General features: G+C 60.6%; 102 protein-coding genes, 7 tRNA genes and 3 rRNA genes (2 of these 112 running past the window's edge). 39 read left to right on the forward strand and 73 right to left on the reverse strand.

Annotation, left to right across the window (positions count from 1 at the left end):
- Positions 1-607, reverse strand: the 5' portion of a protein-coding gene (locus ACKFRT_RS06450) for a DUF3027 domain-containing protein (protein WP_408924739.1). The gene continues 137 nt to the left of window position 1, outside the view; only the first 607 of its 744 coding nucleotides appear in the window; its start codon is at positions 605-607; its stop codon lies beyond the left edge, outside the window.
- Between the two features lie 39 nt (positions 608-646).
- Between ACKFRT_RS06450 and ACKFRT_RS06455 the strand changes: the two genes are divergently transcribed.
- Both ACKFRT_RS06455 and ACKFRT_RS06460 read left to right on the forward strand, forming a co-directional pair.
- On the forward strand, positions 647-1,528 hold the full coding sequence (locus ACKFRT_RS06455) for a glutaminyl-peptide cyclotransferase (RefSeq protein ID WP_408924740.1): 882 nt from the start codon (positions 647-649) through the stop codon (positions 1,526-1,528).
- Positions 1,529-1,562: 34 nt separating this feature from the next.
- Positions 1,563-2,186, forward strand: coding sequence for a DUF2771 domain-containing protein (locus ACKFRT_RS06460; RefSeq protein ID WP_408924741.1), 624 nt, complete (start codon positions 1,563-1,565; stop codon positions 2,184-2,186).
- A gap of 90 nt (positions 2,187-2,276) precedes the next feature.
- Here ACKFRT_RS06460 and ACKFRT_RS06465 read toward each other — a convergent pair whose 3' ends face one another.
- Entirely contained in the window at positions 2,277-2,660 is a 384-nt protein-coding gene (locus tag ACKFRT_RS06465; RefSeq protein ID WP_296214674.1) for a cold-shock protein, read from the reverse strand.
- Positions 2,661-3,093: 433 nt separating this feature from the next.
- Between ACKFRT_RS06465 and ACKFRT_RS06470 the strand changes: the two genes are divergently transcribed.
- Entirely contained in the window at positions 3,094-3,720 is a 627-nt protein-coding gene (locus ACKFRT_RS06470) for a resuscitation-promoting factor Rpf1 domain-containing protein (RefSeq protein WP_296214672.1), read from the forward strand.
- Positions 3,721-3,888: 168 nt separating this feature from the next.
- Here ACKFRT_RS06470 and ACKFRT_RS06475 read toward each other — a convergent pair whose 3' ends face one another.
- Complete coding sequence (locus ACKFRT_RS06475) at positions 3,889-4,077, reverse strand: hypothetical protein (RefSeq protein ID WP_034969700.1); 189 nt, start codon at positions 4,075-4,077, stop codon at positions 3,889-3,891.
- 138 nt (positions 4,078-4,215) lie between these two features.
- Between ACKFRT_RS06475 and ACKFRT_RS06480 the strand changes: the two genes are divergently transcribed.
- Together ACKFRT_RS06480 and ACKFRT_RS06485 are read left to right on the forward strand one after the other, a co-directional pair.
- Positions 4,216-6,777 carry a helicase-associated domain-containing protein gene (locus ACKFRT_RS06480; RefSeq protein ID WP_408924742.1) on the forward strand — a complete coding sequence of 854 codons (2,562 nt, stop codon included), beginning with the start codon at positions 4,216-4,218 and terminating at the stop codon, positions 6,775-6,777.
- A gap of 113 nt (positions 6,778-6,890) precedes the next feature.
- Positions 6,891-8,471 (forward strand): helicase-associated domain-containing protein, encoded by a 1,581-nt coding sequence (locus tag ACKFRT_RS06485; protein ID WP_011273100.1) that lies wholly within the window; start codon positions 6,891-6,893, stop codon positions 8,469-8,471.
- 16 nt (positions 8,472-8,487) lie between these two features.
- On the opposite strand, the gene pbp2m is transcribed toward ACKFRT_RS06485, so the two are convergent.
- The 3 genes from pbp2m to ACKFRT_RS06500 all read right to left on the reverse strand — a co-directional run bounded on the left by pbp2m (position 8,488) and on the right by ACKFRT_RS06500 (position 12,070).
- A complete protein-coding gene (gene pbp2m / locus ACKFRT_RS06490; protein WP_011273099.1) occupies positions 8,488-10,269 on the reverse strand; it encodes a penicillin-binding protein PBP2M in 1,782 nt (593 codons plus the stop codon).
- Positions 10,270-10,382: 113 nt separating this feature from the next.
- Positions 10,383-11,213, reverse strand: coding sequence for a serine hydrolase (locus tag ACKFRT_RS06495; protein ID WP_011273098.1), 831 nt, complete (start codon positions 11,211-11,213; stop codon positions 10,383-10,385).
- Positions 11,210-12,070 carry a LysR family transcriptional regulator gene (locus ACKFRT_RS06500; protein ID WP_012360809.1) on the reverse strand — a complete coding sequence of 287 codons (861 nt, stop codon included), beginning with the start codon at positions 12,068-12,070 and terminating at the stop codon, positions 11,210-11,212. The genes ACKFRT_RS06495 and ACKFRT_RS06500 overlap by 4 nt, the downstream gene beginning before the upstream one ends.
- Positions 12,071-12,184: 114 nt before the next feature.
- On the opposite strand from ACKFRT_RS06500, the gene ACKFRT_RS06505 reads away from it, so the two are divergent.
- From ACKFRT_RS06505 to ACKFRT_RS06530, 6 genes are all read left to right on the forward strand, one after another.
- Complete coding sequence (locus tag ACKFRT_RS06505; RefSeq protein WP_408924743.1) at positions 12,185-13,831, forward strand: DNA repair helicase XPB; 1,647 nt, start codon at positions 12,185-12,187, stop codon at positions 13,829-13,831.
- A 23-nt stretch (positions 13,832-13,854) separates the two neighbouring features.
- Positions 13,855-14,547 carry a DUF3239 domain-containing protein gene (locus tag ACKFRT_RS06510; protein WP_296214662.1) on the forward strand — a complete coding sequence of 231 codons (693 nt, stop codon included), beginning with the start codon at positions 13,855-13,857 and terminating at the stop codon, positions 14,545-14,547.
- 138 nt (positions 14,548-14,685) lie between these two features.
- Positions 14,686-15,462 carry a LamB/YcsF family protein gene (locus ACKFRT_RS06515; protein WP_296214660.1) on the forward strand — a complete coding sequence of 259 codons (777 nt, stop codon included), beginning with the start codon at positions 14,686-14,688 and terminating at the stop codon, positions 15,460-15,462.
- A complete protein-coding gene (locus tag ACKFRT_RS06520) occupies positions 15,459-17,141 on the forward strand; it encodes a 5-oxoprolinase/urea amidolyase family protein (protein WP_408924744.1) in 1,683 nt (560 codons plus the stop codon). The genes ACKFRT_RS06515 and ACKFRT_RS06520 overlap by 4 nt, the downstream gene beginning before the upstream one ends.
- A 106-nt stretch (positions 17,142-17,247) precedes the next feature.
- A complete protein-coding gene (locus ACKFRT_RS06525) occupies positions 17,248-19,071 on the forward strand; it encodes an acetyl/propionyl/methylcrotonyl-CoA carboxylase subunit alpha (RefSeq protein ID WP_408924745.1) in 1,824 nt (607 codons plus the stop codon).
- A 34-nt stretch (positions 19,072-19,105) separates the two neighbouring features.
- Entirely contained in the window at positions 19,106-19,750 is a 645-nt protein-coding gene (locus ACKFRT_RS06530) for a GntR family transcriptional regulator (RefSeq protein WP_296214653.1), read from the forward strand.
- A 29-nt stretch (positions 19,751-19,779) separates the two neighbouring features.
- Here ACKFRT_RS06530 and ACKFRT_RS06535 read toward each other — a convergent pair whose 3' ends face one another.
- The 12 genes from ACKFRT_RS06535 to ACKFRT_RS06590 form a co-directional block, all read right to left on the reverse strand.
- Positions 19,780-20,610, reverse strand: coding sequence for a putative hydro-lyase (locus ACKFRT_RS06535; RefSeq protein ID WP_408924746.1), 831 nt, complete (start codon positions 20,608-20,610; stop codon positions 19,780-19,782).
- Positions 20,611-20,667: 57 nt separating this feature from the next.
- Positions 20,668-21,942 carry an NRAMP family divalent metal transporter gene (locus tag ACKFRT_RS06540; protein WP_408924747.1) on the reverse strand — a complete coding sequence of 425 codons (1,275 nt, stop codon included), beginning with the start codon at positions 21,940-21,942 and terminating at the stop codon, positions 20,668-20,670.
- Between the two features lie 45 nt (positions 21,943-21,987).
- A complete protein-coding gene (locus tag ACKFRT_RS06545) occupies positions 21,988-22,974 on the reverse strand; it encodes a hypothetical protein (protein ID WP_296214648.1) in 987 nt (328 codons plus the stop codon).
- A 41-nt stretch (positions 22,975-23,015) separates the two neighbouring features.
- On the reverse strand, positions 23,016-25,685 hold the full coding sequence (locus ACKFRT_RS06550; RefSeq protein ID WP_408924748.1) for an ABC transporter permease: 2,670 nt from the start codon (positions 25,683-25,685) through the stop codon (positions 23,016-23,018).
- A gap of 2 nt (positions 25,686-25,687) precedes the next feature.
- Entirely contained in the window at positions 25,688-26,422 is a 735-nt protein-coding gene (locus ACKFRT_RS06555; protein WP_408926072.1) for an ABC transporter ATP-binding protein, read from the reverse strand.
- A gap of 349 nt (positions 26,423-26,771) precedes the next feature.
- Positions 26,772-26,889, reverse strand: a 5S ribosomal RNA gene (gene rrf, locus ACKFRT_RS06560).
- A 144-nt stretch (positions 26,890-27,033) separates the two neighbouring features.
- Positions 27,034-30,103, reverse strand: a 23S ribosomal RNA gene (locus ACKFRT_RS06565).
- Between the two features lie 402 nt (positions 30,104-30,505).
- Positions 30,506-32,029, reverse strand: a 16S ribosomal RNA gene (locus tag ACKFRT_RS06570).
- The 16S, 23S and 5S rRNA genes sit together here, the layout of an rRNA operon.
- Before the next feature lie 732 nt (positions 32,030-32,761).
- Entirely contained in the window at positions 32,762-34,018 is a 1,257-nt protein-coding gene (gene murA / locus ACKFRT_RS06575) for a UDP-N-acetylglucosamine 1-carboxyvinyltransferase (protein ID WP_296212058.1), read from the reverse strand.
- Between the two features lie 99 nt (positions 34,019-34,117).
- Complete coding sequence (ramA, locus tag ACKFRT_RS06580) at positions 34,118-34,975, reverse strand: acetate metabolism transcriptional regulator RamA (RefSeq protein WP_296212542.1); 858 nt, start codon at positions 34,973-34,975, stop codon at positions 34,118-34,120.
- 234 nt (positions 34,976-35,209) lie between these two features.
- Positions 35,210-35,755, reverse strand: coding sequence for a DUF2505 domain-containing protein (locus tag ACKFRT_RS06585; RefSeq protein ID WP_408924749.1), 546 nt, complete (start codon positions 35,753-35,755; stop codon positions 35,210-35,212).
- A 21-nt stretch (positions 35,756-35,776) separates the two neighbouring features.
- Positions 35,777-36,577: an enoyl-CoA hydratase-related protein gene (locus ACKFRT_RS06590; protein ID WP_408924750.1), complete on the reverse strand. Its 801-nt coding sequence runs from the start codon at positions 36,575-36,577 to the stop codon at positions 35,777-35,779.
- Between the two features lie 180 nt (positions 36,578-36,757).
- Between ACKFRT_RS06590 and cysK the strand changes: the two genes are divergently transcribed.
- Both cysK and epsC read left to right on the forward strand, forming a co-directional pair.
- Complete coding sequence (gene cysK / locus ACKFRT_RS06595) at positions 36,758-37,693, forward strand: cysteine synthase A (RefSeq protein ID WP_296212064.1); 936 nt, start codon at positions 36,758-36,760, stop codon at positions 37,691-37,693.
- A gap of 176 nt (positions 37,694-37,869) precedes the next feature.
- Positions 37,870-38,454, forward strand: coding sequence for a serine O-acetyltransferase EpsC (gene epsC, locus ACKFRT_RS06600; protein WP_296212066.1), 585 nt, complete (start codon positions 37,870-37,872; stop codon positions 38,452-38,454).
- Positions 38,455-38,514: 60 nt separating this feature from the next.
- Here epsC and ACKFRT_RS06605 read toward each other — a convergent pair whose 3' ends face one another.
- From ACKFRT_RS06605 to ACKFRT_RS06640, 8 genes are all read right to left on the reverse strand, one after another.
- Entirely contained in the window at positions 38,515-38,799 is a 285-nt protein-coding gene (locus tag ACKFRT_RS06605; RefSeq protein WP_296212068.1) for a GNAT family N-acetyltransferase, read from the reverse strand.
- 164 nt (positions 38,800-38,963) lie between these two features.
- Positions 38,964-39,036: transfer RNA gene (locus ACKFRT_RS06610), tRNA-Phe, on the reverse strand.
- Between the two features lie 36 nt (positions 39,037-39,072).
- Positions 39,073-39,146, reverse strand: a tRNA-Asp gene (locus ACKFRT_RS06615).
- Between the two features lie 254 nt (positions 39,147-39,400).
- A tRNA-Asp gene (locus ACKFRT_RS06620) sits at positions 39,401-39,474 on the reverse strand.
- 1 nt (position 39,475) lies between these two features.
- A tRNA-Glu gene (locus ACKFRT_RS06625) sits at positions 39,476-39,548 on the reverse strand.
- A gap of 131 nt (positions 39,549-39,679) precedes the next feature.
- The gene (locus tag ACKFRT_RS06630) at positions 39,680-40,768 is read right to left on the reverse strand and encodes an alkene reductase (protein ID WP_408924751.1); all 1,089 of its coding nucleotides are present in this window, start codon (positions 40,766-40,768) and stop codon (positions 39,680-39,682) included.
- A 125-nt stretch (positions 40,769-40,893) separates the two neighbouring features.
- Positions 40,894-40,966 (reverse strand) — tRNA-Lys (locus tag ACKFRT_RS06635).
- Positions 40,967-41,038: 72 nt separating this feature from the next.
- On the reverse strand, positions 41,039-42,544 hold the full coding sequence (locus ACKFRT_RS06640; protein WP_408924752.1) for an acetyl-CoA hydrolase/transferase family protein: 1,506 nt from the start codon (positions 42,542-42,544) through the stop codon (positions 41,039-41,041).
- Between the two features lie 256 nt (positions 42,545-42,800).
- Here ACKFRT_RS06640 and dusB point away from each other — a divergent pair, with 256 nt between their 5' ends.
- Together dusB and phoU are read left to right on the forward strand one after the other, a co-directional pair.
- Positions 42,801-43,925 carry a tRNA dihydrouridine synthase DusB gene (gene dusB, locus ACKFRT_RS06645; RefSeq protein ID WP_296212545.1) on the forward strand — a complete coding sequence of 375 codons (1,125 nt, stop codon included), beginning with the start codon at positions 42,801-42,803 and terminating at the stop codon, positions 43,923-43,925.
- A gap of 75 nt (positions 43,926-44,000) precedes the next feature.
- The gene (gene phoU / locus ACKFRT_RS06650) at positions 44,001-44,741 is read left to right on the forward strand and encodes a phosphate signaling complex protein PhoU (protein WP_408924753.1); all 741 of its coding nucleotides are present in this window, start codon (positions 44,001-44,003) and stop codon (positions 44,739-44,741) included.
- A gap of 12 nt (positions 44,742-44,753) precedes the next feature.
- Here phoU and ACKFRT_RS06655 read toward each other — a convergent pair whose 3' ends face one another.
- The 6 genes from ACKFRT_RS06655 to mshD form a co-directional block, all read right to left on the reverse strand.
- Positions 44,754-45,305, reverse strand: coding sequence for a gluconokinase (locus ACKFRT_RS06655; RefSeq protein WP_296212075.1), 552 nt, complete (start codon positions 45,303-45,305; stop codon positions 44,754-44,756).
- A gap of 190 nt (positions 45,306-45,495) precedes the next feature.
- Complete coding sequence (gene pstB, locus ACKFRT_RS06660) at positions 45,496-46,272, reverse strand: phosphate ABC transporter ATP-binding protein PstB (protein WP_296212077.1); 777 nt, start codon at positions 46,270-46,272, stop codon at positions 45,496-45,498.
- 125 nt (positions 46,273-46,397) lie between these two features.
- Positions 46,398-47,318, reverse strand: coding sequence for a phosphate ABC transporter permease PstA (gene pstA / locus ACKFRT_RS06665; RefSeq protein WP_296212079.1), 921 nt, complete (start codon positions 47,316-47,318; stop codon positions 46,398-46,400).
- Positions 47,319-47,330: 12 nt separating this feature from the next.
- Complete coding sequence (pstC, locus tag ACKFRT_RS06670; RefSeq protein ID WP_296212081.1) at positions 47,331-48,395, reverse strand: phosphate ABC transporter permease subunit PstC; 1,065 nt, start codon at positions 48,393-48,395, stop codon at positions 47,331-47,333.
- A 180-nt stretch (positions 48,396-48,575) separates the two neighbouring features.
- Positions 48,576-49,676, reverse strand: coding sequence for a phosphate ABC transporter substrate-binding protein PstS (gene pstS / locus ACKFRT_RS06675; protein ID WP_408924754.1), 1,101 nt, complete (start codon positions 49,674-49,676; stop codon positions 48,576-48,578).
- A gap of 427 nt (positions 49,677-50,103) precedes the next feature.
- A complete protein-coding gene (gene mshD / locus ACKFRT_RS06680) occupies positions 50,104-51,141 on the reverse strand; it encodes a mycothiol synthase (protein WP_296212082.1) in 1,038 nt (345 codons plus the stop codon).
- Between the two features lie 164 nt (positions 51,142-51,305).
- Here mshD and ACKFRT_RS06685 point away from each other — a divergent pair, with 164 nt between their 5' ends.
- Complete coding sequence (locus ACKFRT_RS06685) at positions 51,306-52,124, forward strand: DUF2993 domain-containing protein (RefSeq protein ID WP_296212084.1); 819 nt, start codon at positions 51,306-51,308, stop codon at positions 52,122-52,124.
- A gap of 10 nt (positions 52,125-52,134) precedes the next feature.
- Positions 52,135-52,776, forward strand: coding sequence for an FABP family protein (locus tag ACKFRT_RS06690; protein WP_296212087.1), 642 nt, complete (start codon positions 52,135-52,137; stop codon positions 52,774-52,776).
- 4 nt (positions 52,777-52,780) lie between these two features.
- Here the strand turns inward: ACKFRT_RS06690 and ACKFRT_RS06695 are convergent, their stop codons facing one another.
- Positions 52,781-53,713 (reverse strand): aminodeoxychorismate lyase, encoded by a 933-nt coding sequence (locus ACKFRT_RS06695; protein ID WP_408924755.1) that lies wholly within the window; start codon positions 53,711-53,713, stop codon positions 52,781-52,783.
- 77 nt (positions 53,714-53,790) lie between these two features.
- Between ACKFRT_RS06695 and ACKFRT_RS06700 the strand changes: the two genes are divergently transcribed.
- Positions 53,791-55,023 carry a YgfZ/GcvT domain-containing protein gene (locus tag ACKFRT_RS06700; protein WP_408924756.1) on the forward strand — a complete coding sequence of 411 codons (1,233 nt, stop codon included), beginning with the start codon at positions 53,791-53,793 and terminating at the stop codon, positions 55,021-55,023.
- A gap of 224 nt (positions 55,024-55,247) precedes the next feature.
- Positions 55,248-55,505 carry a DUF3073 domain-containing protein gene (locus ACKFRT_RS06705; RefSeq protein ID WP_296212092.1) on the forward strand — a complete coding sequence of 86 codons (258 nt, stop codon included), beginning with the start codon at positions 55,248-55,250 and terminating at the stop codon, positions 55,503-55,505.
- Positions 55,506-55,620: 115 nt separating this feature from the next.
- On the opposite strand, the gene purM is transcribed toward ACKFRT_RS06705, so the two are convergent.
- The 3 genes from purM to ACKFRT_RS06720 all read right to left on the reverse strand — a co-directional run bounded on the left by purM (position 55,621) and on the right by ACKFRT_RS06720 (position 58,703).
- On the reverse strand, positions 55,621-56,715 hold the full coding sequence (gene purM / locus ACKFRT_RS06710; protein ID WP_296212094.1) for a phosphoribosylformylglycinamidine cyclo-ligase: 1,095 nt from the start codon (positions 56,713-56,715) through the stop codon (positions 55,621-55,623).
- Positions 56,716-56,738: 23 nt separating this feature from the next.
- Positions 56,739-58,211 (reverse strand): amidophosphoribosyltransferase, encoded by a 1,473-nt coding sequence (gene purF, locus ACKFRT_RS06715; RefSeq protein ID WP_408926073.1) that lies wholly within the window; start codon positions 58,209-58,211, stop codon positions 56,739-56,741.
- Positions 58,212-58,322: 111 nt separating this feature from the next.
- Entirely contained in the window at positions 58,323-58,703 is a 381-nt protein-coding gene (locus ACKFRT_RS06720; RefSeq protein WP_408924757.1) for a sterol carrier family protein, read from the reverse strand.
- Positions 58,704-58,841: 138 nt separating this feature from the next.
- On the opposite strand from ACKFRT_RS06720, the gene ACKFRT_RS06725 reads away from it, so the two are divergent.
- Positions 58,842-59,897 carry an acyl-CoA thioesterase gene (locus ACKFRT_RS06725; protein WP_408924758.1) on the forward strand — a complete coding sequence of 352 codons (1,056 nt, stop codon included), beginning with the start codon at positions 58,842-58,844 and terminating at the stop codon, positions 59,895-59,897.
- A gap of 66 nt (positions 59,898-59,963) precedes the next feature.
- Here the strand turns inward: ACKFRT_RS06725 and purL are convergent, their stop codons facing one another.
- The 14 genes from purL to purD form a co-directional block, all read right to left on the reverse strand.
- Positions 59,964-62,384, reverse strand: a complete 2,421-nt coding sequence (purL, locus tag ACKFRT_RS06730) for a phosphoribosylformylglycinamidine synthase subunit PurL (protein WP_296212104.1) — start codon at positions 62,382-62,384, stop codon at positions 59,964-59,966.
- A gap of 31 nt (positions 62,385-62,415) precedes the next feature.
- Positions 62,416-63,087, reverse strand: a complete 672-nt coding sequence (purQ, locus tag ACKFRT_RS06735; protein ID WP_408924759.1) for a phosphoribosylformylglycinamidine synthase subunit PurQ — start codon at positions 63,085-63,087, stop codon at positions 62,416-62,418.
- Positions 63,088-63,354: a phosphoribosylformylglycinamidine synthase subunit PurS gene (purS, locus tag ACKFRT_RS06740; protein WP_296212107.1), complete on the reverse strand. Its 267-nt coding sequence runs from the start codon at positions 63,352-63,354 to the stop codon at positions 63,088-63,090.
- Positions 63,355-63,432: 78 nt separating this feature from the next.
- The gene (locus ACKFRT_RS06745; RefSeq protein WP_408924760.1) at positions 63,433-64,167 is read right to left on the reverse strand and encodes a DUF2334 domain-containing protein; all 735 of its coding nucleotides are present in this window, start codon (positions 64,165-64,167) and stop codon (positions 63,433-63,435) included.
- A 75-nt stretch (positions 64,168-64,242) separates the two neighbouring features.
- Positions 64,243-66,483, reverse strand: coding sequence for a S9 family peptidase (locus tag ACKFRT_RS06750; RefSeq protein WP_408924761.1), 2,241 nt, complete (start codon positions 66,481-66,483; stop codon positions 64,243-64,245).
- Between the two features lies 1 nt (position 66,484).
- On the reverse strand, positions 66,485-67,462 hold the full coding sequence (locus ACKFRT_RS06755; protein WP_408924762.1) for a glycine betaine ABC transporter substrate-binding protein: 978 nt from the start codon (positions 67,460-67,462) through the stop codon (positions 66,485-66,487).
- A gap of 2 nt (positions 67,463-67,464) precedes the next feature.
- Entirely contained in the window at positions 67,465-68,232 is a 768-nt protein-coding gene (locus ACKFRT_RS06760) for an ABC transporter permease (RefSeq protein WP_408924763.1), read from the reverse strand.
- The gene (locus ACKFRT_RS06765; protein ID WP_408924764.1) at positions 68,229-69,422 is read right to left on the reverse strand and encodes an ABC transporter ATP-binding protein; all 1,194 of its coding nucleotides are present in this window, start codon (positions 69,420-69,422) and stop codon (positions 68,229-68,231) included. Before ACKFRT_RS06765 ends, ACKFRT_RS06760 begins: the two co-directional genes overlap by 4 nt.
- The gene (locus ACKFRT_RS06770; RefSeq protein ID WP_296212119.1) at positions 69,422-70,060 is read right to left on the reverse strand and encodes an ABC transporter permease; all 639 of its coding nucleotides are present in this window, start codon (positions 70,058-70,060) and stop codon (positions 69,422-69,424) included. The genes ACKFRT_RS06765 and ACKFRT_RS06770 overlap by 1 nt, the downstream gene beginning before the upstream one ends.
- A 265-nt stretch (positions 70,061-70,325) precedes the next feature.
- The gene (locus tag ACKFRT_RS06775; RefSeq protein WP_296212121.1) at positions 70,326-71,219 is read right to left on the reverse strand and encodes a phosphoribosylaminoimidazolesuccinocarboxamide synthase; all 894 of its coding nucleotides are present in this window, start codon (positions 71,217-71,219) and stop codon (positions 70,326-70,328) included.
- A 98-nt stretch (positions 71,220-71,317) separates the two neighbouring features.
- Positions 71,318-72,748 (reverse strand): adenylosuccinate lyase, encoded by a 1,431-nt coding sequence (gene purB / locus ACKFRT_RS06780; protein WP_408924765.1) that lies wholly within the window; start codon positions 72,746-72,748, stop codon positions 71,318-71,320.
- A gap of 29 nt (positions 72,749-72,777) precedes the next feature.
- Entirely contained in the window at positions 72,778-73,437 is a 660-nt protein-coding gene (locus ACKFRT_RS06785; protein ID WP_408924766.1) for a potassium channel family protein, read from the reverse strand.
- Positions 73,430-74,791 (reverse strand): TrkH family potassium uptake protein, encoded by a 1,362-nt coding sequence (locus ACKFRT_RS06790; RefSeq protein ID WP_408924767.1) that lies wholly within the window; start codon positions 74,789-74,791, stop codon positions 73,430-73,432. Before ACKFRT_RS06790 ends, ACKFRT_RS06785 begins: the two co-directional genes overlap by 8 nt.
- An 86-nt stretch (positions 74,792-74,877) precedes the next feature.
- A complete protein-coding gene (gene purD, locus ACKFRT_RS06795; protein WP_408924768.1) occupies positions 74,878-76,134 on the reverse strand; it encodes a phosphoribosylamine--glycine ligase in 1,257 nt (418 codons plus the stop codon).
- Positions 76,135-76,199: 65 nt separating this feature from the next.
- Here purD and ACKFRT_RS06800 point away from each other — a divergent pair, with 65 nt between their 5' ends.
- Together ACKFRT_RS06800 and ACKFRT_RS06805 are read left to right on the forward strand one after the other, a co-directional pair.
- A complete protein-coding gene (locus tag ACKFRT_RS06800) occupies positions 76,200-76,637 on the forward strand; it encodes an HIT family protein (RefSeq protein ID WP_408924769.1) in 438 nt (145 codons plus the stop codon).
- Positions 76,638-76,719: 82 nt separating this feature from the next.
- Complete coding sequence (locus ACKFRT_RS06805) at positions 76,720-77,910, forward strand: esterase/lipase family protein (protein WP_408924770.1); 1,191 nt, start codon at positions 76,720-76,722, stop codon at positions 77,908-77,910.
- Here the strand turns inward: ACKFRT_RS06805 and ACKFRT_RS06810 are convergent.
- Positions 77,907-79,511 carry a sensor histidine kinase gene (locus ACKFRT_RS06810; RefSeq protein ID WP_408924771.1) on the reverse strand — a complete coding sequence of 535 codons (1,605 nt, stop codon included), beginning with the start codon at positions 79,509-79,511 and terminating at the stop codon, positions 77,907-77,909. The genes ACKFRT_RS06805 and ACKFRT_RS06810 overlap by 4 nt on opposite strands.
- A gap of 50 nt (positions 79,512-79,561) precedes the next feature.
- Entirely contained in the window at positions 79,562-80,269 is a 708-nt protein-coding gene (locus ACKFRT_RS06815; protein WP_296212137.1) for a response regulator transcription factor, read from the reverse strand.
- 172 nt (positions 80,270-80,441) lie between these two features.
- On the opposite strand from ACKFRT_RS06815, the gene ACKFRT_RS06820 reads away from it, so the two are divergent.
- A complete protein-coding gene (locus ACKFRT_RS06820; RefSeq protein WP_296212139.1) occupies positions 80,442-81,125 on the forward strand; it encodes a L,D-transpeptidase in 684 nt (227 codons plus the stop codon).
- A 109-nt stretch (positions 81,126-81,234) separates the two neighbouring features.
- Complete coding sequence (locus tag ACKFRT_RS06825) at positions 81,235-81,744, forward strand: N-acetyltransferase family protein (RefSeq protein ID WP_408924772.1); 510 nt, start codon at positions 81,235-81,237, stop codon at positions 81,742-81,744.
- 48 nt (positions 81,745-81,792) lie between these two features.
- On the opposite strand, the gene ACKFRT_RS06830 is transcribed toward ACKFRT_RS06825, so the two are convergent.
- The 3 genes from ACKFRT_RS06830 to ACKFRT_RS06840 all read right to left on the reverse strand — a co-directional run bounded on the left by ACKFRT_RS06830 (position 81,793) and on the right by ACKFRT_RS06840 (position 82,731).
- The gene (locus tag ACKFRT_RS06830; RefSeq protein WP_408924773.1) at positions 81,793-82,518 is read right to left on the reverse strand and encodes a hypothetical protein; all 726 of its coding nucleotides are present in this window, start codon (positions 82,516-82,518) and stop codon (positions 81,793-81,795) included.
- 22 nt (positions 82,519-82,540) lie between these two features.
- Positions 82,541-82,614, reverse strand: a tRNA-Gly gene (locus ACKFRT_RS06835).
- A gap of 44 nt (positions 82,615-82,658) precedes the next feature.
- Positions 82,659-82,731, reverse strand: a tRNA-Thr gene (locus ACKFRT_RS06840).
- 179 nt (positions 82,732-82,910) lie between these two features.
- Here ACKFRT_RS06840 and thrE point away from each other — a divergent pair.
- The 5 genes from thrE to otsB all read left to right on the forward strand — a co-directional run bounded on the left by thrE (position 82,911) and on the right by otsB (position 87,887).
- Positions 82,911-84,533 carry a threonine/serine exporter ThrE gene (gene thrE, locus ACKFRT_RS06845; protein ID WP_296212145.1) on the forward strand — a complete coding sequence of 541 codons (1,623 nt, stop codon included), beginning with the start codon at positions 82,911-82,913 and terminating at the stop codon, positions 84,531-84,533.
- Positions 84,534-84,602: 69 nt separating this feature from the next.
- The gene (locus tag ACKFRT_RS06850; RefSeq protein WP_296212147.1) at positions 84,603-84,992 is read left to right on the forward strand and encodes a hypothetical protein; all 390 of its coding nucleotides are present in this window, start codon (positions 84,603-84,605) and stop codon (positions 84,990-84,992) included.
- A gap of 33 nt (positions 84,993-85,025) precedes the next feature.
- Positions 85,026-86,492: a trehalose-6-phosphate synthase gene (locus tag ACKFRT_RS06855; protein ID WP_296212149.1), complete on the forward strand. Its 1,467-nt coding sequence runs from the start codon at positions 85,026-85,028 to the stop codon at positions 86,490-86,492.
- A 5-nt stretch (positions 86,493-86,497) separates the two neighbouring features.
- Positions 86,498-86,980, forward strand: coding sequence for a hypothetical protein (locus ACKFRT_RS06860; RefSeq protein WP_408924774.1), 483 nt, complete (start codon positions 86,498-86,500; stop codon positions 86,978-86,980).
- 4 nt (positions 86,981-86,984) lie between these two features.
- The gene (otsB, locus tag ACKFRT_RS06865; protein WP_408924775.1) at positions 86,985-87,887 is read left to right on the forward strand and encodes a trehalose-phosphatase; all 903 of its coding nucleotides are present in this window, start codon (positions 86,985-86,987) and stop codon (positions 87,885-87,887) included.
- Here otsB and ACKFRT_RS06870 read toward each other — a convergent pair.
- On the reverse strand, positions 87,840-88,949 hold the full coding sequence (locus ACKFRT_RS06870) for a LacI family DNA-binding transcriptional regulator (protein WP_296212155.1): 1,110 nt from the start codon (positions 88,947-88,949) through the stop codon (positions 87,840-87,842). The two genes, otsB and ACKFRT_RS06870, sit on opposite strands and share 48 nt — an antisense overlap.
- A gap of 132 nt (positions 88,950-89,081) precedes the next feature.
- Here ACKFRT_RS06870 and ACKFRT_RS06875 point away from each other — a divergent pair, with 132 nt between their 5' ends.
- The 4 genes from ACKFRT_RS06875 to ACKFRT_RS06890 all read left to right on the forward strand — a co-directional run bounded on the left by ACKFRT_RS06875 (position 89,082) and on the right by ACKFRT_RS06890 (position 93,547).
- Positions 89,082-90,158: a metal ABC transporter solute-binding protein, Zn/Mn family gene (locus ACKFRT_RS06875; protein WP_408924776.1), complete on the forward strand. Its 1,077-nt coding sequence runs from the start codon at positions 89,082-89,084 to the stop codon at positions 90,156-90,158.
- Positions 90,158-90,859, forward strand: coding sequence for a metal ABC transporter ATP-binding protein (locus tag ACKFRT_RS06880; protein WP_296212157.1), 702 nt, complete (start codon positions 90,158-90,160; stop codon positions 90,857-90,859). Before ACKFRT_RS06875 ends, ACKFRT_RS06880 begins: the two co-directional genes overlap by 1 nt.
- The gene (locus ACKFRT_RS06885) at positions 90,856-91,794 is read left to right on the forward strand and encodes a metal ABC transporter permease (RefSeq protein ID WP_296212160.1); all 939 of its coding nucleotides are present in this window, start codon (positions 90,856-90,858) and stop codon (positions 91,792-91,794) included. Before ACKFRT_RS06880 ends, ACKFRT_RS06885 begins: the two co-directional genes overlap by 4 nt.
- 94 nt (positions 91,795-91,888) lie before the next feature.
- The gene (locus ACKFRT_RS06890; protein ID WP_296212162.1) at positions 91,889-93,547 is read left to right on the forward strand and encodes a carboxylesterase/lipase family protein; all 1,659 of its coding nucleotides are present in this window, start codon (positions 91,889-91,891) and stop codon (positions 93,545-93,547) included.
- A gap of 34 nt (positions 93,548-93,581) precedes the next feature.
- On the opposite strand, the gene rlmB is transcribed toward ACKFRT_RS06890, so the two are convergent.
- The 8 genes from rlmB to ACKFRT_RS06930 form a co-directional block, all read right to left on the reverse strand.
- Positions 93,582-94,538, reverse strand: coding sequence for a 23S rRNA (guanosine(2251)-2'-O)-methyltransferase RlmB (gene rlmB, locus ACKFRT_RS06895; protein ID WP_035004662.1), 957 nt, complete (start codon positions 94,536-94,538; stop codon positions 93,582-93,584).
- A 203-nt stretch (positions 94,539-94,741) separates the two neighbouring features.
- Complete coding sequence (locus ACKFRT_RS06900) at positions 94,742-95,614, reverse strand: HtaA domain-containing protein (RefSeq protein ID WP_049050120.1); 873 nt, start codon at positions 95,612-95,614, stop codon at positions 94,742-94,744.
- Positions 95,611-96,285 carry a heme oxygenase (biliverdin-producing) gene (locus ACKFRT_RS06905; RefSeq protein WP_011273032.1) on the reverse strand — a complete coding sequence of 225 codons (675 nt, stop codon included), beginning with the start codon at positions 96,283-96,285 and terminating at the stop codon, positions 95,611-95,613. Before ACKFRT_RS06905 ends, ACKFRT_RS06900 begins: the two co-directional genes overlap by 4 nt.
- Positions 96,286-96,365: 80 nt before the next feature.
- A complete protein-coding gene (locus ACKFRT_RS06910; protein ID WP_051901674.1) occupies positions 96,366-97,445 on the reverse strand; it encodes an HtaA domain-containing protein in 1,080 nt (359 codons plus the stop codon).
- Positions 97,446-97,450: 5 nt separating this feature from the next.
- A complete protein-coding gene (locus tag ACKFRT_RS06915; protein WP_011273030.1) occupies positions 97,451-98,359 on the reverse strand; it encodes a heme ABC transporter ATP-binding protein in 909 nt (302 codons plus the stop codon).
- A complete protein-coding gene (locus tag ACKFRT_RS06920) occupies positions 98,356-99,405 on the reverse strand; it encodes an iron ABC transporter permease (protein WP_011273029.1) in 1,050 nt (349 codons plus the stop codon). The genes ACKFRT_RS06915 and ACKFRT_RS06920 overlap by 4 nt, the downstream gene beginning before the upstream one ends.
- Positions 99,389-100,480, reverse strand: a complete 1,092-nt coding sequence (locus ACKFRT_RS06925) for a hemin ABC transporter substrate-binding protein (RefSeq protein WP_011273028.1) — start codon at positions 100,478-100,480, stop codon at positions 99,389-99,391. Before ACKFRT_RS06925 ends, ACKFRT_RS06920 begins: the two co-directional genes overlap by 17 nt.
- Before the next feature lie 48 nt (positions 100,481-100,528).
- Positions 100,529-102,463, reverse strand: a complete 1,935-nt coding sequence (locus ACKFRT_RS06930) for an HtaA domain-containing protein (RefSeq protein WP_408924777.1) — start codon at positions 102,461-102,463, stop codon at positions 100,529-100,531.
- A 209-nt stretch (positions 102,464-102,672) separates the two neighbouring features.
- On the opposite strand from ACKFRT_RS06930, the gene ACKFRT_RS06935 reads away from it, so the two are divergent.
- A complete protein-coding gene (locus ACKFRT_RS06935; protein WP_408924778.1) occupies positions 102,673-103,260 on the forward strand; it encodes a hypothetical protein in 588 nt (195 codons plus the stop codon).
- Here ACKFRT_RS06935 and cysS read toward each other — a convergent pair.
- Positions 103,217-104,653 (reverse strand): cysteine--tRNA ligase, encoded by a 1,437-nt coding sequence (gene cysS, locus ACKFRT_RS06940; RefSeq protein ID WP_408924779.1) that lies wholly within the window; start codon positions 104,651-104,653, stop codon positions 103,217-103,219. The two genes, ACKFRT_RS06935 and cysS, sit on opposite strands and share 44 nt — an antisense overlap.
- Before the next feature lie 62 nt (positions 104,654-104,715).
- Here cysS and ACKFRT_RS06945 point away from each other — a divergent pair, with 62 nt between their 5' ends.
- On the forward strand, positions 104,716-105,534 hold the full coding sequence (locus ACKFRT_RS06945) for a fumarylacetoacetate hydrolase family protein (protein ID WP_408924780.1): 819 nt from the start codon (positions 104,716-104,718) through the stop codon (positions 105,532-105,534).
- Here the strand turns inward: ACKFRT_RS06945 and ACKFRT_RS06950 are convergent.
- From ACKFRT_RS06950 to ACKFRT_RS06975, 6 genes are all read right to left on the reverse strand, one after another.
- Positions 105,524-106,117, reverse strand: a complete 594-nt coding sequence (locus ACKFRT_RS06950) for a hypothetical protein (RefSeq protein ID WP_408924781.1) — start codon at positions 106,115-106,117, stop codon at positions 105,524-105,526. The two genes, ACKFRT_RS06945 and ACKFRT_RS06950, sit on opposite strands and share 11 nt — an antisense overlap.
- Complete coding sequence (locus ACKFRT_RS06955; RefSeq protein WP_408924782.1) at positions 106,117-107,304, reverse strand: ABC transporter permease; 1,188 nt, start codon at positions 107,302-107,304, stop codon at positions 106,117-106,119. Before ACKFRT_RS06955 ends, ACKFRT_RS06950 begins: the two co-directional genes overlap by 1 nt.
- Positions 107,291-108,022 (reverse strand): ATP-binding cassette domain-containing protein, encoded by a 732-nt coding sequence (locus tag ACKFRT_RS06960; protein WP_408924783.1) that lies wholly within the window; start codon positions 108,020-108,022, stop codon positions 107,291-107,293. Before ACKFRT_RS06960 ends, ACKFRT_RS06955 begins: the two co-directional genes overlap by 14 nt.
- A gap of 78 nt (positions 108,023-108,100) precedes the next feature.
- Complete coding sequence (gene ispF, locus ACKFRT_RS06965; protein ID WP_034965389.1) at positions 108,101-108,592, reverse strand: 2-C-methyl-D-erythritol 2,4-cyclodiphosphate synthase; 492 nt, start codon at positions 108,590-108,592, stop codon at positions 108,101-108,103.
- A gap of 66 nt (positions 108,593-108,658) precedes the next feature.
- Positions 108,659-109,486, reverse strand: coding sequence for a 2-C-methyl-D-erythritol 4-phosphate cytidylyltransferase (locus ACKFRT_RS06970; RefSeq protein WP_408924784.1), 828 nt, complete (start codon positions 109,484-109,486; stop codon positions 108,659-108,661).
- A 14-nt stretch (positions 109,487-109,500) separates the two neighbouring features.
- On the reverse strand, positions 109,501-110,091 hold the full coding sequence (locus tag ACKFRT_RS06975) for a CarD family transcriptional regulator (protein ID WP_408924785.1): 591 nt from the start codon (positions 110,089-110,091) through the stop codon (positions 109,501-109,503).
- Between the two features lie 247 nt (positions 110,092-110,338).
- On the opposite strand from ACKFRT_RS06975, the gene ACKFRT_RS06980 reads away from it, so the two are divergent.
- Positions 110,339-110,911: a hypothetical protein gene (locus ACKFRT_RS06980; RefSeq protein ID WP_296212190.1), complete on the forward strand. Its 573-nt coding sequence runs from the start codon at positions 110,339-110,341 to the stop codon at positions 110,909-110,911.
- A gap of 70 nt (positions 110,912-110,981) precedes the next feature.
- Complete coding sequence (gene radA, locus ACKFRT_RS06985; RefSeq protein WP_408924786.1) at positions 110,982-112,409, forward strand: DNA repair protein RadA; 1,428 nt, start codon at positions 110,982-110,984, stop codon at positions 112,407-112,409.
- Positions 112,410-112,476: 67 nt separating this feature from the next.
- Here radA and ACKFRT_RS06990 read toward each other — a convergent pair whose 3' ends face one another.
- Together ACKFRT_RS06990 and ACKFRT_RS06995 are read right to left on the reverse strand one after the other, a co-directional pair.
- Positions 112,477-113,193, reverse strand: a complete 717-nt coding sequence (locus ACKFRT_RS06990) for a hypothetical protein (RefSeq protein WP_408924787.1) — start codon at positions 113,191-113,193, stop codon at positions 112,477-112,479.
- A gap of 69 nt (positions 113,194-113,262) precedes the next feature.
- The gene (locus tag ACKFRT_RS06995) at positions 113,263-113,907 is read right to left on the reverse strand and encodes a carbonic anhydrase (RefSeq protein ID WP_296212196.1); all 645 of its coding nucleotides are present in this window, start codon (positions 113,905-113,907) and stop codon (positions 113,263-113,265) included.
- A gap of 36 nt (positions 113,908-113,943) precedes the next feature.
- On the opposite strand from ACKFRT_RS06995, the gene ACKFRT_RS07000 reads away from it, so the two are divergent.
- Positions 113,944-114,975: an A/G-specific adenine glycosylase gene (locus tag ACKFRT_RS07000; protein WP_408924788.1), complete on the forward strand. Its 1,032-nt coding sequence runs from the start codon at positions 113,944-113,946 to the stop codon at positions 114,973-114,975.
- Between the two features lie 91 nt (positions 114,976-115,066).
- On the forward strand, positions 115,067-115,343 hold the 5' portion of the coding sequence (gene brnQ, locus ACKFRT_RS07005; RefSeq protein ID WP_408924789.1) for a branched-chain amino acid transport system II carrier protein. It continues 1,193 nt past the right edge of the window; 277 of the gene's 1,470 nt are visible here — the first part of the coding sequence; it begins with the start codon at positions 115,067-115,069; its stop codon lies beyond the right edge, outside the window.

A 115,343-nucleotide genomic window follows, 5' to 3' on the forward strand; every position in this document is an offset into this window, starting at 1 on the left:
CGGCGGAGTACTCGTTCGCGCACACACCGATTCCGTTCTCCACGTCGTCGATCGGCAAATAGAACGCACAAGTCTCGCACTGTAGATCCGCCTTCTTGGCAAACTCGGAGCGCGGCCCGAAGTCGCCCTCGCGCCACCGCTTCCGAGCTTGGCGCAACCCGGCGTGCGACAGGGTGTTGCCAGCCTGCGGGTTACGCAAGAACCCATCACCGTCCTGCAACCGCGCCCAGGCCGTCAGCCGCTCGTCGTCGCGGCGCGGCGGCAGGGTATCACCGGGCCCCAGATCACCCGGCTGCACGCGGTCTTCGTAGGGCACCCATTCCGGCGCCAACGAAGCATGCTCGCCCGCCTGCAGACTGACCTCGTTGATCGTAAGAACCCCACTGCCCGGCACCGTGACCAGCACCACGACCCACTCCCAGCCACGGTAGCCGGGCACGCGGCTGGCGTAGCGGTAAATCCCCAGCCCTTCGCCGTCCGTCGCAATGCCGAGGGCCTCCCCCACCTCGTCGCCGCCGACTTCCTCTACTGCGGCGCGGGCGGTATCCTTCGCCTCCGCCGAAAAAAGTATCGGGTCTGCCTTCGTCTTCTTACTCACCTGAACCATTATGCCTGCCACCTACTCGCCGTGGTGCATGATGGTTGCATGTTCTCTTATCGACGCCCCCCTCACGCATCCATCCCCCAACCTCACCAGGGGCGCATTAGTTCCCAGGTGCTGGCAGCTGTCGGAGCTGCGGCGCTGGCGTGTGCGCTTACTGCGTGCGGTGCGGACGACGAGGCGGCGTCAATTAAACCCGGAACCACAGCCAAGGAGTACGGCGATGCGCCGATGCTCGAGGCCACGGTGGACGAGGTACACCCGTGGGACCAGGCCGCGTTTACCCAAGGTCTAGAGACGGCCGACGACGGGCGCCTGCTGGTCGGCACGGGGCTGTACGGCGAATCGCAGATCTATTACACGGACCTGGATGGCGAGAAGACGGACGAACAGAGCCTAAGCAAGGATCTGTTCGGCGAGGGCGTAGCCATCCACGGCGATACTGCCTGGCAGCTGACGTGGAAGGAGCACACCGCGATTAAGCGCGATGCCCGCACGCTGGAAGAGGTAGGCCGCGCCGACTACGAGACCGAGGGGTGGGGCCTGTGCTCGCAACAGGATCGGCTGGTCATGAGCGATGGCTCGGGAACGCTGACCTTCCGCGACCCCGAGAGCTTTGAAAAGACCGGCTCGGTTGAGGTGGAAAGCGCAGATCAGCTCAACGAGCTGGAATGTACCGCCGACGGCAAGGTCTGGGCGAATGTGTGGCAGACCGATACGATCCTGGAAATCGATCCCGAGGACGGGGAAGTTACGCACGTGGTGGATACGGCCGGACTGTTCCCTGCGGCACAGCGCGACGGCGCGGACGTGCTGAACGGGATTGCCGTGGTTCCAGGTACGTCCCCGGAGAATCGGCGCTTCTATCTGACGGGCAAGCTGTGGGACGAAATGTACGAGGTGCGCTTCCAGGAGCCACAGGGTTAGGGCTTGTCCGGGCAGTGAATTAGGATCGGGAGGCGTGAGCGAGCAAGAGAAAACCAGTCCGCAAGCCTCCGGCGAGCAGGCTTCCGCCAAACCCGCGTCCGCAGACCAGGCGCCAAAGCTATCCAAGAAGCAGCAGCGCAAGCGCGCCCAGCGCAAGCAGCTGCTGACGATGGGCTCCATCGTGGCTCTCGTCGTGGTGGTTATCGGTGGCGTGCTGTTGTACAACCGCTGGCAGGACGGCAAGATCGAAACGCTTCCGCAGGATCAGCGTATTACGGCCGTTGTAGACGGTGAGGAGCACGAAATCGCCCCTTACTCCGTGTGCGAGCTGGACGATCCGGACTGCCACCCATCCGAGCCGTCCAAGCTCGAGGTAGGCGGCGCGAAGCAGGTCACCCTTAAGCTGCCGGAGGATGTTTACGACCACGACTGGTCGCTACTGCAGATCTTCGATGAGCCGGGTGCGAACCAGGATAACTACTACAAGGCTCACGAGCGCCAAGAAGTTACGCTGGATCTGGAGGCATCGGTGAAGACCAAGGAGGGCAAGACGCCGACGTTGAAGGTGCTGGAGCTGCACTCCATGTTGGTCGGTTTGGATGAAAACGACGAGCAAACCCCCTACGCAACCATCTGGTCGATCGAGGTCGCCCAGTAACTCCCAGTTTTAAGGGAGGTTGCGAGGGGGTTCGTGTTCTTGCGGTGCAAGAGCTTCTTGCGGTTGCAAGAGCTTTGTGGTCGGCAGCTGCTAGGCGTCGAGTTCCCGCGCAATGGTGCGCAGGATCTCCGCCACCTGGCGGCCTTCCTTACGATCCGGGCGACGGCCGGATTGCAGAACGGGCAGCACGCTGCTGTCCAGCAGCGTGATCGTATCCTGCACCATCTGCTGAAGCTGCTCGGCATCGTACTTGTGCTGTGCGCGGCGGGGGCCGTTATCCAGCACCGTCATGGTGTGCACCTGCGGACCGCGGCGGCCAGCGATGAACTCGTACTCGATGCGCTGGCCCTTGACCAGTTCGGTGACGCCGTCGGGCAGCACCTGGGAACCGACGTAGACGTCCTCATCCCCAGGGTTGCTGACGAAGCCGTAGCCGCGCTCTGCGTCGTACCACTTCACTTTTCCGGTTGGCATGGGATCACCCTATTCCTTTAAATACTTAACGGGGAGTGCTCAAAAGGGTCGTGCAAGCGCACTCCGTCAATAGAATGACCTAGATTAGCGAGAATGCCAAGGTAGGGCAAATCCCCTCCGCTAATCCCACTAGCCACAGGCGTCACACACTATTGTGATCTTCACCACATAACAGATTGATAACAAAATGAAGTCATTCCGGTAAACTCCAGGTCACTCAACGTTTCAAGACCCATCCTTAACGTTACATAAAATGCACATTGTGCCGAAAACGTGACACAAACGTGACAAACCAGTACGGTTACCCATGACCTTGAGGCGAACGAGCGTACCGCTCGCCGTCACAGAAGCACGAAGTTGACTGACTTCAAGAGATAACGAAACAAAAGGCGTCATGCAGAAGACAGGGCGCCCGAAGGGAAACTCAGCGAATATGGCACGTCACGCAAAGACCAGCTCTTTCACCACCGCAGCCCGCCTGTCCGTCGCAGGCGTTGCAGTCGCAGCAACCTCTGCACTGCTGGCTCCGACCGCTTCCGCTGCTCCGGACTCTGACTGGGATCGCCTGGCTCAGTGCGAGGCTGGCGGCAACTGGTCCATCAACACGGGCAACGGCTTCCACGGTGGCCTGCAGTTCAGCCCGTCCACCTGGGCTGGCTACGGCGGCAAGCAGTACGCACCGTACGCATACCAGGCAACCCGCGAGCAGCAGATCGCCGTTGCAGAGCGCGTTCTGGCTGGCCAGGGCTGGGGCGCATGGCCGGCTTGTTCCGCCAAGCTGGGTCTGAACTCCAAGCCAACCCCGCGCAACGCTGCCGCTAAGCCGAAGGCTAAGCCGGTCGCCCCGGCTCCGGTTGTGCAGAAGGCCGTTCGCGACCTGTCCCGCAACTCCAACGCTCTGGCTGTAGATAAGTTCTACGACGCACTGGTTAAGCGCGTAGAGGAGCTGGGCTTCTCCATGCCGAAGGAAGTCACCGACTACTACAACGCCAACAAGCGTTCCCTGAACCACACCTACAAGAAGTACTCCGCTCAGCTGCAGTTCATCCTGCCTCACTAAGAGCAAGTCGCTTCACCGAGCTGGCGCGCTATCGCGTGCTGGCTCGGTTTTTTCGTGTGCGCTGCCCCGCCGCCCCGCTCCCCAACATTGTCCACGCGCGCCCACCCGTGCACAGCAAAAGGTGGCGCGCCACCCCACCCAGGGGAGGCACGCCACCTTTTAGGTCAGTTACTTGTTAATAACGGTGAACGAGTGCACGTACGGAAGCTCGGAAGCATCGACGGGGAACTCGATGTCGCCGTAGGGGCTTAGAGCGCCCGCGGTGTCAGCCACCAGCTCGGTAACAGCGTGGTGACCCTCTGGAATATCGGTCGGCCAGCCTGCGTCGACATAGCCCTTCTTCTCAACGTTAGCCATAGTTGTATCTTTGCACACCACGGGGCAAAAGGACACACGAAGTGGCGATGTCTACCCACGGCCTCCACCCTCCCCCAACCAATCCCCCGCATTCACCTCCCCCAAGCAGCCCCAGCTTCAAGCTAAAATAGTGCGATTATGCACCCCGACTCCGCGAACTCAACCCCTACCGGCACCTCCTCCGCCTCTACCCGCAGCGGGTTCCCCTCCTACGGGGACTGGCTATTCGGGCAGACGGACGAGGCTCTCGCGGACCTGCTTACTCGCCTACTGAGCTCCAACCCCACTACCTTCGTGGAAAACCTCACCGGCAGCAGCGCCGCATTGGATACACTCTCTGCTGCAGTGTCCACTCCCGGAAGCACCGGCAGTCGTAGCCACCACGCGGAGCTATACGAGGATTCCCCAGACCCGGCGCTCATCCACCTAAACTCCCTAGAACTGGCCGTCTGCCACGCCGCCTGTGAACTAGACGCCGTGCACCACCCGTGCACCGTGGCAGAGCTAGGCGACACACTCACGGAGCTCTTGGACATCGCCGGCACTCCCGCACAGCAGCGGCCGGACGACCGTGAGGTACGCAAAGCCGTACAGTCGCTCTGCCACTGGGGGCTGGTTTTTGGCCCAGACTTCGCTCTGCCCACCCCGGAACTGCCCGGCGCGGCGACACAGCTGAAGGTCCCTCCTCACCTGCCCCGCATGTTCGAACCGTCCACGGAGCAGCTCTGGCGCCTGGTCGATTCCACCCGCTGCCCCATTCCCACCGCCGAGCTGCCGCAGGTGGTTGACGAGCTACCGCCACGCCAGCGGCGCCTGCTTTCCACCCTGGCCGCCGGCGGGGGCGTGGGCCATTCGACATCTCTGCACGAGGGCGCGGACCCCACCAAGCCGCTGCCCACTCTGGTTCGCAGAGGCATTCTGGATCAACTGGACGATACCACCGCCCGCCTCACCGGCCGCGTGCAGCAGCTGCTGCACGGCACGATCATCACGGACCCGGGCGGCTGTTACGTGCCCGATTCGCAGGCCAACGCCGACACAACCGATCCGGCGCCTACTTTTACTTCTCGCAACTCCCGCGCCGACGACGCTGGTGCGGCCCAAGCCATCCAGCTCATCCAGGATCTTGGGCACCTCATCGAGGATCTCGGTCGCAACCCGATTGTCCCCCTTTCCTCTGGCGGTATTGGCACCCGCGAGATCAACAAGGTTGCCCGCCGCCGCGACGAGCCTGCCGAAACCACACTGCACCTGCTCACCTGGCTCGCCCACGCGAACCTCATCGGCTGCGGCCGGGCGACCCCCACCCCGGCTGGCCAGCCCGCGCGCGATTACTGGGCGCCCACGGAGCTCGCACTCGACTTTCTGCAGGCCTCTCCCGCCAGCGCCTGGGCCATCCTCCTGCTCGGCTGGGCTGGCAGCGCCTACGCCCCGTGGTTAGTCGAGGCCCCCGACACGCGCCCTTTCGAGGCCGGCACCGCATCGCACGCGGCCCGCGGTCTGCGCCGCACCTTCGCCGCCCTTTTTAACGACGCCCCCACTCCCCAGCCCGCCGAGCTTCACCGGGAGCTCTGGCGATTGCGCCCCGGCGAAGCCTGGCGCACCACACACGCCGCCTGGGATGCGGTGTGGGAGGAGGCGAAAGAGGTCGGAGTGTTGGCGTCGTTAAGAAAAGACACTGTACCTACCCGGGCAATGGGTGCACTGCGCGACGTGCTGAACGGCAGCGCAGACCCCGTGGCAGATCTGGCCGACGCGCTGGCGGAAATTCTACCCGCGCCAGTGGAACAACTGATTGTGCAGACAGACCACACCATCATGGCTCCGGGGCTGTTGCGCCCGGCCGACCAGGCGATGCTGGCGAAGTTCAGCGACCAGGAATCCGGCGGCATGGCTAGCGTGTGGCGGATGTCCAAAGAGTCGGTGGAGCGGGCGCTGCGGACGGGGCTCGACGCACAGGAGATCGAGGAGTTTCTGGATAGCCGCGCGCTGGGCGGGGCGCAGAACGTGCCCCAGGCGTTGCACTACATGCTTCGCGATGCAGAGCGCAGCCTCTCGCAGGCCACGGCCGGAGTGGCGCAGATGTACCTGAGCACCAAGGAACCCGCGGCGCTGGATCAGATTCTGTCGCTCCCGGATATCGACGGCCTGCGGCTGCGAAAGATTGCACCGACGGTGGCGGTCTCCGCAGCTCAGCTATCTTTTGTGGTCGACCGATTGGAGGCCATGGGCGTGCAGCTACGCCTGGAAGGTGGCCAAGCAACCGCCGACGCGCCAGTGCTGTCGCGAGTCGCCGCCCCGACGCTCCCGGGACCGCACTCCGCTACCCATCGAGCAGCCATCCACAGTGCCGACGACATGGGCGACGATAGCCAGCAGGTCATCGCAAGCGCGATCGAAGGATTCCGCCGCAGCCACGAACGTGCCAACGCTGCGGGCGCGACCAGCGAGCCAGATGCACAAGGCCAGCTCGACGGCACGCGCATTGTGCACACGCCGGAAGAAATGTTGGCGGCGATCTCCCGGGCATACTCCGCCGGAACCATCGTACGCATCAGCTACGTCACCAACGAGGGCAGGCAGGCCAGCGACCAGGTCTCAATCGTGATGATCCGCCCGTCAACCATCGCCGTGGTCTCCGAGATCAGTGGCGAGAGCTTCACCGTGCAGCCCCACCGGTTGAGTAGTGTGGAGTTCTAGCTGGGGGAGCAATCGCCTCCGTAAAAGAGCATGGGGAGGACTACACTAGAGGGTTGTCCTAAAACCAGAACCGACTAGAGCAACCCCCAGACCCCGTTAGGAGCATCCAGCTAGTGAGCATCGGCACCGGCCCCCTGATCGTCCAATCGGACAAGACTGTGCTGCTGGAAATCGACCACGAACAGGCGCAAGAGGCGCGCACCGCGCTGGCGCCGTTCGCGGAGTTGGAGCGCGCACCCGAGCACGTACACACCTACCGCATCACCCCGCTAGCGCTGTGGAACGCCCGTGCCGCCGGGCACGACGCGGAACAGGTCATGGACGTGCTGGAAACTTACTCGCGGTTCCCCGTCCCGCAGCCACTGCTCATCGACATTGCCGACACGATGGATCGCTACGGGCGGCTGAAGCTCATCAAGCACCCCGCGCACGGGCTCGTGTTGGAGACGACGGACAGGGCTGTGCTGACGGAGATCCGGCGTCACAAAAAAATAAAGCCCATGTTGGGCGCGGAGATCGACGAGGACTCGGTCGTTGTACACCCTTCCGAGCGCGGCAGGCTCAAGCAGGAACTGCTGAAGGTCGGCTGGCCCGCAGAGGACCTGGCGGGATACGTCGACGGCGAGGCACACCCCATCGAGCTGTCGCAGGAACACGAAGAATGGCAGCTGCGCGACTACCAGGAGATGGCGGCCGATAGCTTCTGGGAGGGCGGCTCGGGCGTGGTAGTGCTGCCGTGTGGTGCCGGCAAGACGATGGTCGGCGCGGCCTCGATGGCCAAGGCAAAGGCCACCACGCTGATCCTGGTGACGAACACCATCGCGGGCAGACAGTGGAAGGACGAGCTGGTGCGCCGCACCTCCCTGACCGAGGACGAAATCGGCGAATACTCCGGAGAGAAGAAGGAGATCCGCCCCGTGACCATCGCTACTTACCAGGTGGTTACCCGCAAGTCGAAGGGCGAATACCGGGCGCTAGAACTGTTCGACTCCCGCGACTGGGGCTTGATCATCTACGACGAGGTGCACCTGCTGCCCGCCCCGGTGTTCCGCATGACCTCCGACCTGCAGTCCCGCCGCCGCCTGGGGCTCACCGCCACCCTGGTGCGCGAGGACGGCCGCGAAGGCGACGTCTTCAGCCTAATCGGGCCGAAGCGCTATGACGCCCCATGGAAGGACATCGAGGCCTTCCTGGATCGCATGTCCCCCGGCGGTCTCTCGTCCGTTCCCCAGTCCCTGCGGTATTTGATTGACGACGCCACCAGGGCATTCCAGCAGGGCTCCGCCACCGAACCCCACTCGGCTCGTGTCCCGTCTCGCGTGGATACTCCCCAGCGCAACATCATGGACATCACTGGGGACTCCACCGAGATCGCCTCGGAGATCGACGGCGCCGTGGAGGGTTTTCGCCGCGCCCACGACCAGGCCATCGCCGTGGACCCGGCGGACGGCACGAAGGCCTCGGACACCCGGACCTTCCGCTCGCCGCGGGAGATCATGTCCGAGCTGCGCCGCGCCTATACCGCGGGCACACAGGTGCGCCTGCACTACGTGGACTATGCGGGTGCCACCAGCCATGACTGGATCTCCATCGTGATGATGACCCCCTCCACCATCTCCGCGGTGCTCGAATCCACCGGGGAGAGCCTCACGATCCAACCCCACCGCATCGCTGCGGTGGACGTGCCGTGCTAGAGGTTATGACGCAAGTTTATTGAATTCCAGAGAATTTCTGAACATCCGGCGAGCGAAGGAAACGCCCGGCCATTTCCACAGCTGGCTGAGAAGAATCTCCTTCGATTACAAGGGACGCAATCGCCAATTCCCCTGTCGTTCCAGCGAACCAGCCATTGGAAAGCTTGCCATCAATTTCTGCTGTACCAGTCTTTCCGCCAAGTGCACTAAGATCACTCAACGACCTAGCTGAACCGTGGTCAATTGTTGATTTCATCATCGTCCGGAGGCTTTGAATAGTTGTATCGCTGACATGCTGGTCTGCCTGTTTATTCACTACTGTCTGTTCGCCTTGAATGAGCTGTGGAGGAACAAGCAAGCCGCCGTTAGCGACAGTCGATTGCATGAGCGCAATCCCAAATGGACTAGCTAGAACCTCGCCCTGTCCAATAGAAGCCTCCACACGAGGAGGTCCAGCCGGTGTCCGCGGCACCGAACCAGTAAGTGTGGTCATCCCTGGTACGTCGAAGTCGGAGCCAATTCCGAGTTCTAAAGCAGTCCGTTGCAGATCATCTTCTCCCAAACGATCCGAAATGACCGCTTGGGTTGTGTTACATGATTGGGCGAAAGCTTCTTCCAGTCGAACGCTACCTAGATCGAAGTCATGATCGTTGGGAATCTTGCGTCCAGCGACGGTGATATTGCTAGGACAAGGTAGTTCCTCATCCATGCTGACTACCCCTGCCTCTAGTGCCGCCGCTGTGGTCACAGTTTTGAACGTCGATCCCGGTGGGAATAGCCCGGTGAGTGCGATTGGCCCTTGGTTATTTGCCTTGTCATTTTGTGCAACGGCAAGGACACCTCCTGTTCTAGGATTGAGCACGACTAGAACTGCGGCACGTTGCTCACTGTCCACTGCTTGTTTTGCTGCGCTTTGCAGTGTGTTATCCAGAGTGGTTGCGATTGGCTGAACTCGGCGAGGCGGCTCAGAGGCTACCGTCGTCATACCTTGTGAACTCTCAGCGCGTATCGACCATCCTGAATTAGCATCGAGCACTGACTCCCAATATTTGTTCAATTCAGCATCCAGCGGAGAGTTAAGAGTTTTGGACACGCTTAAGAGACGCCCCTGCTCCACAGTGGAAATTCCCTCAAAGGTCCTAAGTTGCTCTTGTATCTTCCGGAATTCTTCCTGCCTCAAAGTGAGGAGCACGGTGTCTTCATCCTGAGACTCTCCCAAGGTCTGCTCGATCCACTCCTTAGTCGTTGTGGGAGACACTGGTGCAAAAATCTGGGCCAATTCCTGCGCTCTAGAGGCTATGTCTTTGCGACCTCGTACCTGAATAACTTTCGTCCAGGTCATATATTCATTGCCCAAGCGATCTTTAATTGGAAGATCGTACTGTTTATCTTCAGCAAAAAAGAGTGCGGAATCATCGCTCAACTGAGCTTCGAAGATCGAAGGCAACCATTGAGGCTTACCATCCTGTCCACTAAGGACGAGCCGACCATTGCTCTCCAACTCCACACCATCTTTGGACCAAGTCACATGAGTATTCTGCTTTCCATTGGAAATATCAGATTTTTCGATGTTGACCTTCACACCATGTAGTGACTGCCGAAATTCATGAAGGGCGCGCTCCGGGTCTGGATGATCCAGATACCGTGCAGCCTTGCTGTCATCTCCCGCGTTGAAAGCTTTGAGAAATACGTCTGAGTCTGATTCCCACGGTAGAGCTGAACAGCTGCTCAACATCACTGCGGAGAGCGAACAGAGTGCAATCACCGACTGACGGAAACGATTGTGCTTAGTCATCATGGGAGTGACGTTAAGTGAGACGCATTGGATGCCACCAATATCACATAATGCAATTGTCTCATTTCATTTACATATAGGCGATGGTAGAAGTGTGTATTCAAGTGGCAGAAATTCTAACGAAGAGCGTCCACGAGCAGTCTAGCCACTTCGCCAATAGCACCATCGTGAGTACTCATTGCTTGTTCTGGCACCACCTGTTTCAGCATGATGGACACCACAATGGGCTCCTCGCCCTCAACCTGGATAATCGAAGCTTCACCATGGAGAAGTCCTACAGTGCCCGTTTTTCCATAGATATCAACGCCGCTTGGAGGAAAGCCTGAAGGAACACGGTGACGCCACACCTGCAACCCCAAGAGTTCACACATAGATCGACGTACCGCTGCACTATCGTCTTTCCAAACCTGTTCCAAGTCATTAGTTATTTCCGCCAACGAAGAGACTGCAGAAAACGCTATATCTGTACTTCTCCCCCCTTGGGATTGAACATATTGACGCAATTGTTTCTCCGCCGTCACTAAGCTATTCCGATCTTGCAAGTCATAATGAGGTGGAAACCGTTTAAGAAATGCTTCTCGAGCCCACGCAGGCAGTAGACGCAAAATCTCGTGGGCGGCCACGTTATCTGACACCGATGCGACTTGTTTCATTAAGTCTCGGAGACTCACGTTCACTGCGTCATCAAAGGCAGCGAACCCATACCCTTCGTAAGTTCCTTTGGACGGTGCAACGTCAACACGAAGACGAGGATCCAGATCACCTCGTTGAATCGCTTCCAAAGTGAGGTGGAGGAGCCGGATTTTATATAAGGATGCCACCGTAATTTTCTCGTCTTGTTTGCGTCCGATAGTCACCCCATCGTGCAGTCGCGATGCACACCACCATCCCTCACACCCCGACCGCGTCAACACGTTTTCCAGGGCCATCTCCATCCGTGCAGTCATTGGTTAATCCTTCGACAAATTCTTTCGGCGACCGCCATGGCCTCGGCGCCATTGTCCATCCCACCTCGGCGAACCACTACATCCACGGAAAAATCGAAACGGGAAGGAAGCTCAATAGCATTGTCAAACTGGTGAAAACCGCGAAATACCAAAGACATCCCCTCCCCTCTTCCAATCAATAAGCCCCTACCTAGAGCATCCTCTGAATCATTAATTTCGCAAGACACACCCGACCGAAATAGCTCTCTCGCCAAACCACTGGCTGCACTTGAATTGTCATTCAGGTTCTCCACCAGCAGATTCAATTGAGACAAGGTCTTATCCAACCTTGAATACCCCGGCGGCACCACTAGATCACGTGACAGAGAAAACTGCCTCGCACTGCGGTGAGTACCCAAGGGAACCGGAGCTTGAACAAGCCCCGCATGAATAGCGCCTTCTTCAACACGGGCAAGAATCTCAACAGAAGGCAGTGACGACAAAACTACTCCATCATGCTGCTGTGCCTTTGCTGCAATACGCGATCCTATCTCGCTTGGAAGCGCACTACTGATGGCCAAACGAAACCCGCTTTGCGCACCACTTCGGATACCGTCAATCATCGAATGCATAGTCTGAAGATCGCGATTAATCACCCGGGCATATGGAAGCAAGGTCAACCCTGCCTCGGTTAGTTTCACTTCCCCCGCCCCTCGGATAAATAGCGGTGTACCTACACCAGCTTCTAAGCGCTTAATGGCATTGGAGACAGGCGGCTGACTCACTCCCAGTCGCGCTGCCGCCGCTGTAAAACTACCGGTCTCCGCTAAAGCCACGAAATACTGCCATTGGCGCAGATTTCCCGTCTGAGCAATCATGGGTCTCAGCATAGTGGAGCACGAGTTCGCACCACTGCAGCGTAAAATGATGTCTTTGGCTTGAGCAACACCGTCGCGGTGGCGTCGATAAACAAAAAGGAAGTGACACACAGCGTGGGCATTGGAAACGGACCGCTCATTGTGCAGTCGGACAAGACAGTGCTGCTGGAAATCGACCACGAACAGGCGCAAGAGGCGCGCACCGCGCTGGCGCCGTTCGCGGAGTTGGAGCGCGCACCCGAGCACGTACACACCTACCGCATCACCCCGCTAGCGCTGTGGAACGCCCGTGCCGCCGGGCACGACGCGGAACAGGTCATGGACGTGCTGGAAACTTACTCGCGGTTCCCCGTCCCGCAGCCACTGCTCATCGACATTGCCGACACGATGGATCGCTACGGGCGGCTGAAGCTCATCAAGCACCCCGCGCACGGGCTCGTGTTGGAGACGACGGACAGGGCTGTGCTGACGGAGATCCGGCGTCACAAAAAAATAAAGCCCATGTTGGGCGCGGAGATCGACGAGGACTCGGTCGTTGTACACCCTTCCGAGCGCGGCAGGCTCAAGCAGGAACTGCTGAAGGTCGGCTGGCCCGCAGAGGACCTGGCGGGATACGTCGACGGCGAGGCACACCCCATCGAGCTGTCGCAGGAACACGAAGAATGGCAGCTGCGCGACTACCAGGAGATGGCGGCCGATAGCTTCTGGGAGGGCGGCTCGGGTGTGGTCGTCCTGCCGTGTGGTGCCGGCAAGACGATGGTCGGCGCGGCCTCGATGGCCAAGGCAAAGGCCACCACGCTGATCCTGGTGACGAACACCATCGCGGGCAGACAGTGGAAGGACGAGCTGGTGCGCCGCACCTCCCTGACCGAGGACGAAATCGGCGAATACTCCGGAGAGAAGAAGGAGATCCGCCCCGTAACCATCGCTACTTACCAGGTGGTTACGCGCAAGTCGAAGGGTGAATACAGGGCGCTAGAACTGTTCGACTCCCGCGACTGGGGCTTGATCATCTACGACGAGGTGCACCTGCTGCCCGCCCCGGTGTTCCGCATGACCTCCGACCTGCAGTCTCGCCGCCGTCTGGGGCTGACTGCCACCCTGGTGCGCGAGGACGGCCGCGAAGGTGACGTCTTCAGCCTGATCGGGCCGAAGCGTTATGACGCCCCGTGGAAGGACATCGAATCGCAGGGCTGGATCGCCCCGGCGGACTGCACCGAGGTGCGCGTGCAGCTGACCGAAGCAGAGCGGATGGTTTATGCAACCGCCGAGCAATCCGACAAATACCGCCTGGCCGCCACCACCCCGACGAAGACGAAGGTGGTACGCAAGATCATGGACATGCACCCGGACGAGCCGACGCTCATCATCGGCGCGTACATCGACCAGCTGGAGGAGATCGCCGAGGAGCTGGATGTGCCCGTCATCGACGGCAAGACTGGCAATGCCAAGCGCGAGAAGCTTTACCAGCAGTTCCGCGATGGTGAGCTGAAGACGCTGGTGGTTTCCAAGGTGGCGAACTTCAGCATCGACCTGCCCGGCGCATCCGTGGCCATCCAGATCTCCGGCACGTTCGGCTCGCGTCAGGAGGAGGCGCAACGCCTGGGCCGCATCCTGCGCCCGAAGCCGGACGGCGGTGGGGCGTTTTTCTACTCCATCGTCGCGCGTGACACACTAGACGCAGATTATGCCGCGCACCGTCAGCGCTTCTTGGCTGAGCAGGGCTACGGCTACCGCATCGTCGATTCCTTCGACCTTTAGATCCCTTCGCTTTAAGGAGCTCTATGTCCGCCGCTCAGCAACCAATGCAGGTCGACTTCGACTTCGAGGTCGATGACGAATACGCCCGCAAGCACAACGAATTTCTGCGAGATGCGAAGCGCATGCAGGTTTCGGCAGGAGTGTTGGCCGCCGTCCTCGTGGTGATCATCGCCGTACTGCTGATCACCGCGGGGTCGAACTGGTGGGCCATCGCGATCAGCTTCGCCCTCGGCGTGTTCGCACTGCTGTGCCTGATTCTGATTCCGGTTCTGCCCCGCAAGATGGGTTCGCCGCAGCAGTACTTTGACATGTACCAGCTAGCACCGGCGATGATCGCGGAGGTCAACGCACGCGACATGGTGCTGTTGATGCTTGTAGATGCCTCCGCGGACCCAGCCACAACCGTCCCCGCCCTGGCCTACCGCACCGTCACCTCTGTACCGGGTGTTCCCCGGGAGGTCGGCGCGCGAGTGCCGTCCATGGCCGTGACCGGCTACCGCCCCACGCGCGGGTCGAAGGTGTACGAGGAGATCTCTCCCATGCCGGTGGCGTGGGGTACTAGCGATGCGAAGGTGTGGAAGCGCGCGGAGCGGGCGATCAGCACGAACCTATGGAACCGTCTGGAGGGCCTGCTGGATCAGGTGGATAAGGCCAAGAAGGCCAACCGCAGCGTGTACGTCTTGGAAGAAGCTAAAGCCGCGAAGGGCAAAAACTAACGCAGATCACCATTGCGAAAAGCGGGTGATTGATTTCACAATGGTTGTGTAGGTCACTAAACTGGCACGCACATTGTTGAACAATCCGGTCGGCGGCGCGACGATCCGCGGCCTCCGGCCATACAAGGAGTCGATCACATGTCTACCGCCCGCAGCCCGCTTTCCATCGATCTGAATGCCGACCTCGGCGAAACGACCGGTGGCAACCCCGTCAGCGATGACGCAGCAATGGTGGCTATCGTCTCCAGCGCCAACGTCGCCTGCGGCTTCCACGCCGGCGATGCCCACGCGATCTCTCGCACCCTCGCCGCCGCGGCCGAGAATAACGTCGCCGTCGGCGCACACGTCGGCTACAACGACCAGGCCGGCTTCGGCCGTCGCTTCATCGACTACTCCCCCGCCGAGCTGGCCGACGAGGTTCTGTACCAGGTCGGCGCTCTGCACGCGCTGGCCAAAGCTCGCGGGACCCAGGTGCGCTACGTCAAGCCCCACGGCGCCATGTACAACACGATCGTCCACCACGAGGCCCAGGCTAAGGCCGTCATCGAGGGCATTAAAGCCTTCGGCACAGATCTGCCCGTGATGCTGCTGCCCGGCGCTGTCGCCGCCACTTACGCGGAAAAGGCCGGATTGCGCGTTATCAACGAGGTATTCGCCGACCGCGCCTACAACCCGGATGGCACCCTGGTCTCCCGCCGCGAAAACGGTGCTGTGCTGCACGACCCGGAGGTCGTCGCCCGCCGCGTGGTCCGCATGGCCGAGGAGGGCACGATCGAGGCCATCGACGGATCCACCATCCGCACCACCGCCGACTCGGTGTGCGTCCACGGCGACTCCCCCGGCGCGGTCGCGATGGCAGAACGCATCGCCGCCGAACTGAAGGCCAACGACATCACCATTGGGAGCTTCCTGTGAGCCACTCTGTTTCCCCCGTCGGCACCCGTGCCGTCATCGTCGACCTGCCAGACTTGGCCACAGTCATGGCTTGGCACGCATCACTTGTCGCCATCCCCTTGCCCGGGCAGGTCGAAGCCATCGCCGCGGCGCGCACTGTGCTGGTTTGTTTCGACGCCCACTCCTCCGCCATCGCCGGCTTGCGTACCCTGCAGGACTTCCATCCGCAGAGCTCCGCCGAGACCACCCCGCGAGAGGTCACCATCGACGTCATCTACGACGGTGAGGACCTGGCGGATGTCGCAGAACTGATGGACGTCTCCACCGAGGAGCTCATCACTCGCCACACCCAGCAGAAGTGGTTAGCAGCCTTCGGCGGCTTCGCCCCGGGCTTCACCTACTGCGTACCCGCGGAAGACGACCAGACCTACACCTGGGATGTTGCTCGTCGCAGTTCCCCGCGCACGGCCGTCCCGGCTGGCGCAGTCGGCCTGGCCGGACAGTTCTCCGCCGTATATCCCCGTACCTCCCCCGGCGGGTGGCAACTGCTGGGCCACACCACGCAGCCGATGTGGGATACGCATGCCGAGCAGCCTGCGCTGCTACAGCCGGGCGATACGGTGCGCTACCGCCAGGTGCGCGAATCCATTAGCGCCGATGCAGGCGCCTCTACCGCCTCAGACGGTGGGAACGCTGGCGCCGTAAAGGAGGCTGCGGCCGGCGCGGGCGGGAGGGCGTCCACAAACAAGAAACCTATAGTTCCCGTCCGCCCGAGCGTGAAGGTTGTGGATGCCGGGCTGCAAACCCTGTTCCAGGATTCCGGGCGCGCGGGCCACGGCGACATCGGTGTGAACAGCTCCGGGGCGGTCGATCGGGCAAGCGCCTGGGCGGCGAACGATGTAGTCGGCAACGCCTCGCGCGCGACGGTGCTGGAAAACATCGGCGGCCTCGAACTGGAAGCGCTGGTGGATACCGCGGTGTGCGTGACCGGCGCGCGAGCCGAGATCGCGATTGGCCAGAAGACCTTCGAGCTGGGCGCCCCGGTGCAAGTGAAGGCCGGGCAAACGCTGAAGGTCGTGCCGGCCGGCGGACTGGGCAATGGACTACGCAGCTACGTGGCCGTGCGCGGCGGGCTGGTGACGGACGAGGTACTGGGCTCTAGCTCTACCGACATCCTCTCGGGCCTGGGACCGCAGCCCGTGGCAACTGGGGATGTGCTGAAGGCCGGGCGCCGCACCGCCAAGGCCTCCGTGGGCACGGCGACGGAAAATCCCTTTGACGGCACGAACGTGCTGCGCTGCGTGGCCGGCCCACGAGACGACTGGTTCAGCGCCGAGGAGCTGCAACGTTTCACCGAGATCGAGTGGACTGTGACGGGTCAGTCGAACCGCGTGGGCCTGCGGTTGGCGCTGCCGGAGGGCAGTGCAGACGGTGAGGCAGACGAAAAGGTTGAAGCACTGCAGCGCAGCCGCGACGGCGAGCTGGCCAGCGAAGGCATGGTCGGCGGCAGCATTCAGGTCCCGCCGAATGGCCTGCCCGTAGTGTTCATGGCAGACCACCCGGTGACTGGCGGCTACCCCGTGATCGCCACGGTCGTGGATAAAGACCTGGACAAGGCGGGCCAGCTGGCGCCAGGAGACACGGTGCGCTTCGAACTGATTGAGTTCGACCCGCAAGCTGGCGCGGGCACAAGTGCATAACAAGTGCGTAAGCAAACATGACACAAGCCCGATAGAACAACCTAACGCAACACGAACGACAACAAGTACACCGACAAGTACACCGACAACCGCGAGGAACCTACTAATGAGCCAAGAGACCTTCCCACTAAAGACCGTCCTCATCGCCAACCGAGGCGAGATCGCCATCCGCATCGCGCGCGCCGCCCGAGACCTAGGCATCCGCTCCATCGCCGTTGTCTCCGAGGCAGACGTAGACAACCTCCACGCCAAGATTGCCGACGAGGCCTACACCCTGCCCGGCAACACTGCAGCCGAGACGTACATGAACATCCCGGCGCTGCTGGACATCGCCCTGCGCACCGGCGCGGACTGCGTGCACCCTGGCTACGGCTTCCTCTCCGAGAACGCGGATTTCGCCCGTGCCGTCACCGAGGCAGGGCTGACCTGGGTCGGCCCGGCCCCGGAGGCCATTGAAACCCTGGGTAACAAGGTTGCCGCCCGCGCCCTGGCTACCGAGGTCGGCGCCCCGCTGGCGCCCGGCACCCCGGATCCGATCCCGAACTGGGAGCAGGCCCGCGACTTCGCCGACAAGTACGGCATGCCCATCGCCATCAAGGCGGCGTTTGGCGGCGGTGGCCGTGGCCTGAAGGTTGTGCACGACTACAACGACATCGAGGCCGCCTTCGAGTCCGCAGGGCGCGAGGCCAAAGCAGCCTTCGGCCGGGGCGAGTGCTACGTGGAGAAGTTCCTGACCAAGCCCCGGCACGTCGAGGCACAGGTGCTGGCCGATACGCACGGCAACGTGCGCGTCGTCGGCACTCGCGATTGCTCTGTACAGCGCCGCTTCCAAAAGCTCGTCGAGGAGGCCCCGGCACCGTTCCTGACCGATAAGCAGCGTAACGACATCATCGAGGGCTCCCGCGACATTTGCCAGGCCGCGAACTACACGGGCGCAGGCACGGTGGAGTTCATCGTTGCCGAGGACGGCACCGTGAGCTTCCTGGAGGTCAACACCCGCGTGCAGGTCGAGCACCCAGTCACCGAAGCCGTGACCGGTGTGGACATTGTCGGCGAGCAGTTCCGCATCGCCGCTGGTCTGCCGTTGAGCTTCGATGAGGATCCAGCTAGCGATGGCCACGCCTTCGAGTTCCGCATCAACGCGGAAGACGCCGCCAATGGATTCGTCCCCTCCCCCGGCGCGGTTACCCAGTTTGAGGTACCGACGGGCCCGGGCATCCGCGTAGATGCCGGTGTGCGTGCTGGCTCCACGATCCCGGGCTTCTACGATTCCCTGATGGCCAAGCTGATCGTTAAGGGGCCGAACCGCGAGGTCGCCCTGCGCCGCGCCCAGGCCGCCTTGGCCGAGATGCGTGTTCAGGGTGTGCGCACCGTGCTGCCCTTCCACAAGGATATCGTTACTCACCCCGCGTTCTGCGGCGATGAGCTGCAGGTGTACACCGACTGGGTGGACAAGGAGTACGAGCCGGGCATCGGCGCGGGCTACGCTGGTTCCTCCGCAGAGGACGTCGAGGATGCGTACACGGAGCGGACGACCTTGACCGTGGAGATCGACGGCCGCCTGCACCGCGTAAGCGTTCCTTCCTCCTTCGGCGTTGCTGCCGCGCCTTCGGCCGTTGCTTACGCCCCTTTGGCCGATGCTGACGCCACCTCAACCTCGTCTGCTGCTGGTTCCAACGCTGGCGCCGACAAATCCGGGGCAGGCGCTTCTACCGCCGGCAACGCGGTGGAGTGTCCCTACACTGGTGTGCTGGTGAAGTGGCAGGTCGCCGACGGGGACTCCGTGGAGGTCGGGCAACCGATCGCCACAATCGAGGCAATGAAGATGGAGTCCACGGTAGAGGCCAAGTCAGCCGGCACCATCGCCCTGGCACAGTTGAACCCGGGCGACAATGTGTCCAAGGGCGACGCGCTGGGCCACATCGCTTAATCTTGAGCACCGTTGCGTAATAAGCTGTACTGCTATGCACTCCCAGTCGGCCATCGCGCACTCCGCCCTCCTCGACGGCATCGCCTCCGGCGCTTACGCGCCGGGCGAGAAGCTTAACGAGGTGAATGTTGCCCAGTCGCTGGGAATATCCCGCAACACTTTGCGGGAGGCTTTCGCCACCCTGGTTTCGGAGGGGCTGCTGGAGCGGATCCCCAACCGAGGGGTTTTCATAGTGGAACCCACGCGCAAGGATTTGTGCGACATGTACGCCAGCCGCCTGGTGCTGGAACCGGGAGCGTTGCTGTGGGGCCAGCGGGAGGGGCTGGACAAGCTGGATGGGATCGTTTCCGCAGCGGAGAACCTACGGGATTCCGCCTTGCCACAGACGACCGACGAGGATATCCGTGCGATCGCTGATGCCAACCAGGCTTTCCACCGTGCGATCGTCGCCAGCGCCGGCGCTGAAGGTCTGAACCAAACAATGGATCGCATTTCTGCGCAGATGCGCTTGGGCTTCGCCCGAGCCAACCGCCTGAACCACCAGTTTCACATTGAATTCATCGCCCAGAATCGGACGGTGACGAACCTGATCGCGGAGGAGCGCTGGCAACAGGCCGCGGATCAGCTGGCCGAACACCTGCAGCACACACGGGACAACATCGAATGTTACTTCGGCTAGCCCGCCCCTGCAGAACCAAAAGCATCTGGTCAGGGCACTTGATATTGCAGGTCACGCGCGTCAGTAATCAGCATGTGCCCTGGCGCGTGGCAGATCGCAAACTCTGGCTTGGATTCCATGACCACCGATTGTGGGGTCACACCACAGGCCCAGAACACCGGGATGGTGCCCGCCGGAATATCCACGGCCTCGCCGAAGTCGGGGTGGTTCAGGTCTTCAATGCCGATGGCGGCGGGATCGCCCACGTGCACAGGTGCCCCGTGCACCGCCGGGTAGCGAGAGGTGATACGCACCGCGTCGGCCACCTGGGCCGCCGGGATCGGACGCATAGAAACGACCATCGGCCCGGAGAACACTCCAGCCGGGTTGGTCGGAATGTTGGTGCGGTACATAGGCACATTCTTGCCTTGGGCGATGTGCTCCACCGGCACGCCATTATCTAGCAGCGCTGTTTCAAAGGTGAAGGAGCAGCCGATGATGAAGCTGACTAGATCTTCGCGCCACACGTCGCGCACGTCCGGTACCTCCGCTTCCAGCTGCCCCTGGCGGTAAACGCGGTACAGCGGAATATCGGTGCGGATGTCGCCTTCGGTCAGCAGCTCGGAGGAGACCTCCCCGGCCTCTAGCACTCCGAGCAGCGGGCAGGGCTTGGGGTTACGCTGTGCGAAAAGTAAGAAGTCGAAGGCTTGCTCCTGGGGCAACGTGATCAGGTTCGCCTGCGCGTAGCCCCGCGAGTAGCCGGAGGTATGAGCCACCGTGCCACCGCGGAAAATCTCGCGTGCCTGCTGCGGCGAGAGCGCCCCCGGTTCGTTCCGGTGCCCTGCCTCTGCGAGCTCTTGGGTGTTGCCTCGTTCCTGCATGTCGCTTTCCCCCTGCCTTCCTTTCTCTTCGACGTCTCTTTCTTACTCTGGGCCCTATTAAGCCCAGATCCCCGGCAGCTTGCTCATGGAGCTAATACCCAGGTACACCGTCAGCAACCATGTGATCACGCCGATGACCAGCAGCCAGGTCGGGTACTTGTAGTTCTGCAGCAGGTCGCGGCGGCGCCAGGCCACCCACAGCACCACGCCGAAGCCGATCGGCAGGATCAGGCCATTGAAGGCACCAGCGAAGATCAGCAGCTTCTGCGGGGCCTTGTTCAGAATCAGGTAAATCGCGGCACACACAGCGATGAATGCGATGACCAGCCAGTTGAAGGTGGACTTCTTCATCGACTGCGGAGTAACGAATGTCAAGGACGTGTAGGAGGCACCCACCACGGAGGTCAGGCCTGCCGCCCACAACACCACGCCGAAGAAGCGCACGCCGATGTCGCCAGCTGCGTGGCGGAACGCGTCCGCGGCCATGTTGTCACCGGCCAACGTCACGCCCGAAGCAACCACGCCCAGAATGGCAAGGAACAGCAGCGTGCGCATCACACCCGTGACCACGATGCCAGAGATCGAGACCTTGGTAATCGTCCCCACGTTCTGCACGCCGGTCTGCCCGGAATCGATCATGCGGTGTGCTCCCGCGAAGGTGATGTAGCCGCCGACGGTACCACCAATGAGGGTGGTGATCACCAGGAAGTCCACCTCAGTCGGCGCCACTGTGTTCCTCAGAGCTTCGCCCAGCGGCGGTGCGGAGACGACTGCGACGTAAATCATCAGCAGAATCATGATGGCACCCAGACCGACGACGATGCGATCCAGAGCCATGCCGACGCGCTTGGACAGGAAGATGAAGATGGCGATAGCGGCTGACAATCCGCCGCCTAGCAACGGATCCCAGCCGAGCATCGCGTTGATGCCCAGGCCGGTTCCGCCGATGTTGCCGATGTTGAAGATCAGACCGCCCACAAACACGAATGCGGCCATGACCCAGCCAAGGCCCGGCAGAACCTCGTTACCCAGTTCGTTCGCCCGCTTGCCGGTTACGCCCAGCACGCGCCAGACGTTCAGCTGGATGGCGATGTCTACCAAGATCGAGACGAGGATGGCGAACGCAAATGCCGCGCCCATCTCCACCGTGAACACCGTGGTTTGGGTGATGAACCCCGGGCCGATGGCGCTGGTGGCCATCAGGAACATTGCACCCAGTGATGCAGCAAACGTAACTGTGCGCGCAGCCCCCGCCTTGTCGCCTGCCTGCTGATCGGTGGCAGATCCGTTGTTAACGGGCACGCCGCCCGTGTGCTCGCCAGTGTTCGACATTTCAGCACCTTTCTATCAGTGATCCGTATCACTGTAGAATGTTGTTCAACAATCTGCAACTACCGTACGCAGCCACTCCGCTAGTTCGTCGACCCGTTGCCGCCATACGGCGGGAGCTGCAATGATGTGTTCACTGTCGTACTCGTAAAACCGCACCTCCGCGCCGCTTTCTGCGAAGTACTTCTTAATGACGCCCCCCGCGGTTCCCCGACTATCGAACTTCGCGAGGGAGACCGCAGTGGGTAGTCCTGCAATATCCACCGCGAACCCCTCCGGGATTCGCGGGCTGAGCGCCGCCAAAAAATCCAGCTCAAAATCCGACCCCAGAGCCGAACTCATTGCCGTCCCCACGACCTGACCTGCGGCCACCAGCCCACTGCCGAATACGACCAGTCCGAAGGCCTGCGGCGCCAGCTCGGCCTTTATCTGCGCGACCGCCTCTGCCACGTCCTGCTGTGTAAGCTCCCAGGATCCGTAGCCGGGCAGCGGGTACGTCAGATCCACGATGGTTACCCCCGAGCGCTCCGCGATGGCGGCGAACAGCGGCAGCCAGAACTGGTCATGGCTTGCACCGTCACCGAACCAGCCTGGTCCGCCGTGCAAACTGACCGCTACGGCTCCGGTGGGGTTCGGGGGCGTCACTACCGTTCCAACGACCCCATCCGGTAGCGCACGATGCTGTGTAGCCCACGGCTCGGCCTGCACCTGAGAGGTGTAGGCGACATGGGGCATGCGGTGATCCAGCCCTGCCCCCAGCACCAGCAGGCTGCTGTGAGCCAGCAGGTCGGGCACGCGCGCCCACATCCGCTCGGTCTCGTCTACCAGCTGCGCAGGGACGGGGCAAGACTGCTCTTTATAGGTTGCTCCCTCGTCAGTGACGAGGGAGTTAAAGATCTCCGGGTAGTTGTCCTCGAAGAAGTTATTCAGTTGCTCCAGCTGCTGCTGGGCGGACAGCGGCTCCACGCCGGCCTGCACGTCGCCGCCAGTGCTGGGCAGGTTAACGATGTCGGAGTTCGGGGTCTGCTCACTCATGGTTAGTCATTGTAGTTTCGACCCCGGACAACGTTGAGGTTTTAGTCAGCAATCGCCTCCAACGGAGAGGTCTTCGCTGCCTTGTGCGCCGGCCAGATCGCGGCGAGCACTCCCACGATGCCGGAACCGATCAGCATGCCGAGCAGCAGCTGCCACGGCAGGATCGCGGTATCCAACCCCTCAGAGGCCAGTACCTTCACGAAGACCCAACCCAGGCTCACGCCGATGAGCACACCCACCAGCGCGCCGTAGACGGCGATCTGCACAGCCTCGAGGGTGATCATCCGGCGCACCTGCTTGCGGAACATGCCCACGGCACGCAGCATGCCGATTTCCTGCCTGCGTTCGATCACGTTCAGTGCCAGGGTGTTGATGATACCCAGGATCGCCACCAGGATCGACAGTGCGAGCATTGCGTTGAGGATCATCAGCATCTGGTCGATGCCGCCGGAGACGGTGCCTGCATACTCGGCAGGGGTCAGCACATCAGCCACCACGTAGGGTTCCACGGCCTGGCGCACGTTCTTTTTCAGGTCTTTCTCGCTGATGTCGCCGTTGCCGTGAACGTAGACCTGCATGATCTGCAGATCCTCTTGCTCGTTCAGAGGCTTGCCCGGCCCGAGGTAAGGCTTCAGCGCGGCTTGGTTCAGCAGCGTCTGCGGCTGGATCGGCTCAGTGTATATTCCCAACAGCTTGATGCTGCCCATCTTGGACTGGCCAACGCGGTAGATCGGAACTTCGTCGCCGACCTTCCACTTCATTTCTTTGGCTTTGCCTTCGGAGGCATAGAAGCCCGGCTCATCAGTCTTCAGCTCCTCCCCCAAAGAACGCAGTCCCAGGGATTTGTTCAGCTCGCCCTTGTAGTAGAAGGCGAACATGCCCGTATATGTGACACTGCTGTCGTTCATGGGCTTCCCCACACTGACCGGCACCAGACCCAGCGTAGAGCTGACGCCCACGCCGTCGGCCTCGTTCACGGCCTTTTCCGCTCCCGCGGGTAGCGGGAAGCCCTGGTTTTGCGGTCCACTGACCACCAGGTCGGATTTCACCGTATCGCCGATCAAGTCTTCCATGGCGTTTTTCATGGTCGCACCGACCATGCCGAACGCGGCTACGAGTGCCACGCCCAAAGTCAGGGCAAATGCTGTTGTTGCGGTGCGCCGTGGGTTCCTCTGCGAGTTTGTGGCCGCCAACTTTCCAACCGCTCCGAAAGGCGCACCGAGGACGCGCCCCAGTGCGGGGACAACTGGAATCGACAGCGCCGGGGAGACCAGGAAAGTGCCGACGATCACCAACAGGGTTCCGATGCCCAGAATGGAGACACGGGTGCTCGTTTCGGCGTCCTTAAGAATCAGGGCGGCAATCGCGGCGGCGGCACCTAGAAGGAACACAAAAGCACCTGCGATGGTGCGTAGCTTCAGCGACGACGAGCTAGAGACATCGCCGGAGCGCATAGCCTCGACGGGGTGTACACGGCCAGCGCGGAGGGCGGGAGCCCACGCGGACATGACGGTGATGAGCACGCCGATAATCAGCGGCAGGATGATCGCTTGCGGGGTCAAGCTCAGTCCGGAGCTCGGCAGGCCGAATCCGGCCATGTCCATGATGGCGAAGATCCCTTTGGAAAGCCCCATACCAGCGAAGATTCCCAAGATCGAGCCGACGATGCCGACAAGAACAGCTTCGAACACCACGGAGGTTGTGAGTTGGCCACGAGACGCGCCGAGGGAGCGCAGCAGTGCGAACTCACGCATGCGCTGGGCGACGACCATCGAGAAGGTGTTAGCAATAATAAACGCACCAACCAACAGGCTGACCAGGGCGAAGGCAAGCAGGAAGTAGTTAATGAAACTTAGCCCCTCCTCGACCTCCTTCGACGCCTTCTCTACAATCGAGTCGCCGGTGACGACCTTGTATTCGGGAAATTGCTTCTCTACGGAGCTCTTGAGCTCTTCCTGGGAAACACCATCACGAGCGGACAGCCAGTAGCCTCCGGGGATAGTGCCGTTGGTGTAGTTATCCATGTACACCTGCGGATCAAGTCCCACACCCAGGTAGCCGCCCACGGCAAAGTCGGTCTGGAAGAATCCAACGATCGTGTACTTGTGGCTATCGCGGACGTCGATGGCTTGGATCTCATCGCCAATTCCCACGCCGTGCTTCTCAGCGGCATCGACGTTTATCATCGCCTCCTCTTTACCCTTCGGAGCATGGCCCTCGACGATGGCGACGGATGGGCCAGGTGCATTTTCGCTGGAGTCGTTAGGTAATACCACTGACGGAGCACCGCCAGTGCTGAGCTGTTTGCCATCCTTAACGATCACTGCAGTGGTTTCCGACCCCATGGCGATGCCCTTGACGTCCTTGTTCTGCTCCAGCTTCTCTTTGGTCGCTGGGGTGATCGGCTTAGTCGGATCCTTCTGGGAAACCTCGACGTCCACGGAGGAATAGACGTTACTGAATACTCCATTAAAGGATTTCTGCATCATGTCTGTGAACATGAAGGAACCGGCTATAAAGGCAGTCCCCAGCACCACGGCAATAATCGTAAGTAGAAAACGAACCTTGTTGGCCAGCACGCTGCGGTAGGAAACCCTGGCGACTGCGCGGGCGTGGCTGCTGCTGGATTTGCCTGTCTTCTGGCGCCTGGGGACGGGCCTTGGGACGGATTGGGTGCCGCCGTCTGTGGAAATTCGGGTGGCGCTAGGCATGACTAGTGCTCCTCTAGTTTGCCCATGACACCGAGGATGGCCTCGACATCGGGCTTATCGAGCTCGTCGGCGATTTGACCGTCGGCGAGAAATACAACCCGGTCCGCATAGGATGCAGCTTTCGGGTCGTGGGTGACAATTACTACGGTCTGGTGGTCCTTGTCCACCGCGTTGCGCAGAATCGTAAGCACTTCTGCGGAGCTATTGGAATCCAGGTTGCCGGTAGGCTCATCGCCAAAAATGATGTCGGGCTGCGAGACCAAGGCACGGGCGCAGGCCACGCGCTGCTGCTGGCCTCCGGAAAGCTCGGACGGGCGGTGGTTCAGACGGTCCTTGAGCCCGAGGCGAACGACAACCTCGTCGAACCAGTCCTGATTTACCTTGCGGCCGGCGATGTCCAGTGGCAGCGTGATGTTTTCCTTGGCTGTCAGCGTAGGAACGAGGTTGAAAGACTGGAAGATAAAGCCCAGACGATCGCGGCGCAGGGCAGTCACCTGCTTGTCGTTAAGGGTAGAAATATCCGTTTCGCCGATATAGGCCTTGCCTTTGGAGATGGAGTCGAGACCTGCCATGCAATGCATGAGGGTGGACTTGCCGGAGCCACTGGGACCCATGATTGCGGTGAACTGGCCAGCCAGGAAGTCGATGGAGATTCCGTCGACAGCTCTGACTTCCGTTTCCCCCTGACCGTAGATGCGCTGTAGGTCTACGGCGCGAGCGGCGCTGTCCTCCGCCATACCGGCCCCAGATACTGAATTCTTTTGCGAGATCATGAGCCCTTCGCCTCCATATTCATCGTCTAAACGACTCACCACCATTTTACCTAGTGCGCGTAACTGTTTAGAGAATACGTGTAGCCTCATATTCAGCGGCATAAAGACCACAAGCCAGGGCTCCTCCCAGAAGATCGAAGGATCCTCTGAGGCAGCCTCCGGCCTCTACAACGCAGACACCACGACACACCGGCGCCCTAACAAACCACGACTACTGTGCAGTCGAGACTCCCCCGGTATTCAGGCATAAAAAAAAGGGGGAGCATGCACAACCACACAGGCTGCACACACTCCCTCAATCATTTAGTTTTAATGCCGGCGGTGACTTACTCTCCCACACCCTCCCAGGTGCAGTACCATCAGCGCAGGTAGGCTTAGCTTCCGGGTTCGGAACGGGACCGGGCGTGACCCCACCGCTAACAACCACCGACAAACCACAATCAGAACAAAACACACACCCAACCAAACCCAAACCCAAGGGGTTTACTGGTGTGTCGTGCCGTTCCAGACACTGCATAACAGACGCGAGCACACAACAATTTGCGACAAGAAACCACAATCTCAGCAACAAACAAATTGTGTTGAACATCGGCCAATTAGTACCGGTCACCTCCATCACTCACATGACTTCCAGATCCGGCCTATCAACCCCATAATCTATAGGGAACCTCAAAAGAAACCTCATCTCAGAACAGGCTTCCCGCTTAGATGCTTTCAGCGGTTATCCCTCCCATACGTAGCCAACCAGCCATGCCACGGGCGTGACAACTGGCCCACCAGAGGTATGTCCGTCCCGGTCCTCTCGTACTAGGGACAGCCTTCTACAAGTTTCAACGCGCACGGCGGATAGAGACCGAACTGTCTCACGACGTTCTAAACCCAGCTCGCGTGCCGCTTTAATGGGCGAACAGCCCAACCCTTGGGACCTACTCCAGCCCCAGGATGCGACGAGCCGACATCGAGGTGCCAAACCATCCCGTCGATATGGACTCTTGGGGAAGATCAGCCTGTTATCCCCGGGGTACCTTTTATCCGTTGAGCGACACCGCTTCCACAAGCCGGTGCCGGATCACTAGTCCCTACTTTCGTACCTGCTCGACCTGTCAGTCTCACAGTCAAGCTCCCTTGTGCACTTACACTCAACACCTGATTGCCAACCAGGCTGAGGGAACCTTTGGGCGCCTCCGTTACACTTTGGGAGGCAACCGCCCCAGTTAAACTACCCACCAGGCACTGTCCCTAACCCGGATCACGGGCCGAGGTTCAGATGCCCAATCCGATCAGAGTGGTATTTCACCAACGACTCCACAACCACTAGCGTAGCTACTTCACAGTCTCCCACCTATCCTACACAAACCGAACCGAACACCAATACCAAGCTATAGTGAAGGTCCCGGGGTCTTTTCGTCCTGCCGCGCGTAACGAGCATCTTTACTCGTACTGCAATTTCACCGGGCCTGTGGTTGAGACAGCAGGGAAGTCGTTACGCCATTCGTGCAGGTCGGAACTTACCCGACAAGGAATTTCGCTACCTTAGGATGGTTATAGTTACCACCGCCGTTTACTGGGGCTTAAATTCTCCGCTTCGACCACAAAGATCTAACAGGTCCTCTTAACCTTCCAGCACCGGGCAGGCGTCAGTCCGTATACATCGACTTACAGTCTTCGCACGGACCTGTGTTTTTAGTAAACAGTCGCTTCCCTCTATTCTCTGCGACCACCACCAGCTCAACACGTCGTTCACCAGTAGTGGCACCCCTTCTCCCGAAGTTACGGGGCCATTTTGCCGAATTCCTTAACCACAGTTCACCCGAACGCCTTAGTATTCTCTACCTGACCACCTGTGTCGGTTTACGGTACGGGCCGTACATGCACTCACTAGAGGCTTTTCTCGACAGCATAGGATCACCAACATCCCCACAACGGGTACGCATCACGCCTCACCCATATGCAGGACGGATTTACCAATCCCTGCGGGCCACACGCTTACACCACAATCCAATAAGTGGCTTGGCTACCTTCCTGCGTCACCCCATCGCTTGGCTACTACCAGATCAGGTCCCACGCATCCACACACCACACACACAAAGTGCACATGACACGCTTCAGGGCGGTTAGTATCACTGATTCACCATTGGTCGCACACACACGGGTACGGGAATATCAACCCGTTAACCATCGACTACGCCTGTCGGCCTCGCCTTAGGACCCGACTCACCCTGGGAAGATTAGCTTGACCCAGGAACCCTTAGTCATCCGGCGGATACGTTTCACACGCATCATTCGCTACTCATGCCTGCATTCTCACTCGCATAACCTCCACCACACGGTCACCCGGCAGCTTCAACGACCACACGACGCTCCCCTACCAACCCAACAAAGTTGAGTTCCGCGGTTTCGGCGGTGTACTTGAGCCCCACTACATTGTCGGCGCAGAACCACTCGACCAGTGAGCTATTACGCACTCTTTCAAGGATGGCTGCTTCTAAGCCAACCTCCTGGCTGTCTTCGCGATCCCACATCCTTTTCCACTTAGCACACTCTTAGGGGCCTTAACCGGCGATCTGGGCTGTTTCCCTCTCGACTAACGAAGCTTATCCCCCGCAGTCTCACTGCCGCGCTCTGACTTACCGGCATTCGGAGTTTGGCTGACGTCGCTAAGATGATAGTCCCGCTCAACCAACCAGTAGCTCTACCTCCGGCAAGAAACACACGACGCTGCACCTAAATGCATTTCGGGGAGAACCAGCTATCACGGAGTTTGATTGGCCTTTCACCCCTACCCACAACTCATCCCCTCAGTTTTCAACCTAAGTGGGTTCGCGCCTCCACAGCCTCTTACAGCTGCTTCACACTGGCCATGGGTAGATCACCCCGCTTCGGGTCCAGGACACGCCACTCACAACACCCTCATTAGGATTCGGTTTCCCTACGGCTACCCCACACAACGGGTTAACCTCGCGACATGCCGCTGACTCGCAGGCTCATTCTTCAAAAGGCACGCCATCACCCAAAAGGCTCTGACGGCTTGTAGGCACACGGTTTCAGGTACTATTTCACTCCCCTCCCGGGGTACTTTTCACCATTCCCTCACGGTACTCATACACTATCGGTCACAATAAGTATTCAGGCTTACCGGGCGGTCCCGGCAGATTCACAGCAGATTCCACGAGCCCGCTGCTACTCGGGTATCACATCAACCCCAACACCACATGCTTTCACGTACCGGACTCTCACCGTCTACGGCAGGCCATTCCAAACCACTTCCGCTAACACATGGCACCAAGGCACGGCATGGCAGCACCGCACAACACAACCCCACAACCCCACACACGCAACCCCTGCCAGGTATCACACGCATGCAGTTTAGCCAACAATCCACGTTCGCTCGCCGCTACTAGCAGAATCATTATTATTTTCTTCTCCTACGGGTACTAAGATGTTTCACTTCCCCGCGTTACCACCACACAAACTATGAATTCATCCATGCAGCGACCACACACAACTGTGGCCAGGTTTCCCCATTCGGACACCCTCGGATCAACGCTCGATTGACAACTCCCCGAGGACTATCGCGGCCTTCCACGTCCTTCATCGGCTTATCATGCCCAAGGCATCCACCGTGCGCCCTTCACAGACAACACAAAACACTAAGACACCCACACACCAACAACCCACAACACAAACATTGCAAGCCATCAGCGCGTGAACATAATGATTTCAAACAAAAATCACAAAAAAGAAGATACTCGCGTCCACTATACAGTTCTCAAACAACACTGAACACCCACAACAACACACAACACACAACGCCGCATGCCATCACACGCATCCACACACAGGAACAAAAGATTGCCCCAGACACCCAACAGCCATGACAAACCAAACACACACTTCATCAACCCAACCCCACAAAAACAGTGCCAACCCCAACACACGCACACCACAAACAATGCAACAAATCCAACAACCAACAACCACAACAAAATGGCTGAACCGGTTACCTATTCACCCAGAAACAAAAACAAAAATATAAAAACTCCTTAGAAAGGAGGTGATCCAGCCGCACCTTCCGGTACGGCTACCTTGTTACGACTTCGTCCCAATCGCCAATCCCACCTTCGACAGCTCCCTAACAAGTTTGGGCCACTGGCTTCGGGTGTTACCAACTTTCATGACGTGACGGGCGGTGTGTACAAGGCCCGGGAACGTATTCACCGCAGCATTGCTGATCTGCGATTACTAGCGACTCCGACTTCATGGAGTCGAGTTGCAGACTCCAATCCGAACTGAGACCGGCTTTAAGGGATTAGCTCCACCTCACGGTATCGCAACCCACTGTACCGACCATTGTAGCATGTGTGAAGCCCTGGACATAAGGGGCATGATGATTTGACGTCATCCCCACCTTCCTCCGAGTTAACCCCGGCAGTCTCTCGCGAGTCCCCACCATAACGTGCTGGCAACACAAGACAAGGGTTGCGCTCGTTGCGGGACTTAACCCAACATCTCACGACACGAGCTGACGACAACCATGCACCACCTGTACACCAGCCACAAAGGGAAACTACATCTCTGCAGCGATCCAGTGTATGTCAAGCCCAGGTAAGGTTCTTCGCGTTGCATCGAATTAATCCACATGCTCCGCCGCTTGTGCGGGCCCCCGTCAATTCCTTTGAGTTTTAGCCTTGCGGCCGTACTCCCCAGGCGGGGCGCTTAATGCGTTAGCTACGGCACAGGAATCGTAAATAAAACCCCCACACCTAGCGCCCACCGTTTACGGCATGGACTACCAGGGTATCTAATCCTGTTCGCTACCCATGCTTTCGCTCCTCAGCGTCAGTAACTGCCCAGAGACCTGCCTTCGCCATCGGTGTTCCTCCTGATATCTGCGCATTTCACCGCTACACCAGGAATTCCAGTCTCCCCTACAGCACTCTAGTTATGCCCGTATCGCCTGCACGCCCGAAGTTAAGCCCCGGGATTTCACAGACGACGCGACAAACCACCTACGAGCTCTTTACGCCCAGTAATTCCGGACAACGCTCGCACCCTACGTATTACCGCGGCTGCTGGCACGTAGTTAGCCGGTGCTTCTTATCCAGGTACCGTCACCCAAAAGGCTTCTTCCCTAGCGAAAGGAGTTTACAACCCGAAGGCCTTCATCCCCCACGCGGCGTCGCTGCATCAGGCTTGCGCCCATTGTGCAATATTCCCCACTGCTGCCTCCCGTAGGAGTCTGGGCCGTGTCTCAGTCCCAATGTGGCCGTACACCCTCTCAGGCCGGCTACCCGTCGTCGCCTTGGTAGGCCATTACCCCACCAACAAGCTGATAGGCCGCGGGCTCATCTCGCACCGAAAAACTTTCCACCACACACACTAAAGCATGGTCCTATCCGGTATTAGACCCAGTTTCCCAGGCTTATCCCGAAGTGCAAGGCAGATCACCCACGTGTTACTCACCCGTTCGCCACTCGAGTACCTCTGCAAGCAGAGGCCTTTCCGTTCGACTTGCATGTGTTAAGCACGCCGCCAGCGTTCGTCCTGAGCCAGGATCAAACTCTCCATAAAAAATGCCATCAGACACATGGTGAGCCTGAAAACCAGGCAAACAAAAAACAAAATTACTGACAAAAGAATTGAAAAAAGGATAAATAAATCACATCAACCAACACCAACAACCACTACAGTCGCCGACTATCGATCAGACACAACATACATCCACAAACTTCCAAACTCTTCCATCAGCCCAACCAACACCCACAAAACAGGCATCTGCTGGGATACGCACATTCACATAACATGGGAACGTTAACCCCACGCTGGCGTAACCACCATCAACCCACAATCCATGCGAGCCAATGAGAAGCTGAAAACAAGTCACAAAGCCTAAAAGACATACAATGCATCAGAATCAACACAAAGGTTGGTCAACAAAGTATCTAAACTTGGTTCATCACGCTATTGAGTTCTCAAACAACCTACGCACACAACCAGTCACACCACACAGACAGTGGCGACCACGTTGCGACGGATTACGAGTGTAAAGCAACCGTGAACAAAAAGCAAATTCCCGGTAAACAACCCGCTGCACTCGCATACAACCAGGACTGTTTTTACAGCTTTAAAATGATTGGCCAGACACGCCTTCCAAAGCAAGCAGCAAGTCTAAAACTCACCGCGCCGTGTCGCGCTGACTCGAATAAATGTACACACACCCCACACCAAACACAAACACACAGGTCAAAGCAGGTTTTTCAGCGCGCTATCTATGCACCTAAATGCACAGCGCGCACATGCGCTCTAACGCTGCACCCGCTCTACCTCGGCGCCCAACGAGCGCAGCTGTTCCGGGAACTCCGGGTACCCACGATCAATGTGGTAGACGTCGTGCACCTCTGTCTTGCCATCGGCCACCAAGCCAGCCAGCACTAGGCCAGCGCCAGCGCGAATATCGGAGCTCCAGACTGGGGCAGAGGAAAGCTGATCCCTACCGCGAATCACTACGTGGTGGCCGTCAATGCTGGCGTCGGCGCCCAGGCGCATCATCTCGTCAACGAAGCGGAAGCGAGACTCGAAGATGTTCTCAGTAATAACACTCATCCCCTCGCTCACTGTGCACAGTGCAATCGCCATCGGCTGCAGGTCCGTCGGGAACCCAGGGAAAGGCAGGGTCTGGTAATCGACAGCCTTCGGGCGCTCGGTCTGCATCACGCGAAATCCAGTCGGGTAAGTCTCCACGTGTGCACCCGCCAGCTTCAGCTTCTCCAGCACCAGGTGCAGGTGCTGCGGCTCAATGCCACCGACCGTGATGTCACCCTGCGTCATCGCCGCCGCATACGCCCAAGTGCCGGCAACAATGCGGTCACCGACTACCTCGTGGTCCACGGGATTCAGCCGCTGTACCCCCTCGACGGTGATCGTGTTGGAACCAGCACCAGTAATCTTCGCGCCCATTTGCACCAGCATGTTGCATAGATCCACGATTTCCGGCTCGCGCGCCGCGTTATCCAACGTAGTGGTGCCCTCCGCCAGGACTGCGGCAGTCAGAATGTTCTCCGTCGCACCCACCGAGGGGAAGTCCAACTTGATCTGCGCGCCACGGAGCTCGTCGGCCTCGGCCACCAGGCAACCGTGTTCAATCTTGGTCGTTGCACCCAACAGCTCTAGGCCCGATTGGTGCATATCGAGGGGGCGGGAGCCGATGGCGTCTCCACCAGGAAGAGCAACCCGCGCCTTGTGACAGCGAGAAGTCAGCGGCCCCAGCACAGCTACAGATGCACGGAACTGCCGCACGGCCTCGAAGTCCGCGTTGTATTCAATCTCTTCCGGGGTGGTGATGCGCACGACGTCGCCAGTAAGCTCCACCTCGCAGCCCAGACCGCGCAACACCTCCGCCATATATGGCACATCGGCGATCTCGGGGCAGTTGGTTAACGTTGTGGTTCCAGGCGCCAAAAGTGCAGCTGACATGAGCTTAAGCACACTGTTTTTCGCGCCGGACACCTTGATGGCGCCCTGCAGCCTGGTTCCACCGGTCACTACGAAGCTGTCTTTCACGCCAACTAGCCTATAAAAAAATCGCCCCGCGCATTGCGGAGCGTTTTAGTAGAGCTCAAACTACTTGGTCGCACCCCCCTGCCGATTACACCGTGCCGGTCACGGAAGAGCGCCAATGCGGCGGGCGGCGTTTACGGCCTCGTAACGAGTGTGCGCGCCGAGCTTGCGCATGACAGAGCGCAGGTAGCTCTTGACCGTTTCAGCGCCGATGCCCATCTCTGCGGCAGCCTCCACGTTGGTGTGACCCAGCGCCACGCAGGCCAACACGTCCAGCTCACGCGCCGAAAGTTTGGTGGTCTGCTTCACGCGCACCGGAGAAACCATCTGGTCACACAGAACCTCCAAGTCGCGGCGCAACTCGTCGTCTTCCACACGGTTAGCCAGCATGCGCAGCTTGCTGTGGGTAGCGCGTACCTGTTCCCATTCCGCGCCAGACATCGATCGAACCTGTTTGTTTGTAGAAGCCCCTGCGCCCGCACTGCGCCCAGACTCGCTCGAACGCAACGCCTCGTTGACCGCGATCTCCTGTTCCAGGCAACGGGCGGTCATAGTGACCTCTTCTAGCACCTTGTCGCCCATGCGAGCGCGCGAGTGCACACCTGCGTAGAGCACTCCCCTGACCTCGCGCTTCACAATCACCGGTACAGCGACGACGGAGTGCAAGCCCTCGTCGCGGATGTGGCGGTCGAAGTCGTGGCTGATGGACTTTGCGCGGGTGTAATCCGACACGCCCACAGGGCGCCGGGTGGTCACCACGCGCCCGCCGACACCTGCGCCTGGAGTGATCTCCAGATTGTGCAGCGCCGGGGTGCGCAATCCCACCCACTTAGCTATCCGCAGCTTGCCATCCGCCGAGCTCGCGGCGTACATGGTCACCGGGATGCCGGTCGCGTTCTTTAGAGAATTCAGCGCAGAAATGATGACGTCTTCGTCATCGCGTTGCCGCTGCTGGTCCACCTGGTTCACTCCTCAAACTTGACCTGTGGCGCCCTACCCCATTGCACGGAGCTAAGGCATCGTGTGAGTAGGGAGTATAGTTCACCCCCTACCTACCCCCCAAAACTGCCCCTAGCTTTTTGGTCGGAAAGCGGGCGCTCGAACGCACTACCTTATCGGGGTTAAAAGGAGCCGAAATTGGGCGCAAAAGGCTCAATCCAGGGATTTTCCTAAGAAATGACTAAGCGATGCAGGCTAAGCTCCGCTGAGGTTTACGATGCGCGCGAGGCCGTTATCAACAGTCGTGTCAGCAGTCTTCAGGAGGTGTTTTTCTAGCCTTCCGGCAATCAGCGGCACCGAAACGTCGGCAGTCAAGGTTGCCTCCACCGCCGTCTGCGGAGAATCCGCGTACTCAGCCTGCCGCGCGGCCGCTGCATCCTCCACCACGGCCGCGTAGACGAAGTGGGTTTCCATAGTCCCCATTCCCAGCGGCAGTTCCATCGTCGAGTTCACCTCGAACGCGCCCGCCTCATCTGGCTGCGACACGTAGGTTTCCTGGAAAGCAAGGGGTTTCTCGCCCTCTTTGGAGAGCTCTTCTAGCTCTTTTTGGGACGCCCTCACGCCAACCCGCGCCCACACCCGACCATCGGGAAGCACTTTCCGCTCGGCCTCAATGATCTGCGACTCCGTCGGCTCCACCATCCCCTCATCCGTCAGCAGGAAAGTCTCGCCGGAGGCTACCCTGTAGACGTCGTGGATAGACAGGTCGATGGTGCGGTTGACTTGCTTGGAATGTGACATATTCGCAATTGTGCCCCGTGGTTAGCGGTGCTGCCACTCCGGCTTGCGCTTCTCCACGAACGCGGCCATGCCTTCCTTTTGGTCGGCGGTATCAAACAGGCGCCAGAACTGCTGACGCTCAGCCTCCACGCCGTCCTCCAGGGTGGTGCTATACGCCTCGTCCACCATCTCGGTAGCCGCAGCAGTTGCTACATGGGACATGCCTGCCACCTTCGCCGCAATCTTCTGCACCTCGTCGGCAAAGCCCTCTGCAGGCAGCACGCGGGAAACTAGACCGCTGCGCTCGGCCTCCTCCGCGTCCATCATGCGGCCGGTAAGGATCAGATCCATAGCCTTGTACTTGCCCACCGCGCGAGTCAGGCGCTGAGTACCACCCATGCCGGGGATGATGCCCAGGGTGATCTCCGGCTGGCCGAACTTTGCGGTCTCGCTGGCCAGCAGAATGTCGCCCAGCATTGCTAGCTCGCAGCCGCCACCAAGCGCGAAGCCAGAGACAGCGGTGATCAACGGGGTCTTCAGCTGCGCCAGTTTCTCCCAGTCACCGAACAGGCGCTTCTCCGCGACTGCGGGGTAGGTCTCGTCCTTCATCTCCTTAATGTCGGCACCGGCAGCGAAAGCCTTCTCGCTGCCGGTAATAACGATGGCACCGACCTGCGGATCCGCGTCCAGCGTCTCTGCTGCCGGAACGATCTCGGACAACACGGCGCTATTGAGGGCATTCAGAGCCTTCGGTCGGTTCAGAGTAATGGTCGCGACGGCACCGTTAACGGCCACCTGAATGTTTTCGAAAGTCTGGTTATCAGTCTGGTTATCGGAAGTCATGGTTGCCATTGAACCAAATCCCCCACTTCTATGCCTGAGAATCTGGCAAAGCCCGGAGACGAAAGGGCGTCTATAAGAAGGCCAGTAAGAACAACCCAAGAAGAGCAGTGGTGCCCCGCGCAGAAGAAGTGTAGACTGCCCGGTATAGACCGATCAGTCTAGAACGAAAGGATCGCTCCTATGGCGAAGATCTACAACAACATCACTGACCTCATCGGTGGCACTCCACTGGTTAAGCTGGGCGCATACGGCGAGGGCCTGAAGGCCACCGTCCTGCTGAAGCTGGAGGCTTTTAACCCGGCTAACTCCGTGAAGGATCGCATCGGTAAGGCCATCATCGAGGCAGCCGAGAAGGATGGCACCCTGCAGCCGGGCGGCACCATCGTCGAGGCTACCTCCGGTAACACCGGCATCGCGCTGGCAATGGTCGGCGCGGCTAAGGGCTACAAGGTCATCCTGACCATGCCGGAGACCATGTCCAACGAGCGCCGCATCATGCTGCGCGCTCTGGGCGCAGAGCTGGTACTAACCCCTGGCCCGGGCGGCATGCAGGGTGCGGTCGACAAGGCCAACGAGATTGTAGAGAGCACCGACAACGCCATCCTGGCACGCCAGTTTGCCAACCCGGCTAACCCGGAGATCCACTACAACACCACCGGCCCGGAGGTCTGGGAGGATACCGACGGTGAGGTAGACATCTTCGTTGCAGGTGTGGGCACCGGCGGCACCATCTCCGGTGCGGCTAAGTACCTGAAGGAGAAGAACGAGAAGATCGAGATCGTCGGCGTGGAGCCGGCCGACTCCCCGCTGCTGACCGAGGGCCGCTTCGGCCCACACAAGATCCAGGGTCTGGGCACCAACTTCTTCCCGGAGAACCTGAACAAGGACATCCTGGATCGAGTGGTCGACGCTCCGTTGGAGAACGCTACCAAGACCGCCCGCGAGCTGGCAGTTACCGAGGGAATCCTGTCCGGAATTTCCTCCGGTGCGGCCGTCTGGGCAGCCGTGGAAGAGGCCAAGAAGGACGAGAACGAGGGCAAGACCATCGTCGTTATCGTTCCGGACTTCGGCGAGCGCTACGTCTCCACCCTGCTGTTCGACGACCTGCGCGACTAATTCCGCTCCGGCAGTCGGCCGCAACCTAGTGGCGGCTGCCTAGTAGCTGTTAGCTGCAGGCAAGTAGGCGCTACCGCCTTTCCACCTAGCGGTGGAATAGGGGGCAGCGCCTTCTCGTTATAGTTGCTGCTAAAGTTTTCTAGCCGTTTTACCCCACCGACCGAAAGACCACACCTTTGAGCATTCTTGGACGCATCCGCGAAGACCTGGCCAATGCCCGTGAGCACGACCCGGCGGCACGCGGAGACGTAGAAAACGCCATCGTGTATTCCGGCCTGCACGCCATTTGGGCGCACCGCGTCTCCCACGCACTGTGGGAGCGCGGGCACCGTGGCATCGCGCGCGTTATTAGTCAGGCGACCCGTGCTTTTACCGGTATTGAAATCCACCCGGGCGCCACTATCGGCCGCAGGTTCTTTATCGATCACGGCATGGGTGTGGTCATCGGCGAGACAGCGGAGATCGGCGACGACGTAATGCTCTACCACGGTGTGACTCTCGGCGGTTCCGAGCTCGTGCAACGCAAGCGCCACCCCACCATCGGCAACGGGGTAATGATCGGCGCGGGCGCCAAGGTCCTGGGCCCCATCACCATCGGTGAGGGCTCTGCCATCGGCGCCAACGCGGTGGTGACCAAGGATGCTCCCCCACATTCCATTCTGACGGGCATTCCGGCGAAGATTCGCCCGCGTAAGCCCGAACAGAACACCCCGCTCGTAGACGCTGTCAAGTGGGTCGACGACATGCAGAACAACATCTAGGCGTGCTTCACAGGGCGCATAGCGCGCCCAGCACTCTCCAGCACGCAGGCGTGCAGCCAGCTAGGCCAGCAGCTCCTTAAAGTCCGGGTTCTTCTCCACGAAGGCCTCGACGGCGGAGCAGCTGGCCTTTACCTTTAGCCCGGCCTCCTTGGTATCCAGCAGTGCCTCGCTGATAAGTGGCTTGGATAGTCCCTGGCCGCGGAACTTCGAATCAACGACAGTGTGGTTGAAGTCGCGCACGCTTCCCTCCTGGACGTACTCGGCAAAGCCGGCCTCCTGATCATCCACATAGATGACGAAGCGGCTCTGGGCTTGGTCGTGGACGATGCTCTTTTCGCCTGGCATAGTGCTTGGGGCTCCTTCCCTCGTTAAACCTCTCGTAGGTTTACCTTGTAGGTTTACTTGTCGGCTTTCCCGACTTTTCTCTTACCCCCAGTGTACGTAGCCTCGCAGCCCCCTCCCCACCAACGGCAAAATCCCGGCAGCTTTACGCTACCGGGGTTGAGATGTGGCCAGAGCCGGGATCGAACCGGCGACCTTTCACTTTTCAGGCGAACGCTCTACCAACTGAGCTATCTGGCCTTCGTTGCCCGATCGCAACCGATTCGAACATCGAAGCGACCCTGACGGGACTTGAACCCGCGACCTCCGCCGTGACAGGGCGGCGCGCTAACCAACTGCGCCACAGGGCCAATCTTGCCTGCGCAACTAAATAAAACGACCAGACAACAACTTGTCTAAGCCGTCCGTTGCACGAGAATAGACTCTACACAGTGACAAACTTCTTAGGCAAATCAGCTGTTCAGCTACCGCTTCTGCTGGGATTTCTCGTCACTGTTGAAGTGTCAAACACACGGACATGTGGGCGTCAAAAAGAAAACAAAAAGAAAAGAGCCTTCCCAGCGCGAAAACACCGGAAAGGCTACCCGAAAAGTTTAAGACCTTGCGACCCTGACGGGACTTGAACCCGCGACCTCCGCCGTGACAGGGCGGCGCGCTAACCAACTGCGCCACAGGGCCGTACTCCCAACGGGATTCGAACCCGTGTTACCGCCGTGAAAGGGCGGGGTCCTAGGCCTCTAGACGATGGGAGCTCTACAAAGTAAGCCAGCTAAGTGCTGTACTTCCTTAGCAGCTAGAACAGTTTAAACCAGGGGCGAGCAGCAGGACAAATCGCCCGGTGAGGTGGGCAAAGTCAGCCACTAACCCCGCTATGGAACACGTGTTAGTCCGCAGCCGTTGGGTAGTCCGTGTAGCCGCGCTCGCCACCCATATAGAACGTGTCCTGATCTGGCTCGTTCAGCGCCAGATCCTCTTGCCACCGGCGCACCAAGTCCGGGTTAGCGATCAGCTGGCGCCCCACCACCACGGCATCCACGTAGTCCAATGCCAGCTCGCGCTGCGCATCCTCCTTCGTGGTGACGGTGCCGAACCCATCGTTCATCAGAACCTTGGTCACACCGTTGGCGCGGGCCTTGTTCGCCAAGGTCGCAATTAGCTCGCCTTCCGGCTGTGCGTGCAGGAAAGACACGTAGGCCAGGTTCACAGGGGCAAGAGCATCCAGCAGGCCACCGTACGTGGCCAGCATGTCCTCCTCGTCGTTTTCAATGACTCCCTGTACGTTGTGGCCCGGCGAAAAACGCACTCCCACGCGGTCGGCGCCGATTTCCTCTGCTATCGCGCGAATCACCATCTCCGGCAGGCGCCAGCGGTTCTCGGGGCTGCCACCGAATTCATCCTCTCGCTGGTTGGCAGATGGTGCCAAGAACTCGTGCAGCAAGTATCCGTTTGCGTTATGCACCTCCACACCATCGACACCTGCGTCAATGGCTCGGCGTGCGGCCCTGCGGAATTCCTCGACGATGCGCGGGAACTCGTCAGCCTCCAACGCCCGTGGAACCGGGGCATCCATCTTGCCGGCAAAGCCACGAACCTGGCCGTCCCAGTCCAATGCGCTGGGCGCTTCCGCCTGCGCTCCGTCGATGAGGTCCGGGTGGCTAGTGCGACCACCGTGCATGATCTGCATGAAAAGCACACCGCCGGCATCATGCACTGCGTTGGCTACGTCCTTCCAGCCGGCCGCCTGCTCCTCATTTGCGATACCTGCCTGGCCCGGAAATGCACGGTTCGTCCACGCAGGAAAGGTCCCCTCCGTAACAACCAATCCGGCGCTAGCACGCTGGGAATAGTACTTCGTGTGCAGCTCGTTCGGCACGGCGCTGTGGCCCGCCCGCTGGCGGGTCAGCGCTGCCATGGTCACACGGTTGTTCAAGGTAAAACGGCCAAGTTCCAATGGGGTAAACAAAGTTGTCATGCCAGCTCCAACAACCTTCGGTACCGATTTGTTCCATCCCCGTTTCGCCCTATCAACGAAAAACCCCCGCCGCAGTGCGCCATGGAATTCACCATAAACGCGCTGCAGCGGGGTGGTTAACACTGTGGGCCCTGTGGGGCTCGAACCCACGACCTGCGGATTAAAAGTCCGTAGCTCTACCAACTGAGCTAAAGGCCCAACGGGAGCATTCTATCTAACGCTTGCGCGAAGCAGAAAATTGCCCCCCGTGGGCGCCCTGTAGCAGAGCAACTAGCCCTTCATCGACCCCTTTTCCTCCAGGTTGATGTGGAAGCTGAAGGCGGTCTTCAAGTCGTGCGGAGTTTGCAGGTGGTTACCCGCAGCGCAGGCGCGCTCGTAGTACTCCTCCAGCAGCGGACGGTAGTCCGGGTGGGCGATGGAGATGATCTTCGGCACACGGTCGCGCGGAGCCAGACCGCGCAGATCGGCGTAGCCGTACTCGGTGATTACAACCATCGTGTCGTGTTCTGTGTGGTCCACGTGGGAGGCGAACGGCACAACCGCGGAGATCGCGCCGTCCTTCGCGGTGGACGGGGAGATAAAGCTAGACAGGAAGGCGTTGCGGGTGAAGTCGCCGGAGCCGCCGATGCCGTTCATGATGCGCGAACCCGCCACGTTGGTGGAGTTCACGTTGCCGTAGATGTCGCAGCCGATCATGCCGTTGGAGGCGATCAAACCAGTGCGGCGGATAACCTCCGGGTGGTTAGAGATCTGCTGCGGGCGCAGCACGATGTGCTCGCGGTAGCGCTTAGCTTCTTCGTTCATCTTCTTCGCGTAGTCCGGGGACAGTGCGAAAGAGGTCGCGGACGCAACGGTCATTTTGCCATTGTCAATTAGGTCCAGCATGCCGTCCTGGATGACCTCGGTGTAAGCCTGGATGCTCTCGAACTTGGAATCCAGCAGGCCAGCCATCACAGCGTTCGGCACGTTGCCCACACCGGACTGCATGACGTAGCTGTCGTATGCCAGACGGCCGGCCTCAACCTCGCCCTCCAATAGGTCCAGGAAGTGGCCGGCGATCTTCTCGGAGATCTCGTCGGTCGGCTTGAACGGCGCGTTGCGGTCTTCGGCGTTGGTCATCACAACGGCCACAACCTTGTTCTGATCCACCGGGATGTACGACGTACCAATCCGGTCGCCGGGGCGGTTGATCGGGATCGGGGTGCGGTTCGGCAGATCCTGGATCTTGTATATGTCGTGCATACCCTCCAGGTCGAGGGACTGCCACTCGTTGACCTCGATGATGACCTTACGGGCGGAGTTCAGGTACTCCACGTTGTTGCCTACGGCCGAGGACGGGATGATGTTACCCGCTTCGTCGATGCGCACAGCCTCGACTACGGCCACGTCCAGGCGGCCGAAGAAGCCCTCTTCAACCTGCTTGCCGAGGTGGGAGAGGTGGATGTCCTGGTACTTGATCTCGCCGGCGTTGATCTTCTTACGCATCACGGGATCGGAGGCGTAGGGGGTGCGGTAGCGCACTGCGTCTGCCTCTGCCAGCACGCCGTCGCAGTCCGGTGCGGTGGAGGCGCCGGTGAAGAGGTCGATCTGAAAGTCCTCACCGCGTTCGTGCAGCTCCTTGGCCTTCTCAGCGATGGCGCTGGGCAGAGCCTTGGGGTAACCCGCGCCGGTAAAGCCGGACATGCCGATCTTGTCGCCGTGGTTGATAAACTGCGCTGCTTCCTCGGCAGAAGTGACCTTGGACCTGTAGAACTCGTTGGCGATGCGCTCAGACATCGGTTCCTCCTCCATTGCTATACCGCGGATTTTCCGCTTTATTTCCTCAGCCTACATAAATGTGACGTAGCTCGCCCTCACTCTCCACCCTATTGTTGAACAATCGTTGTTGCTACTTCGACTCTTTCTTATGGACGCCCTTTGGTATTCACCCCTCCCCAGTGTGACAATGGGGCTCGTGACTACAACCACCGCAATCCCCACCCCCACCACGGCAGAGGGCAACCAAGGCTTCCAGGGGCTGCAGATCGGCAAGATGCAGCTCGACTCCCCCGTCGTGCTCGCGCCGATGGCAGGCGTGACCAACGTGGCTTTCCGTAGCCTGTGCCGCGAGCAGGAACGCGAGCGCATGGGCTCCGTCGCCGGCCTTTACGTCTGCGAAATGGTAACGGCGCGAGCGCTAGTCGAGCGCAACCCAAAAACCCTGCACATGACAACCTTCGCCCCAGACGAGGATCCCCGCAGCCTGCAGCTGTACACCACCGACCCGGAGTACACCTACAAGGCAGCAAAGATGATCGTGGACGAGGGGCTGGCCGACCACATCGACATGAATTTCGGTTGCCCGGTTCCTAAAGTCACCCGACGCGGCGGTGGATCCGCCCTACCGTACAAGCGCAAGCTCTTCGGCAACATTGTGGCCGCTGCGGTAAAGGCCACCGAGGGCACAGACATTCCCGTCACCGTGAAGATGCGCGTAGGTATCGATGACGAACACCACACGCACCTAGATGCCGGCCGAATCGCCGTGGAAGAAGGTGCAGCCGCGGTGGCTCTACACGGCCGCACTGCGGCTCAGCGCTACTCCGGACATGCGGACTGGAACGAAATCGCACGGCTGAAGCAGCACCTGGCCCACACCGGCATCCCTGTGCTGGGCAATGGCGACATCTTTAAGGCCACGGATGCCCGCGCGATGATGGAGCAGACCGGCTGCGACGGCGTGGTCGTCGGTCGCGGTTGCCTGGGCCGCCCATGGCTGTTTGCGGAGCTATCCGCCGAACTGCGCGGCCTGCCCATCCCTGACCAGCCCACCCTGGGCGAGGTTGCACACATCATCCTGCGCCACGCCGAGCTGCTGGCCGCCCACGACGGCGAGCACAAGGCGTGCCGCGACCTGCGCAAGCACATGACGTGGTACCTGCGAGGCTTCCCCGCCGGTGGTGAACTACGCCGCAGCCTCTCGCGCGTGAGCAGCCTGGAGGAACTGAAAGCCGCGCTGAGCGAGGTGTGGGACTCCCCCGCCCTGGCGGAAGATGCCGACGGTGCCCGCGGGCGCCAGGGTTCCCCAGCGAAGGTGGCTCTGCCTGAGGGCTGGCTCGACGACCCGGAGGACGCGACAGTGCCGGACGGCGCTGATATTGAAAACAGTGGTGGATAAGGTACTTACTCGGGGCTAGATGGCGGGGGTTCATGCCCCAGCAGCACGTGCCCCCGGGGACTATAGTGGCTTGACATGCGACGGGTGTACCGAAACCAGCTCCGGGAATTTAAGCACGACATTTCACTTATGGCGGATTTCGTGCGTACCGCACTCAATTCCGCTACCCGCTCCCTTCTGGAAGCCAATCTGGAACTGGCAGAGAAGGTTCTTAGCAGCGTGGATACACTAGAGGATCTGCGCCTCACTGCGGTGAAGGATGCCTTCCAACTACTGGCCCTGGAGGCGCCCGTGGCCAGGGATCTGCGCGTGGTGGTTGCCGGCCAACATATCGTCGAGGATTTCACCCGCATGGGCGCGCTTGCTGTGCATGTGGCGAAGGTGGCGCGGCGGCGTCATCCAGAAAACGCTGTCCCCGAGCCCATCCGGCCCTATATCGAAGAGATGGCGCGGCAGTGCGATAACTCGGCGGCGAAGATTCAGGATCTGTTGCGCGAGCTCGACGTGCAGAACGCACTGAAGCTCATCGAGGACGACGACGCGGTCGACGACATCCACCGCCACCTGTTCCAGCTAACGACCCAGCGCAAGTGGCCTCATTCTGTCCGCGAGGCGGTGGATCTTACGCTGCTGTCGCGCTACTTAGAGCGGTACTCGGATCACGCGGTGGAGATTGCGAATCGCATCGTCTTCATCATCACGGGCTTGACCACTGATGAGTACCAGCGCAAGCAGGAGGACGAAGAGCTGCATCGGCGCTTCCGCGAGCAGTTCGACGAGTTGCGCTACCGCTACGATACGAATTTCGACTTCTAAACCGCGGGCCTGCTAGCTGCCGTAGGCCTTCTGCGCGAACATCGCGGCGTTCAGAGCATCGTCCAGCAGCTGTTCGGGCGTGCGGGCGACGTCCAGCTGGATGCCCTTCTCCCCCGGCGTCAGGCGTTGCAGGTCTTCCAGCTGCGCGGTCAGCAGATCGCGTGGCATGTCGGCTTCGCCCACTCGGTTTTTCATACGGCGCGCGAGCACGTCCTCGGTACCGTAAAGGTGCACGTAAAACACGGTCGCAGCTTCACCGACACCATTCAGGATTTCACGGTGGTCGATGCGCAGCGCGGTGCACGCCGTGACGGTGTTGTTGCCCTGCGCGGCCTGGTCCGCGATCCAATCACGCACCGTTCCCAGCCACCTGCGACGCGCCTGTTCGTCCGGCAGCCGCCCGTCTTGCAGGATCTCCAGCGCCCCCTCGGGGTGCAGGTCGTCGGCTTCCTGTAGCTGCCATCCGGTTTTTTCGGCAATGGCGCGCGCAAGGGTGGTTTTGCCGCTTCCGCTGACCCCCATCACGACGACGTGGAGGGTTCCCGGAGTGTCTTGGCCAGACATGGTGGCTCCTTTCTGTTCACGGTGCCCGTTGCTGCTTCCAGTATGCCGTTTATTTTCTATTTTGGACGCCAAAAGCGGGGTCCCGGCATTAACCGGAACCCCGCTAGTGGGTTGGCAGGAGCAACGCGAACCTGCCTTTAAGACACTTTCTTTAGCCCTCGAACCTGCCCGGCGGGGCAGGGCCAGAGTTTTATCCGAAGCGACCGGAGATGTAGTCCTCGGTCTCCTTCTGCTGCGGGTTTTCGAAGATCTGCTTAGTCGGGCCAACCTCGACCAGCTTGCCGGGCTTGCCGGTAGCTTCCAGAGAGTAGAAGGCGGTCTGGTCGGACACACGTGCTGCCTGCTGCATGTTGTGCGTCACGATGACGATGGTGAAGTCTTCCTTCAGCTCGTGGATCAGGTCTTCGACTGCCAGGGTGGAGATCGGATCCAGTGCGGAGCAGGGCTCATCCATCAGCAGAACTTCCGGCTCGACCGCGATAGCGCGGGCGATGCACAGACGCTGCTGCTGACCACCGGACAGTCCGCCGCCCGGCTTGTCCAGACGATCCTTCACTTCGTCCCACAGGTTAGAGCCGCGCAGTGCGCGCTCTGCAACCTCGCGGAGCTTCTTCTTGTTGGTCTCACCGGACAGCTTCAGGCCGGCCACAACGTTCTCTTCGATGGACATCGTCGGGAACGGGTTAGCCTTCTGGAACACCATGCCGATGGTGTTGCGTACAGCAACCGGGTCGATCTTGGAGCCGTAGATGTCTTCGCCGTCGAGCAGGATCTCGCCCTTGACGTAGGCACCGGGGATAACCTCGTGCATACGGTTCAGGGTACGCAGCACGGTGGACTTACCACAGCCGGACGGGCCGATGAAGGCGGTCACAGCCTTCGGCGGGATGTGCAGGTTGACGTTCTGTACGGCATGGAAGTCGCCGTAGTAGATGTTGACGTCGTTGAGGTCTAGGCGCTTAGCCATTGTGTTGTTCTCCTAGGGTCCTAGGGTGGCCACCAGTTAGTCGTGGGGCGACCGTAGATCTGTGCAAGTGAAAAGGCTTTGTTCGGGTTTCGGTCCCGGCGGGGTCTGAAGGCTCGGGGTAAGCCTTAGACCTTCACCGAGTAGCGCTTCGAGATCACGCGGGCGCCAATCATCAGGATTGCAACCAGTAGCACCAGGGTCAGTGCGGAGCCCCACAGGCGCTCCAGCACGAACTCGTTACTACCGGCACCGTACAGGTCGACCATGTACAGAGGCAGGGACTGCTGACCGCCTTCGAACGGGTTCCAGTTGATCTTGGTGGTAGAACCAACCAGGATCAGCACCGGCGCGGACTCGCCCATCACGCGGGCAACAGCCAGCATGATACCGGTGACGATGCCGGACAGAGCGGTCGGCAGAACGATCTTGACGATGGTCTTCCACTTCGGCACACCCAGTGCGTAGGAGGCCTCGCGCAGATCCATCGGAACCACGCGCAGCATCTCTTCCGCGTTACGCACGATGATCGGAACCATCAGCAGCACCAGGGCGATCGAGACGGCGAATCCGGAGCGATCGAAACCGAACGTAGTGATCCACATTGCGTAGACGAACAGGGCGGCAACGATGGAGGGCACACCGGTCAGGATGTCAACCATGAAGGTTGTGATCCTGCCGAGGAAGTCGCCACGGGAGTACTCCACTAGGTAAATAGCGGTGAACACGCCAATCGGGATGGAGAGTGCCGAGGTGACCAGTACTTGCATCAAGGTACCGATGATGGCGTGAATTGCACCACCACCGGCCTTGTTACGGGGCTGTCCCACCATGTCGTACATCCACCAGTCGGGGCTCAAGATCGCAGGCAGACCCTCGCTGAGCACCTTGAACAGAACCCATAGCAGCGGGATCAGCGCCAGAATCATGGCCAGGTAGATGATGACGGTGGCAAACTTGTCGGCAGCCTTACGCTTGCCGGAGATCTGGGTAAAGAGGTTGGAGGACGAAGAGGACTTCTTGTTATCTACAGCTACTGCATCAGTCATTGTTTTCGTCTCCTACTTCTTGGCCACAACGGCACGGGCGGCAGCGTTGACCAAGAAGGTCAACAGGAACAGCACGAGGCCGGCGGAAATGTAGGCACCCGCCTTCAGCTCGTCGTTAAACTCTGGTGCAGCCGCGGCAATCGCGGTTGCGAAGGTCGTACCACCGTCCATCAGAGAGCCGCGGAATCCTGCGGAGCTAGCGATGACCATGTACAGCGCCATGGTCTCACCCAGCGCACGGCCGAGGCCCAGCATGGCACCGGAAATGTAGCCGGACAGGCCGAACGGCAGCACTGTCATGCGAACAACTTCCCAGCGGGTGGCGCCCAGTGCCAGAGCGGCCTCGACGTGACCCTTCGGGGTCTGCACGAAGACCTCGCGGGTGGTGGCAGCGATAACGGGAAGAATCATGATTGCCAGGACGATGCCACCAGTGAAGATGTTTCGAGAGGTGGAGAACGGCGGGGAGCTACCCTGCTGGTAGTTGAAGAGGAAGAATCCGCCAGCCCAGCCGGACAGCCACTCGAAGAAGTCACCCAGTGCCGGGCCGAGGACGTAAGCACCCCAGATACCGAACACGATGGAGGGCACTGCAGCCAGCAGGTCGACCATGAAGCCCAGCGGCTTGACCAGCGACTTCGGGCAGTAGTTAGACAGGAAGATCGCGATGCCCAGGGCGACTGGCATCGCTAGCACCAAGGCAACGAGGGAGACCAGGACGGTGGTAAAGAACAGGTTCGGGATACCGAACTGCATCCAGCCACCATCGTTACTGGTGTAGTTGGTGTTCCAGCGCTCACCGTAGGTAAAGAAGCTGAAGATACCGTCGCGCAGGCGGTTCAGTGCGGGGACTGCCTGCAGAATCAGGAACAGGCCGATCAGCGCGATGATCACGGTGATCAGGATTGAGGAGGTCTTTGCCAGCGTTTCGAACACAACATCGCCAGGGCGCTTGACGTGGCCACCGCCGGAGCGCTGGCTGTTGTCGTCTACCAACTGGTGATCCTGCGTCGGCTGAGGAGCGTCGCCCTCTGCCACTTCGGACTTGGCGACCTCAACCTTATTGGCATTTGCCATGAGGGATCCTTAAAAGGTCGTTATTTGATACGAGAATAATTGCGAAAAGTGTTTCGCGTCACTGTTTCCGGCTCAATCAGACCGCAACCCCCGATCGATGAACGAACGGGGGTTACGTTGCTGTCTGTTTGGGCAGCTACGGTTTCTCTGCGGAAAACCGGTGTTCAGAGCCTCTTGATGCTACTGCAGAGCGTCGACGGACTCTTCCAGCTTGCTCTTGAACTCGCCGTCCAGCGGGATGTAGCCCTGGTCAGCCAGGTCGTCGCCCTGGTTGTCCAGGATGGTGTACATGAAGTTCTTAACCAGCTTTGCGGTGTTCTCGTCGTAGCCAGCGGAGCAGACGATCTCGTAGGTGGTCAGAACCAGCGGGTACTCACCCTCGCCGTCCATGCTGTACAGCTTCTCAGCGTCAACAACCAGGTCGTTGCCCTCGCTCTTGAACTCAGCCTCGCCCAGAGCCTTGTTGATGTTCTCCTTGTTCAGCTCGACCGGGCCGGAGCCGAAGTCGATGTTGGCGATGTTAACCTTGTCGAGCTCCTCGGCGTAGCCGGACTCAACGTAGGTGATTGCACCGTCGGTAGCTGCAACCTGGTCAGCGACACCCTTGGACTTCGGGGCACCGGTGCCAACCTTGGTCGGGAAGCTCTTGCCCTCGGAGTCCCACGCGCCGTCGGTGGAAGCGGCCAGGAACTTCTGGAAGTTGTCGGAGGTACCGGACTCGTCAGAGCGGTAAACAACATCGATCGGCTTCGACGGCAGATCAACGCCCTCGTTCTCGGACTTGATAGCCTCGTCGTCCCACGTCTTGATCTCGCCCTTGAAGATCTTGGCAATGGTCTCGGTGGACAGGTTCAGGGTGTCCACACCCTCCAGGTGGTAAGCGATAGCAACCGGGCCGATAACCATCGGCAGGTGCCATGCGTCGTTGCCGTCGCAGCGCTTCTTAGCGTCCTCGACCTGGTCGTCCTTCAGCGGGGAATCGGAACCAGCAAAGTCAGCCTGGCCAGCGATGAACTTCTTCTGGCCGTCGCCGGAACCAGAAGCGGTGTAGGCCAGGGTTGCGCCGGTGTTGGAGAATGCCGGGCCGAAGACGTTCTGGATGGCGTTGTCCTGAGAGGATGCGCCCTCACCGCGCAGCTCGCCGGAGACCTCCTCCATCTCACGGGTGCTTTCGCCACCGCCGTTGTCGTTGTTGTCAGCGTTGGAGCAGCCGGTCAAGATCAGGGAACCAGCAAACAGGGTTGCAGCTGCGGCGCTGGTGCGCTTCATGGTGAACTTCACGAGGTTTTCCTCCGAAAATTGTCAGAAGTACAGAAAAAGTGTCTTACAGGAAAAGCCCGACGTTATCGACATCGGCGCTAATCTTGCGTCACCAAGAAAGTTAATCGGCGCTTATTGAATTAAGGAGTTCTGTAAGTGAACAAAAAGTGAACAATGCAATCCCCGCAGGAAGTGTACTTTTTCCAACTCTGAATGAGGTGGCGAGTTTGGCCATGAAACACACCTATCCACTACCCCCATGTGACGAAAATCGACACGAATTAACCTGATGTTTACCAAATCTTGCGCAGAATCCAGTTCATAGCCGCATCTAGACCTTCAAAAAACTTAAGCTCTCCTTAGCTCACGCTTTCCGTTTACTTAGTTAGAGGGTCGCCCTGGAACCCACCCCGCGCGAGGCTGCCCACAAGCAGCCCACTGCAAGCGACTACAGACATCCGCGATAGACAACGTCGGTGTGAACCACCTCGAAGCCTAGGCGCTTATAGGTGGATACCGCCGGGGCGTTATCGCCTTCCACGTACAGCTCCACGCAACCACAACCGCTATCCAGCAACAGCTTCATACCCAGTTGCGTGATAGCCTGTCCCAGCCCTCGCCCCCGCGCGTCATCGGAAAGGCACACCACGTACACCTCACCGGTACGCTCTCCGGCTTCCTTCTCCTTTTCCTCGAACGGGATTTTCGTCCAGTGGAAACCAGCCAGTCGGAACACCTCATCATTCCCCTCGCCACCATCTGCAGCGCCGGGGATGCCCACACGCTCTGCACTGGACTTCTGATCCCGCACCCACAGCATCAGCACCCCATCCGGGTCGAACCAATTGGTATCGCGGGCAGCACGCAGCCTCTCCACGTCCCAACCTCCCTGCTCCGGATGCCAGGCAAAGGCCTCATTATTCACCCGTACCCACTCGGCATCCACGGAATCCGTGTCGAACCGTTCAACGGACTGGCTATAAGTCAGCACATCAATCCCCAGCTCCGCACAGCGCTTGTCGGCTTCGGCGCTACCCACCTCGATAGCCTTAGCAGCCTTCGTCGCCGGCGGACAACCCAAAGACATCTTCAATAGTTCGCGGGTGCGGCGGGCATCCAACGACTCCACAAAGCGCTGCGCACCAGCGGAATCGCCGTGCGCCCAGACATCAATCGCGCCGCTTACACCCAGCTGATCCCGCAGTGCCTCGAACAGCCCCACGCCCACTCCGCCGTGGCGCATCTCCGGCGCTACAGCCAATTCGATAACGCGATCAGGGTCGACGGCCAGCACACCAACCACGCGCCCCTCGCTGACCGCCACCACGTGTTTGTGTCCAAAGTCCTCATCCATGCCTCGAACGAAGATCTCGCTTATCGCCGCCACACCGTCGGCCTCGGCGACCTCTCGCAACACCTCGTGGACCCCCTCCAGCACGTCAGTGTGCTCCCACAGGTCTTCAAACGTGTTGTAGATAATAGCCATGTCCCCGATTGTCCCCCACTTTGAACTCCTGTGGGGTCGATTTAACGGGTTTTTTAACGCTTCACTGGGTTTTAAACGGCTGACGTGTGGCGTCTAAAAGAAAGAACAAGGGCACCTAGTAGCCTGGAGGGAACAGAGGAAGCTTAGGAAGGGTGGCCGGCAAGGTGAAGAAGATCGCAATTCGAAGTGCGGTCGCCCTGGTGTTGGTGCTGCTGGTTGCAGTGATCGCCGACAACGTTATCGCGGCGCGAACTGAGCACAAGATCTCCGAGGCTCTCTATGCTGATTCCAACCTGGCCAACCCCCCGAAGGTGCAGGTGGCAGGCTTTCCCTATACCGGCGCAGCGCTGAGCCACGAGATGCAGGCCGTGACCGTCACCGCAAGCGACGTCGACGTGCCAGGCTTCGGGCTAATGAGCGTGTACACCTCGGCGCAGTACGTCACGGTCTCCGCGGAAGACGTATTCAATGGAACGATCGAGGATGCCCCGGCGCGAAAGGTGTTTACACGCTTACAGCTAGACGGGGTGCTACTGGGCAACCGAATGGGCATCGACGCTCTGCAGATACAGAACCTAGACGACATCTCACCCCGCGGCGGTTGGGAAACCGAGGCCATCTTCGAAGGCAAGCCCCAGGGCTTCGCCAAACCGGCGAAGGTAGAGGTGAAGCTGCGCATCGTTGCCGGCACGATGAAGATCACCCCGACCAAGATCCTCTCTGCTCCCGATGGGCTGGACATCAAGGCCAACGACGTCACAGACGAGACTGCAATAACTGGAACCATTGAAGATCGGATTATTGACGCCTTTAGTTTGAGCATCCCGGGCAAGAACCTACCTATGCGGGGTGACCCGGAGCGAATCTACGTTTCCGGAGGTTCGGTATTCGTCGAACACTCGCAGGTGTATACGAAGATCAGCCTGTCCGACCTGGCGCCACGATCTCGACCCTTGAGTGAAGAAGAACAACCCAGCCTATAGGCTTAGGGTCATGGCTGAAGAAGAAAACAAGAAGTTCAAGGTCGATGCGAACGAGGCGGTTAACCTGGCCGCCGAGCAGTCCAAGGCGACCAGCGACAAGAACCTGCCGGAATTCGGCGACATGCCCATCCCTGACGACACAGCCAACCTGCGCAAGGGCCCCAACCTGCACGATGGGCTACTGGCGCTGCTGCCACTGGTGGGCGTGTGGCGTGGCCAGGGCCAGGCAGCACCTCCCGGCGAGGACGAGTTCACTTTCGGCCAGCAGGTTATCTTCGCCCACGATGGCGAAAACCGCCTGCGCTACGATTCCCGCACCTGGCGCATGGATGACGACGGTAAGCCGACCGAGATCCCCGACCGCCGCGAGTCCGGCTTCCTGCGCATCAACGAGGCGGATGAGATCGAGATGATCCTCACCCACTCCGACGGCATGGTGGAGATTCTGTACGGCAGCCCACTGAACGAGCGCGCCTGGCAACTGGAAAGCGCCTCGACAATGGCGACGGCCACCGGCCCGACGAACTTGGGGCCGGGCAAGCGCCTGTACGGCCTGATGCCAAACAACGACCTCGGCTGGGTCGACGAGCGCCTGATCGACGGCGAGATGGTGCCCTGGCTGTCTGCGCAGCTGTCTCGCGTGGTCGGCTAGTACACTAGCCAGTCACGGCTTCCCAGGCCATCTGCTCTACCTCGTCGGCGACCTCCGGGCGGGGCAGCTCCGCGCCGTCGAGCTCGGTGACGCGCGCCTGCACGCGCACAGAGGAGACCAACCACACACCGGCGGCGGCCTGCAGATCCTTTACCCGCAATACGCGCTCTTCGGTCTCCCATCCGCGCTGCTCCGCTAGCTTAAACAGGGCAGCCTGCGACGTTCCCTTCAAAATGCCAACGTGGGGCGGCGGGGTGATGAGCCTCTTCTCCCCCGTCGTCGGGTTCACCTCAGCGGCAACGACCGTCGAGGTTGGCCCTTCCAGTACCAGCCCTTCGTCGGAGAGGAAGATCACGTCGTCTACCCCGCGCGCCTTCGCACTGCGTAGCGCCGCCATGTTCGCGGCGTAGGACAGTGTCTTCGCGCCAATCAGCGCCCACGGCGAGCGTTCCGAAAGATCGATGCGGAAACCGCGCTCGGCCGTCATCACTCGCACTCCGTGAGCGCGGTCATGCAGCACGTGTTCGCTGACCGGCGCCACAGTCACCCAGCCCGTCGGCCGGCCGGTCGATTCCCGCCCACGCGAGTACACCCAACGCAGCGCGGCCTCCTGGCCCGCCCCGTTCTTGCTCTCGAAGCTGGCCACTGCGATGTCGGTGGCGCGGAACCACCGCTTTAGATCCGGCTCCGGCAGATCCAGCATTGCAGAGCTGTTCATGAAGCGCGTGGCATGGCGCTCCCGGTTACGGACGTTGCCACCCCGCAGCATGAAGGTCTCAAACACTCCGTCGCCGCGCACGGCCGCCAGGTCGTCGGCGTAGATCATCGGCACAGTCACGTCCCGAACCTGTGGTTCCGCGCTGCCAGCGCCTGCGCCTGTGCCTGCGTCTGTGTCTAGCACGTCGACAACCACGAACTCTGCTCCCCTACTACTCATGCCTCACATCCTAATCCCAGCTATGTAGCGGCCCTGCAGCGCCTGCTACTGGCCAGCCACCCCCACCCCGTCCTACGATGGATGGCGTGTTTGACCTGACTCACAGCCCGATCCTCGACCATGTCCCCTCTGCTAGCGCATTTTCTGGCACGGAGGCCACACCCGGACCGGAATGTGCCACCGCCTGGCATTTTGGCAGTCCACTCACCGAGCAGTCGCGAGTTGGCGATGGCAAACCCGGACTGGTGGATTTCTGGGATCGCGTGGCCATCCGCATCTCTGGCCCGGAGCGCCGCGATTGGCTCAACAACCTGATCTCCCAGAAGGTCAATGCTATCGATCCCGGCCAGGCTACATTCGGCCTGATCCTCGACGTCAAGGGCCACGTCGAGCACTTCTTCGGCATACTCGCTACCGAGGACGCGCTGATCCTCGATACCCCGGCCACCCATGCCGACGCACTCGAGGATTACCTCACCACAATGGTCTTCTGGTCGCAGGTCACGGTCGAGCGCCTGTCGTGGGCACGGCTCACGGTTCTAGGCACGAACCTCGCCGCGGATTCTTCGCTCTTTGCTATCGACGCCACCTCATCCGCCGCCCTCCCCAGCCAGCTGAACATCGAAATTTCAGACGATCTTGATCTCCAACTGTGGAGGACTGAAACTATCGGCGACGTTCAATGCCTGGACCTATGGGTTACTCGAGAGAGCTTCACCGGCGCATGGGATCAATTGGCCAGCTCCGCACAGCCCACCGGGCGCATGGCCTTCGAAGCATTTCGAATCCGGGCACGCCTACCGATTCTGGGCGTAGATACCGACGAGCGCACCATCCCCCACGAAGTTCCCATCTTTATCGGCAGGGGGATCAGTGGCGCTACCCAGCTGGATGACGTTTCCGCCGGCCCCACTGAAGCCGCCGTGCACTTAAACAAGGGCTGCTACCGGGGGCAGGAAACGGTCTCTCGCGTACATAACCTGGGTAAATCCCCGCGCGTACTGGTGATGCTACAACTCGACGGGTCCGCCAACCGACTGCCCGGTGTAGGCGCCGAACTCACTGCGGGGGGCCGTGCTATCGGCCGGGTCGGATCCAGCGTGCACGACTGCGACTATGGCCCCATCGCCCTGGCTTTGGTGAAGCGGAATGTGGTGGAGAAGGTGGCGTCCACAAACAGCGACGTACCGCCATTGCTCGTCGACGAGGTCGACGCATCGATCGACCCGAGCGACCTGGCGCAGGCCACCGCGACCGACGCAATCCGACCAGGACGCGCGGCGATTAACCGGATGCGCGGAAAAAATTAGAAAACCCTCACGTTAACTTGACCCCCTCGGCTGCACCTCGACGGCGCAGGTCGCAGAGGATTTATCGGGGCGAAAACACCCGCGGTCCGATGGTCTTAGGAGGGGCTTTTGGGAAAAAATGATTGCTAACCGCTATGGTGTAGGGCAGGAAGAAACTTAACATGTAAACGAAAAGGGTGGCCGAACTCCCGCGCCACTCGAGGACACCGCAAGGGGGTCAGGCCATGGGTCGCGGCCGTGCCAAGGCAAAGCAAGCCAAGGTTGCTCGTCAGTTGAAGTACAATGCTCCGGAGATGGATCTGGAGAGCCTGCAGAGGGAACTCTCGGGTCAGTCGCAAAACCGGGGCTCCGGTTCCCGCGGCGATAGCGAGTACGACGAGTACGAGGATGACTACAGCGAATACGCTGCGGAGTACGACGACTACAGCGACGAGTATGCCGACGATTACGACGATGGATACTCCGGCGGATCGCGCAAATAATCCGCCCGGCTACTAAAAACTCCCGCCCCCTGGCGCTTCTCACAAGCGCGGGGGCGGGAGTTTTGTTCTCCCGATGTGAGGGGAGTTGGCTTTAGCCCTGTACGGGGCTGCGGTACTAGCCCTGTACGGGGCTGCGGTACTCGCCGTTCAGGATTGCACCGGACTGGCCGTCCTGCGCCGGGCGAACCTCACCCAAGCGCCAAGCATCGATGTGGCGGGCGGTCAGCATGGCCATCGCACGCTCGGCATCGTCCTCGGCGACGACGGCGACCATGCCCACACCCATGTTGAAGGTCTTCTCCATCTCTTCCTGCGGAACCTGGCCTTCCTCCTGGATCAAACGGAAGATTGCGCCGGGGGTCCAGGTGGAACGTTCCAGCTCCGCGGTCAATCCATCCGGGATCACACGACCGAGGTTAGCGGCCAGGCCTCCGCCGGTGATGTGGGCAAAGGTGTGCACGTCGCACTCGCTGACCAGCTTCAGGCAGTCCAGGGCATAGATGCGGGTAGGCTCCAGCAGCTCCTCCCCCAGCGTGCGGCCGAGGGACTCAATGTGCCCGTCCAGCGGCAGCTTTTTCGTATCCAGCAGCACGTGGCGCGCGAGCGAGTAGCCGTTGGAGTGCAGGCCGGAAGAGGCCATGGCGATCACCACGTCGCCCGGCCGCACGCGATCCGGCCCCAGTACGTTCGCCTCTTCGACCACGCCGACGGAGGTGGCGGAGACATCGTACTCGTTCGGTGCCATCACGCCCGGGTGCTCGGCGGTCTCGCCGCCCAGCAGCGCACAACCGGCCTCCTCGCAACCTTCCGCAATGCCGGAAACGATGCTGGCCACGTGCTCCGGAACCACCTTGCCGATGGCGATGTAATCCTGCAAAAACAGCGGCTCAGCACCGCACACCACCAAGTCATCCACACACATTGCCACCAGGTCGCGCCCGATCGTGTCGTGCTTGTCCATCGCCTGGGCGACGGCCAACTTGGTGCCCACGCCGTCAGAGGATGCGGCCAGCAGCGGCTTTTCGTATTTACCCAGGGCAAACAGGCCAGCGAAGCCGCCGAGCCCGCCACGCACCTCGGGGCGAGTGGCCTTCTTGGCTAGAGGTGCGAAAAGCTCGACCGCGCGATCGCCGGCTTCGATGTCTACACCGGCAGCGGCGTACGAAGCGCCTGCTGCCTGCTTTGGGGTGTTCTCAGGGTGCTCACTCATGGCTTGTCCTTGGATCCTTGCTTCTAATTCTTTGCCTGCTGCTTCAACATCGTTTCTACCAACGCCGCGTTCGGATTGTCGCTCGGCATACCCAGCGGGAACACGCCGTCAAAACACGCCGCGCAGAGCTCGTCGCTGTTTTGTTGTGACGCCTCAATCATCGCCTCGGTCGAAACGAACGCAAGCGAATCCGCATCAATCTCCTGGCGAATTCCTTCCACTGGATCCTCGGGATCCACGTTATTCGCGATTAGCTCTGTGGGCGAGGCGAAGTCGATGCCGTAGAAGCACGGCCATTTCACCGGCGGCGAGGCAATACGAACGTGTACTTCCTTCGCCCCGGCCTCGCGCAGCATCTTAATCAGCGCACGCTGGGTGTTACCGCGGACGATGGAATCGTCGACGACGACCAGACGCTTGCCCTCGATGACCTCGCGCAACGGGTTGAGCTTCAGGCGAATCCCCAGCTGGCGGATGGTCTGCGACGGCTGAATGAAGGTGCGGCCCACGTACGCATTCTTCATCAGGCCCTGGCCGAAGGGAATGTGCGAGGCCTGTGCGTACCCTACCGCTGCCGGTGTGCCGGACTCCGGCACTGGGATCACCAGGTCGCCATCCGCCGGGGCTTCCTCGGCCAGCTTGCGGCCGATCTCCAGGCGAGTGCCGTTGACGGAACGGCCGCGGATAACGGAATCCGGGCGGGCCAGGTAGACGTACTCGAAAACACAGCCCTTGTGCGTGGTCTCGGCGAAGCGGCGGGAACGCACTCCATCGCCGTCGACGATGACTAGTTCACCCGGCTCCACGTCGCGGACGAAACGAGCACCAACGATGTCCAACGCCGCGGTTTCAGAAGCGACGACCCAGCCGCCACCGGCCAGCTGGCCGATCGACAGCGGACGTACGCCGTGCGGATCGCGAGCCGCGTACAAAGCATCGCCATCGGTAAACAACACACAGAAGGCGCCCTTGACCTTAGGGAATAGCTCCATCGCAGCTTCTTCCACCCCGTGCCCCTCGCGAGTCGCCGCCGCCAACAGCGCACACATCACCAGCGAATCCGATGGGTTTTCCTTGGGGTCCACGAGGCCCAGTCGCGCGGCCTCCTGGGTAAGTTCCCGGTGGTTTACCAGGTTGCCGTTGTGCCCCAGCGCCACGTCGGTGCCATCCGGGGCCATGCGGAACATCGGCTGCGCGTTCTCCCAGCTATTGCCACCGGCGGTCGTGTAGCGGTTATGCCCCATGCCGATGTGCCCCTTCAGGGCCTCCAGCGACTGCTCGTCAAAGACCTGGCTAACCAGACCCAGATCCTTGAACACGACAATCTGGTCGCCGTCCCCCACCGCGATACCCGCAGCCTCCTGGCCACGGTGTTGCAGGGCGTACAGGCCGTAGTACGTCAGCTTGGAGACGTCCTCCCCCGGTGCCCATACCCCGAATACGCCACATTCCTCCCGGGGCTCGGTTTCGCCCCGGTCGTCGAATGGGCTTAGCAACGGTTCTGCCTTTGCTTGGTTTCTCTGGCCGTGAATGTTTGCCACTCTGCCGACTCTACTAGCCGACCCGCGCGAACCCCAAAGGAATACCTATCCCCCGACGCATCTACGTCAGATCCGAAACAACGGTAGGTGCCCGGCGATAGTGGAGGCACGGGTTCCGGAAGTGTCGGCGCCGGAACTAGCAAGATCCTCAAGCCCCACCACTAGGCGTAGCCACGTGATCGGCGCGCACTGCACAACATTGGGCGGAGTGCCACGACGGTGCTCCAGGCCAGCGACGCACTGAACGGCGGCGAAGGGTGGCACGCGGACCTCGACAGCATGACCGGGAGCGAGCTCCTCGAGGACAGCGAGCGAGAGTCGGACAGCAGCGGCTACCTCGGCACGCGGCGGGCGCGGTTCGCCTTCTGGCTCCTTTACCCACGGCGCGACCTGCGCGACTGCGCGGCGTGCTTCGGCGGATAGTTCCGGGCCGTGTAAATGCTTCATGCGAAGAAATTGTAGTGCTCCATGAAACACAGAGCTAAGGGGCACGTTAGTATTGGGAAGTTGAACGCGAAAGCGCAGCGAAAGCCCTAAACACAAGAAGCAGCACGAGCAGCACAAGCAGCAGAGGAAGGCAGCGACGTGGCGGAAAACACGGAAAACACCACCCCCAACGAGCACAACGCACCTGGCAACCCAGCGGAGGCTCCGCAGGAGCGCAGCCCGAAGGTTACGCTGCGCTTCCTGGCTGCACCGACGGACGTGCTGATGGCCGGCGCCATGGGCGTGCACGGTGGCCGCGTGTTGGAGTGGATCGATAAGGCTGCCTACGCGTGCGCTGTGGGCTGGGCACAGTCCTACTGTGTGACCGCCTACGTGGGCCACATTCACTTCACTCGTCCGATTCCGTCGGGCCACATGGTGGAGGTTCGCAGCCGTATCGCTTACACCGGCCGCAGCTCCATGCACATCGTGAACGAGGTGCTGTCTGCAGACCCGCGCGAGGGAGTGTTCACCCGTGCCTGCGACTGCCTCGTGATCTTCGTGGCCCTGGACGAAAACGGTAAGTCCAAGCAGATCCCCGCCTACGTTCCGACCACGGACGAGGAAAAGCGTGTAGAGGATGCGGCGCTGTCCCGCATCCAGCTCCGCAAGGCCATCGAAGAAGAAATGCTGCGCCAGACTTACACCGACAAGTCAACTGCACCGGAGCTGGTGAACCGCTTCTTGGCCAAGCCGACGGACGTGAACTGGGGCGGCAACGTGCACGGTGGCACGGCGATGGAGTGGATCGACGAGGCCGCCACGGCCTGCACCATGCAGTGGACCGGCGAGCGCACCACCGCGGTATACGCTGGCGGAATTCGTTTTTACCGCCCGGTGCACATCGGCGACCTGGTGGAGGTGGACGCACGCCTGGTGCGCACCGACGAGCGCTCGATGACGGTGATGGTGCACCTGCGGGCTGGCGATCCGCGCGAGGGCAAGGGCAAGCTGCCGGTGGCTATCCACGCTTCCATGACGTACATCGCTGTGGATCTGGACGGTAACCCGCTCCAGGCCCGCAAGTTCACGCCGGTGACCAGCGAGGATAAGCGCCTGGAGGAGCACGCCTCTACACTGCGTAACCTGCGCAAGGAGTTCCTGCCGCGACCGCTGGTTAGCCCCAGCAGCGGCGACTTCCGCTTTGTGGAGTAGCACACAGGAAAAAAGGGGGCTCGCGGCCAGGTGGCCGCGGGTCCCCTTGTGCATGTTCTACACCTTTTAGACCACTGAGTTATTACCCGCCGCATGGTTAAACAGTGCAGGCAGGGTGGACTTCCAGGCCGTCTCGGCCTCGTCCAAAGAGATAACTACGTCGAAGTCGTCGGCGTGCTGCTTCGCCGGGTCGAGCTCGACCTCCCCGCCGAACGGCAGCGTGGGGTACACGCCAGAGCCGAAGCGGATGATCGGCTGGTCGGCGGCATCGCTCACGCCGGTCAGGCCAATCCAACCACCGGTCAGGCCAGTCTCAGCCAGATCACGCATCAGATCGCCGTAGTCCTCGCTGCGCACTGCCAGCAGAACGCGGGAGGCGGTCTCAGAGAACAGACCAACTGCTGCTTGCTGGGCCAGGGTGCGGCCCTGCACAGCGGCGGACTCGTGCTGGCTCAGCATCGGGTTCACGGCCACTCCCCGACCGGACTGGATCGCCAGCTCCACGACGGCCTGCGACAGCCCACCTTCGGAAAGGTCGTGGGCGGCGACGATCCGGTCGCGTTGGGAAGTGATGAATGCACCCAGGCGCTGCTCTACAGACAGATCCACCTGCGGGGGCAGGCCAGCCAGTTCGTCGTGGACAACCTGCTGCCAGATGGAGCCACCGAGCTCCTCGCGGGTCTCCGCGCCCACCAGAACCAGGTGGTATTGCTCCTGCTTCTGGTCAGCCTGCGGCAGCTGCTGCGGGATGCGGCAGGCGCAGTCGTCGATGGTGCCCAGCACCGCGATAACCGGGGTCGGCAGGATGGCGGTATCGCCGGTTTGGTTGTAGAAGGAAACGTTGCCGCCGGTCACCGGGATGCTCATTTCCTTACAACCATCCGCCAAGCCGTGGACGGCCTCGCGGAACTGCCACATCACACCCGGGTCCTCCGGGGAGCCGAAGTTCAGGCAGTTGGAAACGGCGACGGGGGTGGCACCCGTGGCAGATACGTTGCGGAAAGCCTCAGCCAGCGCCAGTTGCGCGCCGGTGCGGGGATCCAGACGGGTGTAACGGCCGGAGGCATCGGTGGATACCGCAATGCCGCGACCGGTCTCCTCGTCGATGCGCAGCACGCCCGCGTCCGCGTCCTTAGCCGAAACGGTGTTGCCACGCACGTAGCGGTCGTACTGCTCAGTGATGAACTCGCGGGAGCACAGTGCCGGGGAGGCCGCCAGGTCCAGAATCTGGCCGCGGACCTCCTGGGCGGTTTCCGGCAGTTCCACGCCGCGGGGCTCGTTCAGCTGGTCCTGCTCTGCCGGGCGCTCGTAGGGGCGCTCGTACACCGGCCCTTCCTCTGCCATGGTGTGCGCAGAAGCATCCACCACAACCTCGCCGCAGTGCTCGATGACGAGGTGTTCACCGTCGGTCACGCAGCCGATGTCGGAGGCCAGTACGTCCCACTTGCGGCAGATCTCCATGAACGCATCCACGTTCTCCGGGGTCACAACCGCACACATGCGCTCCTGCGACTCAGAAGAGAGAATCTCCGCGGCAGTCATGCCCTCGGCGCGCAGGTGCACGTTGTCCAGGTTGATGTGCATGCCACCGTCACCGGCGGATGCCAGCTCCGCAGTAGCGCAGGAAAGGCCCGCTCCACCGAGGTCCTGAATACCAACCACCACGCCTGCGCGGTATAGATCCAGGCAGCACTCGATCAGCACCTTCTCCGCGAAGGGGTCACCCACCTGCACGGCGGGCAGCTTGCGCTCCGCGCCTTCCTCGAACGTGTCCGAAGCCAGCACGGAAACGCCGCCAATGCCGTCCAGACCCGTGCGAGAGCCGAAAAGGATCACTCGGTTGCCCTTGCCGGAGGCGAAGGCCAGCTTTAGATCTTCGGTCTTCAAAGTGCCCACGCACAGTGCATTGACCAGGGGGTTGCCCGCGTAGGTGGCGTCAAAAACAGTTTCACCGCCAATGTTCGGCAAGCCCAAAGAGTTGCCGTAACCGCCCACACCCGCGACCACGCCGGGCAGCACACGTTGGGTATCCGGCAGGTCGGCCGGGCCGAAGCGCAGCTGGTCCATCACGGCCACCGGGCGTGCGCCCATCGCCATAATGTCGCGGACGATGCCACCCACACCGGTGGCCGCACCCTGGTAGGGCTCCACGTAGGACGGGTGGTTGTGGGACTCAACCTTGAAGGTGACGGCGTGGCCGTCGCCGATGTCAATCACGCCGGCGTTCTCGCCGATGCCGGCGAGCATCTTGGACTTCATTTCGTCGGTCGTGGTCTCACCAAAGTAACGCAGGTGCGTCTTAGAGGACTTGTACGAGCAGTGCTCGGACCACATGACGGAGTACATGGCCAGCTCGGCATCGGTCGGGCGGCGGCCCAGCAGCTGCTTGATGCGCGCGTACTCGTCGTCCTTCAGGCCCAGCTCGTGATACGGCTGCTCCAGGTCCGGGTTGGCCTTAGCGTCTGCGACCGTGTCGTTGTGAATCATGGGGATCGGGTGCTCCTTGTAAGAAGAAAAGTTAGGAAACGAGCGTGGACAGGACCGACTGGAACAGCCCCAAGCCATCCAAGGATGGACCAGTTAGCGTTTCCACGGCGTGCTCCGGGTGTGGCATGAGGCCAACGACGCGGCCGTTTTCGCTGCACACGCCGGCGATCGAGTTACGGGATCCGTTGTGGTTCACGGCGTAGCGGAACACCACTCGGCCTTCGCCCTCCAAACGCTCCAGCGTTTCCTCGCTGGCCTGGAAGCGGCCCTCGCCGTGCTTGGAAGGAACCAGGATCTTGGCCCCATCGGCAAACTGGTTAGTCCAGGCAGTGGAGGTGTTCTCCACGTCCAGGTACACGTCACGGCACACGAAGTGCAGCCCCTCGTTGCGGGTCAGGGCGCCGGGCAGCAGGCCGGCCTCCTGCAGAATCTGAAAACCGTTGCAGATGCCCAGCACCGGGGTGCCGCGCTCTGCGGCGGCAACCACGGACTTCATCGCCGGAGCGATGGAGGCGATGGCGCCGGCGCGCAGGTAATCGCCGTAGGAAAAGCCGCCGGGCACAACCACAGCGTCGACATTCTTCAGATCCTCATCTGCGTGCCATAGCTCCACCGGCTCTGCCCCCGCCAGGCGCACGGCGCGCACTGCATCGACATCGTCCAAGGTGCCGGGGAAGGTGATTACTCCAATGCGGCTGGTCACTTACTTGGCCTCCGCATCTGCACCCTCAACAGCGCCCTCGACGACCACGTCGTAGTCCTCGATCACGGTGTTGGCCAGCAGGTCAGAGGCGATCTTTTCTAGATCCTCGCGCGAGACATCCTCGCCGACCTCCAGCTCAAAGCGCTTGCCCTGGCGCACATCAGCTACCCCGCTGATGCCAATGCGACCCAGGGCGCGGACGACGGCCTGACCCTGCGGGTCGAGGATTTCCTTCTTGGGCATGACGTTGACGACAACACGAGCCATGGCTTCTACATTCTCCCAGCTTTGCGGTAATTTCCCGGTAGGTTACCGCCCCATCGTAACACTGCCCTACGACAGCTTTTAAGCCACAGATGCCTGCTGGCGATCCACGTAATCGCGGTAGTTCGCAGACTGGTAGCCGGCCTCGCGCAGCATCTCTAGAATGCGCAGCATATCGCCCGCAACGTCATCGTTATCTGCCTTTGCTGCGCTGATGGAAAGGCGTATGTCCCTGCCTCGTGCCACGCCGCGGCGCACGCTGTTTTGGACGTTACGACGCCACCACTTCACCGACCCAAACCCATCGCCGAACGCGAGCACACGCACCGGGTAGCGGTCTTCACGGGTGAGATCTCGGATGGTGTACGCATCCGCCGCGACCTCGAACCCCACCTGGCTTGCAGCCTGCAGAGCCTCTTCGGACACCAACCAGCGCGTCGGTGCGAACGCCTGCGGCACCAGGCCCAGCGCTTCCAGCTGGCGGGTAGCTGCGGACAGGCGCAACGTGGCCTCGTGGCGGCCGAGCCGGTGGAACTCCCCCTTACCGTTCGCCCCACCCAGCGGACCCAGCCCTCCGAGCAGCAGCTCGTGGCCGCGAGCCGCGGAATCATGGATCAGCTCCAGCGCCGCGTGGTCGTCCTTCAGCCGCCAGTCCGGCCCCTGCACCGCAAGCACTAGGCCCGCGTGAATCTCCAGCGCCCGCGCTGCGTCCCGCATCCGCTCGGCTGCGGTGACAGTCCCGTGGCGCAACCCCGTGATCGTCAACAACACGCGGGGGGCACGCTGGGCGCTGGGGTTGTACTGTGCGGGACTCATAGATACTTAGAGTGCCCTACGTACATGAACGTTAGGTAACGCCTGGCCTACATCTGGTTGTCGAGTTGTTGAAAGCTAGCCGAGCAGCTCGGTGGCTCCCATTTTGTCCAGCTCCCAGGCGGTCTCGAAGGCCGCTTGGCGCCACTTGGCATAGCGGCCCGATACGCCCCCGTGGCCAGCCTCCATGTCGATGTGTAGCAGCACCCGATCCCGGGGATTATCGGCACCGTCGCCCGACTTGTCGGCTCCCACCTCGCGCAACTTAGCCACCCACTTGGCGGGTTCTACGTACAGCACGCGGGTGTCGTTCAGGCTGGTCACAGCCAAGATCGGTGGGTAAGTCAGACCGGCGGAAACATTTTCGTAGGGGGCGTAGCCAGCCATGTAGTCATAGACCTCCGGGTCGTGGAAGGGGTCTCCCCATTCATCCCATTCCGTCACGGTCAGCGGCAGTTCTGGCATGAGCATACTCGTCAGCGGATCCACGAAGGGAACAACAGCCTCAATGCCCGCAAAGCGATCCCCCGCCATATTCGCCACTGCACCCATTAGCATGCCACCGGCAGAGCCACCCTCGGCCACCATCTGCTCGCGGGTGGTCATACCCTCGCGCAGCAAGTGGTCTGCGACGGCCACAAAGTCCGTAAACGTGTTTCGCTTTTCCAGTCCCTTGCCGTGGTCGTACCACAACCGCCCCATTTCGCCACCGCCACGGACGTGCGCAATGGCATATACCACGCCACGGTCCAGCATGGACAGGCGGAACAGAGAGAACCCAGGGTCAATGCAGTTTTCGTAGGAGCCGTAACCGTACAGCAGCACCGGGTTCGGTTGAGTCACATCCACGTCCGTGCGGTGAATCAGAGAGACCGGAATGCGCGCGCCGTCTTCGGCGGTCACCCACAGCCGCTGGGAGGTGTACTGCGTGGGGTCGAACTCCCGGCCATCGGGGTCGGCCAGTACCTGCTGTTCCTTGCGCAAGATCTTCTCCCCCGTCTCCAGGTCGATTTCGTAGATCCGGGGTGGCGTGGTGAAGGCAGTGTAGGCTACGCGCAAAACCGGGCTCTCCCACTCGCTGTTGCCCACGGCCCCAACGCCGCAGAGTTCCCCGGAGAACTCGATCCTCTCGAACTCGCCGAAGGCTGGGACGGAAGAGTCGCCGGTCGAAGTGGCGGCGTCCCCAAGCTTCATGATGTAGCTGGTCTCCAGCGCATTTTCCCGAGCTTCGAGCACAATGTGGCTGCTGAAGACATCTACGCTCTCCAGGCGCGCATCCTCGCGGTGCGGCACAAGCGCTTGCACGTCGTCCCACGAGGCAATCTGGCCAGTTGGGTGGTACCCGAGTTCGCAGTTCGCACCTGTCTTGTTGTGCAGCACCAACCATAGATCCTGACCACCCACGACTGCATGGTCCACCGCATACTCCACATCAGACTCGCGCGGAATCACGCAGGTCAATTCAGCATTCGGATCCTCCAGGTCGAGATACCACACCTCGCCGGTCACCTTCGAGCCCGTGTGGATCAGCAGGTAACGCTCGGAGCGGGTGGTGGCCACCCCCGACCAGAAACGTTCGTCGTCTTCGCGGTACACCAGCTCGTCTTTATCAACGCCCTCACCGATTTTGTGGCGCCAGATCTCGTGCGGTCGCCACGCTTCGTCCACACGCTGGTAATAAACGGTATCCCTGCCGACCCAGGTGGCGCCGTAGAAAACATCCTCGATCTCGTCTTCCAGGTCCTCCCCGGTGGTGAGGTCGCGAACGCGCAGGGTAAAGCGCTCAGAGCCCGTCTCATCCACCGAGTACGCCAGCCGCGTGCCGTCTTGGGTCACGCTGGCCGCGCCCAGGCTAAAAAACTCCTTGCCTTCGGCGAGAGCGTTGCAGTCCAGGAAGGTTTCCTCGCCTGGCGCGGGGGTGCCGGGTTCGATGGTCGGTGGGGTCCAGTCGTCCTTGTCCGCGATGGGGACCCGGCACATGGTGCCGTAGCTCTTGCCCTCTTCGGTGCGGGAAAAGTACCACCAGCCCCCGGAACGCACGGGCAGGGACATATCAGTCTCCTGCACCCTCGCCTTGACCTCCTCGAACAGGCGATCCTGCAGCGGCTTGAGGTGTGCGGTCTGCTGGACGGTCCAGGCGTTCTCGGCCTCCAGGTGCTGGCGCACCTCGGGACTGTCTTTCTCGCGCAGCCATTCGTAGTTATCCACGAACTCGCGGCCATGGAAGGTGCGGGTATGCGGCACTTGCTTCGCAACCGGCGGGGCCGCGATCGGATTGGTAGCTGTCTGGGGCGCGTCGTTATTAGGCATACGCGCCATGCTACTCAGTGACGAAGCCTTCCTCCTGCAACCAGTCGTAGGCCACGTCCACAGGTTCCCTCCCGTCCACGTCCACCTCCGCGTTCAGATCGATTAGCGTCTCGTTCGTCAATTTTTCTGATAACGGCTCTAGGAGATCCTTTATCTGCGGGTATGCCTCGAGAAGTTCCTGCCGAACCACGCCCGAAAGGTTGTACTTGGGGAAGAACTGCCGATCGTCCTCCATCACCTGCAGATCCAGCGCCTTGATACGCCCGTCGGTGGTGAATACCTCACCGAAGTTGCATAGACCATCGGCTGTCGCCTGATAGATCGCACCAGTATCCAGCGTGGACACCTTGCCTTTCGATGCAGCCGGAATGTTGTAGTGCTTAAGCATCGGCTGGAAGCCGTCATTACGGTTGGCAAACTCAGATTCCACGCAGAAAGTGCGCTCGTTTTCCGGCAACTTAGCTAGGTCGCTGAGCTTGGAAATCCCGAGTTTTTCGGCCTTCGCCCGCGGAATTGCGAAGCCATAAGTGTTGTTCATCGGCGCCGGTGGCAACCACTCCAGACCATTTTTCCGGTCGGCCTCTAAGACAGCTCCGTACTGTTCTTGTTCGTTGGTAATTGGATCGTCGTGTCCAAGGTAGGAGATCCACGCCGTTCCGGTGTACTCCCACTGGAAGTTGAGGTCGCCTTTCAACATGGCCTCACGGGCACTGTTTGAGCCCGGAATGTTAGTGAGGTCTTCGACGTCCGCGCCAGCGGATTTAAAAAGAATGACGGCCATCTTCCCCAAGATGATCTGTTCGGTGAAGTTTTTTGATCCAACGGCCACCTCCGCGTCCTTCAAATCGACGCCCTCGATGGGGCCAGACAACGTACCAGAAGGGCTATATCCCCCGGCTGTCCCCAGCCCACATGCTGTGGCTCCAAAGGCCAACAGCGCTGCACATACTGCACTGACAATAGCTTTGAGAGATTTCAGCGTTTGCATTTCTATTCCAGCCCCTTCGGCTTGAGATAAACCTCTGCTAGGCGCCCCAACCACTCCACTATCAGTGCCAACAAGGCAATGAGAAGTGCGCCGGACACGAGAATGCGGAAGCGATACAGGGTAATGCCCGTCTGAATCAGCGCACCCAACCCGCCGGCGTCAATGAACGTGGCGAAGGACGCTGTACCGGCAAGCAACACCAGTGCAGTTCGCACGCCCGTCATGATGATCGGCAACGCCAAAGGCAGCTCAACCTGTCGCAAGACTTGCCAATTGGTCATTCCCATTCCGCGGGCGGATTCGATCAGAGTGGGGTCGACCCCGCGCAGTCCTACAATCGTGTTAGCCAACACGGGTAGGAAAGCATACAGAGAAAGCGAAAGGACTGCGACGGGGATACCGAAAGCGATCCACATAGCCAACAGCACAATCACACCGATGACTGGGGCGGACTGCCCCGCGTTGGCAATCCCGGTGACGATCGGTGCGAAAAATTGCAGTTTCGGACGGGTGAAAAGAATTCCCGCGGGGATGGCCAGCACCAAAACGATCACCGCGCAGATGGCGACGAGCAGGAGATGCTGGCGAGTTAGCTCCAGCACAGTTCCCCATGCCAGCTGCCGCTCTTCCACGTCACCCAAGTCAGCGGTATTTCGCCAAATTGCCCAACCGATCAATCCGGCAGCGACGATGATAGGCAGGCCGATGAGCAGAATCTTGTCCTCTGCGGAGATAACGCGCTTCACTGTGCTTTTCTGTGGGGTACTCATGCGTCCTCCCCCACCCCGCGCGTTTCCTCGCGGGTCGCTCGAACGTAGTCCGTCACATCGTCGTAGCGAATCACGCCCACGTATCGGCCACGCTCTGTAACCATTGCCCCACCATGGCTGGACATCAGCATGGTATCCAATGCGTTGTTCAAGGTGGAGCGGTGATCAATAACCGTCTCTAATTCGTGGGTAGCTGCCGGAACCTTGTCGTGGTGCTTCAGAGTCCGCAAAAACAGCCACTCCTGTGGTCGGTTCTGAGCATCCAGAATCACCACATGATCTTCCCCCTGGGCTTCGACCTTCGCGACAACCTCACTGACATCCTCACCGACGCGGCATGTGGGGGCGTCACTAAGCCCCACATCGTCAACACGCAACAGCGATAGCTGCTTCAACTTCGAACCAGAACCGACGAAGTCCGCGACGTAATCATCGGCGGGGTTGGACAGGATTGCTTCCGGAGTGTCGAACTGGGCAATTTCAGCTTGCTCTCGGAAGATGACAATTCGATCGCCCAGTTTGATGGCCTCGTCGATGTCGTGGGTAACGCAGACGATGGTCTTATGCAGCTCATCTTGAATGCTCAAAAGTTCGTCCTGCAAGCGCTGGCGGGTGATGGGATCCACTGCACCGAACGGCTCATCCATAAGAAGCACCGGCGGGTCAGCGGCCAGACCTCTCGCAACGCCCACACGCTGCTGCTGGCCGCCCGAAAGCTCACGCGGATAGCGGTCGCGGTATAAGTTCGGATCAAGTCCGACCATCTCCAATAGCTCGTCACAGCGGGCAGCTATGCGCTTTTTGTCCCATTTGAGCAGTTTGGGGACGATCGCGACGTTCTGGGCCACGGTAAGGTGAGGCAGCAGGCTACCTCCCTGAATGACATAGCCGATAGAGCGACGTAGCTCCGAGACGTTACTGTCCACTACATTTTTGCCGTCGATGAGGATCTGCCCGCTGGTGGGCTCGATGAGGCGGTTGATCATCTTCAGAGAAGTAGTCTTGCCGCAGCCGGAGGGGCCGACAAACATGACGGACTCGCCTGCATTGATTTTCAAATTGAGCTTCTTTACCGCAGGAGCTTTCTGCCCGGGGTATTGCTTGACAATGTCCTTGAATTCGAGCGTCACACCGGTCGCAGTGTTGATGCGGGGACTATTAGTGTTCTGGACAGGATTTGAATCGGACATTAGCGAATTCCCTTCGAAGTCGTGACCCGGCCGAGCAGTACCAGTGCCGCATCGACAATCAGTGCAACGATGACCACACCCACGGTGCCGACAATCGCGTAGTACATGGCATTTTGACCACCCGCCTGGGCAAGGCCACGGAAGATGTAGCTACCAAAACCTGGCCCCAAGACATAGGCGGCGATAGCAGCCACTCCCATGGACATCTGGGTAGACACCCGAATGCCCGTCATAATTACGGGCCAAGCCAGGGGAAACTCGACTTTGAAGAAAGTCCCCAGAGCGCCCATGCCCTGCCCACGGGCAGATTCAACCAACACCGGGTCTACTGCTTGAAGGCCCACGACTGCGTTACGCAAAATCGGCAGCACTGCATAAAACACAACGGCCAGTACCGCGGGCATGGTGCCAATGCCCATCAGAGGGATCAAAAGACCCAGCAGAGCAAAAGAGGGAAGCGTTAGGCCAATAGCCGAAAATGCGTTGGCGAATGGTGCGAGTTTTGAATAGCGTGTGACCAGTACAGCGACGGCTAGGGCAATGATGGTTGCGATAGCTACGGACTGAATCACCAAACTGGCATGTTGGTAAGCCTTGAACAGAATGTCCGTCCAGCGACTAGAGATGAATTCAACCATAGAAGTCTCTCAATGAGGGCGCCACTGTCCAGCCCTCTACGCCACGGGCTTGCGACTTTGCACGGCGACGCAGTAGAAACGAAAAATGCCCCTTTGCCGCCGGAGGGCTAAGGCGCCTGTGTCTGTCACACTAGCCCAGAACGGCCCCGTATGCAGGGCAAACCGGTTTATAACAGGCTTAAATGACCACGAGACAGAAGAAAGCCCCCACGTTCGTGGGGCTAGATCTAAAGGCAAGGCCGAACTCGAACGGGTCTATGGATTCCTAGACGCACTGGCCGATCCAGTCCGAGAAGCGCTTGCCCGAGAGTTTCTCGTAGGCCTCGATGTAGCGGGAGCGGGTGGCCTCCACGACGGAGCCCGGCAGAGCCGGCGGGGGCGTGCCCTCCGACTTGTCCCAACCGGACTTCGGGCCGGTCAGCCAGTTGCGCACGTACTGCTTGTCGAAGCTGGGTTGGACCTTGCCCTCCTCGTAGCCCTCGGCGGGCCAGTAGCGGGAAGAATCCGGGGTCAAAACCTCGTCCGCCAGCACCAGGGTGCCATCGGCATCCAAACCGAACTCGAACTTGGTATCGGCTAGGATCAGCCCGCGTTCCTCGGCGATGGCGGCGGCCTTCTTGTAGATGGCCAGGGTGGCCTCGCGCAGCTCATTGGCGCGCTCCTCCCCCAGCGCCTCGACGACTACATCGAAGCTCACGTTCTCGTCGTGGTCTCCCAATTCGGCCTTGGTTGCCGGAGTGAAAATAGGCTCGGGCAGACGAGAAGCCTCGACCAGCCCCTCGGGCAGCTCCACGCCACACACAGTGCCGGTCTCCTGGTACTCCTTCAGGCCAGAGCCCGTCAGGTAACCACGAGCCACGCACTCGAACGGTATCATTTCCAGTTTCTTACACAGCATGGCGCGGCCGAGGACATACTCGGGGATCCGCTCGTCATTCAACGCACCTGCAAGGTGGTTGGGGAAATCGAGTTCCTCAAAGAAAAAGGCACTCACGGCAGTGAGCACCCGTCCCTTGTCTGGGATCTCCGTATCAAGGACGTAGTCGTAGGCACTGATCCGGTCGCTGACAACCATCAGCAGGTTGTCTTCATCAACCTCGTAGATCTCTCGCACTTTACCTGCGGAATGGTGCTCATACTCGCACAGTTCTGGACGCATGAGTAGACAGTGTAGCCCTGTACTAGGCTTTTGACTATTTATGCCCAGAACCTTGCGAGCGATCAGCGTTTCCGCTGCTAGTGAATGCTTAGGATTCGCTAGAGAATCTCCCCCGGCGTATATGCCGCGGCCTCCGGGTGGCGCCCCGTGACATCCCCAATGCGTGCCAAGACTCGGGAAACCTGCGACTCTGCCGCGCCGATGAAGGCGTGGCGGTCCGCCAGCGCCTCCTCCAGCTGCGACTCGTCCAGCGGAAAGCGATCGTCGCCGGCCAGGCGCTGCACCAGATCCTGGTCACCGCCGTTTTCGCGCATATTCAGCGCTACAGCCACGGCGTGCTCCTTGATCAGCTCGTGGGCCGTCTCGCGACCTACTCCGGCGCGCACCGCGGCCATCAGGATGCGTGTGGTGGCCAGGAACGGCAGGTAGCGCTCGAGCTCTCGGTCGATCATCGCCGGGAAAACTCCGAACTCGTCCAGGACGGTCAGGAAGGTCTCACACATGCCGTCGAAGGTGAAGAAGGCGTCGGGAAGGGCAACGCGACGAACCACAGAGCAGAACACGTCGCCCTCGTTCCACTGCGCGCCGGCCAGGTCGGCGGCCATGGTTAGGTAGCCGCGCAGCAGAACCTGCATGCCGCCCACGCGCTCGCAGGAGCGGGCGTTCATCTTGTGCGGCATGGCGGAGGAACCGACCTGCCCCTCCTTGAAGCCCTCCGTGACGGTCTCGTTACCCGCCATCAGGCGAATCGTCATCGACAGCGAGGACAGGGCGGCGCCGATCTGAGCCAAGGCGCTCAGCGCGTCCATGTCCAGACTGCGCGGGTAAACCTGGCCAACGGAGTCAAAGACACGAGAGAAGCCTAGGTTCTCGGCGATGGTGCTTTCCAGCGCCGCCAGCTTGGACTCGTCGCCGCCCACCAGGTCCAGCATGTCCTGGCTGGTACCCATCGGCCCCTTGATGCCACGCAGCGGGTAGCGGCCCAGCAGATCCTCGATGCGTTCCAGCCCCACCAGCAGCTCATCCGCGGCGGAAGCAAAGCGCTTACCCAGGGTCGTGGCCTGGGCGGCAACGTTGTGAGAGCGCCCCGCCATCACCAGAGACTGGTTCTCGGCTGCTCGGCGGCCAATGCGCGCCAGCACGGCCACGGCCTTGTCGCGAGCCAGCTGCAGGGAGCTGAAGATCTGCAGCTGTTCCACGTTCTCCGTCAGGTCGCGGGAGGTCATACCCTTGTGGATGTGTTCCTGGCCAGCCAGCGCGTTGAATTCCTCGATGCGGGCCTTCACGTCGTGGCGGGTGACCTTTTCGCGTGAGGCGATGGATGCAAGGTCTACGTTCTCGATGACCTTCTCGTAGGCCGAGATAGCCTCGACCGGGACCTCAACCCCGAGGTCGGCTTGAGCCTTCATGACGGAGATCCAGAGCTTGCGCTCCATGATGATCTTGTCCTCCGGGGACCAAATGGCGGTCATCTCCGGGGAGGCGTAGCGGTTGGCAAGGACGTTGGAAATATTTTTCTTAGCAGGCACGCCCCCGAGTTTATGCGTACCGCTGGTTTTTAGGAATCCGCGAACTTCTCCAAATCCTTAATACGCCCCGCGGCAATCACCAGGTCGCCAGAACGGATCACATACCCAACCGGCGGCGTAGAGAAGTGCCCGTCCGCCGAGCGCACCGCGACGATGGCGATCCCTTGCGGCGTCTCCTCCATCTTCCGGCCGTGCATGAGCAGCGGGGGCGCCAACTTGGCCATCGCAAAGTCGCGGTCGAACTCGATGTATTCCTGCACGTGACCTGCGATCAGGTGCGCCACGCGCCGCCCGGTATCCCTTTCGGGGCGCACGACGTGGTGCACACCTATCTGCGTCAGGATCTTCGCGTGTTGCTGGTTGTCTGCCTTCGCCCAGACGTTGGGCACCCCGAGATCCATCACGGCAGAAGCTGTAAGTAGTGACGCCCCCATGTCTGAACCGATGCCGATTACAACACGGTGGGCATCCTGCACCCCGAGCTGGCGCAGCGCATCCTGATCGGTGGTCTCGGCGATGACCGCGTGCGTCAGCAGCGGGGCGGCTTTCGTCACCACAGCTTCGTCCACGTCGATACCCAGCACCTCCACGCCGGACTGCACGAGTTCTTCGCCGAGGGCCATGCCGAAGCGGCCCAGGCCGATGATGACGACGGGAGGGTTAGCGGGGCGGGAAAAGAACTTAGCCAATGAACGGCCTTTCTACTGGGTAGGAATAGAGGCGTTTGTTAATGCGGGCGGCCAGAGCCGCCACCACGGTGATGGGGCCAATGCGCCCGAGGTACATCAGCACGACCAGCCATATGCGGGCGAAGTCCGGCAGCTCCGGGGTGATGCCGGTGGTCAGACCCACGGTGGCGAAAGCGGAGATGGTCTCGAAGGTGATCTGGTGGGAGTCGTACTGTGGCAGCAAAAGTTGCAGCGCCATGATGGAAACTCCGACCACTAGGAAGGCCATCATGAATACCGCCATGGCTTGGCGCACGATGCGGCCCGGAATGCGCCTGGCGACCAGGAGCTGCTCGTCGCCGCGCACCTCCGCGATCAACACGGCCACCAGCACCGCGGCGGTCGTCACCTTCACACCACCCGCGGTGCCGCCCGAGCCGCCACCGATGAACATCAGGAAATCCGTCAGCATCAGCGAGGATGGACGCAGCTCCGTCAGATCCACCGAGTTGAAGCCGGCCGTGCGGGAGGAGACGGAGTGGAAGAACGCCGCTTGCAGCGCCGATAGCGGCGTGAGGTCGCTCAGGGCGTTGGTCCACTCCATCAGCGCGAAGCCGACCGTACCCACCACCAGCAGGATCGCGGTTCCGGTGAGCGTGAAGATCAATGTCAGAGATGGCGGGTGCTTCACCTTCGAACGCCACCGCGCCCGCAGTTCCAGCAGCACGGGGAAACCCAGGCCGCCGATGACGATGCCAGCGGCGATGGGCAGTATGATGCCCGCGTCATTGACGTAGGGCATGAGGTTGTCGGAGCGCAGGCCGAAGCCCGCGTTGTTGAACGCGGAGATCGCGTGGAACGTACCCTCCCACACCGCCGGCAGGAAGCCGTAGCCATAGCCAGAGGCAAAGCGGAAGGTCAGCACAATGGCTATCACCAGCTCAGTGGCCAGGGAAAAGCCGATGGTGCCGAAGATGATGGTGCGGATTTCGCCCAGGTTCCTTCCGCGTTGTTCCGCGGCGGCGCGCAGGCGCCCTTTGACGCCCATCTGTCCAGCCAAAACGAAGCTCACCACCGTGGCGAGTGTCATGATGCCGAGGCCTCCGACCTGGATCAGCAGCATGATGACGACCTGCCCGAAATGGGACCAGTAGGTCGCGGTGTCCACGACGGTGAGACCGGTCAGGCAGGTGGCCGACGTGGCGGTGAAAAGAGCGGTGGTGAACTCCGGGCTCTCCGGCCCGCTACGGGATATGGGCAACAGCAGTAGTGCCGTACCTACGAGGATAAGCAGCAGGAAGCTGACGGAGACCAGCTGCGCGGGGCTGAAGCCTTGCCAGCCTCGCCGGCGGCTTTCGCCTGGGTGTGCAATCACAAAAGGTTACCTTAAACCCATTGCGCCCAGCGCGAAACCCTTATGCAATCTTTACACCCAAATGCTGTCAAAACAGCGTTCGGGTACTAGATGGAAATGCGGCCCTCAACTGCGGGAAGAGCGATATCGGAGCGGTAGTGCGAACCCTCCAGCTGGATGCCCTGCAGGGTCTCATAGGCCTGCTTGCGTGCCTCCGCCAGGGTGGCGCCGGTGCCGATGACGTTCAGCACGCGGCCGCCGGAGCTCACCAGCTGACCATTCTGCTCCGCCACACCTGCGGCCAGAATCCCGCGGGATTCGTTGCCCGGCTCCGCCCCGACGATCGGCTTGCCGGTAACCGGGCTGGCCGGGTAGTTCTCCGCGGCCAACACGACGGTCAGTGCGTAGCCGTCTTCCCACTCCAACGGCGGCAACTGGTCCAGGGTGCCGGTCGCCACAGCATTCAGTACTCCACCCAGCGGAGTCTTCAGCAAGCGCAGTACAGCCTGGGTCTCCGGATCACCGAATCGACAGTTGAACTCCACCACCGCCGGGCCTTCGCTACCCCATGCCAGACCCGCGTACAGCAGGCCGTTGAAGGGCACGCCCTCGGCCACCATCTGCTTGGCCACTGGCTCCACCACGTCGGCGACAATGCGCTGCACGCCGTCCTCCGGCAGCCACGGCAGCGGAGTGTAGGCACCCATGCCGCCGGTGTTCGGCCCTTCGTCGTTATCCCCTACTCGCTTGTGATCCTGTGCGGGCAGCAGCGGCACTACAGTCTCGCCATCTACCAGGCAGAACAAAGATACCTCCGGCCCATCCAGGAAGCTTTCCAGCAGCACCGGGTTCCCACCTGCATGCACAGCGCGGATGTGCTCCACAGCCTCCGCGCGGTTGGCCGTGACCACCACGCCCTTACCGCCGGCCAGTCCATCGTCCTTGACAACGTAAGTCGGGCCGAACTTGTCGAGGGTGGCGTCAATAAAAGAATCGCTGGACCCTACAGGAACCGCAACGGCATCTGCAGTACGAACCTGCGCCTTGGCCATAATGTCCTTCGCAAACGCCTTCGAACCCTCGATCTGCGCAGCGGCGGCCGACGGACCGAAGACGGCGAAGCCTGCGGCGCGCAGTTCATCGGCCACACCGGCGACCAGAGGAATCTCAGGCCCAATGACGACCAGGTCGGCTTCGACCTCGCGCGCCAAGGCCACCGGATCGCCATCCGGGTGCAAGGTAGCCACCGCCGCCATGCCGGCATTACCCGGGGTGACGTGGATCTGGTCAACGGAGGGATCCAGGGACAGGGAATAAGCCAGTGCGTGCTCGCGGGCACCGCTGCCGATAACAAGAATGCGCATAGTTCCCCAGTCTAGCGAAGCAAACCCCCACCACCAGAAACGTTGAACGCGCTACCATCGGCACCATGGCTACGGTATTCACGAAAATTATCAACGGTGAGATCCCCGGACGCTTTGTCTACCGGGACGAAACGGCAGCGGCGTTTCTGACCATCGAGCCCGCAGCATACGGTCACACGCTGGTCGTGCCGATCGAGGAGGTCGACCGTTGGACCGATTTGGATCCGGCGACGTGGGGCCACTGCAACGAGGTCGCACAGCTGGTCGGCAAGGCCATTGTCGAGGCTTTCGAAGCCCCCCGCGCGGGCTACCTAATCGCTGGATTCGAGGTGCCGCACGCCCACATCCACATCTTCCCGGCTTCCGACATGTCCGGCTACAGCCTGCAGAACGTGATGCGCATGGACGAAACAGATCCGGCGACGATGGACGAGTCGGCCGCCAAGATCCGCGAAGCACTGTTGAGCCAGGGTGTTGATGAGGCAAAGGTTCCTTCCGCTTAAGCGCCGGTAACGGGTGCGGCAAGGCACACGCACGGACCTCTTCAACGAACGCCAACTAGGTTTCACAGCGGTGGGAAAGTAAGTGGACAAAGACAACATCGGTGACAGCGCAGACGACCAGGTAGAGCCGGACATCGAGCTGGACGAGCTCGCCGAGGTCGATTCTCCGGCGGAAGCAGCCGTCCGGGAAGAGCTGGAAGATGCAGCCGACAGTTTCAACCACGAGCCTGACGACGACTACGATCCCACCAACGCGGGCGACGTCATCGGCGCGGACCCCGACGCCCGCGGCTGGCTCAGCCGTCTGGGCAGCGGCATGGCAAGCGGAATTTCCAGCACGGGGCGCTTCCTCTGGGACATCCCCGGCCGTATGAGCCGGCCGCAAATGCCACAACTGCGCGGGGCGATACCGGACCCTCCCTTGGGTGCGCGCCAGGTCTCCCCTGGCTACGCCGACGACCTGTGGCAGGCACGTCCCACCATCGATCGCCCGTACCCGGTGATCTTGATCCACGGCACCATCAGCTCCAAGAATGTATGGCAGAACCTGGTTCTGCGCCTACGCGACGACGATTTTGTGGTCTTCAGCCCGGACTACGGAGTGCACGGCACCCAGGACATCCCCACCTCCGCGTCGGATATCGGCGCCTACATCGAACAGGTCCTGGCCGCCACCGGCGCAGAGGCAGTAGACATCGTGGGGCACTCACAAGGTGGGCTGCTGGCGCGATATTGGATCAACGAGCTCGGCGGCGAGGACTACGTCCACCACCTGATCACGCTCGGCGCCCCGCACCAGGGCACCACACTCATGGGCATGCTCGGCAGCATGCTGACCACCGACATGAGCCAGCGCGTGGCGGCTGCGACCATTCGCCGCGTCTTCGGCGCTGCGGGAATGCAGCAGGTTATCGGTTCACCACTGCTGGAAACCTTGGCGGCCTCCCCCGAAACCCGCAACCACATCCGCTATACCTGCTACGCCACCCGCAACGACGCGACAGTCGTTCCCCACGAAAATGCCTTCCTCGGCGATCGGAAGCCGACGGTGCCCAGCGACTATGGCGCCGATGCCACGGAAAACGGCTCGCCTGCCACCGCCGCCGACGAGGCTGGCGCCGATACCGGCGAGGCCATCATCACCAACTACTTCCTGCAGGATTTAGGCGTATCCAAGTGCAAGCACGAGGAGCTGCCCACCAACCCGGATGTCCAAGACATCGTCCACTTAGCCCTGTTAGATGGCCTGGGCGAAGACGACACCGAGGTTTAATCGGTCTCTGGCGCCTCGGGCAGCTCGATGCGGAACAGTGTTCCTTCGCCCTCCGTGCTGCGTACAGTGACCGTGCCACCATGGGCCTCCACCAGCCCCTTAACGATCGATAGCCCCAGGCCGGAACCACCGGACGCTCGGGAGCGCGAGACATCCGGCCGGTAAAACCTTTCGAACAGATGCGGCAGGTCCTGTGCCGGGATACCCCGGCCGTTATCCTCCACGTCCACGATCACCTGGCCGTCTCGCTTATCCAGGCGCAGCTTCACTTCCGCGTCTTCTCCCGCATGGCGCAGCGCGTTCGTCACCAGGTTGCCGAATACCTGGTGCAGGCGGTTAACGTCACCCACGACGACGGGTATGTCACCGGCCTCGTTGACCACCTGCACCGTGCGCTCCGGAAAGCCCGCGCGTGCCGACTCTGCTGTCTCCAGCACCAGCTCCAGCATATCTACGCGATTCTTCGCCAGCGGGCGCCCCTCGTCCATGCGGACCAGGGCAAGGAGGTCTTCGACCAACAGACTCATTCGGCCCGCCTCTTCGGAAATACGGTCGAGGACCATGGGGGCGTCATCAGTAGCACCCGATTGATACAGCTCCGCGTAGCCGCGCACAGACGTCAACGGCGTGCGCAGCTCGTGGGAAGCGTCACCGATGAAGCGCCGCATAGACGCCTCGGATCGGCGTGCCTGTTGCTCCGACGCGCCGATGGCGACGAAAGCCGTCTGGATCTGCGCCAGCATCTTGTTGAGGGCTTGGGAAAGCCTGCCGACCTCTGTGTTCGGCCGCCAGTTCGGCACGCGTTGTCCCAGGTCGCCGTTCGAAATTTTAGACGCCGTTAGTTCCACCTCGTTGAGTGGACGCAACGCGCGACGGACCAGATACATCGATGCCAGGATGACGAACGCGACGACTGTCAGCCCGATGATGACCTGTAGCAGGACCAAGCGGGAGATGATGTGTTCTTCCTCTTCCAAAGGCAGCGCAACGATGGTGATGGTGCCGTCGTCATTGCGGAAGCTGGTGGCACGCCAGCTGATGTGGGTGCCGGAATCTTCGCGCGAGCCCACGGTCACAGGCATGGTGGGCTCGCCCAGGCCACGAATCTCGGGGCGGGCCGTCAGCGGCGAGTTGAAGTATTCGTAGGAAATCTGGTCGTCGACCACCAGGATGTAGAAGTCACTGGGCGGGCGGGTAACGCCGGTGACGGGGTTCGGGGGCTGCTGCAAGTTCAGCACTCCGAAACCTTCGAGACCCAATGTGCTGCGATCTGAGGAGCCGGTCAGATCGTCAGAGTCTTCCCCCTGCTGGCCCTGCCCCTGCTGGCCCTGCTGATACGAGGTTCCGTCGGCGAGGCCGGATCGGTGGGCCCAGCCGTTGGTGGCCTGATCCAGCTGCTCATCTACTCGTTGGATCAGGAAACGCTGCAAAGTAGTGGTTACGGATACGCCGGAGACCGTCAGCCCCATACCGACAAGCACTGCGATCACCACCACGAGGGAAACGCGCAGTGGGTAGTGCGACAGGAAGTGCCCCGGATGGCTGGACTGGACCGGAACGGCGGAATTAGATGCAGGCGCGGGCGGCTCAGGGTTGGACATAGACGACATAGGTTGAAGCGGTGTAACCCCTTATGTTCTGGATTTATGTTCTAGGAGCGTGGCTTGCGCAGCACGTAACCCACGCCGCGAACAGTCTGGATCAGGTGTGGCTCTTCCTTGTCGATCTTGCGACGCAGGTAGGAAACGTAGGATTCTACAACGTTGCCATCACCGCCAAAGTCGTAGTTCCACACGTGGTCCAGGATCTTAGACTTACTCAGCACAACCTCGGCATTGACCAGCAGGTAACGGAGAAGCTTGAACTCGGTCGGAGACAGCTCAACAACCTCGCCGGCTTTCGTTACCTCATGCATGTCGTCGTTCAGAGTGATGTCCTCGTAGGTGATCAGGCTGGATTCCTGATCCTCCTCCGGGGATACTCGCCGCAGGATCACGCGCAGTCGGGTGATGACCTCTTCCAGGCTGAAAGGCTTTGTTACGTAATCGTCGGCACCGATGGTCAGACCGTGAATACGATCCTCTACGCCATCCTTTGCGGTGAGGAAAAGCACTGGGGCATCGTGGCCTGCCGCGCGCAGCTTATTCAGCAGGGTAAAGCCATCCATGCTGGGCATCATGACGTCCAGGATGAAGGCATCGGGTTTGTAGGTATCCGCCAGCGCGAGTGCATCTTGTCCGTTGTCGGCCGTTTCCACATCGAAGCCCTGGAACTTCAGGCTCACCTTCAGTAGATCGGAAATATTAGCCTCGTCATCGACGACGAGAACCTTCACCGGCTGGGCATTAGGCATTGTCATGCACCTCATTGTGCTGCAGAGAATTAGCGTCTATCTGCATGATAGCTGGATGTTTGCTGTGAACCTCTTACGGTCTTCCCGCGCCCGCGAACCGTCGCCCATCTTACTTGAGTGTTGCCCTATCTCGTGATTCAGTGCACATTTACTGTGCTTTACCCGTTAAGCTGTGCCTATGACAAAATCCAACTCTCACTCTCGTTCCCTCCGCCGCCGCTTCGCCGCAGCCGGCGCTGCAACCATGATGGCCGCCTCCCTGAGCACCGGCGCCGCTGCCGCCGCTCCGCTGGGCTCGTCCCAGCAGGACATCAACAACTTCGTTCTGGGTGCCCGCGACAACATCCACAACGGAACCCGTGGCCTGCCGCAGCCTGTCCGTGGACAGATCAACCGCGCAGCTGACGACGCTGCAAACTTCTTCGCTCCCGGCGCCCTCGCTGCCCGCGAGCGTGCTAACAAGCCCGCACCGCGCCCGGCTAAGAAGCACCGCCCCGCACCGGCTCCACGCAACACCCCGTGCCCGGCTAACGCCCGTGGCTGTGTGAGCCTGCGCGGCCAGAAGGCATGGCTGCAGCGCGGCGGCAAGACCAGCTACGGCCCGGTCGCCGTCTCCACCGGTAAGCGCGGCTACGAGACCCCTAAGGGCTGGCACGTCATCACCCGCAAGGTGAAGAACGAGGTCTCCCGCACTTACGGCAACGCCCCGATGCCGTACTCCGTGTACTTCACCAACAACGGCCACGCCTTCCACCAGGGCTCCCCGAACGTGATGTCCCACGGCTGCATCCACCTGGCTGCACCGCACGCTCAGAACTTCTTTAACGCTCTGAACGTCGGCGACCGGATCTACATCTACTAAGATCCCCTGCCGGCTTCGCCGGCTCCTGGCCGTCCCGGCTTATACTTCCAAACCCCCAGCGCGAGCACCACGCTTCGCTCTGGGGGTTTGTTTCGCTAGGCTGAGATACATGACTTCTCACGCTGATTCCCCCATTGAGTTCACGTTTCGTCGAGCGGTCGAAGCCGACCGTCCCTTCATCCACAAGATGAACGAGGAAACGGATACCTGGGGCGACCCCGAGCGGGGATTCTCGGAGACGTTCGACGAGGACACCGTCTTTTATGTGGATGGCTGGACCGAGGGACAAGGTGGCGTCATCGTCGAAGAAAACGGCGAGGCCATCGGAGCCGCATGGTTGCTCGACTCTTCAAGAGACCATCATGGCTACGGTTTTGTCTCCGAAGAATACCCAGAGGTAGCGATCGCCATGGCGCCTGGCAACACCGGCAAGGGTCTGGGCACGAAGCTGATGCAGGCGGTACTGGATCAAGCGAAGGCCGATGGCAAGCCGGGTGTAAGCCTGTGCGTCGTTTTTGGCAACGACCGGGCGAAGCACGTGTACGAGAAAATCGGCTACGTCGACAAGGGTGTGGACGAAGCCGAGCACGCGCACGTCATGCTGTACACCTTCGACTAGAAAAGGTGCCAAGTCGGGCTCAGTGTCCCGGCTACAACGGCGCCACGATTATTCGCTCAGCGGAACAGCAAGGCTGGCTTTGTATTCCTCCGGGGTGTCATAGAGATCGTCCCAGCCCTCTTTGAGGAGGCTGTGCGGCTGCCAGTTCATTCGAACTGAAATAGGACCCCTGACAGGCCCCGTAGCATCCTCGTCCCACTCGGGGTTCAAGCCGTAGCTTTCCAGCGTCTCGACGATGATTTGCACCGCTTCGGCTACCCGACCTGCTTCTGACCGGACATAGAAGTCGATGACCACTTCCCGCAGATCAAGATCGTCTGCGATATCGAAGGGGATTACCGCCACGCCAACTTCTTCGTCTTCGCTGTCTACCGATCCCCAGTCATCGAACACCCAGATATCTACGCCTTCGGCGCGCATATCCAAAATCGAGCAATACAGTCGGTCAAAATCGGTGACCATGCCAGCCCAGGCCTCCATTTCATCGGCCAAACTCTGGGTAATTTCATCCAGAAAATCACCGACCAGGTCGAGACGACTCTGTTTCTCGTCCTCGGGGGTACCGCCTTTGCTGACCGGCAACTCTTCTAGGCGCTGCTCCCAATCGTCAGGAACATGCAATCGTCCCGGGAAATTAAGCAGAACATGCCCAATTTGGGTGTAATCCTCTGTTCCGGATAACAACGCGGCGCGGACCGAGCGGGTCAAATTTCGAGCTTCGTTAGCAGAAAGCAGTTCTCGGATTGTCTGTGGTGAGTGGTGATCCTTTGACATAACGCAAAGGTAACACGGCAATTGGAGCCGGCGACGAGAATCGAACTCGCACTCTCAGCTTGGGAAGCTGATGTTCTACCACTAAACTACGCCGGCGTTTCTGCCTCCGGTGCGGCGCTTAGCCACGCCGAAGCCAGATGAGCTGGAGACGAGACTTGAACTCGCAACCTACGGTTTACAAGACCGTTGCGCTACCGATTGCGCCACTCCAGCACCGATCCACCTACACTCGCGGGCTTCAGCGACCGGCAACAGCCGGAGCTCACCCCTCAGGCGATGGACTTTCCCAGCCTAGCAAGCCACCCGCACGAACAGTAAAACGGTGCCTAAACCTCCACAAACACCGCGTTCTAGCTGGGCAAACATGTGCTTGTGAAAACTCCGCAAGGCCAATGTACGGTGTGAGGGTGTCTAGTTTCCTGTCGAGAGCGTTGAGTAAAAGCTCTGACCTGCTATTTTCCGGCAACAGAGCAACGATCGATGCTATCCGCTTAGCTCCCCCGCCGTCCCCGTTGGCGCCGGTGGATCTATCCGATCCGGTAAAAACCCACGCGGTGATGGATCTCGCTGGACGCATCGGCGACCAGCTCCTCACAGCGGGCAGCAGCAACTCCGACGCGAAGGCGCAGATCCGAAGCATCATGAGCGCTTACGGTCTGAACAACACGCACGTAGACATCACGCTGAACACGATCTACATTTACTCGCGATTCAACGAAAACACCCCGCCGACCAACATGTTCCGCGTGGTGCGGCAGTTGTCTACGGATTTTTCCCGTATTACGGAGGTCGACCGCTTGATCCGGTCGATCGTCGCAGGCGCAACCCCGCTGGAGATGGCGCAGAAAATCCTCTTTGAGATTGAAACGTCGCTGCTGCCTTACCGCAACCGTTACGCGCTAGCCAGCTGGGGTGGATTCGCCGCCTCGGTTGCACTGCTTCTCGGCGGTGGCTGGGCCGTAGCCGTCGTCGCGGGCATCACCACCATCTTCACGATGTTCGCCAACGCATGGCTGGCCTCTAAGTCGCTGCCGCTGTTCTTCCAAAACGTCCTTGGCGGCTTTGCGGCGGTGATCCCTGCCGCGGTGACGTACTCCATCGCCGACCGAATCGATTTCTATCTTCCGCCGTCACTGATCATCGGTTCCTCCATCGTTGCCCTCCTTGCCGGATTGACACTGGTCCAGGCCCTACAGGACGGCATAACGGGCGCCCCGGTCACCTCCGCGGCACGCTTTTATGAAACCTTGCTGCAGACCGGCGGGATCATCACCGGCATCGCCGCCGGTATTCAGACGATGGTTGTCATGGGCATCACCTTGCCACCGCTGGATACCACCCAAACGGCGGGAGTGCTGGGTTCTGTGCCCATCCAGATCATCTCCGGCGCAACCGCCACCGCGTTCTTCTGCAGTGCTTGCTTCTGCGAGCGGCGTGCCACGGTGGTCGCTAGTCTGACTGCCCTGATCGCCTCGGTGGCGCTGTTTACCGTCACGGGTCTGCTGCATTGGCCTGGCACCTTCGGCACGGCGCTGGCTGCCCTGGTGGTCGGTCTCGCCGGTGGCTTGCTTTCCCGTCGCTACATGATTCCACCGCAGATCACTGCCGCCGCGGGCATTACGCCGTTCTTGCCCGGCTTGGCCCTTTACCGTGGCATGAGCTCAGTGCTCAACGACCAGTTCGTCGTCGGTATGTCCAACCTGGGTTTCGCACTGACCACTGCCACGTCGCTGGCCGCAGGTGTGGTACTCGGTGAGTGGATCGCTCGTCGCATTCGCCGCCCGCGGATCCTGCACCGCTACCAGCAGTTGCGACGCCCCCACGTGGGGTCGCGCCGACTGCCTCAGCAGAAGCCCCGGATGGATACCGACGGACGGGTGCGCCAGCCCCTGCACTGGCGTAGGCGCAGAAGGAGCGTATCGAAGAGTATGTGGCAGTTGGACAGCAAGATGCGGGCGTCCGAAAGCGAGATACAGCAACAAGAAGACCACCCGACGGGAACGGGCGAACAGTAAATCGCGTAAAATATCTAAAGTTGAGACTTAAGTTCCGTACGTCGACTGTGTAGAAATGGGGTCAGGCTCGTGCCTCCGAAGGTCACCGACAACCGTTCCACCAACAATGAATCCCTGCATGCGGTGGAAGCAGAAACCGCGCAGGCAGCACAGCGCATCGTCGCGACCTATTCCGAGGACTTCCTCGATGCAGCGACGTTAATGTGCATGCTCGGTGTGGAGCCGGAGGGGTTGATCCACCGTCGTGTGGTTGCTGAGCTGGAGGAAGCGGAGCAAGAGGCCAAGAAGTCCACCCGCAAGACCACCAAGAAGTCGGCTAAGAAGACCGCAAAGAAGACGACCAAGAAGACGACGAAAAAGGCCACCAAGAAGGCAGCGAAGAAGACGGCCAAGAAGGCCGCCGCAAAAAAGACGACCAAGAAGGCCGCAAAAAAGACGGCCACGAAGGCCAGCGAGTAGACCTGCCGACCTGCACCGACACGGGTGATACACATGCAGTCCGATTTTCTGGTTGTTGCTAATCGTCTTCCCGTTGATCGCCACGTCGACGATTCCTCCGGGGAGGTCACGTGGGTGCCGTCGCCCGGCGGACTAGTCACCGCGCTGAAGCCTGTGCTGGAATCCAACCGCGGGGCGTGGGTTGGCTGGCCAGGGGCGATGGATGAGGTCGCGCCGGAGGACATGCCCGCTCCGGAGAATGCCGGGATCCAGATGATTCCCGTTAACCTGGATGCGGATGACTTCGCGCAGTTCTACGAAGGCTTTTCCAATGCCACCCTGTGGCCCCTGTACCACGACCTAATCGTGCATCCCACCTACGATAAGCACTGGTGGCAGCGCTACCAGCAGGTCAACCAGCGCTTCACTCAATCAGCCGCGGAGGTCGCGGCGAAAGATGCGACTGTATGGGTGCAGGATTACCAGCTGCATCTGGTCCCCGGCCAACTGCGCGAGATGCGCGACGACGTGTGCATCGGCTTCTTTCTGCACATCCCCTTCCCTGCCCCGGAGCTATTCCGCCAGCTGCCGTGGCGCCGCCAGGTATTGGAAGGCACCCTAGGCGCGGACGTGGTGGGCTTCCACACTCAGGATTCCGCGCGGAATTTTATGGTAGCGCTGCGAGCCATGGGTTATTCGGTGCAGATCGTGGATGATGCCGAATCTGCAAACTTTTTGCGAGGCGCCCGTCTGCCCGAAGAAGCGCAGGTGGTGGGCACCATTACTGTGGATTCCGGCCGGGTAGTCAAGGTTGGCGTGTTCCCGATCTCGATCGACTCCGCCAAAGTCAATGCGCAGGCCAACCAGCCGGATGTTCTGGCTCAGGCCAGCGACTTGCGCGCCCGGTTGGGCAACCCGAGGGTGCTGATCGCGGGCGTGGATCGACTGGACTACACCAAGGGCATTCAGCACCGCCTAGAGGCCATCGAGTTCCTCTTGGATTCCGGTCGCCTCGCCGCAGAAGACGTGGCCATGGTGCAGGTTGCTACCCCCTCGCGCGAGCGTCTGGATGATTACCAGCGCACCCGCCAGCAGGTAGAGGCGATTGTCTCTCGCATCAACGGCAACCACGGCAGCCTGGGGCGTTCGTTGATCCATTACATGCACTCGGGCCTGCCGTTCGAGCAGATCGTCGCGCTGTACGCGGCAGCGGACGTCATGCTGATCACCCCGTTGAAGGATGGCATGAACCTGGTGGCCAAAGAGTATGTGGCGTGCCACTCGGACGGCTCGGGGGCGCTGGTTCTCTCGGAGTTCGCGGGTGCGGCCACACAGCTGGTGCAGGCGTACCTGTGCAACCCCCACGATGTGGAATCAATCGCCAATGCCCTGCAGCTGGCCATTGAAGACGAACCGACAAACAAGATCCGCCGCATGCGTCAGATGTGGGGGCATTTGCAGGATCATGATGTAAACCGGTGGGCAGATGCCTTCCTACAGCAGCTACGGGAGGTGGAGTGATGCGCATGCACCGCGCAGCTTCTGCCCTGGTCCTGGCTCTTAGCGTAGTGGGTCTGGCCGGGCTGACTGGCTGTTCCAACACAAAGGCCCCGCTAGGAAATTCGCAATGGCAGGTCTCGGCGATCTACGACACGGACGTTCGCGGTGGGCTCTTGCCGGAAACCCAGCAAGGGCGCAGCTTTCTAATCTTCGGTGAGGATTCGCTGACGGGCACCAGCGGCTGTGTACACCTAACCGGCCATGTGGAGTGGCAGGACGAGGGCATGCGCATCACTGACTTCTCCTCCTCCCCCATCGACGACACTCAGTGCCTACCGGGCGACGAGGACACTGCCGATCGCCTGCAGTCCGTGCTCAATAACCAGAACCTCACTTACACCCGCCCTTCCGATAACTCGCTGAAGCTTCAGCAGTCCGCCCCGGAGGATAAGCAGGATTGGCAGTCTGTCCCCGCGGTCGAGTTCCTCAGCGGACCGAAGGAGGGCTAGAGGCATGGATGGATCGTTACTGCCTATTCTTTCGGACGCCGACCTCTCCGACCTGGCCACCACCCCAGACCTACTGGTAGCGATGGACTTCGACGGCACCCTGGCCCACTTCTCGGACGCGCCAGCGGGAGTACACGCCGTCCCGGGCGCGATGGAGGCTCTGGTGAGTCTCTCGCAGCTGCCACACACGGTGGCGATGGTGATTTCCGGGCGCAACCTGGAACTGCTGACGAACGCAACGATGTTGCCCGTACACGGGCCAGTACGCCTGGTCGGCAGCCACGGCGCGGAACCCGCCCAGGGTGGGGTGGCGCAACTGTCCCCGCAGCAGAGGGCTTGGCTCGGCGAGCTGCGCGCGCACGCCGAGGAGATCGCCACCGCGCATGAGGGCGCATGGGTGGAGGCCAAGCCCCTGGCCGTGGGCCTGCACACCCGTCTGGTGCCCGAGAAGGAGTTGGCCGGGCAGTTGAATCAGCGCCTGGCGGACTTCGCCGCCACCAGCGACTTATCCCAGGTGACGTGGGGTAAGGACATCCTGGAGGTTGCGGTGGATAAGACCACCAAGGGCTCGTACATCGCCGACTACCGCCGCGCCTACGCGCGCGAGCATGGCCGGGAGCTACGGGTACTCTTCGCCGGGGACGATACAACGGACGAGACGGTGCTCTCCACGCTGCGCTACTCCCCTGCTGCAGGCTCCCCCGCCGCCGCTTCCCCCACCGCAGACTCCGCAGGCGTTGACGACAATGCGCCGGCCGCCGCGCCAGGCTCGGACATCGGCATCCGCGTCGGCGGCGGGGAGACATCCGCCATCCGCCGCCTGGATACCCCGGAAGACGTTCGAGACGTTCTGCAGGATTTACTGCGGCGCCGCGACGGACGTTCCGCGGATGAGCTCAGTTTCTAGCAACACGGTCGGCGCTTCCGCCCGGCGCACGGACTTTGCAGGGGCATTGCTCAGCCGCTGTTCGATGAGTTCGGCTAGCATATTTCCGCTTTCCAGCCCTTTGTCTTTGCTGGGCTGGCGGACAGTGGTGATGTGGGCGTCAATAGCTTCGGGAATACCGTCGAACCCCGTCACAGAGAGCTGACCTGGCACGTCGATGCCCTGCTCCGCTGCGTATCGCACCACTCCGAGCGCCTGCGAGTCGGTGGTGCAGGCCACTGCGGTGAGCTCCGGGTGGGCAGAAAGCAGCTCCTGGGCGGCTTCGAAGGCGGTCTGTGGGTTATTGATGTGCCGCTCGACGATCGGCGCGTGCGCGATTCCGGCCTCTTCCAGCACATCCAGGATTCCCAGCAGCCGGGAGCGCTGCACGTGCATGTGGGCACCGGCAATGCGCTCGTCGGTAACCGGCCCATTGTTGGGCGCACGGTCCAGACGGATGCATAGCACTCCGATGCGGGTGTGGCCTGCGTCGACAAGAGTGCGGATGGCAGGCTTGATGGCCTCGCGGTCGTTGATACCCACGAAAGGGTCGCCCGCGCCGGCAGGCTGGTCGCACACCACAGTCGGCAGCCCGCGGTTGCGCACGGCAGCCAGGTACGGGTCGTCGCCTGCCACGGAGTAGACGATGAAGCCGTCCACGCTGGCCTGGTTTACCAGTTGGGCGGGACGATCAGCGCTGGGGTTATCGTCCACGCCCGCGGGGATCAACAGCATGGAGGCATCCATCGCCCCGCAGCTCACCGACACACCGGAGACGAACTCCAATGAGGCCTGATCCTCGAAAGCATACGGCAGCTCCTCTGTTAGTAACACGCCGATCGCCCCCGCGCGTCGGGTGCGCAACGAGCGCGCCATCGGGTCGGGGCCGGGGTACCCAACCTTCGCCGCCACGTGTAGGATCCGGTCGCGCAGCTCGGGCGATAGCTGGTTCGGGCGGTTGTAGGCGTTCGAGACCGTGGTGCGCGAAACGCCCAGTTCGGCCGCGATGGAGGCCAGGGTGCCGCGCCGTGCTGCTCTACTCATTCTCTCAAGAGTAGTCTTCGCCACTCATTTCTTGGGGATCCAGCGCCACCTTCTCCGGCGAAGCTAGGCCTAAGCAGAACGCACTCGAGGTTGGTATTGACGATAGTTTTCGTGCCCACTAGCCTGGGGAGAATGAAGAAAATGATTGCCAACTTCGGGGCAGTGTTAAGTATTGCGACGTTGGCGTTGGGCGTGACCGCCTGCGCTGGTGGATCCGACGATTCCGCCGCTGACGGGGACAAAATCAAGCTGGTCGCCTCCACGTCTATCTGGGGAAGCATCGCCGAGGACATCACCGAGGGGCGCGATGATGTTGAGGTGACTACCATCCTCAGCAGCAAGGACGACGACCCGCATGAGTACGAGGCCACCGCCCGCGACATCGCGACGGTCAAAGACGCGGACATCGTGGTCGCCAACGGGGCGGGCTACGACAACTGGCTGACCGACAATGTGGAAGAGGGCACTCCGCTGGTCACCGCACAGCCGCTGGCCGAGGCGCATCACCACCACCATGGCGATGAGCACGGCGAAGAGCACGCTCACGACGAGCATGACCACGAGCACGAGGGCCACGAGCACGGTGAGGAGGGGCACGACCACGGCCATGACCACGGACACGGCGAAGAGGCCGGTCACGATGAACACGAAGACCACGCACACGGCGAGCACGAGCACGGCGAGCATGACCACGAGGGTCACGACCACGACGAAACTAACCCGCACGTATGGTTCGACCTGGATGTGGTCTCCGAGTTCGAAAAGAAGCTCTCCACCGAACTGCACAAGCTGAACTCCGACATTCCAGAGTCTGACGACGACATCACCAAGAAGACCGATGAGCTGAAGGCCCGCGTGGAGAAGCTCAGCGGAAAGAACGTCATCCTCACCGAGTCTGTCGCCGCCGAGCTGGTGGACGATTCCGAGCTGAAGGACGTCACCCCGGAGGGCTTTGCCCACTCGGTGAACAGCGAATCCGAGCCCTCCGCCGCTGACCTGGCCGCTACCCGCCAGCTGATCACGGACAAGAAAGCCGACATCCTCATCACCAACGAGCAGTCGGAGACCCCGGCCGCCTCTCAGCTGACCGAGGCTGCCAAGGAGGCTGGCATTTCGGTTGTCAACGTTAATGAAACCCCAGATGAGGGTCAGGATTACTTCGAGTACGCCGATACCCTTATCAAGCAGCTGGAGGACGCAACCAAGTAATGGTTCTCGCCCTGCGCAACGCGGCAGTCGAACCCCTCTGGCGCGATCTCGACCTCGAGGTCGCGCCGGGGGAGTTTTTGGCTATCTTGGGTCCCAACGGTGTGGGAAAATCCACCCTCCTGAACGTCGCCCTCGGCACCCGCAAACTCAGCCGCGGCAGCCTCAAAGTGGCGGACAAGCTGGGTTACATCCCCCAACAAAGGATGTTCGACCCCACCATCCCGCTCCGCGCGAGAGACTTGGTTGGCCTCGCGCTCGCAGCGGGCGTTATTAAGAATCGGCGACCGAAGAAAGCCCAGATCGACGCGGCGCTGGAAGAAGTAGGCGCGACCGGCCTGGCCAAGCGCCGCGTAGGTGAACTTTCCGGTGGTCAGCAACAACTCATTCGCCAGGCGCAGGCGATGGCGCAGGATCCGGAGCTATTACTGTGCGATGAACCGCTGCTCTCGCTGGACTTGCGGGCGCAGAAACAAACCGTGGAGCTGCTCGACCGCAGGCGGCGCGAGCACAACACTGCGATCGTGTTCGTCACCCACGGCATCAACCCGATTCTTAACGTGACCGACCGGGTGCTGTACCTCGCCCCGCATGGGCACACCATCGGCACGGTCGATGAGGTAATGAACAGCGAGACGCTCTCCCGCCTGTACCGAACGGACGTGCAAGTACTCAACGTGGACGGAAAGCTGGTGGTCGTATGAGTAGCCAATTCCACACCGGGGACTGGTGGGAGGACACCCTTGCGCTGCTCTCGGTGGACTTCGTGCAGAACGCGCTGCTGGCGGCGCTGCTGCTGGGCATCGTCTCCGGCGCGATCGCCCCGCTGATCGTGATGCGGAAAATGAGCTTCGCCGCGCACTCCACCGGCGAGCTGGCACTGATGGGAGCAGCCGCCGCACTTCTGTTCGGCTTTAGCGTGAGCTGGGGCGCGCTAATCGGCGCGGTGCTGGCCGCCGTGGCGCTGACGGCACTGGGGCAAAGGGAGCAGGACGCTATCGTGGCGGTGGTCTTAAGCTTCGGCATGGGCCTTTCCGTGCTGTTTATCTACCTGTATCCCGGCAGGTCGTCCTCCGCATTTAGCCTGCTGACGGGGCAGATTGTGGGCGTGAGTTCGGCCTCGCTGGAAATCCTGGCGGTGCTGACTGCGCTAGTGGTGGTGACAATGGCGCTGCTGTGGCGGCCGCTGCTGTTTGCCACCGTGGATCCGGTGTTGGCGGCAGCCTCGGGTGTGAAGGTGCGCGTGTTGGCGCTGGTATTCGCGGCGTTGATCGGCGTGGTGGCTAGCCAGGGTGTGCAAATCGTCGGCGCCCTGCTGCTGATCGCGCTGCTAATCACGCCCGGCGCGGCGGCGGTGAAGGTAACCAGTAACCCAGTGCTGGCCGTGGTGCTGTCGGGAACGTTCTCCGTGGTGTCGGCGGTCGGCGGACTGGTGGCATCGCTGGCGCCGGGGCTGCCGGTTTCGGTGTTCGTAACCACCTTGAGCTTTGTGATCTACCTGATCTGCCGTGGAATTGCGTGGATGCGCTCCCGAAAGGTGCAGGCCGATGCGGTGCGGACGCGGGAGTACTCCGCCGCCGGCGAATCGATCTCTAAGCAAACCAGCAACGAGGCCGCGGGCCATGTGCACCACGCCTAGCTCGCGCGCTTGCCACCTCACCAATAGCGCTAAGAATATATTCATCTCCCCCGTAAGAGGGACGCCGCGCGAGTAGCTCGTTAGAGTAGCACTTGTGACTAACGAGACGGCATCTAATTCACAACCCTCCAACCCCTGGATCGTCCGCACCACCACCGGCCTGGTTAAAGGGCACGCGGAGAACGGCGTCACCGCCTTCCGCGGAATCCCCTACGCCGAAAAGCCCATCGGCGACCGTCGCTTCCGCCGGGCTGAGCCCATTGCACCGTGGGAGGGCGTTTTTAACGCTGCCACTTCCGGCGACGCATGTTCCCAGTACCGCCCTGCGCGCAAGTCCGCAGGCAACTGGGAGGGCACGGAGGACTGCCTCTGGCTCAATGTGGTGGTTCCCCGTCCCGCGCACTCCCCTGGCACCGATGCGCCAGCCATCGACCCGGAGGCCAACCGCCCAGTCGTGGTCTACTTCCACGGCGGATCGAACATCCACGGCTCGGCGAACAAGCCCCTGCTGTCCGGCGAGTACTTCACCCAGGCCATCGATTGTGTGTATGTGGCCGTGAACTACCGCGTGGGTATCTTCGGCCAGTTGGCCCTGGGCGAGGGCACGCACACTCCCGACGACATGGATACCAACGCGGGCCACTCCGACCTGCTGACAGCTCTGCGCTGGATTCACGACAACGCCCGCGTTTTCGGCGGCGACCCTGACCGCGTGACCATCATGGGCGAATCCAGCGGCGGCTCCATGGTCACCTCCCTGCTGGCCACTCCCTCAGCGAAGGGGCTGTTCAGCGCCGCCATCGCGCAGTCCCCCGCCCCGATGATCGCCCACACCCGCGCCAACGCGAAGTATTGGACGGACTTCGCCGCCCGCTGGCTGCACCGCATGCGGGCGGAGGAATCCCTGCCTCTGGACCAGCGCGCCCCGGTTCGCCAGGCACCGCCGGAGCTCAGCGACGAGGAGCTGCAGGCCGCCACCGCAGACCTACTGACCGCCGAGCACGCAATCCTGGGCCGCCTCTCGGACGAGATGGTGCGCTTCCACGCGGACAACCCGATCTCCAAGGCAGGCCCGTTTGCGCCGGTGATCGACGGCGATCTGCTACCCCAACACCCGCTGACCCCCGGCGCGATGATGGACGTTCCGCTGCTCATCGGCTCTAACCGCAACGAATACGACATGATGCACCTAGAGCCAAAGTCCAGCTCCATCCAATACGAGCGCAGTCGCACCTTCGCACACGCGATCTCTGGCTCCGCCGCACACGCCACCGACATTCTGGAACGGCACTACGGCGGACCGAAGTCCCGCAAGCTGAAGGGCCGCTTCTTTGGCGATGCGCTGTTCACCGGCCCCTCCTGGTACTTGGCGCAACACCACCCGAGCCACCGCGCGTGGGTCTACCGCCTGGACACCACCACCCCGTTCCTGCGATACACCGGCATGGGCGCGGTACACGCCCTAGATCTGCCGATCCTCTTCCAGCGCTACGATCAGGACAAGGGGCGCATTGCAATACTGCTTGGCGGCCGCGACGAGATGCGCGCCACCTCCGTCGCCATGCAGTCGCGGTGGAGGCAGTTCGTGCACTCTCACGACCCAGGTTTCGATCCCTATTCGCTGGGCTTCGCCACGCAGGTTTTCGACGCCCACTTCCCCACCGGCGAGCAAACCATCTACGACCCACAGCCCGAGCTGAGAGAAGCCTGGGCACAAGTTCAGTGGGACAAGCAGGAGGAAACGCTCGACTAACGCTGGAGCCGGCTACGGCTGGGACGAAAGGGCGTCACTTAGCAGCGCGACGCTGGCGGGCAAACTCGCTGAGCACCACACCCGCGGCGACCGACGCATTGAGGGACTCAACCCACTTGGCCATGGGGATCGACATGATCGTGTCGCACGTCTCCGAAACCAGGCGGGACAGCCCCTTGCCTTCCGACCCAACGACGATGACAGTCGGGGTGGTGCCGTCATAGGTATCGAGGGTGTGGTCACCGCCAGCGTCCAGCCCCACGACCTGGTAGCCGGCCTGCTGGAACTGCTTCAGGGAGCGCACCATGTTGGTGGCCTTCGCTACCGGCAGGCGCGCGGCCGTGCCCGCGGAGGTGCGCCAAGCAACGGCGGTGACGGAGGCGCTGCGGCGCTCCGGGATGATCACGCCGTGGCCGCCGAACGCAGCGACGGAGCGGATGACTGCACCGAGGTTACGCGGGTCGGTGATGTTATCCAGCGCAACGACCAAGCCGGGCTGAGGCGCAGAGGCGGCCCGCTCGATCAGGTCCTCTACCTGCGTGTACTGGTAGGGCGGGATCTGCAGGCCAATGCCCTGGTGCATGCCGTTGCCGGTCATGCGGTCCAGCTCTGCGCGGGAAACCTCCAGCACGGAAATACCACGATCGGCACAGGTGTGGACGGCTTCGGCCAGGCGCTCGTCGTTCTTGGTGCCCTCCGCGACGTACAGCGCGGTGGCGGGAACCTTGGCGTGCAGGCACTCGATCACCGGATTGCGGCCGACCACCAGCTCCACCTGGTTGTCGTCCTTCGCGAAGCGGTCGTGCGCGCCGGATGCCCGGCGCTTGGCGGCCTGCTTGCGCTTGTATGCGGCGTGGTAGACGCGATCCTCCGCCTTCGGCGTGGCCCCCTTGCCCCGCAGGCTGCGGCGCCCCTGGCCACCGGAGCCCTTAGTTGCGCCCTTTTTGTTCTTCTTGCGCACGCCTCCGCTGCGCTGGGTGTTGCCCGCCACTGTGATTGCCCCTCTTACCTGGTCGACTACGTGCGTTTGTGTATGTTACTTCCCGGCACGCAAAACTGGAACCAGGCTCACGAGAACGTGGACAGCAAAGCACCCCACCTGCTGTGAATTTGTTGCTTCCATTACCAATCTTGCCGGCAGCAGCTGAAACGAGCAATAGTTCTTCGCAGATGGGGTGGTACGATGCTTTCCTTCTAGGCAGTGATGCCGAAGTTCTTCAAAACTCCTCGCCAATCCACGGGCCCGAAGGCCAGTGCCCCTACCCCAATCACTGCCACAATGGCGGCGATCACACCGGCCGCGATGCCAAGGGACGAGTTTTTGGAACTGCCGCTAGAAGAACCGGAGAATCCGCTTGCACTTCCCTGCAGTTCCTGCGGGGTTACATCTTCTATCTGCTTGCCATCGTCATAGTCCAGCAGCAGGTCAACGTCCGCGCCCTCCAGCTGCTCGCCCTCGTTGTAGCGGAGTAGAGATCTCTGCAATCCGATACCGGCCGTTGTGGGACGGTTCTGGGCAACGAGATCCTTACCCGGATCAATCGGGGCTTCCAGGGTGAAGGTCACGATTACTTCATCGTCGCCGCGCTTGTCTAGCTGTGTAGGATCGTTCGCCGTGTTACCGGAAAGGGAGTAGTCCCCAATAAGCGATACCGCCTGACCTGTGACATTCAACTTCAAGTCGAAGTAAGAGACATCCAAAGCTGGCCCGCCGTTCTTACCAAGACCTTTGTATGCGGTCACATGTGCGCTGCCGTCCAGGGCAATCGTGCCATTCCCCTGCGGGTCCAGCTTTGTTTCTTGGGTATTTACTGGGAACACAAACTGGTTTCCCTTAAACTCCGCGCCTCCATCGCCGATGACGGTTCCCCTGGCGATCGGCCCCTGCACATGCTTAAGGAAAGAGGTTTTGATCGGCCAGGCAAAAGCACCGGCTCCTAACACTGGGGCGGACACTTCCTCTGCCTGTGCTACAGGAACCGCCATGCCGCTTAACGCGACGGAACTGACCAGGGCGCTGGCAACGAAGTGGCGGGAATTGGACTTGGACAAGAATGGTGTATTCACGCGCAGACTCCGTAAAGATCTGTGAACAGGGAAAAATTCATACCAAAAGCATCGATGGCTTCCTCAATCAATTCGGAACGCTGCTGTGCTGTGAGTGGCAGGCTATCGAGGCGCTGACGGTAGCTGGTTCGGTACGGAGGGATCTTGCCAATAGCGGAGAAGTCATAGAACTTCAATGCCTCAGGAGCGACATTGTAGAGGTCTGCTACACGTACAGCGATGACCTGACCGCCGGAAATATCCCCGAGGTAGCGGACATAGTGATGAGCGATCACTCGTACAACGTCTTGTTCTCCGAAAGAGTCGAGGCGATCTACATACCGCCGGGTGGCGGGCAGTAGTTCAAGTTGTTCGCGCCAATCGGAGCCGAGGCAATACGTCAGATCGTGTTCCAACGCAGCGCAACGTTGCAGGCGCGGATCGGCAATAACCGACCCGATGGGAGTGCCGGAGACTCTTTCTACAGCGTTCTCTAGAGCGCTGTAGACAAACCAGAGTTGTCCCGAAAGCGCATACACCGCTTGAGCGTCAAGCTCGCCTTTGAAAAGGGTGCTCATGAACTCGGATCCTTCTGCGCGCCCGTGCGCCTCCGCAGTGGCATTGCGCAGTGCCTGAGAGATCGGCTCGGCTGTGTTAAAGCTTGTGTTTGAAAGTGTGGAGGTCGAAGCCATCACGTTATTCCTTTCGAAAGAGTTTCAAGATCCGCGTGGAATCTGGAATTTGTCGCTGAACGAGAAAAGGGAACTCGTTATTAGCGCAAGTTGTGGTGGCGTAGGAATTCATCAATCTTCTTGTGAATGCCATCGAGAGCGCCAGACACGTTGATCGCGTGGCCAATGATCGCCAGCATGCCTAGGATTCCGACCGTGCCAAGAATGTAGTTCCACACCTTTCCGAACTTGCCCAGCGAACCTTGGCCTTGCCCCTGGTCATCCGGGTTGTCTGGGTTGCTCGGGTTGTCCGGGTTGTCTGGGTTGTCCGGGTTGTTGGAGTTGTCCGGGTTGTCTGGGTTGCTCGGGTTGTCCGGGCCAGAACCACCTTCATCATCCGGATTCGGCTCCCCTGGCGTTGCACATTTCTTCTCGGTGGTCAGAGAAACATTGATGTCATCCAGCTCTGGCTTGTAGTCCGCCGAGTAAATGCCCATGAATAGGACGTCTACACCCTCCACAATGTTCTTGTCCCCATCCGTTCCTGGCTTAGGAACGTAGGTCATGCTGCTTGCATCAAGCGTGACAGTGTCCCCGTCAACCTTCCAGTTTCCGTGCCCCTTCGAGAACACGTCCCTGCCGGAAACCTTGTTCTCTTCGATACGGTCCTCAGGCGTATACTCAGTCATGTGCTTGCCAGGCACGTAGTATCCCTCATAGCTAGCGCCGCCCTGAATACTAGCCCCCTCGGCCGTGATGTAAGGGGACTTGAAGTTCGAGTACAAAGCACCATGATGGCCTTCAAAAACGACATCGGACGGCTTGGTGCCGATCTCTGCCTTGGTTACGTTGCCCTCGGAATCGACCTCAATGCTAGATACACTTGGGTCTACCTGGAATTGGAATTGGAAGTCCTTGGATTTCTTGTTGGCAGGATCAGATTCCTTAACCTCACCCTTCGTTTCCCAGCTTCCCTGAGCGATTCTCCCCAGGATGTAGCTGCGGAAGCTCTCCTTCAATCCCCAGTTGAAGGTACCGCCAGTGATAACAGTTTTGCATTCAGGTTTAGCCTGAGATGCGCCCTCCTGTGCCGATGCAACGGGTACGGAAAGTGCAGCAGTGCCCAGGGCGAAGGACATCACAGTGCCAAGCATGGCATTTCGAGTTGACTTAATAGACATGAGAATTACTCCTGATGAATGGATCCTAGGGACTTAGCCCTAGTGAATGGAATGGATTGATATGCAGAAAGCAGTCGAGCTACTGCAGCTGGCGGATCCCTCCGCCGCGGACGAACAGAGACGTCATTATCCGCACTGCGGACAACTTCGATGGGCCAGTCATAAACGCTGGAGAGAATCTCGTCGGTATAGACCGAATCAACCGATCCAGCGGCGGCAATTCGCCCATTCGATAGACAGACGATGTGATCGCAATACGCCGCAGCTGCGTCGAGGTCATGCAACACAATCACCACCGCAGTTCCAACTCTGTGAGCGATCTGCTGCATCAAGCTCAAGACTTGTTCCTGATGACGGATATCCATCGCCGCGGTCGGCTCGTCTAACAACACCACCGGTGTTTGCTGGGCCAAAACTCGGGACAACGCAACCCGAGCACGTTCGCCACCGGAAAGAGTGACGATGTCACGAACTGCCAACGCAGTGGAACCGGTGGCGTCCAGAGCAGCGTCAACAATGAGCTCATCCACACTGCTATCGACTGTCCCTCGCCACGGTCGCCGTCCCATCGCCACAACATCTCGAACAAGAAACTCAAACGCGACTTGGACATCCTGAAGCAACACCGCACGGCGCTGCGCCATTGCCCTTGCATCGGCCCGAGAGGGGTCTAATCCGGCGACGGAAACCACACCCTCAGTAGGTTTAATATCCCCAGACAGCGCGGCGAGCAGCGTCGACTTACCAGCACCATTCGGCCCAATGAGCCCTGTGACCTCGCCGGCACGAGCGACAAAACTAATGTCACTGAGCAACCGCTTGGCGCCAACGTCGACGGTAAGGCCAGATACCTCAATGGCCTTATCGCCGATAGCCATACTGTTAGTAGTCGCATCGCTACCGTGAGCACTCATGCATGAATCCCCTTTCGCATCATTCGGCGCAGCAGAACGAAGAAAGTCGGGCCGCCGACAAGGGCAGTGAAGATGCCAATCGGCAAATCTGCGAATTCAATCAACGTGCGGGCAGCCACATCAGCCAGACCAATCAAGACCGCCCCGCCAAGCGCAGAAGCAGGGATGAGGAGATAATTCTCCGGCCCCATGACCGTTCGCAACAGGTGCGGGATAATCAGCCCTACGAAGCCGATGAGCCCAGCAAAGGCAACTGCACCTGCAGTGAGTACGGTCGCAGCGATGATCACAATCGCTCTCAATTGACTTACATTGATCCCTGTGTGACCAGCGGCTTTCTCACCCAAAGCAAGCACGTCTAGTGCCCCACCCATCCGTAGGGCTACGGCAATTCCAACCATCGTGATCGGCAAAACCGCCCAAACGTGCTTCCACTGGGCACCATTTAGGGATCCCATCTGCCAAAAGATGATCTCTTCCCGACTGGCGGTCGGAGCCAAATAGACCATGAAGGAGATAATTGCTCCACACACGGCATTGACCGCGATACCTGTGAGAACCAGATTGATAACCACAACTCGGCCTTGACTTCGTGCTAGCTGGTAAATCAGGCCAGCGGCAACCAATGCGGAAAGAAAGGCGAAGAACGGAACGGTGAACGTGCCGAAGAAAGCAAGGTTAAAGACGATTGCCAACGCCGCACCAACCCCGGCGCCCGAGGTCACGCCAATAATCGATGGCTCGGCCAGAGGGTTGGCAAACACCGCCTGCATCAATGTTCCAGCCACACCCAAACATGCGCCGACTAGGAACCCCAGCAGGATGCGCGGCAAGCGAATATCCCACACTACGCTGGAGGCCAGACCTGAATGATGGTCTTTCCCCAGCAAGATTGAACCTAAATCCTGCAGTGGCACGTAGTACTGTCCAAGCACGATCGATAGCACCGCAGCAACAAGCATTAGCACCACCAGTGCACCGAAAATCCCTACCCATCGGCGCGTTCGCGCCCGGAGAAACTCGTTCGTATTAACCGTGTGGGTCATATAACGCCTTCGCTGTCCGCAAAAGTGTTTGCCCAGTCATAGGGCCGAACGCCAACGATTGACCATCTGGAATCGTGATTACGCGCCGCTTCTGTCCTGCCGTGGTTTGAGCTATGCCGGGGCGTTTGAGCAGGCCTTCGATCCCTCCGGTGGATTCCAACCCGCCGGTCATCATGATGAACGCATCTGGGTTTAACCTAGCTAGCGACTCCGCATTGGCTGGTTCGATGTAGGAAAGGTTGTTCTCCGTCCCCACGTCAACCGCACCAACGCCCTCGATCAGGTCTTTTGCTCCGGTCCCTTCGCCCATGATGAAGAACACTCCACCATTTCCACGGGCATAAAGGAATGCCACCCGCATCGGTGTAGAGGGCACCATCTTCTTGATGGTCTCTTTATCCAGATTTATTTCCTCGACTGTGCGATCCGCAAGCTTTTCCGCATCCTCCGGGAGGCCCACGACAGCACCGAGCGTGGTGATGTCCTCGGCTACCGAATCGATCGTGCGGGTCGGTTCCATGACCACAGTGGTCACGCCCGCCTGACGAATCTGATCGATAGCGTCCCGTGGCCCGATGGAGTGGTCCACGATGACGATATCCGGCTCCAACGACAACACGGCTTCCACGTTGATGTTGTGCCCACCTTGAGTGACCACTGGCCTGTCGGCCAAGATGTTTTCAGTAGAAGAGACCGTGCGGCCTACAATCCGATCGGCAAGACCCAGGCCAGTAAGGGTTTTAGTGTAAGTACCGTACAGGTCAAGAGCCAGAATCCGATCGAGCTTATTAACCTTGACATCGTGGCCGTCTGCGTCGGTCAGCTCCACCGGCAGCTTCGGGGATGGATGCTTGGTCACAGGCTCCACATCCGTGAAGTCCTTGACCTCCGAAACGCCCTCAAAGCTACGAGGATCCTGCAGATCAGCAGCATTCTTGATGTCGTTTCGCAGAGCAGCATCAGCTTCGGATTCATAGGCGCCCTTAACGCCACACGCAGCGATGCTAGCCGTGCAGATAAACAACACACAGGTGCGGAACGCTAACCGCACAGTTCGATTAAGAACAATGGACATTAAAACGTGCTTTCTAACTGAGCAGTGTCTTGCCACCTAGTAGGCGGATTAAGACGGATTACTTACAACCAGTCGACCGATGCTTCCACCTGCGACGATGACTCCTACGATCAATCCGAGAAGGTAAGTAGCCGGGTTCTCATCCTGACCCTCAGCCGCAGCAGGCTTAACCTTGAATTTGCTCGATCCGTTTTCGTACCCCGCCGATGAAGAATCGCCGTCGACGCCATTGCCGGAACCGTCCTTATTGCCGGCGAGCTTCGCGGCGGCAGCATTGTGCGCAGCAGAAGAACCACCGCCCGATCCACCCGCACTCGATCCAGATGCTGTCGTACCGCCCACTGCGTCGCAGTCACCCTGGCCACCTAGCTGGGCGCTGAAAGATATGGGCGCTAGTTGAGTTCCCGGATCGTAAAATTCGGCGAAAGCCACAGAGCCATCCTGGGTCAGCGATACACTCGCCTCTCCGCTTACTGAGTTATCCGAGATATCAAGGGAACTAAAGCTCAGGTCTCCCAGCACTGTGCGCCCGAAGTCTCGCTTCTCCCCTTCCATGTTTGAAGAACGAACATCGGCAACAAGCCTTCCTGTTCCACCGTTGAACTGGATCTCCGGATTCGCAATGTTCAGGTCGAGAATTCCGTTGTGACCGGTGAATTGCATCGCGCCACCATAGGAAATCGTTCCCTGCTGCGAAGATGTATCGACGTTGCCACCGTTGCCGGTGAACTGATACTTGCCACCGCTGTATCCGACCCCGCTCAAATCCCACTTGCCCTTAGCGATAGAGCCGGTGATGTACGACTGGAAGGATTCTTTCAGAGCCCACGATGCCTTGGCGCTTTCGACTGCCTTGACCGACGCGCAGTGCAGATCTCCACCGCCACCAGCTGCTCCGCCTGCTGCGACACCGCCACGGGTTGTTCCGCCTCCGCTGGAGGCCGACCCGCCGCCTGTTCCGCCGTTTCGCGCACCACTGTTTCCGGATCCAAGCGATGTTCCACCAGAGGCCGATCCACCACCAGAACCGGAGTTGGAGTTGGAGCTCGTTCCGGAGGTGGAGCTAGTTCCGGAGTCGCTTCCGCTAGAAGATCCGTTCTTACCGCGCCCGCGATTGACGAAAGATTCATACTCGTCCAAGAAGGCTTGGGAGTTACCCATGAAAGTGGTCAGGGCGTTCATCGTGTCGTTCGTCTCAGACAGAATTCCCATAGCTTCCTTGTTAAAGCCGGTGAAGTTGCCATCGATCGTGGTCAGCGTGCGCTTTTCGCCCGATCCCGAGCCACTGCCCGAATCTGATCCACAGCTGCCGTCCAAAGCAACTGAGCCACTGGTTGGATCCATCGAGGTTCCCGCCTTGTAAGCGAGAAACAGCCGACTGCCACCTTGAGTAAGCGTCGTAGAACCAGAAAGGTTTACGCTCCCTGAGCCGGGGTTCACCGGGGTAGACAGGTTCACCTTGGCGATGACTTCATCGTCACCAGTGATTTTGGCTCCCCGTTTGCTCTTATCGACCATGTCCGACTCATAGGAGACATAGTCCACCAGGATCTCGGCGGTTTTTCCTTTTGCGCGCACCTTCCAATCGGAGAGCGTCATATCTAGCAGGTCATCGCCGCCATAGTTGTGACCGTTGAAACGGAGAACTCCGTTTAGCGGAACGGTCACCGTATCGCCGTTTACCTGGGGCTTTTGGGGACTGAACTGGAAGGTGCCATTCGGGCCGGTCTTATCGCCATTAAAGCCGATACCGTCGCCACCCCATCCGCCTTTAGCGACAGGGCCTTGGATATAGGCACGGTAGCTCTGCTTGATACCCCAATTGAATCCACAGGTTCCCGCCGCTGAGGCAACGGGAGTAGCGACCGTGGTAAATGCTACGGGAGCGAAGGCAAGTACGGAGGTGGCGGCCACAGCCGTGGATGCGCGGACGAACAACCGTCGCGAGGAGCCTCGACGTGATCCAAACAGTGAAAGGTGCATGCTGATCCTACTCAGAACTGAAACATCAAAAGACTTACGCAGCCTTACCTTCTACCCAGGATTTACCACTAACGTAGGATAGTGTTACCTTAATTAGGTAAGGCTCAACTTAACTGAAAGTATCATGAGTCAGCCTAAGAGACGAAAGCATCTTGTGTTTAGTTTCGTCCCCCACCCCCACCTCTCACCCCCGAGAAAGGACACGAAGGATGACCGCATACACCCCGTCCCCTCTGGCCAACCTCTACCCTGAAGTAGACCCCCACCAGGCAATTCCGCTTTCCGCGACCGAACGCTTTGCCCTAACCGTATCGATCGGCGTGATGGCATACGGCGCAGTAGTCGGCGACTTCATTATCGCCGGAGTCGGGCTGGCACTAGTCGCCATCGCATGCGTCGTATGTTCTCAGAAAACGCAGCGCCGAATCCGCTCCCAAGCCCGCGGCCGCTTCCCCAGCGAGGACTGGGTCGAATACAGAACCGCAAACAGGTTGAATCTGAACCTCTTCCTCCCCCTATGTATCGGCTCCATCGGCGCCCTGATCGTGGCCGGTTTTTGGTACATCCCGCCGGAGCACGCAACACTGGGCGGCATCATCATTGCCATCGTTTCTGCCGCCACCATTTGGTTCTTGCCAGGCCTGAACCCCATGTGGTCGAAAGACGAAGAATACTTCGTACCCGAAGAAATATATGACGACGAGGTCAAGCTTCCAGGATCAGAGTTACAGCCCGACGAGTACGTCTATGGGACTACCCCTTCAACGACCACTTCGCGCCATCGGCTGTGTCCGTAACCTCGATGCCAGCCTCGGCCAGGCGGTCGCGCACCTCGTCGGCGGTGGCCCAGTCCTTGGCCGCACGAGCTTCGGCGCGGCGCTCCAGCTCGGCCTTCACCAGCACGTCCAGGGCGCCCATCGCCACGTCGGAACCACCGGCAGCAGCCTTGGTAGATTCCAGCCAGGTCTCGCTCAGCGGATCCACGCCCAGCACGGCAGCCATCGCACGAACCTGTCCGGCGATCTCCTTAACCTGCTGCTTTGCCTCGTCCGTGGGCTTTGCGTCCAGTAGCTTGTTGCCCTCACGAACCACGTCGTGGATCACGGCCAGCGACTGCGGCACGGCCAGGTCGTCATCCATCTTCTCCGCGAACTGCGCCGGCACCTCGCCGACCGGCAGCGCCTGCGGGTCCACAGCGGTCTCACCGGTGACGTACTCGATAGCGCGCACCAGGAACTTCTCGATGCGGCGGTAACCCGCAGCGGCCTCACCTAGCGCAGCCTCGGAGTACTCCAGCATCGAGCGGTAGTGCGCGCTGCCCAGGTAGTAGCGCAGCTCAACCGGACGCACCAGCTTCAGCACATTCGGGATAGAAAGCACGTTGCCCAGGGACTTCGACATCTTCTCGCCGGACATCGTCACCCAGCCGTTGTGCATCCAATAGCGCGCGAACCCATCGCCCGCTGCGGTCGCCTGCGCGGCCTCGTTCTCGTGGTGCGGGAACTGCAGGTCCAGGCCACCGCAGTGGATGTCGAACTCACTGCCCAGGTAGGTCGTCGCCATCGCGGAGCACTCGATGTGCCAGCCCGGGCGACCACGGCCCCACGGGGTATCCCAGGCTGGCTCGCCCGGCTTGGCTGCCTTCCACATGGTGAAGTCGCGCGGGTCGCGCTTGCCGGTACCCGCCGACTCACCCTGATCCATCTCGTCCAACTTCTGGCCGGAAAGGAAGCCGTAGTTTTCGATCGTCGCGGGCTGAGCGTAAACATTGCCGTCTGCGGCGTAGCCGTGGCCGTTGTCGATGATGCGCTGCATGTACTCGATCATCTGCGGTACGTGCCCTGTGGCGCGGGGCTCGATGGAAGGTGGGGTGACGCCCAACTGGTCATAAGCCCAGTTAAACGCGCGCTCGTGCGTGGCGGCCCACTCCCACCACGGGCGGTTATTCTCCGCAGCCTTGGTCAGGATCTTGTCATCAATGTCGGTGACGTTCCTTACGAAAGCGACGTCTAGTCCCTTGGCTTCTAGCCAGTTACGCAGGATGTCGAAAGCAACTCCGCTGCGCACATGCCCGATGTGCGGGATCGACTGCACGGTCGCTCCACACAAATAGATCGAGGCATGGCCTTCACGGATGGGCTCAAAGTCGCGGAGCTGGCGGGCGGCAGTGTCGTAAATTCGCAAAGTCACACCACACAGTATAGGCATGCGCATCCGGCCTCTTTCCCCTGCGTGTCAGTATCGTGGAGCACATGAGCACTCAAATCACCCCGAGATTCGCCACCATCCGCCTCAATGACCGGGGTGCATGGCGCCCAATTGCAGTCACCTCCTTCTCTGCCGAAGGCGGCGAGGGCAAGCTCCTCGCCGAATTCCCTTACAAGGCGCAGATCAGCAGCACGGAGCTGGATTCCCTCCCCTCCGTTTCCTTCACCGCCGACCAGCTGGGGCCGGTCGTGCCGAACCCGGGGAAAATTTTTTGTGTCGGCCTGAACTATCGGGAACACATCGCGGAGATGGGTCACCCGATCCCGGACCACCCCACCCTGTTCGTGAAGTACGCCTCCGCCTTGGCGGGTCCGTTCGACGAAGTCGTTGTGCCTCCGGAGCTCTCCGCGCAAGCGGACTACGAGGGCGAGCTCGCTGTCATTATGGGCGAAGCCGGCCAGATCGCGGGCTACGCCGTGATGAATGATTTCTCTCAGCGCGATTGGCAGTACCGCACCCAGCAGTGGCTGCAGGGCAAGAACCTGGACCGTTCCAGCGGATTCGGCCCATGGATGGTGCCGGCCGAGCATTTCGATCCGATTGCAGACGGAGCCGTCTTGCGCACCTGGGTCAACGGCGAACTCCGCCAGGAGCACAGCGTTACCGACCTGGTGTTTAAGCCCCAGGACCTGGTGGATTACATCAGCAATTTCGCCTCGTTGGCACCTGGTGACGTCATCGTGACGGGCACACCAGAGGGCGTCGGCCACGGCATGACCCCACCGCAGTACCTGGCCGATGGCGACGAGGTGCGCATCGCTATCGACGGCATCGGGGAAATCTGCAACCGCATTAACTGCTGAGCTGTGCCAACCGGGGCTCAGCCTTCTTGATGGCGCTCCGCACTGCCGCGAAAAGTAGCAGGCAGATGGGAAGCGCAATCACAATCACATCGATCCTGGGCGACCAGAACAATGGCAGGTATCTACTAGGCAATACCGATATAAGCAGGCACTGGGCGGCAGTTAGCAGAAGCAGTCCATAGAAGCTCTTTCGCAGGTCCGCTACGAGGCATTCGCCGAAAATCACCGACAGTGCAATGAGCGTGTACTGCAACATGCCTGGGTTGCCCAGGATCGCGACAACGCCGCATTCGCCCAGGCAAAGCCCGAGGAAAAGCCAGTCGCAGGCCGCCCACGTGCGGCCAGTTAATTCTTCCAGCTGGGAAAGCCGGTTATCCCAGAACATCACCGCGGAGCTAACGATGGCGATGGAGAACACAAAGTTAAACGGAACGACTCCGGACGAACTCCACGAAGCCCAGGGAATGGGAATCGTGGTCGTGCCGAACAGGACCGCGCCCACGAGGGCGAACACCTGAAGTATCACCGCGTAGGTCGCGGAATGACCGCGCCAATAAATTTGTGCTCGATGCTGGGCAGACACTATCCCTCCCAGCACTCGGAGTTCGCCCGATCCAGGATGAACTTCACGTCCACTCCCTCATTCGTGCCATGCACCCCGCGCCATTGTCCGGAAGGCGTCAGGGTCGCTCGTTCCAGTTCTTCTTCCGTAAGATCGGGAAGAGACTCCGCGACTGATACTGGTTCCTGCGGAGTTCCCCAACACGATGGTGCCCCCTTAAGCGCAGCTTCGTTGCTGAGGAGTTCGACCAGGAGCGCGTGCTTTACTTCCTGTTGCTGATCCGAGTGGGCGAGCCAGATGTCGCCGTCCCGTTGCGGTTCGGCGTCGATCAGCCTATAAGTATTGACGCCCAAAGATTCCCACACCTTGCGGTTAGCATCTACCTGCTCAGATGGGGTTTCGCGCCAGTAACATATTGCTCCGTCGCAGACCATGCGCTCTTGGGGACGGGGCATCGCGGAATCGTAGTTTCCATCTTGGGCGATTCCGTAGCCTAATCCACAGCTCGCGCCGAACAGAGCAATGACTGCCACGCGAAGTGGCCACGCGGACAGCCCCGGAAGCCAGTTTCCGTGAAAAGCCGCGGTCAACAGCAACGAGCAAACGCATATAGCCCCCAGCACCAGCGCCGAAGCCTTCCACAGAATCGGGTCCACGCTCTGCGATACCTGGCAACAAGAGCTGAACGGCTGCCCGAACATTTGTCGCCACGCCACGTTTGAGAGCGACACCGGGTAAGCGACCAGGATATAAGGAAGAAGCACGCCGACAGCGATCGCCACAATTGCTGGTAGGTACAGCCCTAAAGTTGCCCCCAAGCTCAGCCATGCCACGCCGTGAAGAACAATAAAGACCAGCCCCGTTGCAAGGGACTGTGCGGACTCTACGTATCCGATATCCGCCAGCTGCACTGCGAGGTACGCCAGCACCACTACCACCGCGAGCAATAGTGGCAGCGCCAAGGATCTGAGCCAGACCCTAAAAACATCCTGCACAGAGCCGCGGGACTTGAGAAAGGAACGGAAGCGTGCCATCTCTTTAGCACCGATAAAGCCCAGGATTGGTCCCAGCGAATAGTAGATGGCCAAGCTGTTGGAAATTGCGTTGTCCTGCGTAGGCACCGAGTTAGCGTTGAGTGTAATGCTCAGCAATCCAAGCACAGAAGCCGCGAGCACCAAAGCAACGTTGATCGCATTAATCCTCGACATGGCCACCGGTCCTGGAAAATGCTTCCGCAAGGTTTCTCACAGTGTCGGAATAGCGATGTGACTCCCCCTGCTCTAGCGAACCGCGCCCAACTCGCAGAAAATCGCTCAACGGCCCCTGGAACTCAACTTTTCCTTTATGCAACACGAGTACATGCTCGAACGGCTTCTCCACTTCCAAGGGCTGATGACTAGAAACCCAAAGGCCAACGCCCGCTTCCGCAATGGATCGATAGAGCCCTTGCAGATCCCGCTTCGCCAGTGGGTCGAGTGCGGCGCTGGGTTCGTCCAGCAGTATGTGCTCCGCGTTTGAGTTCAGGGCTGTAGCTATTTGCACGCGAGCTTGCTGCCCACCGGACAGCTTGCTGCATTGCTTATGTGCGTGTTCCTTCAAACCCACGAATTCAATCCAATAGGCCGCGGTTCTCTTGCTCTCCGTCCAACCGGCACCATTAAGCCAGGCGACGTAGGAAACATAGTCAACAACGCGCGCACCATTGATGCTTTCGAAATGCTGCGGGACGTACACCGCTCGACCCAACTTCGGTACAGTGCCTTCAGACGGCTTTAGCTGACCGACCAGCAACTTCATAAGCGTAGTCTTACCGGCACCGTTGACACCCAGTATGACCGTTGGGCTAGTGGGAACCTCGAGCGAGTGGACCTCGACCCCTTCATTAGAGCGCGGGTAGCTAAAAGAAAATGAGTAGCTATTCGACAAGGAAGTTTCAGACCTTTAGTGCGCAGAGATTCTGTGTGATGGAACAAACCTACGATGACATAAAAGGATTGTCAATAACTAATTCTGCGCCTGCCACACGACCGCCGTCGCCACGGCCGCCACACCCTCGCCACGGCCGGTGAAGCCCATGTGATCAGTCGTCGTCGCAGAGACGGAGACCGGTGCGCCGATCAACTCGCCCATCACCTTCTCGGCCTCTTCGCGCCGGGTGCCCATCTTCGGGCGGTTACCCACCATCTGCACCGCTGCGTTGCCGATCACAAAGCCCTTGGATTCCAGCAGCTCCCGGCACTCGCGCAGTAGGCGCTCGCCGGAAACGTTGTCGTATTCCTTGCGCCCCACCCCGACGAAGCTGCCCAGATCCCCCAGTCCTGCGGCAGAGAGCAGCGCATCCACTACCGCATGCGCCACCACGTCGCCGTCGGAATGCCCCTCGCACCCGTCCTGGCCCTCCCACAAGAGGCAAGCCATCCAGCAGTCCTTACCTGGCTGCACCTGGTGAGCATCCGTCGCAATACCTACGCGGGGAATGATGTGTGGGGTGTTCATGCCGTCTGCCTCTCGCCTCTCTACCTCTCGCCTCTGGTTGCGTTCTACTTGTCTACTGGGGACTTTCTAGCCTTCGCTGCCATTCAGGATCATCTGCGCCACGCGGTAATCCTGGGGTGTGGTGATCTTCATCGCCAGCGGATCGGCATCCACCGCCACCACCGGGAAGCCTGCCATCTCCATCAGCGAGGCGTCGTCTGTTACCAGCGGCAGCGGCGAGGCACCCACCCGATCCACTGCGTGCGCGGAACTGATTTCCGTAGTTCGCAGGTACTGCTCGTTGGCTTCTATCAGCTTTTCCAGGTCGAATACCTGCGGCGTGGCCGCTGCCCGCAGGCTAGCGCGATCGGGGGTTTGCTCCACGACCGTCTGCCCTGCGCGCGGGCCGGAGGTGGGGGCGTCAATAACTTTAATAGTGTCTACCACCGGCAACACCGGGATCGCCCCGTACCAGGAACCATCTGCGGCGCCACGGCACACGCGGTCCACAACCTCGGCGATCATGGCGGGTGGGGTGAGGCAGCGGGCGGCATCGTGGACGGCTACGAAACGCCCCTCGGTGGCCTCGCCCGCAGCGCTTAGCCGCCGTTGGATCGCAACCAGGCCCGCATACACAGAATCGAATCGCTCGCCGCCGCCGAGCTCCACGCTGACGGTCATGGGTGCCCACTCCGCGACGTTGATGGGATCGCCGACGATGCGCTCGGCGTGGTCGCGCATGTTCTCGCTGACCAGCACGATCGCTTGATCGATACTTTGGGACGCCGCCAGGCCATCCAGCGACCGTTCCAGCAACGACCGACCGTTGAGCTCGACGAAAGCCTTCGGGGTATCGAAGCCAAGGCGAGTGCCGCTACCGGCGGCGGCGACGAGTGCGTAGACGTTCGCTGTCACAGCGCCTGCCCGGTTTAGTCTTCGCCGTCCAGCTCGTCGTCCAGATCGATGGAGCCACCGGACTGGGAATCCTCGTCCACGCCTGCGGCGCGGGCTGCAGCGGCGGCCTCGCGGTGGCGCTTGATGGTGGCCTGCATCTCGGCCAGCAGTGCGTCGGTCTTCTTGTCGTCCACACCCTCGGCCAAGGCGAGCTCGCCCACGAGGATCTGGCGCGCCTTGGCCAGCATGCGCTTCTCACCCGCGGACAGGCCGCGGTCCTGGTCGCGGCGCCACAGGTCGCGCACAACCTCGGCCACCTTGTTCACGTCGCCACTGGTCAGGCGCTCCTGGTTCGCCTTGTAACGGCGGGACCAGTTGCCGGCCTCTTCCACGTCGGTTTCGCGCAGCACGGAGAAGACCTTGCGCAGGCCCTCCTCGCCCACCACGTCACGCACGCCAACCTTTTCGGCGTTCGCCGCCGGCACGCGGACGGACAGGTCACCTTGGTTGATGCGCAACACCAGGTAGTCGACGGTTTCCCCCTTGAACTCCCGCTGCTCGATACCCTCGATAACGGCGGCGCCGTGGTGCGGGTAAACGACCGTATCTCCGACTGCGAACTCCATAAGTGTTCCTCTAACGTCCTTCCGAAAGGCTGTGACAGGCACTGCGTAAATACCCGATAAATTCTACCGCAAACGCTGGCACTACCCGCATTTGGGGCATAATCACCCCGACAACTACGCACTAGGGGGCATTAATGAGCACTAAAGGGCTACTTGGCTAGGTGTCGCGGGGGGCTACAGGCTAGGCTGGTTGCAGACGTTTTTATTCAACTGCTTTTAAGACATGCCTCAGATGGAGGAACGCATCGTGAAGACCCTCAAGGCCCAGCCGCTGAAGACGACCTTTGCCCGTGGTGCGCTGGCGCTGGTCGCAGCAGGTTCCGCACTCGCACTGTCCGCGTGTGGCGCAGGTCAAATTACCCAGACTTCCAGCCAGGTTGCCGCCGTCAACGGTGCTAGTGGCAGTGCTGGTCACGCTGATGTGCAGGATGTTTCCGTGGTCGTAGGCCCGGATAACTCCCTGGCACTGAAGTTCACCGTGACCAACGAGGACGAGAAGGGCAAGGCCGTAACGGTTGAGTCCGTGAAGGTGGATGGCAAGGAGGTCTCCGGCCTGGACGAGGCTGAGATCCCGGCTGGCGGTTCCCTGGTTGCCGACGGCGAGTTCGCGATGGATGACCTGAAGACCAAGGGGCAGGATCAGCTGAAGTACACCGCTACGTCCGTCAAGGGTGTAGACGACGTTTACGTCGGTGGCCACAAGAAGGTCACCTTCAAGCTGAACGTTGGAGAGGTCGAGCTGAACGCGCCGGTTAACGCGTACGTGCCGGAGGCAGGAAAGCTGCACCGCGACGAAGATGGCAACCTGACCGACAAGTAGGTCGCTGCAAAATCGAACGAACGCCGCTGCTGGACATTGGTTGTCCGGGGCGGCGTTTATTGTTGTGTGCATGGCAAGTAAGTCGAGCAAAGCAAGCCGAGTTTTCGTATGCACTTCCTGCGATTACCAGCTGTCGAAGTGGATGGGGCGCTGCCCGCAGTGCGGGGAATGGGGGTCGCTGGAGGAACGAGATACGCGCGCGCTCGGGGCTATGGGGATAGCAGGCGTAGCTGGCAACACAGGTGGGACCACGCACCGTGGAGGACTCGGGGCCAAGAGCCTGGTTCCGGGGGCTAGCGCCCAGCCGGTCACCAAGGTAGATCCGACCATCGCCAAGCATCGACCGACGGGTATCGGAGAGCTAGACCGTGTGCTGGGGGGCGGAATCGTGCCGGGCAGCGCCGTGCTGCTGGCTGGCGAGCCGGGCGTGGGCAAATCCACCCTTTTGCTGGAGGTCGCCGCCGCCTGGGCTAAGAAAGGGCGTACGGTGCTAATCCTCACCGCGGAGGAATCCGTCGGGCAGGTGCGCCACCGTGCCGAACGCACAGGCGCGTTGCACGATAACCTCTACCTGGCCAGCGAAAACGATCTGGAAAACGGATTGGCGCAGGTAGATGCGCTATGCCCGGAGCTGATCATCGTGGATTCCCTGCAGACCATGCAGGCCACCGGAGTGGAGGGCGTGGCCGGCGGAGTGGCTCAAACCCGCGCGGTCACCAGCACGCTGACCACCCTGGCGAAGATGTCCGGCACACCCGTCATTGCTGTGGGGCACGTGACTAAAGAGGGCACGGTAGCTGGTCCGCGAACGATCGAGCATCTGGTGGATGTAGTGCTGAACTTCGAGGGCGACAAACACTCCTCCATGCGCTTCCTGCGCGGCATCAAGAACCGCTTCGGCGCCACGGACGAGGTTGGCTGTTTCGAACAGACCGCCCACGGTATCCAGGAGGTCGCCGACCCCAGCGGGCTATTCCTACACCACCGCACCGAGTCTGTAACTGGCACCGCCGTAACCGTGGTGATGGACGGTCGCCGTGCCATGGTGGGCGAGCTGCAAACGCTGGCGCTGAACAGCGAGTTTAAAAATCCGAAGCGATACGTGACGGGCATGGATGCATCCCGCGTATCAATGGTGCTGGCGGTCCTCTCGGAACGCTGCGGGCTGCCACTGGCCGATAAGGAGGTCTACGCCGCAACGGTCGGCGGAATGAAGATCCTAGAACCCTCGGCGGACCTCGCCACCGGGTTGGCTCTGGCCTCCACCGCGAAACGCACCCCGCTCCCCTTGGGGTTAGTAGCCCTCGGTGAGGTTGGGCTGGGCGGAGAGGTGCGCCGCATCCCGCAACTCACCCAAAGACTGGCGGAGGCCAACCGATTGGGATTCCACACCGCGCTGGTGCCGAAGAACTGCCATTACGAGGCGCCGACGGGGATGAAGGTCAAAGAAGTCGCCACCCTCTGCCAAGCCGTTGGCTACTGTCTGGCCAGCACCTGAGCGCCCTAGCTAACCCCCTAACTACTCCCCCTAACTAACCCCCTGGAGGCTCTCGCCCCTCCTGGGGCTACTGCAGGTTAAACGAAGCCGGCTGGGAAGTGTTGTTACCCACGTGGGCATACAGCAGGTAGCTGCCCGGATCGACGGGTTGGCGAGCCTCGCACTTGCCCGGCGCGGAGGTGGTACGGGACCAAGCGGCCATCTCGTAATTCACGGACTCGCCGGCCTTGATCTTCGTCTCGCCCACAACTTCCGGCTCGTTGCAGTCAATATCGCCCCACACGCGCTGGTAGTTGCCCATCGTGAAGACCTCGAACTTCAACGGAGAATCATCGAAGTTAATGTCGCAGTCCGCATTTGTCGGGTTCTCGATCTTCACAAAGAAGTTCGGCTGCTGCTCCGCGTTAAACGTCGGAGCACCCGGTCGCGCGGTAACCTTCAGGTCAGCCAGCGAGCACGAATCCTTCTTCTCCTCGGACTTGTCCCCGTCTTTGTCGCCGTCCTTGTCTTTATCTTTGTCCTTTTCTTCCGACGCCTTCTCGTCATCCGACCCACTGGATTCCGCACCCTTCGGCGGCTCCGGCGGGCTAGTCATATCCTGCTGCTCAGACGTCGTGGTGGCCGATTCGGTAGCTGCCGTGTTCTCGGGGTCCCCTCCCCCGCTGACCAGGCTGATCAAAGCCCAAATCACACCGATCACAACGACCAAGATCACGACCGCAGCAATGCGACGGCGGATATACACTTCACGTGGCAATGGGCGCCTATTGTCTTCATCAGTCACACAACCAATGCTAAATGCTACCCACTGCAAGGCGCTGGATAGACACGGAGGGCACGCCCCGCAAAACTCCTAGTGAACGCGCTGTGCACCCTCAATATCCAGGCCATAGCTAACCAGCGGCTCGGCCAGCCCATCGGAAAGTCGATAGCGCAGCCCCACCACGGCGCAGCGCTGGTCAGCCAAACGTGCCTGAATCTCCGGCGAACGATCCACGATGTGGTCGGCGATCTCCGCCACGTGGTTGCGCTCGAAGGCGTCGCTACTTTCCATACCGCGCTTTTTGGCCGACAGCAACGAGGGTGTCACCTTCTCCACCAGCACGCGCTGGAAGCCCGACGGCATCTCGCCGCCATGCAGCGCCTGGGAAGCGGCCGCAACCGCACCGCACTTTTCATGCCCCAGCACAATCACCAGCGGCACTTCCAGGGAATCCACCGCAAACTCCAGGGAGGCCAGCACGGACAGGTCGGTGATCTCCCCGGCGGTACGGATCACGAAGACATCGCCTAGCCCTTGGTCAAACAGGATCTCCACCGGCGCGCGCGAATCGGAGCACGCCAGCACCACCGCCTGCGGCTTCTGCCCCTCTTGCAAAGAAATGCGGCGGTTGAGGTCCTGGTGCGGGTGGTCAGATTCGCCACGCATGAAACGTGCGTTTCCTTCGCGCAGGCTATCCCATGCCTGCTGCGGGGTCTTGTGTTGGCTTGAAGTCATGCTTACATTGTGCACCGCGCTACAGTGATTCGTGCAATGAACTCCCCTGCTGCCGATTACCCCGCCACCAACTCACAGAGCCTTCCCGCGAAACTGAACGCCTGGTATGCCCTCCACGCTCGCGACCTGCCTTGGCGCCACCCAGATACGACCCCCTGGGCAATCTTGCTGAGCGAAGTGATGAGCCAGCAAACCCCCGTCGCTCGTGTGATCCCCCTCTGGCATGCCTGGCTGGAACGTTGGCCCACTCCGGGGGACCTGGCCGCGGCGCCGACAGCCGAGATCCTAAAAATGTGGGCCAACCTGGGATACCCCCGGCGCGCTCTGCGGCTGAAGGAATGCGCCACCGCCTGCGTGGAGCGCCACGGCGGTGCAGTTCCCAGCGACATCGCCGAGCTGGAAGCGCTACCCGGCATCGGCCACTACACCGCCCGCGCCGTCGCTGCCTTCGCGTTCGGCCAGGCCGTTCCCGTCGTGGATACGAACGTTCGCCGGGTCTACCGTCGCCTCGTCGACGGGCGCTTCCTCCAAGGCCCTGCCCGGGCGCGCGACCTGGCGGACGTGGCATCGTTACTGCCCCACGTGGATCCGGACCCTCGTTTGGTTCAACGGCACGTCTCCCACCCACCCCACGATCAGCCCACCGCGGCACCTGGACACACCGATAATGCAGACGCGGCGCCTGGGCGCACCGATAATGCAGACGTGGCGAATCTGATGTGCGCGGCGTTGATGGAACTCGGTGCCCTGGTGTGCACCGCGAAAAGCCCGTCGTGTGACCAGTGCCCCGTAGTTGAGGGCTGCGCCTGGGTACAGGCAGGCAAGCCGCAGCCGACCGAGGAGGAAGCGACGGCCGCGGCCCGGCGCGTACAGAAGTTCGAGGGAACCGACCGCCAAGTGCGGGGAAAGATTATGGGGCTGCTGCGGGCAGCGGGGGAAGGTGGCGTCTCGAAGAAAGAGATAGACCTGTTATGGGCCGCCACAGAACAGCGCGAACGAGCCCTACGATCCCTGCTCGACGACGGGCTGGTGGAACGCAACGGCAGAACGTACCAGCTACCGCAGTAGGTGTGGGGTAGCGCGCGGGATCGCTTAGGATCCGCTGGTGCTCATGCATTAAAATAATGGGAGTTACCCATATCTAAATAGGAAAATTTTTATGTCGACCTCTACGTCATCGACCTCTACGTCATCGACTGCCAAGCGCCCGAAACTGATGGGCACGGTAGTCGCCGTTGGCCTCATGCTGTTCTCCATGTTCTTCGGCGCCGGAAACCTGATCTTCCCGCCGATGCTGGGTGTGGAATCCGGCGAGAACTTCACGCCCGCCATGATCGGCTTCCTCCTGACCGGCGTGCTGATGCCGGTGGTCACGGTTATCGCTGTGGCGATCTCTGGTGCAGGCGTGCGCGACTTGGCCTCGCGTGCCGGAGCGC

It is taken from the genome of Corynebacterium jamesii (assembly GCF_046097395.1).
Lineage (GTDB): Bacteria > Actinomycetota > Actinomycetes > Mycobacteriales > Mycobacteriaceae > Corynebacterium.

Coding starts and splice junctions, on each gene's coding strand:
- ACKFRT_RS06455 (WP_408924740.1), top strand. CDS start 647: ATGTTCTCTTATCGACGCCCCCCTCACGCATCCATCCCCCAACCTCAC.
- ACKFRT_RS06465 (WP_296214674.1), bottom strand. CDS start 2,660: ATGCCAACCGGAAAAGTGAAGTGGTACGACGCAGAGCGCGGCTACGGC.
- ACKFRT_RS06470 (WP_296214672.1), top strand. CDS start 3,094: ATGGCACGTCACGCAAAGACCAGCTCTTTCACCACCGCAGCCCGCCTG.
- ACKFRT_RS06475 (WP_034969700.1), bottom strand. CDS start 4,077: ATGGCTAACGTTGAGAAGAAGGGCTATGTCGACGCAGGCTGGCCGACC.
- ACKFRT_RS06480 (WP_408924742.1), top strand. CDS start 4,216: ATGCACCCCGACTCCGCGAACTCAACCCCTACCGGCACCTCCTCCGCC.
- pbp2m (WP_011273099.1), bottom strand. CDS start 10,269: ATGATGACTAAGCACAATCGTTTCCGTCAGTCGGTGATTGCACTCTGT.
- ACKFRT_RS06495 (WP_011273098.1), bottom strand. CDS start 11,213: ATGACTGCACGGATGGAGATGGCCCTGGAAAACGTGTTGACGCGGTCG.
- ACKFRT_RS06500 (WP_012360809.1), bottom strand. CDS start 12,070: ATGATTGCTCAGACGGGAAATCTGCGCCAATGGCAGTATTTCGTGGCT.
- ACKFRT_RS06510 (WP_296214662.1), top strand. CDS start 13,855: ATGTCCGCCGCTCAGCAACCAATGCAGGTCGACTTCGACTTCGAGGTC.
- ACKFRT_RS06515 (WP_296214660.1), top strand. CDS start 14,686: ATGTCTACCGCCCGCAGCCCGCTTTCCATCGATCTGAATGCCGACCTC.
- ACKFRT_RS06525 (WP_408924745.1), top strand. CDS start 17,248: ATGAGCCAAGAGACCTTCCCACTAAAGACCGTCCTCATCGCCAACCGA.
- ACKFRT_RS06530 (WP_296214653.1), top strand. CDS start 19,106: ATGCACTCCCAGTCGGCCATCGCGCACTCCGCCCTCCTCGACGGCATC.
- ACKFRT_RS06535 (WP_408924746.1), bottom strand. CDS start 20,610: ATGCAGGAACGAGGCAACACCCAAGAGCTCGCAGAGGCAGGGCACCGG.
- ACKFRT_RS06540 (WP_408924747.1), bottom strand. CDS start 21,942: ATGTCGAACACTGGCGAGCACACGGGCGGCGTGCCCGTTAACAACGGA.
- ACKFRT_RS06545 (WP_296214648.1), bottom strand. CDS start 22,974: ATGAGTGAGCAGACCCCGAACTCCGACATCGTTAACCTGCCCAGCACT.
- ACKFRT_RS06550 (WP_408924748.1), bottom strand. CDS start 25,685: ATGCCTAGCGCCACCCGAATTTCCACAGACGGCGGCACCCAATCCGTC.
- ACKFRT_RS06555 (WP_408926072.1), bottom strand. CDS start 26,422: ATGGCGGAGGACAGCGCCGCTCGCGCCGTAGACCTACAGCGCATCTAC.
- ACKFRT_RS06585 (WP_408924749.1), bottom strand. CDS start 35,755: ATGTCACATTCCAAGCAAGTCAACCGCACCATCGACCTGTCTATCCAC.
- ACKFRT_RS06590 (WP_408924750.1), bottom strand. CDS start 36,577: ATGACTTCCGATAACCAGACTGATAACCAGACTTTCGAAAACATTCAG.
- cysK (WP_296212064.1), top strand. CDS start 36,758: ATGGCGAAGATCTACAACAACATCACTGACCTCATCGGTGGCACTCCA.
- ACKFRT_RS06605 (WP_296212068.1), bottom strand. CDS start 38,799: ATGCCAGGCGAAAAGAGCATCGTCCACGACCAAGCCCAGAGCCGCTTC.
- ACKFRT_RS06630 (WP_408924751.1), bottom strand. CDS start 40,768: ATGACAACTTTGTTTACCCCATTGGAACTTGGCCGTTTTACCTTGAAC.
- ACKFRT_RS06640 (WP_408924752.1), bottom strand. CDS start 42,544: ATGTCTGAGCGCATCGCCAACGAGTTCTACAGGTCCAAGGTCACTTCT.
- dusB (WP_296212545.1), top strand. CDS start 42,801: ATGCAGCTCGACTCCCCCGTCGTGCTCGCGCCGATGGCAGGCGTGACC.
- phoU (WP_408924753.1), top strand. CDS start 44,001: ATGCGACGGGTGTACCGAAACCAGCTCCGGGAATTTAAGCACGACATT.
- ACKFRT_RS06655 (WP_296212075.1), bottom strand. CDS start 45,305: ATGTCTGGCCAAGACACTCCGGGAACCCTCCACGTCGTCGTGATGGGG.
- pstB (WP_296212077.1), bottom strand. CDS start 46,272: ATGGCTAAGCGCCTAGACCTCAACGACGTCAACATCTACTACGGCGAC.
- pstA (WP_296212079.1), bottom strand. CDS start 47,318: ATGACTGATGCAGTAGCTGTAGATAACAAGAAGTCCTCTTCGTCCTCC.
- pstC (WP_296212081.1), bottom strand. CDS start 48,395: ATGGCAAATGCCAATAAGGTTGAGGTCGCCAAGTCCGAAGTGGCAGAG.
- mshD (WP_296212082.1), bottom strand. CDS start 51,141: ATGGCTATTATCTACAACACGTTTGAAGACCTGTGGGAGCACACTGAC.
- ACKFRT_RS06690 (WP_296212087.1), top strand. CDS start 52,135: ATGGCTGAAGAAGAAAACAAGAAGTTCAAGGTCGATGCGAACGAGGCG.
- ACKFRT_RS06695 (WP_408924755.1), bottom strand. CDS start 53,713: ATGAGTAGTAGGGGAGCAGAGTTCGTGGTTGTCGACGTGCTAGACACA.
- ACKFRT_RS06700 (WP_408924756.1), top strand. CDS start 53,791: ATGGATGGCGTGTTTGACCTGACTCACAGCCCGATCCTCGACCATGTC.
- ACKFRT_RS06705 (WP_296212092.1), top strand. CDS start 55,248: ATGGGTCGCGGCCGTGCCAAGGCAAAGCAAGCCAAGGTTGCTCGTCAG.
- purM (WP_296212094.1), bottom strand. CDS start 56,715: ATGAGTGAGCACCCTGAGAACACCCCAAAGCAGGCAGCAGGCGCTTCG.
- ACKFRT_RS06720 (WP_408924757.1), bottom strand. CDS start 58,703: ATGAAGCATTTACACGGCCCGGAACTATCCGCCGAAGCACGCCGCGCA.
- purL (WP_296212104.1), bottom strand. CDS start 62,384: ATGATTCACAACGACACGGTCGCAGACGCTAAGGCCAACCCGGACCTG.
- purS (WP_296212107.1), bottom strand. CDS start 63,354: ATGGCTCGTGTTGTCGTCAACGTCATGCCCAAGAAGGAAATCCTCGAC.
- ACKFRT_RS06745 (WP_408924760.1), bottom strand. CDS start 64,167: ATGAGTCCCGCACAGTACAACCCCAGCGCCCAGCGTGCCCCCCGCGTG.
- ACKFRT_RS06750 (WP_408924761.1), bottom strand. CDS start 66,483: ATGGCGCGTATGCCTAATAACGACGCGCCCCAGACAGCTACCAATCCG.
- ACKFRT_RS06755 (WP_408924762.1), bottom strand. CDS start 67,462: ATGCAAACGCTGAAATCTCTCAAAGCTATTGTCAGTGCAGTATGTGCA.
- ACKFRT_RS06760 (WP_408924763.1), bottom strand. CDS start 68,232: ATGAGTACCCCACAGAAAAGCACAGTGAAGCGCGTTATCTCCGCAGAG.
- ACKFRT_RS06765 (WP_408924764.1), bottom strand. CDS start 69,422: ATGTCCGATTCAAATCCTGTCCAGAACACTAATAGTCCCCGCATCAAC.
- ACKFRT_RS06770 (WP_296212119.1), bottom strand. CDS start 70,060: ATGGTTGAATTCATCTCTAGTCGCTGGACGGACATTCTGTTCAAGGCT.
- ACKFRT_RS06775 (WP_296212121.1), bottom strand. CDS start 71,219: ATGCGTCCAGAACTGTGCGAGTATGAGCACCATTCCGCAGGTAAAGTG.
- purD (WP_408924768.1), bottom strand. CDS start 76,134: ATGCGCATTCTTGTTATCGGCAGCGGTGCCCGCGAGCACGCACTGGCT.
- ACKFRT_RS06800 (WP_408924769.1), top strand. CDS start 76,200: ATGGCTACGGTATTCACGAAAATTATCAACGGTGAGATCCCCGGACGC.
- ACKFRT_RS06810 (WP_408924771.1), bottom strand. CDS start 79,511: ATGTCCAACCCTGAGCCGCCCGCGCCTGCATCTAATTCCGCCGTTCCG.
- ACKFRT_RS06815 (WP_296212137.1), bottom strand. CDS start 80,269: ATGACAATGCCTAATGCCCAGCCGGTGAAGGTTCTCGTCGTCGATGAC.
- ACKFRT_RS06820 (WP_296212139.1), top strand. CDS start 80,442: ATGACAAAATCCAACTCTCACTCTCGTTCCCTCCGCCGCCGCTTCGCC.
- ACKFRT_RS06825 (WP_408924772.1), top strand. CDS start 81,235: ATGACTTCTCACGCTGATTCCCCCATTGAGTTCACGTTTCGTCGAGCG.
- ACKFRT_RS06830 (WP_408924773.1), bottom strand. CDS start 82,518: ATGTCAAAGGATCACCACTCACCACAGACAATCCGAGAACTGCTTTCT.
- thrE (WP_296212145.1), top strand. CDS start 82,911: ATGTACGGTGTGAGGGTGTCTAGTTTCCTGTCGAGAGCGTTGAGTAAA.
- ACKFRT_RS06855 (WP_296212149.1), top strand. CDS start 85,026: ATGCAGTCCGATTTTCTGGTTGTTGCTAATCGTCTTCCCGTTGATCGC.
- ACKFRT_RS06860 (WP_408924774.1), top strand. CDS start 86,498: ATGCACCGCGCAGCTTCTGCCCTGGTCCTGGCTCTTAGCGTAGTGGGT.
- otsB (WP_408924775.1), top strand. CDS start 86,985: ATGGATGGATCGTTACTGCCTATTCTTTCGGACGCCGACCTCTCCGAC.
- ACKFRT_RS06870 (WP_296212155.1), bottom strand. CDS start 88,949: ATGAGTAGAGCAGCACGGCGCGGCACCCTGGCCTCCATCGCGGCCGAA.
- ACKFRT_RS06875 (WP_408924776.1), top strand. CDS start 89,082: ATGAAGAAAATGATTGCCAACTTCGGGGCAGTGTTAAGTATTGCGACG.
- ACKFRT_RS06880 (WP_296212157.1), top strand. CDS start 90,158: ATGGTTCTCGCCCTGCGCAACGCGGCAGTCGAACCCCTCTGGCGCGAT.
- ACKFRT_RS06885 (WP_296212160.1), top strand. CDS start 90,856: ATGAGTAGCCAATTCCACACCGGGGACTGGTGGGAGGACACCCTTGCG.
- ACKFRT_RS06905 (WP_011273032.1), bottom strand. CDS start 96,285: ATGGCTTCGACCTCCACACTTTCAAACACAAGCTTTAACACAGCCGAG.
- ACKFRT_RS06910 (WP_051901674.1), bottom strand. CDS start 97,445: ATGTCTATTAAGTCAACTCGAAATGCCATGCTTGGCACTGTGATGTCC.
- ACKFRT_RS06915 (WP_011273030.1), bottom strand. CDS start 98,359: ATGAGTGCTCACGGTAGCGATGCGACTACTAACAGTATGGCTATCGGC.
- ACKFRT_RS06920 (WP_011273029.1), bottom strand. CDS start 99,405: ATGACCCACACGGTTAATACGAACGAGTTTCTCCGGGCGCGAACGCGC.
- ACKFRT_RS06925 (WP_011273028.1), bottom strand. CDS start 100,480: ATGTCCATTGTTCTTAATCGAACTGTGCGGTTAGCGTTCCGCACCTGT.
- ACKFRT_RS06930 (WP_408924777.1), bottom strand. CDS start 102,463: ATGCACCTTTCACTGTTTGGATCACGTCGAGGCTCCTCGCGACGGTTG.
- ACKFRT_RS06935 (WP_408924778.1), top strand. CDS start 102,673: ATGACCGCATACACCCCGTCCCCTCTGGCCAACCTCTACCCTGAAGTA.
- ACKFRT_RS06945 (WP_408924780.1), top strand. CDS start 104,716: ATGAGCACTCAAATCACCCCGAGATTCGCCACCATCCGCCTCAATGAC.
- ACKFRT_RS06955 (WP_408924782.1), bottom strand. CDS start 107,304: ATGTCGAGGATTAATGCGATCAACGTTGCTTTGGTGCTCGCGGCTTCT.
- ispF (WP_034965389.1), bottom strand. CDS start 108,592: ATGAACACCCCACACATCATTCCCCGCGTAGGTATTGCGACGGATGCT.
- ACKFRT_RS06975 (WP_408924785.1), bottom strand. CDS start 110,091: ATGGAGTTCGCAGTCGGAGATACGGTCGTTTACCCGCACCACGGCGCC.
- radA (WP_408924786.1), top strand. CDS start 110,982: ATGGCAAGTAAGTCGAGCAAAGCAAGCCGAGTTTTCGTATGCACTTCC.
- ACKFRT_RS06995 (WP_296212196.1), bottom strand. CDS start 113,907: ATGACTTCAAGCCAACACAAGACCCCGCAGCAGGCATGGGATAGCCTG.
- ACKFRT_RS07000 (WP_408924788.1), top strand. CDS start 113,944: ATGAACTCCCCTGCTGCCGATTACCCCGCCACCAACTCACAGAGCCTT.